Origin of the sequence: Tritonibacter sp. AK171, assembly GCF_030127025.1 — a bacterium.
Lineage (GTDB): Bacteria > Pseudomonadota > Alphaproteobacteria > Rhodobacterales > Rhodobacteraceae > Epibacterium > Epibacterium mobile.
The window spans coordinates 2,322,332-2,437,674 of sequence record NZ_CP126134.1 but is presented as its reverse complement, the minus strand read 5'-3'; the positions used below and the strand labels follow the sequence as shown (position 1 = coordinate 2,437,674).

General features: G+C 59.0%; 100 protein-coding genes, 1 tRNA gene, 1 pseudogene and 1 riboswitch (2 of these 103 running past the window's edge). Of the genes and pseudogenes, 55 read left to right on the top strand and 47 right to left on the bottom strand.

What is annotated here, in order from left to right:
* A protein-coding gene (map, locus tag QNI81_RS11375) for a type I methionyl aminopeptidase (RefSeq protein ID WP_065324227.1) crosses the window boundary here: on the bottom strand, positions 1 to 559 show its 5' portion. The gene continues 257 nt to the left of window position 1, outside the view; the window shows 559 of its 816 coding nt (coding positions 1–559); the start codon lies at positions 557 to 559; its stop codon lies beyond the left edge, outside the window.
* Positions 560 to 708: 149 nt separating this feature from the next.
* On the opposite strand from map, the gene QNI81_RS11370 reads away from it, so the two are divergent.
* On the top strand, positions 709 to 1,590 hold the full coding sequence (locus tag QNI81_RS11370) for a mechanosensitive ion channel family protein (RefSeq protein WP_165808454.1): 882 nt from the start codon (positions 709 to 711) through the stop codon (positions 1,588 to 1,590).
* 10 nt (positions 1,591 to 1,600) lie between these two features.
* Here the strand turns inward: QNI81_RS11370 and sfsA are convergent, their stop codons facing one another.
* Positions 1,601 to 2,299: a DNA/RNA nuclease SfsA gene (gene sfsA / locus QNI81_RS11365; protein WP_283966566.1), complete on the bottom strand. Its 699-nt coding sequence runs from the start codon at positions 2,297 to 2,299 to the stop codon at positions 1,601 to 1,603.
* A 123-nt stretch (positions 2,300 to 2,422) separates the two neighbouring features.
* On the opposite strand from sfsA, the gene QNI81_RS11360 reads away from it, so the two are divergent.
* The 4 genes from QNI81_RS11360 to QNI81_RS11345 are packed head-to-tail and all read left to right on the top strand — an operon-like array spanning position 2,423 to position 5,506.
* Positions 2,423 to 3,145: a competence/damage-inducible protein A gene (locus QNI81_RS11360; protein WP_283966565.1), complete on the top strand. Its 723-nt coding sequence runs from the start codon at positions 2,423 to 2,425 to the stop codon at positions 3,143 to 3,145.
* Positions 3,142 to 3,867 carry a GNAT family N-acetyltransferase gene (locus QNI81_RS11355; RefSeq protein WP_283966564.1) on the top strand — a complete coding sequence of 242 codons (726 nt, stop codon included), beginning with the start codon at positions 3,142 to 3,144 and terminating at the stop codon, positions 3,865 to 3,867. Before QNI81_RS11360 ends, QNI81_RS11355 begins: the two co-directional genes overlap by 4 nt.
* 29 nt (positions 3,868 to 3,896) lie before the next feature.
* On the top strand, positions 3,897 to 4,469 hold the full coding sequence (locus tag QNI81_RS11350; RefSeq protein ID WP_283966563.1) for a peroxidase-related enzyme: 573 nt from the start codon (positions 3,897 to 3,899) through the stop codon (positions 4,467 to 4,469).
* A 59-nt stretch (positions 4,470 to 4,528) separates the two neighbouring features.
* Positions 4,529 to 5,506: an OmpA family protein gene (locus QNI81_RS11345; RefSeq protein WP_283966562.1), complete on the top strand. Its 978-nt coding sequence runs from the start codon at positions 4,529 to 4,531 to the stop codon at positions 5,504 to 5,506.
* A gap of 10 nt (positions 5,507 to 5,516) precedes the next feature.
* On the opposite strand, the gene QNI81_RS11340 is transcribed toward QNI81_RS11345, so the two are convergent.
* The 3 genes from QNI81_RS11340 to QNI81_RS11330 form a co-directional block, all read right to left on the bottom strand.
* Positions 5,517 to 6,104, bottom strand: a complete 588-nt coding sequence (locus QNI81_RS11340; protein WP_283966561.1) for a LysE family translocator — start codon at positions 6,102 to 6,104, stop codon at positions 5,517 to 5,519.
* A 380-nt stretch (positions 6,105 to 6,484) separates the two neighbouring features.
* The gene (locus QNI81_RS11335) at positions 6,485 to 6,832 is read right to left on the bottom strand and encodes an antibiotic biosynthesis monooxygenase family protein (protein ID WP_283966560.1); all 348 of its coding nucleotides are present in this window, start codon (positions 6,830 to 6,832) and stop codon (positions 6,485 to 6,487) included.
* A complete protein-coding gene (locus QNI81_RS11330) occupies positions 6,829 to 7,161 on the bottom strand; it encodes an NIPSNAP family protein (RefSeq protein WP_005622953.1) in 333 nt (110 codons plus the stop codon). The genes QNI81_RS11335 and QNI81_RS11330 overlap by 4 nt, the downstream gene beginning before the upstream one ends.
* Before the next feature lie 209 nt (positions 7,162 to 7,370).
* Between QNI81_RS11330 and QNI81_RS11325 the strand changes: the two genes are divergently transcribed.
* Both QNI81_RS11325 and QNI81_RS11320 read left to right on the top strand, forming a co-directional pair.
* A complete protein-coding gene (locus QNI81_RS11325) occupies positions 7,371 to 8,276 on the top strand; it encodes a LysR family transcriptional regulator (protein WP_009178000.1) in 906 nt (301 codons plus the stop codon).
* 209 nt (positions 8,277 to 8,485) lie between these two features.
* Positions 8,486 to 9,547, top strand: coding sequence for an NAD(P)H-dependent flavin oxidoreductase (locus tag QNI81_RS11320; RefSeq protein ID WP_283966559.1), 1,062 nt, complete (start codon positions 8,486 to 8,488; stop codon positions 9,545 to 9,547).
* Positions 9,548 to 9,629: 82 nt separating this feature from the next.
* Here QNI81_RS11320 and QNI81_RS11315 read toward each other — a convergent pair whose 3' ends face one another.
* Positions 9,630 to 11,657 (bottom strand): FAD-dependent oxidoreductase, encoded by a 2,028-nt coding sequence (locus QNI81_RS11315; RefSeq protein ID WP_283966558.1) that lies wholly within the window; start codon positions 11,655 to 11,657, stop codon positions 9,630 to 9,632.
* Positions 11,658 to 11,853: 196 nt separating this feature from the next.
* Between QNI81_RS11315 and QNI81_RS11310 the strand changes: the two genes are divergently transcribed.
* Together QNI81_RS11310 and QNI81_RS11305 are read left to right on the top strand one after the other, a co-directional pair.
* Positions 11,854 to 12,336, top strand: coding sequence for an RNA pyrophosphohydrolase (locus QNI81_RS11310; RefSeq protein WP_065324490.1), 483 nt, complete (start codon positions 11,854 to 11,856; stop codon positions 12,334 to 12,336).
* A complete protein-coding gene (locus tag QNI81_RS11305) occupies positions 12,305 to 12,859 on the top strand; it encodes a hypothetical protein (protein ID WP_283966557.1) in 555 nt (184 codons plus the stop codon). The genes QNI81_RS11310 and QNI81_RS11305 overlap by 32 nt, the downstream gene beginning before the upstream one ends.
* A 35-nt stretch (positions 12,860 to 12,894) precedes the next feature.
* Here the strand turns inward: QNI81_RS11305 and QNI81_RS11300 are convergent, their stop codons facing one another.
* Complete coding sequence (locus QNI81_RS11300) at positions 12,895 to 13,776, bottom strand: DMT family transporter (protein WP_283966556.1); 882 nt, start codon at positions 13,774 to 13,776, stop codon at positions 12,895 to 12,897.
* A gap of 106 nt (positions 13,777 to 13,882) precedes the next feature.
* On the opposite strand from QNI81_RS11300, the gene QNI81_RS11295 reads away from it, so the two are divergent.
* A complete protein-coding gene (locus QNI81_RS11295; RefSeq protein ID WP_283966555.1) occupies positions 13,883 to 14,371 on the top strand; it encodes a MarR family winged helix-turn-helix transcriptional regulator in 489 nt (162 codons plus the stop codon).
* Between the two features lie 94 nt (positions 14,372 to 14,465).
* Here QNI81_RS11295 and QNI81_RS11290 read toward each other — a convergent pair whose 3' ends face one another.
* The 3 genes from QNI81_RS11290 to nth form a co-directional block, all read right to left on the bottom strand.
* Positions 14,466 to 16,811: a methyl-accepting chemotaxis protein gene (locus QNI81_RS11290; RefSeq protein ID WP_283966554.1), complete on the bottom strand. Its 2,346-nt coding sequence runs from the start codon at positions 16,809 to 16,811 to the stop codon at positions 14,466 to 14,468.
* Positions 16,812 to 17,162: 351 nt separating this feature from the next.
* Positions 17,163 to 18,155 (bottom strand): adenosine kinase, encoded by a 993-nt coding sequence (locus QNI81_RS11285; RefSeq protein ID WP_065321010.1) that lies wholly within the window; start codon positions 18,153 to 18,155, stop codon positions 17,163 to 17,165.
* The gene (gene nth / locus QNI81_RS11280; RefSeq protein ID WP_005622967.1) at positions 18,152 to 18,796 is read right to left on the bottom strand and encodes an endonuclease III; all 645 of its coding nucleotides are present in this window, start codon (positions 18,794 to 18,796) and stop codon (positions 18,152 to 18,154) included. The genes QNI81_RS11285 and nth overlap by 4 nt, the downstream gene beginning before the upstream one ends.
* A 199-nt stretch (positions 18,797 to 18,995) precedes the next feature.
* On the opposite strand from nth, the gene QNI81_RS11275 reads away from it, so the two are divergent.
* From QNI81_RS11275 to QNI81_RS11260, 4 genes are all read left to right on the top strand, one after another.
* Positions 18,996 to 19,847 carry a methylated-DNA--[protein]-cysteine S-methyltransferase gene (locus QNI81_RS11275; RefSeq protein ID WP_283966553.1) on the top strand — a complete coding sequence of 284 codons (852 nt, stop codon included), beginning with the start codon at positions 18,996 to 18,998 and terminating at the stop codon, positions 19,845 to 19,847.
* A 330-nt stretch (positions 19,848 to 20,177) separates the two neighbouring features.
* Positions 20,178 to 20,867, top strand: a complete 690-nt coding sequence (locus QNI81_RS11270) for a helix-turn-helix transcriptional regulator (RefSeq protein WP_005619882.1) — start codon at positions 20,178 to 20,180, stop codon at positions 20,865 to 20,867.
* Positions 20,868 to 21,036: 169 nt separating this feature from the next.
* Positions 21,037 to 21,702 carry a YiaD family glycine zipper/OmpA-like lipoprotein gene (locus QNI81_RS11265; protein ID WP_005619881.1) on the top strand — a complete coding sequence of 222 codons (666 nt, stop codon included), beginning with the start codon at positions 21,037 to 21,039 and terminating at the stop codon, positions 21,700 to 21,702.
* 171 nt (positions 21,703 to 21,873) lie between these two features.
* Positions 21,874 to 22,419, top strand: a complete 546-nt coding sequence (locus tag QNI81_RS11260; protein WP_283966552.1) for an NADPH-dependent FMN reductase — start codon at positions 21,874 to 21,876, stop codon at positions 22,417 to 22,419.
* 43 nt (positions 22,420 to 22,462) lie between these two features.
* On the opposite strand, the gene QNI81_RS11255 is transcribed toward QNI81_RS11260, so the two are convergent.
* On the bottom strand, positions 22,463 to 23,377 hold the full coding sequence (locus tag QNI81_RS11255; RefSeq protein ID WP_126137592.1) for a cation diffusion facilitator family transporter: 915 nt from the start codon (positions 23,375 to 23,377) through the stop codon (positions 22,463 to 22,465).
* A 4-nt stretch (positions 23,378 to 23,381) separates the two neighbouring features.
* On the bottom strand, positions 23,382 to 24,149 hold the full coding sequence (locus tag QNI81_RS11250) for a sulfite exporter TauE/SafE family protein (RefSeq protein WP_005619877.1): 768 nt from the start codon (positions 24,147 to 24,149) through the stop codon (positions 23,382 to 23,384).
* Between the two features lie 148 nt (positions 24,150 to 24,297).
* Between QNI81_RS11250 and QNI81_RS11245 the strand changes: the two genes are divergently transcribed.
* Together QNI81_RS11245 and QNI81_RS11240 are read left to right on the top strand one after the other, a co-directional pair.
* The gene (locus QNI81_RS11245) at positions 24,298 to 25,995 is read left to right on the top strand and encodes an acyl-CoA dehydrogenase family protein (protein WP_283966551.1); all 1,698 of its coding nucleotides are present in this window, start codon (positions 24,298 to 24,300) and stop codon (positions 25,993 to 25,995) included.
* 96 nt (positions 25,996 to 26,091) lie between these two features.
* Positions 26,092 to 26,775, top strand: a complete 684-nt coding sequence (locus tag QNI81_RS11240; protein ID WP_283966550.1) for an SGNH/GDSL hydrolase family protein — start codon at positions 26,092 to 26,094, stop codon at positions 26,773 to 26,775.
* A 93-nt stretch (positions 26,776 to 26,868) separates the two neighbouring features.
* Here the strand turns inward: QNI81_RS11240 and QNI81_RS11235 are convergent, their stop codons facing one another.
* A complete protein-coding gene (locus tag QNI81_RS11235) occupies positions 26,869 to 28,467 on the bottom strand; it encodes a phosphoenolpyruvate carboxykinase (protein WP_283966549.1) in 1,599 nt (532 codons plus the stop codon).
* 398 nt (positions 28,468 to 28,865) lie between these two features.
* Between QNI81_RS11235 and QNI81_RS11230 the strand changes: the two genes are divergently transcribed.
* From QNI81_RS11230 to QNI81_RS11195, 8 genes and pseudogenes are all read left to right on the top strand, one after another.
* Positions 28,866 to 29,567, top strand: coding sequence for a response regulator transcription factor (locus QNI81_RS11230; RefSeq protein WP_009177577.1), 702 nt, complete (start codon positions 28,866 to 28,868; stop codon positions 29,565 to 29,567).
* Between the two features lie 39 nt (positions 29,568 to 29,606).
* Positions 29,607 to 31,340, top strand: a complete 1,734-nt coding sequence (locus QNI81_RS11225) for a sensor histidine kinase (RefSeq protein WP_283966548.1) — start codon at positions 29,607 to 29,609, stop codon at positions 31,338 to 31,340.
* A 4-nt stretch (positions 31,341 to 31,344) separates the two neighbouring features.
* Positions 31,345 to 31,803 carry an HPr kinase/phosphorylase gene (locus QNI81_RS11220; RefSeq protein ID WP_283966547.1) on the top strand — a complete coding sequence of 153 codons (459 nt, stop codon included), beginning with the start codon at positions 31,345 to 31,347 and terminating at the stop codon, positions 31,801 to 31,803.
* On the top strand, positions 31,772 to 32,674 hold the full coding sequence (gene rapZ / locus QNI81_RS11215; RefSeq protein WP_283966546.1) for an RNase adapter RapZ: 903 nt from the start codon (positions 31,772 to 31,774) through the stop codon (positions 32,672 to 32,674). Before QNI81_RS11220 ends, rapZ begins: the two co-directional genes overlap by 32 nt.
* 10 nt (positions 32,675 to 32,684) lie before the next feature.
* Complete coding sequence (locus tag QNI81_RS11210; RefSeq protein ID WP_009177872.1) at positions 32,685 to 33,089, top strand: PTS sugar transporter subunit IIA; 405 nt, start codon at positions 32,685 to 32,687, stop codon at positions 33,087 to 33,089.
* Positions 33,090 to 33,092: 3 nt separating this feature from the next.
* A complete protein-coding gene (locus QNI81_RS11205; RefSeq protein ID WP_005619863.1) occupies positions 33,093 to 33,362 on the top strand; it encodes an HPr family phosphocarrier protein in 270 nt (89 codons plus the stop codon).
* A gap of 37 nt (positions 33,363 to 33,399) precedes the next feature.
* A complete protein-coding gene (locus QNI81_RS11200; protein WP_172599691.1) occupies positions 33,400 to 34,299 on the top strand; it encodes a lysophospholipid acyltransferase family protein in 900 nt (299 codons plus the stop codon).
* A 616-nt stretch (positions 34,300 to 34,915) separates the two neighbouring features.
* A pseudogene (locus QNI81_RS11195) lies at positions 34,916 to 35,466 on the top strand (IS21 family transposase); the annotation flags it as partial.
* A gap of 238 nt (positions 35,467 to 35,704) precedes the next feature.
* On the opposite strand, the gene QNI81_RS11190 reads toward QNI81_RS11195, so the two are convergent.
* The 9 genes from QNI81_RS11190 to QNI81_RS11150 all read right to left on the bottom strand — a co-directional run bounded on the left by QNI81_RS11190 (position 35,705) and on the right by QNI81_RS11150 (position 43,869).
* Positions 35,705 to 35,794, bottom strand: a tRNA-Ser gene (locus QNI81_RS11190).
* 138 nt (positions 35,795 to 35,932) lie between these two features.
* Positions 35,933 to 37,075 (bottom strand): M56 family metallopeptidase, encoded by a 1,143-nt coding sequence (locus tag QNI81_RS11185; protein ID WP_283966545.1) that lies wholly within the window; start codon positions 37,073 to 37,075, stop codon positions 35,933 to 35,935.
* Positions 37,065 to 37,460 carry a BlaI/MecI/CopY family transcriptional regulator gene (locus QNI81_RS11180; protein ID WP_283966544.1) on the bottom strand — a complete coding sequence of 132 codons (396 nt, stop codon included), beginning with the start codon at positions 37,458 to 37,460 and terminating at the stop codon, positions 37,065 to 37,067. Before QNI81_RS11180 ends, QNI81_RS11185 begins: the two co-directional genes overlap by 11 nt.
* 358 nt (positions 37,461 to 37,818) lie before the next feature.
* On the bottom strand, positions 37,819 to 38,097 hold the full coding sequence (locus tag QNI81_RS11175) for a DUF2160 domain-containing protein (protein ID WP_165809800.1): 279 nt from the start codon (positions 38,095 to 38,097) through the stop codon (positions 37,819 to 37,821).
* 1 nt (position 38,098) lies between these two features.
* On the bottom strand, positions 38,099 to 38,896 hold the full coding sequence (locus QNI81_RS11170) for a carbohydrate ABC transporter permease (protein WP_009178005.1): 798 nt from the start codon (positions 38,894 to 38,896) through the stop codon (positions 38,099 to 38,101).
* A gap of 14 nt (positions 38,897 to 38,910) precedes the next feature.
* Positions 38,911 to 39,774, bottom strand: a complete 864-nt coding sequence (locus QNI81_RS11165) for a carbohydrate ABC transporter permease (RefSeq protein WP_005619837.1) — start codon at positions 39,772 to 39,774, stop codon at positions 38,911 to 38,913.
* Between the two features lie 6 nt (positions 39,775 to 39,780).
* Complete coding sequence (locus QNI81_RS11160; protein WP_283966543.1) at positions 39,781 to 40,854, bottom strand: ABC transporter ATP-binding protein; 1,074 nt, start codon at positions 40,852 to 40,854, stop codon at positions 39,781 to 39,783.
* Between the two features lie 9 nt (positions 40,855 to 40,863).
* Positions 40,864 to 41,940, bottom strand: coding sequence for an ABC transporter ATP-binding protein (locus QNI81_RS11155; protein ID WP_283966542.1), 1,077 nt, complete (start codon positions 41,938 to 41,940; stop codon positions 40,864 to 40,866).
* 195 nt (positions 41,941 to 42,135) lie between these two features.
* A complete protein-coding gene (locus QNI81_RS11150; protein ID WP_065320988.1) occupies positions 42,136 to 43,869 on the bottom strand; it encodes an ABC transporter substrate-binding protein in 1,734 nt (577 codons plus the stop codon).
* Between the two features lie 273 nt (positions 43,870 to 44,142).
* Between QNI81_RS11150 and QNI81_RS11145 the strand changes: the two genes are divergently transcribed.
* Positions 44,143 to 45,264, top strand: coding sequence for a THUMP domain-containing class I SAM-dependent RNA methyltransferase (locus QNI81_RS11145; protein WP_283966541.1), 1,122 nt, complete (start codon positions 44,143 to 44,145; stop codon positions 45,262 to 45,264).
* A 124-nt stretch (positions 45,265 to 45,388) separates the two neighbouring features.
* The gene (locus QNI81_RS11140) at positions 45,389 to 46,189 is read left to right on the top strand and encodes a TIGR03084 family metal-binding protein (protein ID WP_283966540.1); all 801 of its coding nucleotides are present in this window, start codon (positions 45,389 to 45,391) and stop codon (positions 46,187 to 46,189) included.
* Between the two features lie 28 nt (positions 46,190 to 46,217).
* On the opposite strand, the gene QNI81_RS11135 is transcribed toward QNI81_RS11140, so the two are convergent.
* Positions 46,218 to 47,024, bottom strand: a complete 807-nt coding sequence (locus tag QNI81_RS11135; RefSeq protein ID WP_283966539.1) for a 2-dehydro-3-deoxygalactonokinase — start codon at positions 47,022 to 47,024, stop codon at positions 46,218 to 46,220.
* Positions 47,025 to 47,484: 460 nt separating this feature from the next.
* Here QNI81_RS11135 and QNI81_RS11130 point away from each other — a divergent pair, with 460 nt between their 5' ends.
* The 4 genes from QNI81_RS11130 (at position 47,485) to QNI81_RS11115 (ending at position 52,184) form a co-directional block, all read left to right on the top strand.
* Positions 47,485 to 48,513, top strand: a complete 1,029-nt coding sequence (locus tag QNI81_RS11130; protein ID WP_283966538.1) for an AraC family transcriptional regulator — start codon at positions 47,485 to 47,487, stop codon at positions 48,511 to 48,513.
* Between the two features lie 372 nt (positions 48,514 to 48,885).
* Positions 48,886 to 49,599, top strand: coding sequence for a sugar transferase (locus QNI81_RS11125; protein WP_283966537.1), 714 nt, complete (start codon positions 48,886 to 48,888; stop codon positions 49,597 to 49,599).
* A gap of 463 nt (positions 49,600 to 50,062) precedes the next feature.
* Positions 50,063 to 50,875, top strand: coding sequence for a CpsD/CapB family tyrosine-protein kinase (locus QNI81_RS11120; protein WP_283966536.1), 813 nt, complete (start codon positions 50,063 to 50,065; stop codon positions 50,873 to 50,875).
* Positions 50,876 to 50,909: 34 nt separating this feature from the next.
* On the top strand, positions 50,910 to 52,184 hold the full coding sequence (locus QNI81_RS11115; protein ID WP_039983117.1) for a Wzz/FepE/Etk N-terminal domain-containing protein: 1,275 nt from the start codon (positions 50,910 to 50,912) through the stop codon (positions 52,182 to 52,184).
* 75 nt (positions 52,185 to 52,259) lie between these two features.
* Here the strand turns inward: QNI81_RS11115 and QNI81_RS11110 are convergent, their stop codons facing one another.
* Positions 52,260 to 53,612, bottom strand: coding sequence for an oligosaccharide flippase family protein (locus QNI81_RS11110; RefSeq protein WP_126137573.1), 1,353 nt, complete (start codon positions 53,610 to 53,612; stop codon positions 52,260 to 52,262).
* Between the two features lie 209 nt (positions 53,613 to 53,821).
* Here QNI81_RS11110 and QNI81_RS11105 point away from each other — a divergent pair, with 209 nt between their 5' ends.
* Positions 53,822 to 55,036: a glycosyltransferase family 4 protein gene (locus QNI81_RS11105; protein ID WP_283966535.1), complete on the top strand. Its 1,215-nt coding sequence runs from the start codon at positions 53,822 to 53,824 to the stop codon at positions 55,034 to 55,036.
* 10 nt (positions 55,037 to 55,046) lie between these two features.
* On the opposite strand, the gene QNI81_RS11100 is transcribed toward QNI81_RS11105, so the two are convergent.
* The 8 genes from QNI81_RS11100 to QNI81_RS11065 form a co-directional block, all read right to left on the bottom strand.
* Positions 55,047 to 55,889: a glycosyltransferase family 2 protein gene (locus QNI81_RS11100; RefSeq protein ID WP_283966534.1), complete on the bottom strand. Its 843-nt coding sequence runs from the start codon at positions 55,887 to 55,889 to the stop codon at positions 55,047 to 55,049.
* Complete coding sequence (locus QNI81_RS11095; RefSeq protein WP_283966533.1) at positions 55,886 to 58,423, bottom strand: hypothetical protein; 2,538 nt, start codon at positions 58,421 to 58,423, stop codon at positions 55,886 to 55,888. Before QNI81_RS11095 ends, QNI81_RS11100 begins: the two co-directional genes overlap by 4 nt.
* The gene (locus tag QNI81_RS11090; protein WP_283966532.1) at positions 58,420 to 59,385 is read right to left on the bottom strand and encodes a hypothetical protein; all 966 of its coding nucleotides are present in this window, start codon (positions 59,383 to 59,385) and stop codon (positions 58,420 to 58,422) included. The genes QNI81_RS11095 and QNI81_RS11090 overlap by 4 nt, the downstream gene beginning before the upstream one ends.
* Positions 59,382 to 60,092 carry a 4'-phosphopantetheinyl transferase family protein gene (locus QNI81_RS11085; RefSeq protein ID WP_283966531.1) on the bottom strand — a complete coding sequence of 237 codons (711 nt, stop codon included), beginning with the start codon at positions 60,090 to 60,092 and terminating at the stop codon, positions 59,382 to 59,384. The genes QNI81_RS11090 and QNI81_RS11085 overlap by 4 nt, the downstream gene beginning before the upstream one ends.
* Entirely contained in the window at positions 60,089 to 64,660 is a 4,572-nt protein-coding gene (locus QNI81_RS11080) for a MupA/Atu3671 family FMN-dependent luciferase-like monooxygenase (RefSeq protein ID WP_283966530.1), read from the bottom strand. Before QNI81_RS11080 ends, QNI81_RS11085 begins: the two co-directional genes overlap by 4 nt.
* Positions 64,657 to 65,679, bottom strand: a complete 1,023-nt coding sequence (locus tag QNI81_RS11075) for a glycosyltransferase family 2 protein (protein WP_283966529.1) — start codon at positions 65,677 to 65,679, stop codon at positions 64,657 to 64,659. The genes QNI81_RS11080 and QNI81_RS11075 overlap by 4 nt, the downstream gene beginning before the upstream one ends.
* 3 nt (positions 65,680 to 65,682) lie before the next feature.
* A complete protein-coding gene (locus QNI81_RS11070) occupies positions 65,683 to 72,129 on the bottom strand; it encodes a type I polyketide synthase (protein WP_283966528.1) in 6,447 nt (2,148 codons plus the stop codon).
* A gap of 191 nt (positions 72,130 to 72,320) precedes the next feature.
* Positions 72,321 to 73,787 carry a hypothetical protein gene (locus tag QNI81_RS11065; protein WP_283966527.1) on the bottom strand — a complete coding sequence of 489 codons (1,467 nt, stop codon included), beginning with the start codon at positions 73,785 to 73,787 and terminating at the stop codon, positions 72,321 to 72,323.
* 117 nt (positions 73,788 to 73,904) lie between these two features.
* Between QNI81_RS11065 and QNI81_RS11060 the strand changes: the two genes are divergently transcribed.
* Positions 73,905 to 74,666: a WecB/TagA/CpsF family glycosyltransferase gene (locus QNI81_RS11060; protein ID WP_283966526.1), complete on the top strand. Its 762-nt coding sequence runs from the start codon at positions 73,905 to 73,907 to the stop codon at positions 74,664 to 74,666.
* A 15-nt stretch (positions 74,667 to 74,681) separates the two neighbouring features.
* Here the strand turns inward: QNI81_RS11060 and QNI81_RS11055 are convergent, their stop codons facing one another.
* The 4 genes from QNI81_RS11055 to QNI81_RS11040 form a co-directional block, all read right to left on the bottom strand.
* A complete protein-coding gene (locus tag QNI81_RS11055; RefSeq protein ID WP_283966525.1) occupies positions 74,682 to 75,665 on the bottom strand; it encodes a glycosyltransferase in 984 nt (327 codons plus the stop codon).
* A 102-nt stretch (positions 75,666 to 75,767) separates the two neighbouring features.
* Positions 75,768 to 79,775: a translocation/assembly module TamB domain-containing protein gene (locus QNI81_RS11050; RefSeq protein WP_283966524.1), complete on the bottom strand. Its 4,008-nt coding sequence runs from the start codon at positions 79,773 to 79,775 to the stop codon at positions 75,768 to 75,770.
* A complete protein-coding gene (locus QNI81_RS11045) occupies positions 79,772 to 81,604 on the bottom strand; it encodes an autotransporter assembly complex protein TamA (protein WP_283966523.1) in 1,833 nt (610 codons plus the stop codon). Before QNI81_RS11045 ends, QNI81_RS11050 begins: the two co-directional genes overlap by 4 nt.
* A gap of 172 nt (positions 81,605 to 81,776) precedes the next feature.
* The gene (locus QNI81_RS11040; RefSeq protein WP_283966522.1) at positions 81,777 to 82,766 is read right to left on the bottom strand and encodes a type I glyceraldehyde-3-phosphate dehydrogenase; all 990 of its coding nucleotides are present in this window, start codon (positions 82,764 to 82,766) and stop codon (positions 81,777 to 81,779) included.
* 159 nt (positions 82,767 to 82,925) lie between these two features.
* Positions 82,926 to 83,032, top strand: a riboswitch (glycine riboswitch).
* A 186-nt stretch (positions 83,033 to 83,218) separates the two neighbouring features.
* On the opposite strand from QNI81_RS11040, the gene gcvT reads away from it, so the two are divergent.
* The 5 genes from gcvT (at position 83,219) to QNI81_RS11015 (ending at position 88,944) form a co-directional block, all read left to right on the top strand.
* A complete protein-coding gene (gcvT, locus tag QNI81_RS11035) occupies positions 83,219 to 84,343 on the top strand; it encodes a glycine cleavage system aminomethyltransferase GcvT (protein ID WP_283966521.1) in 1,125 nt (374 codons plus the stop codon).
* Between the two features lie 43 nt (positions 84,344 to 84,386).
* Positions 84,387 to 84,746, top strand: a complete 360-nt coding sequence (gcvH, locus tag QNI81_RS11030) for a glycine cleavage system protein GcvH (protein WP_110362483.1) — start codon at positions 84,387 to 84,389, stop codon at positions 84,744 to 84,746.
* Between the two features lie 127 nt (positions 84,747 to 84,873).
* Positions 84,874 to 87,723: an aminomethyl-transferring glycine dehydrogenase gene (gene gcvP / locus QNI81_RS11025; protein ID WP_283966520.1), complete on the top strand. Its 2,850-nt coding sequence runs from the start codon at positions 84,874 to 84,876 to the stop codon at positions 87,721 to 87,723.
* Positions 87,724 to 87,953: 230 nt separating this feature from the next.
* The gene (locus QNI81_RS11020) at positions 87,954 to 88,346 is read left to right on the top strand and encodes a hypothetical protein (RefSeq protein WP_283966519.1); all 393 of its coding nucleotides are present in this window, start codon (positions 87,954 to 87,956) and stop codon (positions 88,344 to 88,346) included.
* A 139-nt stretch (positions 88,347 to 88,485) separates the two neighbouring features.
* Complete coding sequence (locus tag QNI81_RS11015; protein ID WP_009177519.1) at positions 88,486 to 88,944, top strand: hypothetical protein; 459 nt, start codon at positions 88,486 to 88,488, stop codon at positions 88,942 to 88,944.
* Between the two features lie 80 nt (positions 88,945 to 89,024).
* On the opposite strand, the gene ileS is transcribed toward QNI81_RS11015, so the two are convergent.
* Positions 89,025 to 91,949, bottom strand: a complete 2,925-nt coding sequence (gene ileS / locus QNI81_RS11010) for an isoleucine--tRNA ligase (protein WP_283966518.1) — start codon at positions 91,947 to 91,949, stop codon at positions 89,025 to 89,027.
* A 291-nt stretch (positions 91,950 to 92,240) separates the two neighbouring features.
* Here ileS and QNI81_RS11005 point away from each other — a divergent pair, with 291 nt between their 5' ends.
* Positions 92,241 to 92,654 (top strand): group III truncated hemoglobin, encoded by a 414-nt coding sequence (locus QNI81_RS11005; RefSeq protein WP_065333866.1) that lies wholly within the window; start codon positions 92,241 to 92,243, stop codon positions 92,652 to 92,654.
* Between the two features lie 252 nt (positions 92,655 to 92,906).
* Here the strand turns inward: QNI81_RS11005 and QNI81_RS11000 are convergent, their stop codons facing one another.
* The 4 genes from QNI81_RS11000 to QNI81_RS10985 all read right to left on the bottom strand — a co-directional run bounded on the left by QNI81_RS11000 (position 92,907) and on the right by QNI81_RS10985 (position 96,131).
* Positions 92,907 to 93,098 carry a hypothetical protein gene (locus tag QNI81_RS11000; protein ID WP_005609522.1) on the bottom strand — a complete coding sequence of 64 codons (192 nt, stop codon included), beginning with the start codon at positions 93,096 to 93,098 and terminating at the stop codon, positions 92,907 to 92,909.
* 158 nt (positions 93,099 to 93,256) lie between these two features.
* A complete protein-coding gene (locus tag QNI81_RS10995) occupies positions 93,257 to 94,237 on the bottom strand; it encodes a YcjF family protein (protein WP_283966517.1) in 981 nt (326 codons plus the stop codon).
* Positions 94,234 to 94,698: a GNAT family N-acetyltransferase gene (locus QNI81_RS10990; protein ID WP_283966516.1), complete on the bottom strand. Its 465-nt coding sequence runs from the start codon at positions 94,696 to 94,698 to the stop codon at positions 94,234 to 94,236. Before QNI81_RS10990 ends, QNI81_RS10995 begins: the two co-directional genes overlap by 4 nt.
* Positions 94,695 to 96,131: a YcjX family GTP-binding protein gene (locus QNI81_RS10985; protein ID WP_283966515.1), complete on the bottom strand. Its 1,437-nt coding sequence runs from the start codon at positions 96,129 to 96,131 to the stop codon at positions 94,695 to 94,697. The genes QNI81_RS10990 and QNI81_RS10985 overlap by 4 nt, the downstream gene beginning before the upstream one ends.
* A 175-nt stretch (positions 96,132 to 96,306) precedes the next feature.
* Here QNI81_RS10985 and truA point away from each other — a divergent pair, with 175 nt between their 5' ends.
* Positions 96,307 to 97,086 (top strand): tRNA pseudouridine(38-40) synthase TruA, encoded by a 780-nt coding sequence (gene truA, locus QNI81_RS10980; protein WP_126137554.1) that lies wholly within the window; start codon positions 96,307 to 96,309, stop codon positions 97,084 to 97,086.
* Positions 97,087 to 97,128: 42 nt separating this feature from the next.
* Here truA and QNI81_RS10975 read toward each other — a convergent pair whose 3' ends face one another.
* The 5 genes from QNI81_RS10975 to fsa all read right to left on the bottom strand — a co-directional run bounded on the left by QNI81_RS10975 (position 97,129) and on the right by fsa (position 100,926).
* On the bottom strand, positions 97,129 to 97,434 hold the full coding sequence (locus QNI81_RS10975; protein WP_283966514.1) for a hypothetical protein: 306 nt from the start codon (positions 97,432 to 97,434) through the stop codon (positions 97,129 to 97,131).
* Positions 97,435 to 97,621: 187 nt separating this feature from the next.
* The gene (locus QNI81_RS10970) at positions 97,622 to 98,314 is read right to left on the bottom strand and encodes a CDP-alcohol phosphatidyltransferase family protein (protein WP_065324282.1); all 693 of its coding nucleotides are present in this window, start codon (positions 98,312 to 98,314) and stop codon (positions 97,622 to 97,624) included.
* Between the two features lie 122 nt (positions 98,315 to 98,436).
* On the bottom strand, positions 98,437 to 99,372 hold the full coding sequence (locus tag QNI81_RS10965) for a tyrosine recombinase XerC (protein ID WP_283966513.1): 936 nt from the start codon (positions 99,370 to 99,372) through the stop codon (positions 98,437 to 98,439).
* Complete coding sequence (locus tag QNI81_RS10960; protein ID WP_065328706.1) at positions 99,369 to 100,082, bottom strand: DUF484 family protein; 714 nt, start codon at positions 100,080 to 100,082, stop codon at positions 99,369 to 99,371. The genes QNI81_RS10965 and QNI81_RS10960 overlap by 4 nt, the downstream gene beginning before the upstream one ends.
* Before the next feature lie 190 nt (positions 100,083 to 100,272).
* The gene (gene fsa / locus QNI81_RS10955) at positions 100,273 to 100,926 is read right to left on the bottom strand and encodes a fructose-6-phosphate aldolase (RefSeq protein ID WP_065328707.1); all 654 of its coding nucleotides are present in this window, start codon (positions 100,924 to 100,926) and stop codon (positions 100,273 to 100,275) included.
* 178 nt (positions 100,927 to 101,104) lie between these two features.
* Between fsa and QNI81_RS10950 the strand changes: the two genes are divergently transcribed.
* The 4 genes from QNI81_RS10950 (at position 101,105) to QNI81_RS10935 (ending at position 106,101) form a co-directional block, all read left to right on the top strand.
* On the top strand, positions 101,105 to 103,312 hold the full coding sequence (locus QNI81_RS10950) for a primosomal protein N' (RefSeq protein WP_283966512.1): 2,208 nt from the start codon (positions 101,105 to 101,107) through the stop codon (positions 103,310 to 103,312).
* Positions 103,313 to 103,428: 116 nt separating this feature from the next.
* A complete protein-coding gene (locus QNI81_RS10945; protein ID WP_283966511.1) occupies positions 103,429 to 104,664 on the top strand; it encodes an MFS transporter in 1,236 nt (411 codons plus the stop codon).
* Between the two features lie 107 nt (positions 104,665 to 104,771).
* Positions 104,772 to 105,641: a 50S ribosomal protein L11 methyltransferase gene (locus tag QNI81_RS10940; protein WP_283966510.1), complete on the top strand. Its 870-nt coding sequence runs from the start codon at positions 104,772 to 104,774 to the stop codon at positions 105,639 to 105,641.
* Between the two features lie 112 nt (positions 105,642 to 105,753).
* The gene (locus QNI81_RS10935) at positions 105,754 to 106,101 is read left to right on the top strand and encodes a hypothetical protein (RefSeq protein WP_225261739.1); all 348 of its coding nucleotides are present in this window, start codon (positions 105,754 to 105,756) and stop codon (positions 106,099 to 106,101) included.
* Between the two features lie 116 nt (positions 106,102 to 106,217).
* Here QNI81_RS10935 and QNI81_RS10930 read toward each other — a convergent pair whose 3' ends face one another.
* Positions 106,218 to 106,436 (bottom strand): DUF1127 domain-containing protein, encoded by a 219-nt coding sequence (locus tag QNI81_RS10930; protein ID WP_005621115.1) that lies wholly within the window; start codon positions 106,434 to 106,436, stop codon positions 106,218 to 106,220.
* A 371-nt stretch (positions 106,437 to 106,807) separates the two neighbouring features.
* Here QNI81_RS10930 and ruvC point away from each other — a divergent pair, with 371 nt between their 5' ends.
* The 12 genes from ruvC to QNI81_RS10870 all read left to right on the top strand — a co-directional run.
* Complete coding sequence (ruvC, locus tag QNI81_RS10925; protein ID WP_065320956.1) at positions 106,808 to 107,305, top strand: crossover junction endodeoxyribonuclease RuvC; 498 nt, start codon at positions 106,808 to 106,810, stop codon at positions 107,303 to 107,305.
* Entirely contained in the window at positions 107,302 to 107,991 is a 690-nt protein-coding gene (ruvA, locus tag QNI81_RS10920) for a Holliday junction branch migration protein RuvA (RefSeq protein WP_065324288.1), read from the top strand. Before ruvC ends, ruvA begins: the two co-directional genes overlap by 4 nt.
* Before the next feature lie 12 nt (positions 107,992 to 108,003).
* Complete coding sequence (gene ruvB / locus QNI81_RS10915) at positions 108,004 to 109,023, top strand: Holliday junction branch migration DNA helicase RuvB (RefSeq protein ID WP_005627980.1); 1,020 nt, start codon at positions 108,004 to 108,006, stop codon at positions 109,021 to 109,023.
* Positions 109,024 to 109,039: 16 nt separating this feature from the next.
* On the top strand, positions 109,040 to 109,342 hold the full coding sequence (locus tag QNI81_RS10910) for a nucleoside triphosphate pyrophosphohydrolase family protein (RefSeq protein WP_283502432.1): 303 nt from the start codon (positions 109,040 to 109,042) through the stop codon (positions 109,340 to 109,342).
* An 87-nt stretch (positions 109,343 to 109,429) separates the two neighbouring features.
* Positions 109,430 to 110,095: a hypothetical protein gene (locus QNI81_RS10905; protein ID WP_283966509.1), complete on the top strand. Its 666-nt coding sequence runs from the start codon at positions 109,430 to 109,432 to the stop codon at positions 110,093 to 110,095.
* Positions 110,092 to 110,478, top strand: a complete 387-nt coding sequence (gene ybgC, locus QNI81_RS10900; protein WP_005627988.1) for a tol-pal system-associated acyl-CoA thioesterase — start codon at positions 110,092 to 110,094, stop codon at positions 110,476 to 110,478. The genes QNI81_RS10905 and ybgC overlap by 4 nt, the downstream gene beginning before the upstream one ends.
* A 114-nt stretch (positions 110,479 to 110,592) precedes the next feature.
* The gene (gene tolQ, locus QNI81_RS10895; protein WP_005627991.1) at positions 110,593 to 111,288 is read left to right on the top strand and encodes a protein TolQ; all 696 of its coding nucleotides are present in this window, start codon (positions 110,593 to 110,595) and stop codon (positions 111,286 to 111,288) included.
* Positions 111,289 to 111,291: 3 nt separating this feature from the next.
* Complete coding sequence (gene tolR / locus QNI81_RS10890) at positions 111,292 to 111,780, top strand: protein TolR (RefSeq protein ID WP_005627994.1); 489 nt, start codon at positions 111,292 to 111,294, stop codon at positions 111,778 to 111,780.
* 13 nt (positions 111,781 to 111,793) lie between these two features.
* On the top strand, positions 111,794 to 112,933 hold the full coding sequence (tolA, locus tag QNI81_RS10885; protein ID WP_065328715.1) for a cell envelope integrity protein TolA: 1,140 nt from the start codon (positions 111,794 to 111,796) through the stop codon (positions 112,931 to 112,933).
* Positions 112,930 to 114,255 carry a Tol-Pal system beta propeller repeat protein TolB gene (tolB, locus tag QNI81_RS10880; protein ID WP_005628000.1) on the top strand — a complete coding sequence of 442 codons (1,326 nt, stop codon included), beginning with the start codon at positions 112,930 to 112,932 and terminating at the stop codon, positions 114,253 to 114,255. The genes tolA and tolB overlap by 4 nt, the downstream gene beginning before the upstream one ends.
* Positions 114,256 to 114,358: 103 nt before the next feature.
* Positions 114,359 to 114,859 carry a peptidoglycan-associated lipoprotein Pal gene (pal, locus tag QNI81_RS10875; protein WP_005628003.1) on the top strand — a complete coding sequence of 167 codons (501 nt, stop codon included), beginning with the start codon at positions 114,359 to 114,361 and terminating at the stop codon, positions 114,857 to 114,859.
* A gap of 5 nt (positions 114,860 to 114,864) precedes the next feature.
* Positions 114,865 to 115,343, top strand: partial view of a tetratricopeptide repeat protein gene (locus tag QNI81_RS10870; protein WP_126137541.1) — the 5' portion only. The gene runs 376 nt beyond the window's last position; the window shows 479 of its 855 coding nt (coding positions 1–479); its start codon is at positions 114,865 to 114,867; its stop codon lies beyond the right edge, outside the window.

The following is a 115,343-nucleotide window of genomic DNA, read 5'->3' as shown; positions in this document are numbered from 1 at the left end:
CGTGGAACACCTGACCCAGACCGTGACCACAGAAATCGCGCACCACGCTCACCCGTTGGCTTTCGGCATATGACTGGATCGCGTGGCCGATGTCGCCAAATGTATTGCCGGGTTTGACCACCTCAATGCCCTTCATCAGGGCATCATGGGTGATTTGAATGAGGCGCTCTGCTTTACGTGGCAGCTTGCCTGCCACATACATGCGGCTGGTGTCGCCGAACCAGCCATCAACGATCACGGTGACGTCGATATTGAGAATATCGCCGTCCTTTAGTTTCTTGTCACCGGGAATACCGTGGCAGACCACATGGTTGATCGAGATACAGCTGGCGTGCTGATACCCTTTGTAGCCAATGGTCGCCGAGGTTGCGCCAGCCTCTTCCACCATTTGGGTGATGATCCGGTCAATCTCGCCAGTCGTTTGGCCGACAAAAACATGCGCAGCGATATCGTCCAGAATTTTAGCCGCCAGAGCACCGGCTGCGTGCATACCGACAAAATCGGCCTGCTCGTAGATTCGGATACCGTCTTTGGTGGTGCGGCCGTTTTTGGATCTCATCGGGGCGTGCTCCATCGCGTGTGTTTGGACTGCTATTTAAGGGGTTCAACTCAAAAGGGCCAGAGGGGCGCGCCTTTCTTTGCGGAACCTTCCTTGGGGTCGGGCGTTTTGTCGTAAGAAATAAGCCAAAAAACAGGGAACAGATCGAGATGGAGCGCCTAGACAGCATCATGCAAACCGAAATTTACGACGGCAAGGCTCTCGCCGACCTTGTAACACTGGAGTTCCTCGCACAGGTTCTCGGCAGTGTTGTGGCGGCGGCTCTCATTCTGATCGTCGGCTTTCTCGTGGCAGGCTGGGCCAAGCGACGCGTCGTTGCGATAAGCGACAACCACACGCGGCTCGATGCTACGTTGTTTCACTTCTTGGGTAATTTGGTGCGCTACGCAATCTTGGGTTTTGCGGTTCTGTTTGTTCTCAATACCTTCGGGGTGAAGACAACATCCATCGTTGCGGCCATCGGTGCGGCGGGTCTGGCCATCGGTCTGGCCATGCAGGGCGCGCTTTCGAATGTCGCTGCAGGTGTGATGATCATTCTCTTTCGTCCGTTTAAGCTCGGTGACTTCATCGACGTGGATGGAGAAATGGGCACGGTGAAGGAAATCACGCTCAATAACACGGTGGTTGCAAGCCTTTCGAATGTGAAAGTGATCATTCCTAATGCCGAGGTCTGGGGCAATACGATTTCCAACTACTCGGAATACCCGACGCGCCGTGCAGAATGGAGTTTCGGTGTGGGATATGGTGCCAACCTTGCCCTCGCTGAACGCACAATCCATGACACGATCATGGCTGATGAGCGGTCAATGACAACTCCGGAGCCCTTTATTCAGGTCAACAATCTGAACGACAGCTCTGTTGATTTTCTGGTGCGTGTCTGGGTCAGTTCAGCCGACTACTTTCAGTATCAAGCTGACATGAAGCGCAAGGTAAAAGAGGCGCTGGATGCGGCCGGAGTGGATATTCCGTTCCCAACCCGGACCTTGGTACAGCCTCGTACCTCTCAGGATGAAGATCTCGACGCAGCCTGACTGTCAAAGGTCAGTCCTCGAGGGGCTGACCTATCTCCACCCCTTCGGGCGTGATGGAAGTGCCGACAACCAGACGTTCGACGCCACGCGCGCGCGCCGCATCAAATTCAGCGGCGTATGTTGGATCAATGTCCGCGGCCAGCGCAAAACGCTGACAATCTGTTCGCTGCACCAAGTAAAGCATCACCGCCCGATGACCGGCCTCGGCCATATCGCCAAGCTCTCGCAGGTGCTTTGCGCCGCGTGCGGTGACGCTGTCGGGAAATTCCGCAAGGCCCTGCTGGCGTGAGAGCGTGACGCTTTTCACCTCGACGTAACAATCGGGTAATCCATTGCCTGTCAGCAGAAAATCAATGCGGCTGTTTTGGCCATACTTCACCTCTGCGCGAATGGTGGAATAGGCGGCGAGTTCTTTGATTTGACCTGACGCCAATGCGCTTTTCAGGGCACGGTTCGGGACTGATGTATCGACCCCGGTGAAATGGCCATTTGCATGTTCGACCAGCCGCCAGCCGTATTTCAGCTTCTTCTTGGGGTCGTCATTCGGTTCGAGCCAGATCCGCATGCCGGGTTCCGCCAATCCCATCATGGAGCCGGGGTTGGCACAATGGGCAGTCACCTCGCGCCCATCCTCCAGCCGACAATCGGCGAGAAAGCGTTTATAGCGTTTGATCAGAGTCGCGGGGATCAGGGGCGTGGGAAATCTCATGGAACCGGGTGATGGGCCATATTCTGCCACCTGTCAAAGCCTGATCCGCCCCTATCCGCTTGCACCGGCGGCGGGGCTGGCTATCCTCTTGCCAAGAACCGGAAATCCCACAGGAGACGTGCTATGCCCAATCCCACCGCTGCCATGCTTGTGATCGGGGATGAAATCCTGTCGGGGCGCACCCGTGATGCCAATATGTATTACCTCGCAGGTGAGCTGTCGAAACATGGCGTTGACCTTAAAGAGGTGCGGGTGGTCAGCGATGACGCGCCAGCAATTGTTGCCGCTGTGCGGGCACTTTCTGATGCCTACGACCATGTTTTCACATCTGGCGGAATAGGCCCCACCCATGACGACATCACTGCCGATTGCATCGCCGAAGCATTTGGTGCTGCCATTGATGTACGTGCTGACGCCCGCGCGATCCTTGCGGAGCATTATACCAAGACCGGGGCAGAACTGAATGAAGCCCGTCTGCGCATGGCTCGCATCCCGGATGGCGCAGAGCTGATCGACAATCCGGTGTCACGTGCGCCGGGGTTCACGATGGGAAATGTGCATGTGATGGCCGGGGTGCCCGCAGTGTTTCAGGCCATGGTTGAAACCGTATTGGCGACACTTGTCGGGGGCAAACCTTTGCTTAGTCAGACCCTGAGGGTGGATCGTGGCGAAGGTGAGATCGCGGCAACCTTATCGGCACTGGCCGAGAAACATGGCGATCTGTCGATCGGCTGCTACCCGTTCCAGATTAACGGCGCGTTTGGTGCGAATGTGGTGGTGCGCGGCACAGATGGCGCGCAGGTGGACGCGGCAATCACTGAACTTGCGCGGGATCTCGGCCTGTGACGCAGCCGCTGACTGATCCCAAATACTACGACGTGGTCGAGGCGACGTGGCCGTGCCTTCGTAAAGACACTTTGGGTGAGATCACGCTTCGTGTCGGTGCAGGAGGTGGCAGCCGGGTTTCAGCTGCCACCGCAGAAGCATCTGTAAGCGATGAACAGATCGCCGAGGCCGAAGCCGCCATGCAGGCGCTGGGACAGTCGCGCCTGTTTATGATCCGCGACGGTCAGGATGAGTTGGATCAACAACTCGACCGGCTAGGCTATGAGGTGATGGACCCGGTGGTGCTGTGGACCTGTGCGCCATCGCTGTTGACGGATGTCACAATTCCCCGCGTCACGACGTTTTGTCTGTGGGAGCCTTTGGCGATTCAACGTGAGATCTGGGCGACCGGAGGGATCGGACCTGAGCGCCTTTCGGTGATGCACCGTGCGTGCGGGCCTAAAACCTCACTTCTTGGGCGATGGAATGATAAACCCGCGGGGACGGCTTATGTGGGTATGTATGGCGACACCGCCATGCTGCATGCGCTTGAGATTTTACCTCACCAGCGGCGCAAGGGTGTGGGCGTTTGGATGATGCGGCAGGCAGCCTATTGGGCGGCAGAGCAGGGCGCAACTGAGCTGGCGGTGCTGTGCACCCGCGCCAACAAGGGCGCGAATGCGCTTTATGGTGGCCTCGGGATGACCCAGGCGGGCGGCTATCACTACCGTATCAAACGCTGACAACCACACGCCGGAGGAGGGCGTACGTTATGACCAATCCAAAGGAGCCGACCGCGCTCGACCTGCCAATGATGGACCCGCTTCCACCGGAGACACAGAAGTATTTCGACATCTGCCAAGACAAGCTCGGCATGGTGCCCAATGTTCTGAAGGCCTACGCTTTTGATGTTGAGAAACTCAATGCATTTACAGCGATGTATAATGATCTGATGCTTGGTGAGAGTAAACTCTCCAAACTGGAGCGTGAGATGATCGCAGTGGTGGTTTCTTCCATCAACAAGTGTTTTTACTGTCTGGTCGCACATGGTGCAGCGGTGCGGCAATTGTCAGCGGATCCCCAATTGGGCGAGATGCTGGTGATGAACTACCGCGTCGCCCCATTGGAGGAACGCCAGCGCGCGATGCTGGATTTTGCGGCCAAGATGACCCGCGCAAGCGCGGAAATCGAAGAGGCCGATCGAGAAGGGCTGCGCGCTCACGGATTTGATGATCGTGACATCTGGGACATCGCCAATGTCGCGGCCTTTTTCAATATGACCAACCGTGTTGCCAGTGCCTCTGCCATGGTGCCCAACGCTGAATATCACGGGCAGTTTCGGTGATGTTTCAGCAGAGGCTCACAGCGAGGCTTTGGCGTCTGGTATGCGCGGCATTGATCTGTGTGGGGATTACCGTACAGGCCAATGCAGCAACCATCTTTGTCCCGCTGCCTGCAGGAAGTGAGCTTCTGCGCGAACAGGAAACGCCGCTCGACACATTATTGTTGCCGACTGGTCCGGTCGCTGGGGATGATGTCCCGACACGCGCTGTGGAAGGGCGCATTCATCGACGCAGCTGGCGGATTGGTGATGATCTTAGTCCGCTGGAAGTCCTCGCCCCGATCCGTACAGCATTGGAAAAACGCGGGTTTCAAGAGGTTTACGCCTGTACGGCGCAGGCCTGCGGTGGCTTTGGGTTTCGCTTTGGCATTGAGGTAATCCCGGCCCCGGATATGGCGGTCAACCTCTCCAACTACGAATTCTTGGCGGCTGAACAGCCTGAAACCGGCACCGCCGTATCCTTGCTGGTATCGCGGTTCGGCGGATCGATCTATGTACAGATGTTAGAGCGCCATGACCCCAGTCAATCGTTGCGCCCTTCTGGTGGGCCATCCAATGGCGGGCGCGACACCTCTGACGGTGCAGAATTAGGCTCTGATATTACCGATGCGGCTGAACAGGCGTTGCTTGTGGATGCGATTAAGAAAGGTGGCAGCCTCACCACAGGGGCCATTCGGGATTTGCTGTTGTTGCAGGGCCGCGTTCCCCTGCTGGATCTGGAATTTGACACCGCCTCGACGCAGATGGGCGAGGGCCCATTTGATAGCCTGCGCCAACTTGCCGAGTTTCTCGATCAAAACAAAAGCGCCACTATTTTACTGGTGGGTCACACCGATACTGTGGGGGGGCTTGAGGGCAATATCGCCTTGTCTCGGCGCCGTGCCATTAGTGTTCGCGAACGGTTGACCACACGCTATGGCATTGATGGTGGGCGTATTCAGGTGGCGGGAGCGGGCTACATGGCTCCCTTGGCCCCGAATACGACCGAAACAGGGCGTGAAACCAACCGCCGCGTCGAGGCAGTCTTGGTCACGCCCTGAGCGGTGGCCGTCAGGTCACAAGCATCCAGACCGCCACGGCAAACAGCGCAAAGGCAAAGATCATGTTCAGAATGCGTGACTGTGCAGGGCTGTTGAACACCCGTGCCAATCGCGCACCCGCCAAGGTCCATATCGTAAAGGCCAAAAGGTTGTTCAGTGTAAAGATCGTGGTGATGAGCAACACCTGCTCCCATGCGTTTTGCCCCGAGGCGGACAGAAACTGCGTAAACATCAGCGCAATGATCACATAGGCCTTGGGGTTAAAAAGCAGGAGCACGACCCCATCCGTGAACCGCGCAGAGGTGGCACTAGCACGACTGTCATCGGGGGCCGCTTGCAGAAAACGCCACGCGATCCACATGACATAGAGCGCGCCCAGGACTTTCAGGATCTCGAACACAGCGGGCATGCGGGATAGTGCTGCGAACCCCCCGAACCCGATCGCCAGCGTGACGAGCCAAGTGGCGATATGGTACCCCGCAGATGCCGCGATTGTGGCGCGCGCACCGAAACGCGCACCAGCCGCTGCAAAGAACAGATTGCCGGGGCCGGGGCTATAGGCCAGCGGAAACAGGAAAACGAGCAGAGCAGGGATCATGGTGAATCTCTCCGAGAGCAGACTGATGTGTCGTGCTTGCCTGAAATGCACAGACCACCGCGACCCGAAGCTTGCGCATTTCGCCTGATCCTTCGTCATACTGCAGATAGGGATTTCTTTGCCGGAGAGCTCCCGCCCCCCCCAGGTGCTCCGGCTTGCGCCGCAACCCCTTGGCGGCGTTGGGCGTGGCACCGCTGTGCGGTGCGGGGGGGTGTCGTCGGGTAGTCGCCCCTTTCGCAATGGCGGGGTCTATGAATATGCGGCGCATCAGTTTCAGGCGAAACCGCAGCGTGCCGCTAAGGCACGCTGCCGGGCCCAACGGGAAGGTGGTGCATTAAATGCATCCCTGACGGGCGGGAGCGCGCCGTCAGAACAGGGTGCTACCGGTCATGTAGCGCACGGCTATCCGCTGGGGCTTCATCACGTTCTGACATGCCGTAATCTCGGATGACACCCGCGACCCGCAACCGGTAGTCCGCAAAATAGCCTCCCCGGCCTTTTGACTGCGCTGCCCGGTGTTTTTCCAGATTGCGCCAACGCGCCAGCGCCTCTTCATCCTCCCAGAATGAGAGGGATAGCAACTTGCCCGGAGTGGTCAGGCTCTGGAATCTTTCAACTGATATGAAGCCCTCCATATCCTCGAACAAAGGTCTAAGCGACGCGGCATGGTCGAGATAGGCTTCGGTCATGCCGTCAGCTGGGGTGACTTCAAAAATAACTGCGATCACGTTGCGTCTCCTGAGGTGCCATGCGGTGCCGAGGCCAGTTTGAGCCATGTGCGGTCTTCACGCAAAATGAACTTCTCTTGCTGCGCAAAGTCGTAGTTTTGCTGCCCCAGCGGATCGGCCGCGAGGCGTGTGCGATAGGCTTCGTACTCTGCCAGTGACGGGATGTTGTAAATACCATAGGCGCAAGTCGAAGACCCTTCATGCGGGGCAAAATAACCAATGAGATCTGCGCCGTTGCGCGGGATGGCCTGCCCCCAGGTTTGTGCATACTGGCGAAACTGTGCCTGTTTTGTTGGGTCAATTTGATAGCGAATAATGCAAGTCAGCATAGCGGCCCTCTCGTGTTTACAGTGTCTTATGCCCAATATCCCACGCCTTGCGCATAAGGGTTCGCTCTGGGTCGAACTGTTCTCAGAGCCTGTTTCCGGAATTCGAACGATCCGGCGAAAACCCCGCAATTATCCCAAGCGCGCCCCGATCTTGCCTGATTTGCCCCGCAAGAAGGACAGAAGACAGAACGTGCGACGAGGAAACCGAAATGGACCGACTGACCGAGATGGAAGCCTTCGCCAATGTGGTGGATCAGGGTGGCTTCACCGATGCTGCGAAGAAGATGGGCATCTCCAAATCCGCTGTGTCCAAACATGTTTCCAGTCTGGAGGCCCGCCTAGGTGCGCGCCTGTTGAACCGCACGACCCGCCGCGTCTCGCCAACAGAGATAGGCCTAGCCTACTATGATCGCGCCCGCCGGGTGCTGAATGACGCGGGCGAAGCGGACGCGCTGGTCACCTCCATGCAGACTGCACCTTCTGGCCTGTTGAGAATTTCGGTGGCGACAGATTTCGGCGTTAATCACCTGTCGCCCGTGTTGTCGGAATTTCTGCGCGATTTCCCGGACATCACTGTCAACATGGTCCTCAACAACCGCTTTGTAGAGCTGATCTCCGAAGGTTTTGACATGGCGCTGCGTATCGGTGAGCTGGAAGACAGCTCTCTGCGGGCGCGTAAGTTGACGGAAACCACAAAGCGCATGGTGGCCTCTCCGGAATATCTTGAGAAATATGGCCGCCCGCAGAAGATTGACGATCTGAACGAACACAAGCTCCTGCATTACTCCAACCAATCCAGCGGCAACGTGTGGAAACTGACCGCACCGTCCGGTGAAAAACGCCAAGTGCGCTCCACCGGTTGGCTTTCGGTCAATGACGGTCAGTCGCTGTTGAATGCCGCGATCTCAGGTCTCGGGATCGCCTATCTGCCGAGCTATCTTTACGCCGAAGCGAAGGCCGAAGGGCTGGTTGAGGATGTCATGCCGCAGTTGCCGGTCGAGACGCTCGGTATCTACGCGGTTTACCCGCCCGGTCGCTTCACTCAGCCGAAGGTACGCGCCTTCATTGATTTCCTCGTTCATGCCTTTGCAGAGAAGGGCATGGAAACCTGGTAGATTGAGTGGCGCTTTTTGTGTGCCTCTCAATCCACCTTCTCCCGGCCGCAAGGCCATTTTCAAGACTCCCTCGAAAGACTTGCCCCTCGCGTCATCCGCGGGGGCTTTTTTGTTGCGTATCCTTTCGCGTGTCGGAGTGGTCTTCTGCCACACATTGGGTCAAAGTGCAGGTATCTCGCACAAGAGCACTCGCCGAAGGACCATCTCTCATGACCGCTACACAGGCCTTTCTGGATCGTCTCGGGATCACGTTGCCACTCATACAGGCTCCGATGGCCGGCGTGTCGACGCCCCAACTGGCGGCTGCGGTGTCAAATTGCGGCGCGCTTGGCTCTATTGGGGTCGGAGCGTCGCAACCCGATGCGGTGCGCGCGCAAATCCAAGAGGTGCAGAGCCTGACCACCTCTGCGTTCAATGTGAATTTCTTTTGTCACCAAACGCCGCTCCGCGATGACATGAAGGAAAAACAATGGATAGATCGCAGCCAGCCTCTGTTTGAGCGGATGGATGCAAACCCTCCTGCCGAACTCTCTGAGATTTATACAAGTTTCCGGGACACCGATGCATTCCTTGAGGTGATTTTGGATCTGCGCCCTTCGGTTGTGAGCTTCCATTTCGGCCTCCCCAAGCCCCACCAGATGGAGGCGATGAAAGCCGCTGGGCTCACGCTTCTCGCAAGCGCGACCTCGCTGGATGAGGCGCGCCAGATCGAAGCATCGGGGTGTCACGGTATCATCGCACAAGGGTGGGAGGCAGGCGGACATCGCGGCATATTTGACCCGCAGGCAGCGGATGCGCGCACGCCCGCGATGGATTTGGTTGCCGACCTTGCGAGCCGCACGTCACTGCCGGTGATCGCCGCCGGAGGTCTGATGACCGGAGGCGATATTGCCAGTGCATTGGCTGTGGGTGCGGCGGCAGCACAGCTCGGTACCGCTTTTATTGGCTGCCCGGAGAGCGTGGCTGACACTGCTTATCGCGAGCGGTTGGCGCTGGGTGGAGAGACGGTTATGACAGCTGCGATTTCCGGTCGACCCGCGCGCTGCCTCAGCAATGCTTTCACCGAATGGGCAGGAGATATCCCAGCGGGCGAAATTCCCGCCTATCCCTGTGCTTATGACCTTGGCAAAGCACTGAACGCTGCGGCTAAGGCGCAGGGTGTCACCACGTTTGGGGCGCAATGGGCGGGCGCTGGTGCGGATCAGGCGCGCACCTTACCTGCCCAAGAATTGGTCCACGCCCTGATGACGGAATTGGAAGCCGCGATTTGAGGCCGCGTGCAAAGCGCCGAAGCGTCTGTTGCCCATGCCAAAGTTTCGGGCGGCATCGGTCAGCTCGACACGCGGCGTCAGGTCAAAGTGTTGCAGCCAGACGCGTGCCTTGATTGATCGCGCGTTTGGCGTCGAGTTCCGCTGCAACATCAGCACCCCCGATCACATGGGCGGTCACACCGATTTCGGACAACTGGTCCGCCAGTGAGCGTTCGCTGACCTGACCCGCACAAAGCACGATGGTGTCGGCCTCGATCACGGTCGGATTTTCACGGGCCTCGCCAAAACTCACATGCAGGCCTGCGTCGTCGATGCGCTCGTAGTTCACGCCTCCGACAAAATCGACGTCTTTCATCTTGAGCGTGGCGCGATGAATCCAACCGGTGGTTTTGCCCAACCGCTTACCGTGGCGTTCTGCTTTGCGTTGCAACAGTGTGACTTTACGGGCCGGTGCTTCTGGCTGCGGACCCTCCGGAGCAAGACCAGAGCGATGCTCGGCAGGATCGGTTACGCCCCATTCGCGCATCCACAGCGGCAGGCTTTCTGATGGGCTTTCGCCCTCATGTAGCAAGTATTCAGAAATATCAAAGCCGATGCCCCCCGCGCCAATCACCGCGACCTTGTCGCCGACTGGCACTTTGTGGCGCAGCACATCAATGTAGCTTACGACTGACGGATGATCCTGCCCCGGAATGTGGGGGTCCCGCGGGATGACGCCGGTGGCGATCACCACCTCATCAAACCCCTTTAGGTCTTTGGCACCCACGTAACGCCCCATCTCCAAGGTGACGCCCGCCTTGGCAACCATAGTGCGGTACCAATCGACCAGGCCCCAGAACTCTTCTTTGCCGGGGACTTGTTTGGCCATATTGAGTTGGCCGCCGATTTCATCAGCAGCATCAAAGAGCGTCACGCGATGTCCGCGCTCAGCGGCTGCGATTGCGGTGGAGAGGCCAGCGGGGCCAGCACCAACGATCGCAATGGATTTTGGAGACTCGGTGGGCGTCAGCGTCAGCTCGGTCTCATGGCAGGCACGGGGGTTCACCAAGCAAGACGTCAGCTTGCCGCCGAAGGTGTGGTCCAGACAGGCCTGATTACAGGCGATACAGGGCGCGATCTCGGCGCTGCGACCTGCCTCGGCCTTTGCGACAAAATCTGCATCAGCCAGCATCGGGCGTGCCATCGACACCATGTCAGCGCACCCTTGTGCCAGCACGTCCTCGGCGACCTCGGGCGTGTTGATACGATTTGAGGTGATGACGGGGATAGAGACATGACCCATTAGTTTTTGGGTGACCCATGCAAATGCGGCTCGGGGAACCGAGGTTGCGATGGTGGGAATGCGCGCTTCATGCCAGCCGATCCCGGTGTTGATAATGGTCGCGCCTGCAGCCTCTACGGCTTTGGCGAGCTGCACGACTTCGTCAAAAGTGGAGCCATTGGGCACGAGGTCGATCATCGAGAGGCGATAGATCAGGATGAACTCCAGCCCGACCGCTTCGCGCACGCGACGTACCACCTCGACCGGCAGTCGCATGCGGTTTTCATAACTGCCACCCCAGCGGTCTTCGCGTTTGTTGGTGTGGGTTACGAGGAACTGATTGAGGAAGTACCCCTCAGAGCCCATGATCTCGACGCCATCATACCCGGCTTCTTTCGCCAGTTGGGCGGCATTCACGATGTCAGAGATCTGCTTTTCGATCCCATCTTCATCCAATTCATTCGGTGGGAAGGGCGAAATCGGCGACTTCACGGCACTGGGGGCCACGCATTTGGGGCCATAGGAGTAGCGACCTGCATGCAGGATCTGCATCGCGATCTTGCCGCCAGCCTCATGCACGGCTTTTGTCACCACGGAATGGTTCGCGACATCCTGCTCGGTTGTCATCATCGCCGCACCGGGCAGCACGGAGCCTTCGAGGTTGGGACCGATCCCGCCGGTCACCATCAGCGCAACCCCGCCACGGGCACGTGCGGCGTAGAATTCCGCGACGCGGTTCCAATCGCGGGTCTCTTCCAAGCCTGTGTGCATGGAACCCATCAGGACGCGGTTCTTCAGCGTGGTAAAGCCCAGATCCAACGGGGCCAACAGATGTGGGTACGCAGCCATGACACTCTCCCTGCAAACTCATTTGGCGGCTCGTGAAAACGCACCGCATGTTGGGCGCAGGATCGCCCGACGGGCTGTCGATGTCACCTCCATACGCGGCGTCACCCCCTTGCGTGCCCCGGCGGCACACGGTCTAACAGGGAGCGAAACAACCGTTGCCGGAGGCTGAGGCATGAGCAGAACATCCCCAAAAGAGATGACCCCGGAGCAGATCGCCGCACTGCCGTATCGTCCAAATGTGGGCGTCATGATGATTAACGGCGAGGGGGCTGTGTGGGTCGGCCAGCGGATGGATCGCTATAAGGACGCTTGGCAAATGCCCCAAGGCGGTATCGATAAAGGCGAGGATGCGCGTCTCGCGGCGCTGCGAGAATTAGAAGAAGAAACCGGCGTCACCCCTGATCTGGTCGAGGTGATCGCTGAAAGCAACGGCTGGCTGCCCTACGATCTGCCGCATGAGGTGGTGCCGCACTTCTGGGGCGGTAAATACCGCGGGCAGGAACAGAAGTGGTTCTTGCTGCGATTTACCGGGCGCGATGAACAGATCAACATTGCAACCGATGACCCGGAGTTTTCCGCGTGGTGCTGGCTGCCGGTGGATCAACTTGTCGATAAAGTCGTCCCCTTTAAAAAGGAGGTCTACGCCCGTGTTGTCGAAGAATTCCAAGCTCATCTGTAAAGCTGCCCTTGTCGCAGGATTGACCATAGCGACAGCCACGCAGGCTTTGGCGTTGAGTTGCGTGCCGATGGGGCCGGGCGATGTCTATCGGATCGTCTCCGACAGCGAGGATCCATTTCTGGTGATCGAAGGCCGCGTCAGTTTTGACGAAACGCTTTTGCCGCAATACTCGGATGCCAATTCGCGTGCGACAGAGAAACCCACGGAAATCCCGGCGCAAGTCACGGGTCTTTTGTTGGGCGCGCGCATGTTTGATCAGCCAGTGGAGGGAGAAATCACCCTCGAAGCCCATTGTCTGGGACCCTGGTGCGGCAGTCTGGTTTCGGGCGCGCGCTACCTGTTTTTTGCGCGCCAGGCCGAGGATCGTGTGGTTGCGGTAGTGGAGCCTTGTGGTGGCTTTTTCTTCTCAGCAGAAGATGGCAGCGCCGGAGATACGGTGCTGCAGTGTCACTTGGGCGGAATATGCCCCTCGCAATTGCCCGATAGTTTGGAAGGCGCAGTGACACCGCTGGCCGAGGATTGATCGGCCAGCAATTAGGTTTGGCGTAGGCCGCATTCTTATGCAGCGGCTACGGGTGCTGTCTTTACAACCTCTGGTTTCGGGGCCTGCTGGCCGAGCCAGACTGAGAACAATGCAACGATTGCCCCAAGCGCCTGCAGCATGGAAAAGTGCTCGCCCGCAAACAGCGCACCGAGGATCACGGCCGTCAGCGGGCTGAAAACACCCAGAAGCGAAATCTGAGCCGGCGCGATGCGGCTTATGCCGCGAAACCATAGAATATAGGTGAACGCGCCGCCAATCAGGCTCATATAGCCGAGGCCAATCAGGTTTGCTGTAGAAAGGGTTGGCCATTCGGGCAGAGCAATTACTGCGACCGGTATCAACAAGATCCCGCCCGCTGTGAGTTGCCACGCCGTGAAGGTTAGCGCAGGTACACCCGGTTGCCATTTCCGGGTGAGCACCACGCCTGCAGCCATCGACAGCGCACCGCCAAGTCCGGCCAGCACACCTGTGGGGTCTAGGCTGGCCTCTGGCCCGAGCACCAGTAATCCAACCCCAATGATGCCCAGAAAGGCGGCCGCGATGCCTTTGCGGTGGATCTGTGTGCCAAGAAGCGCACCGGAGAGGGCCATCACGAACAAAGGCTGCACGGCTCCTAACGTGGCTGCGACCCCGCCCGGCAAGCGATAGGCCGACAGGAACAAAAGCGCCCAAAACACCGAGAAATTGAGCGCGCCAAGCACAAAGATCTTTGGCAACAACGCTAGGGGTGGAAGCTGCCGCACGAGTAAAAGGAGTAACAAACCAGCGGGCAAGGCGCGCAGCAGCGCAACCAGGTAGGGCGACTCTCCGGGTAGAAAGGTTGTGGTCACAATGTAGCTGCTGCCCCATATCGCGGGCGCAAGTGCAGTGAGGGCGAGGTCTCTTGTGTCTGTCATGGCGTTGCCTCCAAGGTATCTTGACGTCGAGATAGTATTCGAAAGTCTCGACGTCAAGATATGGACTTGCATTGACCTTCCCTGCACGGCGGCACATTACTGTCGCATGGATCATGTGGACTTCATTTTAGAACAATGGCGCAAAGAACGGCCTGACCTTGATGTCACCGCGATGGGCGTTGTGGGTCGCGTTGGTCGGCTTCATCTCGCGTATATGAAACCGATGGAGAAAACCTTCGCTCGCTTCGGTCTGAATGGGGCAAAGTTTGATGTATTGGCGACGTTGCGCCGCGCCGGAGCACCGCATTGCCTTTCTGCTGGTGACCTGATGAAGGCGACAATGGTTGCCTCAGGCACCATGACAAACCGGATTGACCGGCTTGAGGTGGATGGGCTGGTGAGCCGCACCACCAACCCAGAAGACAGCCGCAGTTTTTTGATTGGTCTGACGGACAAGGGCTTTGACTTGATAGATCGAGTCGTCGAAGTCCATGTCGAGACACAGGCATCGCTCCTTGAGGGATTGTCAGATGAAGAAACCGCGCAACTTGCGACGTTGCTGTCAAAGGCATTGAATGCCGCGGGCCGCATCTGACATCAGATGCGACCCGTTGGTTTGTCCGTCACCTGAGGCCGCAGGGCGAGCGGTCAAGATGCGGACAAAGTCTGATCAACTGGTTTGGCCTTAATCAGAAATCTTCGTAGTAGTTGAAAGCGGCACTGCCATCACTCGCGAATGTCCCATGGGCCGTCGGGGCGAGAGGGGTCTCCTCATCCGTTTGGGCGTCCAAATCCCAACTATCCACCGCCGGTTTGGGGTTGGTGGATACCATTTGCCCGGACAATTTGAACTTCGCCACGACGCTACCCAGTTCAGAGGCGTCATTGTCCAGCATCTGACAAGCGGCAGACGCTTCCTCAACCATCGCGGCGTTTTGTTGTGTGACTTGATCCAGTTGCACCACGCCGGTGTTGATCTCGCCGATGCCATTGGATTGCTCCGAGGCACCCTCAGCGATACCCGACACCAGTTGCGAGATATTGTTCACACGCTCCACGATCATCTGCAGCGCGTCACCAGCTTTGCCGACGAGATCGACGCCAGCTTCGACCTGTTTGGAACTCTCGCCGATCAGCGATTTGATCTCCATCGCCGCATCTGATGAGCGCTGGGCGAGCGCTCGGACTTCGCTTGCGACGACGGCAAAACCACGTCCGGCCTCGCCTGCACGCGCAGCTTCAACGCCAGCATTGAGCGCCAGCAGGTTGGTTTGGAACGCGATATCGTCAATCACAGAAATGATCTGTTCGATCTTCTTCGAGGATTGCTCAATTTCCGTCATCGCGGTCACAGCATTCTGTACAACCCCGCCGCTGACTTCCGCCTCCTGTTTCGCCTCGCCAGTGATCTGTTCGACGCTGCGAGCACTGTCTGCAGCGGACTTAACGCTCACCGTCATCTCTTCTAGCGCGGCGGCTGTTTCTTCCAGTGTCGCGGCCTGACTTTCAGTACGGTGGGAGAGATCATTTGATGATTGGTTGATTTCCGCCGCACCATTGCGGATGCGATTCACCGCGCTCACCACATGCCCGAGTGTTTCATTGAGCGTGGTCACGGTTTTGTTGAAGTCTTCGCGCAGTTTTTCGTGTTCACCCGCAAAAGGCGTCTCAATCTTTGTGGAGAAGTCTCCTTGCGACAGGCGCAACAACCCGGTGCTGAGGTTCTCGACGACAATGGCCTGTTCACGCTGTTGTTCAGCACGTTCTTCGTCTGCGCTGCGGGCGATTTTCAGGTCGTCCTGAAAAGAAAGCAGCGCTTTGCCGATGTCGCCGATTTCGTCGCCACGCTCGGCTTCTTCGACGCTGGTGTCCAGATTTCCGGAGGCAACATCGGCCATACCGTTCGCAATTTTATGCAGCGGACGGGTAATCGACGCAGCAACCCGCCAGCCGAGAAAAGACATCATCGCACAGATCGCAAGCCCGATGAGAGCAAGTGTCCACGCTTTTTGATACAGCGGTGCCATGACGTCTGCGACATCCTGTTCGACAACCAGCGCCCAATTGGCAAGATCAAGCCCGACTGGACGGGATGCCGCCATGACTGGGTGGCCGTCCAACCCGGTTTCACCCTTGGAGAAATGGGTCTCTCCTTTCAGGGCGGTTGCAAGATGATTTGCCTCTGGGAGCGTGTCGAGCACGCTGTATCCCCCGTCAAAACGGGAGGTTGTACGTGCTTTATAATCTGCGCCAACGATATAGACCTGTGCGGTCTCACCAAGGCCGTCATCATTGTTTGTAATGACACCGAACATATCGACCGGAACCTGCACTGCAACGACCCCCAATAGGCTGCCATCCGCTGCCATGACAGGGGTCGCGAGGAACGCCGCCGCAGCGCCATAGCTTGGGGCGTATGGTTCCATATCTGCAAAAACCACTTCGCCCTCAGCAGCAGCGCTCGCAGCGCGATAAGCCTTGCCCAACCCAGAGTCCGCATAGGCGCCATCACTGAGGTTGGTGGCGTAATCCATCTCCTTAAAGACGGAATAGATGATGTCGCCCTCTGGATTGATCAGGAAGGCGTCATAATAACCTTTGCTTTCGATCAAGGTGCGCAAACCGTTATGATAGACCGCGTGCGTCTCGTGATAGGCTGCGTCCCCTTCGGCGCGCTGTAACTTATGCTTCTCACCGGTAGGGAAGCTGTTTTCAGTGATATAAGCGGTTTGCAAACTGTCTGCCGCCTCAGATCCAAGAGCGTTCCATGTTTCTTCGAAACTGACCAGCGCAGATGAGGTGGCGGGAGACTGGGCCAGTGAGACCAGATCGTTACGAATATTGAACATGATCTGGCGCACAGAATAGCTCCGGTCCGCCAAAAGCGATGCCATCTGGTCTTTGACGGATCGTTCGGCGAACCGGTTGAAGGCAATCAGCGCCGCAGCGATCAGGAGGAAACTGGTTACCGCGCAAAATCCCGCAAAGAACAAGGGCAGTTTGCGAGAGATCTTTATGGTATTCGTACGAAACATGACGAGATCCTGTGGTGTTGCTTGACCTTCAGAGTATCTGTCGTCGCCGCTGTTTAAGAATTCGCAAATATAGCCATAATCGTATATCTTTCGAGCGAACCTATACTTTCGCGCTGTCGAAGTGTTCGGAATTCCGGTCAGCTATGGCTTCAATGCGAAACGCCTTGATCTCACAGGGAAAGTCCGATTCGAATCGGGTGGAATGATGGCAGGGGGGTATGTGCCCAATATTTGCGCATAAATTCGGATATGCTAATATTTTAGGCGTATCGATGAGGGCGCGATTGCACGTTCAGATGCGCGCATCTGCTGGCACCGAGCTCACGTGGCCCGGTGCCATGATCTGTGATGTTAGAGAAGACCCGCTTCTTGCAGCAATACGCGCATGTCTGCCTTGGGGCGGGGGCCGATGTGGCTGATGACTTCGGCGGCGCAGGTGTTGCCCATGCGTGCGCAGGTCTCCAGATCACGTCCTTGGGCGAGGCCAAACAGGAAGCCTGCCGCAAACTGATCGCCTGCTCCGGTCGCGTCCACAGGGACAACCTTTGTTACGGAGACATCGATACGACCGTCCGGGCTGACCACAGTCACGCCATCGCCCGAGCGAGTGCAGACCACCAAAGGACAGATTGCTGCCGTTTTCGCCAAGGCCTCTTCCAGATCATCGGTTTCAAATAGAGAGCGAATTTCGTCCTCATTGCCGATCACAAATTCCAGTTCGGTTTCGATCAGCTTTAGAAAATCGGCGCGGTGACGTTCGACACAGAACGGGTCAGAGATTGCGATGCCGGGTTTGCCGCCGCCAGCGCGGCAGTCTCGCGCCGCTTCCATAAAGGCGGTTTTGCCTTTGTCCTTGTCGAAGAGATACCCCTCAAGGAACATGATCTGCGCCTGACCTGCGACCTCGTTTGGTACATCGTCAGAACTGAGTTCAGATGAAATCCCCAGGTAGGTGTTCATCGAGCGCTCGCCATCGGGCGAGACAAAAATCATCGAACGAGAGGTGGGGAGTTCGCCGCCCGCGACGGGCGGGTTCACAAAATCAACGCCATCGTCCTGCATGGCTTGCGCGTAAAACCGCCCCAGAGCGTCATCATGCACGCGACCGATGAAAGCCGAAGAAAGCCCCAGCGCACCAGCACCCGCAATGGTGTTGGCGACAGAGCCACCGGGCGTCTGCACCCGCTCTTTCATCGCGGCATAGAGCACTTCCCCACGCTCACGCTCGATCAGCTGCATGATGCCCTTCTCGATCCCCATATGGTCGAGAAAACTGTCGTCGCATTGAGAAATCACATCGACAACGGCATTGCCGATACCGACGAGTTGATAGGTTTTGGTCATAGTGTTTTATCCTCGTAGAGGCAGAGATCTCGGATGATGCAGGTGGAGCACAAGGGTTTGCGCGCCTTGCAGTGATAGCGGCCGTGCAGGATCAGCCAGTGATGCGCGTGCAGTTGGAAATCGACCGGGATATTGTCCTCGATCGCCCGTTCGACGGCGTTCACATCCTTGCCGGGGCAGATGCCAGACCGGTTGCCGACGCGAAAGATATGCGTGTCCACCGCCTGTGCCGGGTAGCGCCACCACATGTTCAAAACCACATTGGCGGTCTTGCGCCCCACGCCGGGCAGGCTTTCGAGCGCTGCACGAGAACAGGGAACCTCGCCACCGTATTGATCGACAAGGATGCGGGAGAGCTTGATGACGTTTTTGGCCTTGTTGCGATAAAGGCCAATCGTCTTGATGTGTTCGATCACACCCTCTTCGCCAAGGGCGAGCATCTTCTGGGGTGTGTCGGCGATTTTGAACAAATCCTTGGTGGCTTTGTTAACGCCTGCGTCGGTTGCCTGAGCGGACAGGGCGACGGCCACGACCAACGTGTAGACGTTGACATGGTCGAGTTCGCCCTTGGGTTCGGCCTCGGCGTCCTGGAACCGCGTGAAGATCTCGCGGAGCGTATGATAATCGAGTTGCTTGGCCATCGGGCGTTCTTTTGCCCGCTGCGGACACAGGGCGCAAATTAAAAACGCGTGGTATTCGCAAGGGTTCGGGCGTTGCGGTGCAAAAGTCGCGCTTTTGCGTCGCGCAACAAAACAAACCGCAGGTTCCGGGTCGCGCCGCGTGCTCACTGTGGCTAATCTCAATGCCAAAGTAGAGAGAATACCAATGAGGACGAGTGCCATGCCGCGGGACGAACAGGCTTATCACTATGGGGTGATCCGCCGCGCGATCGAGGTCATTGATGCGGATGGGGCGGATCTGTCTCTCGAAGAGTTGGCGGCCCGCATGGACATGAGCTCAGCACATTTTCAGCGCATATTTTCAGCCTGGGTGGGTGTTTCGCCAAAACGCTATCAGCAATACCTGCGTTTGGGGCATGCAAAGTCGCTGTTGCGCGAGGATTTGCCCTTGTTGGAGACCGCCCATGCGGTCGGGCTTTCCGGGTCAGGCCGCTTGCATGATCTATTCGTGCGTTGGGAGGCCATGAGCCCCGGTGAATATGCCCGCCGGGGCGAGGGGTTGACCGTGCGTTGGGGCTGGTTTGACAGCCCTTTCGGGCTGGCGCTTGCCATGGGCACTGAAAAAGGCCTGTGTGGTCTGGCCTTCGCGGCCGAGGTCGGGGCAGAAACGGCCTTGAGCGATATGCGTGCCCGCTGGCCCAAGGCCGCGTTTGTCGAGGATGCAGATGCGTTGCGCCTACAGGTCGAAGTGGCCTTTGCGCGCAAAGGCGATACTGCGCTGCATCTGATGGGGGCACCTTTGCAGATCAAGGTCTGGGAGGCGCTCCTGCAGATCCCCGAGGGCGAGGCCACCACCTATGGCGAGATTGCCGAAGCTATCGACAACCCTCGTGCTGTGCGTGCCGTGGGAACGGCGGTGGGGAAGAACCCGCTGAGCTGGCTCATCCCCTGTCACCGGGTGTTGCGCAAAGGCGGCGAAATGGGCGGCTACCACTGGGGCGTGCCGGTCAAACGCGCGATGCTGGCTTTTGAGGCCGCCCGCGCGGAGGTCGCGCAGGAGAGCGCCGCGTGAACATGCGCGTGAGCACCCTTTTTATGCTCTGCAAAAGCGCTTTGCGGCGGGCGCGGCGTTTTGCAGCCAGATGGGCTTCGACTTTGTCCCAAGCTTCTTTGCGCTCAATTTCATAAGCGGTGCGCGGTGGGGCAGGCTCATTCCAGCGATCCAAGCCGAGGGTGACAAGCGCGATCCAATCATAAGACGACATGAGCAGACTCCATTGGGTGTGATGTGACCCTCTGAGAAAAGCAAATCGCTGCTGACACCCTGTTGTCAGTGGGGCATGCTAGGATGGCAGCAGGGTGTCACGGTATGTGCCCGCCCATCTGCATCACCGGAGGTGTCATGACCCGCAGCAATCGGATGTTTGAATTGATCCAGATCCTGCGCGCGGCCCCTGCGCCGGTTCGGGCCGAGGATCTTGCCGCTCAGCTTGAGGTCTCAAAGCGTACGATCTACCGCGATATTGCCGCGCTTCAGGCGATGCGCACGCCCGTCGAGGGAGAGGCGGGGATCGGCTATATGCTGCGCAAGGGGTATGATCTGCCGCCGCTCAACTTCGATGAAGAAGAAATCGAGGCGCTGCATGTCGGGCTTGCGATGTTGATGCGCACGGGGGATGGCGCGCTACAGCAGGCGGCGGCACGGGTTGGGCGCAAGATATGCGATGTCCACGCCAGCGCCGAGTGGCTGCAGGTTGCCCCTTATGGTGCGCCGCTTGATGACCCCGACAATGGCTGTGTGTCCAAGGCGATCTTGCGCCAGGCGGTCCGCAGCGCCCAGAAGCTGCAATTGGTCTATGTGAATGAGGCCGGAGAGCAGAGCGAGCGCATCCTGCGCCCCTTGGCGTTGATCTATCACATCGATTGCACGCTGCTTGCGGCGTGGTGCGAGCTGCGCAGCGGCTTTCGGCATTTCCGCACGGACCGGATGATGTCTGCTGACTTGCTGGAGGCCCATTTCACACACGAAGCCGCGCTGTTGCGCAAGCTGTGGCGGGAACAAGAACGCGACACGTTTGTTTACAAGGCGTAACCTAGCCCGCCGCTTTGCGAGTTGGGTTGCGCGGCAATCCGCCGAACGCGATGCCTGCACGCTTGCTGCGCGCGGCGATGCGCACAATATCTACACACAACGTCTCCGCCCGCGAACAGAAAACGCGGGCGATAAAAGACAGGTTTGAGGAAGAAAAGGTAAACTACGTATGTCTTTTGCAAAAATCCCCGCCCTTGGCGTGCTGGCCGCTGCCGTGGCGCTGAGCGCTTGTGACGATCCTGCCTCCTATGGTGCGCCCGGCGGTATCAACCGCTCTCAGAACGGGGCCATCATAGGTGGCCTGATTGGTGCAGGCATCGGTGCGGCGACCTCGGATGACGACAAAGCAGAGACCATCATCGGCACCGCTGCCGTCGGCGCACTGGCTGGCGGCTTGATCGGGCGAGAGTTGGACAAGCAAGAGGCTGAGCTGCGTCAAAGCCTCGATAACGACTCGATTTCCATTGTGAACACCGGCGATCGTCTGATTGTCTCGCTGCCCAATGATCTGACCTTTGCCACCGATAGTTCTGCGATTTCCTCGGTGGTGCGGAGCGATCTGCGCAAGGTTGCAGGCAGCTTGCAGCGCTATCCGGGCAGTGTGGTTCAAGTGATCGGTCACACCGACAGCGATGGTGCTGCGTCCTATAACTATTCCCTGTCTGAACGTCGGGCCAATGCGGTCGCCGATGAAATTGCTGCCGGGGGTGTTTCTTACAACCGTATGCGCATCATCGGTCGTGGCGAGGATCAGCCTGTCGCCAGCAACCTGACGGCAGAGGGAAAAGCGCGCAACCGCCGGGTGGAGATTGTCATCATCCCGCAGGCGAGCTAAGCCCAGTCGCACGAACAAAATCCCAAGGCCGCGCCCAGAGCGCGGCCTTTTTTCGTTATTTCGCATCGCTTGTGTAAAGGTGCACAGCCCGTCTGCGGTGGTCGGCCTTTGTTCGCGGACAGGCACGCCCTAGCTTTGTGAGCGAGATTGATAAATTGAAAGGACCGAATGATGGCTGATCCTGTGTTGCTTATTATTTCAGGCTCTCTCCGCAAGGAGGCGACCAACCGCAAACTGGCCAGAGAGGCCGCTCGGCTCTTTGGACCTGCAGAGGTCATCGAGGGCGAACTGAACCTGCCGCTTTATGATGGCGACGCTGAAGAGGCCGATGGTATACCCGCCGCTGTTCAAGCGCTGGCAGACCAAATTGCGCGCGCTGATGCGGTGGTCATCTCGACGCCGGAGTATAACAAGGGACCGTCAGGTGTGTTGAAGAATGCGCTGGATTGGGTGAGCCGCACCGAGGGCAACCCCTGGGCCGACAAGCCCGTGGCCGTGATGTCTGCGGCAGCGGGGCGTGCAGGTGGGGAGCGTGCTCAGATGATCCTGCGCGGTTTCATGGTGCCCTTTCGCGCAAATGTTCTGCCAGGGCCGGAGGTGCATCTGGCGGGGTCCAGCAAGGAATTCGATGAGACGGGCACGCTCACCAGCGATCTCTATGCCAAAACGCTTGCGGATTTGATGACACAATTGCGCGCATTGGCCACGCGGTCATGACATAGCGAATGTTTGGCGGGGCTGATGGCCCCGCTTTTCGCTTTTACAAAGCCGTGGGTTCAATCCCATCTTCTTCCAGCTTGTTGTCCGGCTCGACATGTATTGTCACATGAACACCGGGCAGGGCGGCTTCGATCTCTTCTTCCAATCGGTCGCAGATGTCGTGGCTTTCCGCTACAGACATGTCGCCGTCCACTACCATGTGAAACTCCACAAAAATCGCCTTGCCTGCGCGCCGGGTTTTGATGTCGTGGATTTGCAGTGCACCGCCGCCAGAGCCAAGGATGACGGCGGCAATTTTCTCCTGTTCTTCGGGGGAGGCGGCCTTGTCCATGAGCCCATCCACCGAGTCAGAGACCACATGAAGCCCCTCGCGGAGGATGTTTACCGCAACCAGCAAGGCAAGGATTGGATCCAGGATGTGCCAGCCGGTTGCCAGCACCAACACCAGTCCGACCATCACACCGGTGGAGGTCCAGACGTCGCTCATCAGGTGTCGGCCACCTGCGACAAACGCCGGAGATTTCAGGCGCCCGCCTGCTCGCAGCAACACCTGAGCCCAGCCGAGGTTTACCATTAGCGCCAATGCGTTCACAGCCAATCCGACAGGTGTGAGGTTCGCAGAGGCCCCCGAGACCAGAGCGACAACCGCCTGATGCAGGATCAAAACGGCGGCGAGGATAATCATGATCCCCTCGATCACTGCAGAGAAATACTCGGCCTTGTGGTGCCCAAACGGGTGCCCATCATCGGCCGGGCGCTCTGCATAGCGGATTGCAAACCATGCCAGCACCGCTGCCGACACGTTCACGAGGCTTTCCATCGCGTCGGAAAAAAGCGCGACCGATCCGGTCAGCGCCCAAGCGCCAAGTTTTAGCGCAAGCACCAAAACAGAGACCGCAATCGTGCCGGTTGCGATCTGACTGGCACTGAGGCGCGAACTGAGACCCAAGGGCATCCGCTCAACCCACCAAGGCGCGGCGCAGCAGGTTGAGGCCGGCAATCAGCAGAACGAACAGTGTGGCTCGGCGGAAGGTTTTTTGATCAATGCGGTCCTGTAGCCTGCCACCAATCCACATGCCCATCAGCGCAGGCACAATCATCAAAACGGAAAATGGCAGTGTCTCGCTGCGCATCACGCCAGAGCCGATATGGGCAAAAAACAGCACCACTGCGCCAAGGCCGTAGATGACGCCTTGAATACGCATCTGCTCTTTCTTTTCAGTGCCAAGAGCAGTCAGATACGCAACCGTTGGCGGCCCCCAGATGCCAGAAAAGCCACCGATGAACCCTGCAAACGCTCCGATGCCAATCTCCACTCGGCGCGAGGCCTCATGCAAAACCAGATGCTTACCCAATAGTTGCGTCACCGCAAAGAGCGTGATTGGTGCGCCAATAATCAACAGCATCACCTGCGCAGGCAATACCCGTACCATCTGCGCGCTCATCATGAGAAACAGCCCGCCCACCAGCAAAAAGGCCCGAAAGCGCTTGATCGACTCCCAAGCCGCACCCGGTCCTTGTTTGAGCGCCTGAAACCCATTGGTGACCAAAGTGGGCAGAATCAGCCCTGCCAATGCGAGGTCAGGCGCCATGATAGAGCTGAGGCCCGAGACCATGATCATCGGCATGGCAAAGCCAACGAGGCCTTTGATCGTGCCAGCAACCAATGCCACGGCGAAGGCCAGCACGAATCCAGCGGGCGCGAGAAAGGGAATGAGATCAGTCATATCCTTGCGTTTAGCACAACCAACGGGTGCTGCACTGCAAAAACGAGCGAGTAATTATTGAACGATACGAGTGCTGTTTGAGATTTAATATTGCGCTGCAAGTGCAAAGTGGCCTATCACAGGGCAAGCTCTGAGGAGGATGGCACTCATGCCCCACGACGGACAATTGGACGGACAGGATATGAAACCTACCACGCCGCTGCTGCCGGATTTGCTGGCTTTGACACAAAGCGCACTCGCGCCTCTGGATCAGCTGCTCGAGATCGCAACCTCGCGGGTTCGCGAAACTGTCAGCGATGGCGGCCGTGTTTCTGGTGCGCTGGTGGAACAGCACCAATACGCCGCCCACGGCCTCGCGTGGTTGGCGACGTATGTCTATTCTCTGCGTCAGATGCACCGCTGGGCCGAGGCGCTCTCGGGCGAGGGTAAGTTTGGTGAGATGGAACAGCTGATCCACCAGATCGCCTTTGGTGAATACCTCTGGCAGATCTACGGTGGCATTCAGATGAACCAGGGCGAAGTCCTGCGCCTGCAGGATCTGGGCCTCAGCCAGGACGACCAGCGCGCGATGATGGCACCTGCGGTGATGACGCTGACGCAGTCCGGCAATACGCAGGCAGCGCGTGTGCGTCTGGTCGAATTGATGGAGCAGCAAGCTGGTAGCACCATGTTCGGAGCATCAGGGCTGGACGACGAGCTGGAGATGATCCGAGATCAATTCCGCCGCTATGCTCAGGAAAAGGTCGAACCTTTTGCACATGACTGGCACCTCAAGGACGAATTGATCCCGATTGAGGTGATCGAAGAACTGGCGGAGATGGGCGTCTTTGGCCTGACTATACCCGAGGAATTCGGCGGTTTTGGTCTATCCAAGGCCTCGATGTGCGTGGTCTCCGAGGAGCTTTCACGCGGTTATATCGGAGTCGGCAGCCTTGGTACCCGTTCTGAGATTGCCGCCGAGTTGATCCTCGCCGGTGGCACCGATGCCCAAAAAGCGAACTGGCTGCCCAAAATTGCCAGCGCGGAGATCCTGCCGACCGCTGTTTTCACCGAGCCAAACACGGGGTCTGACCTCGGCTCTCTGCGCACCCGCGCGGTCAAGGATGACAATGGTGACTACAAAATTACCGGCAATAAGACATGGATCACCCATGCGGCGCGGACCCATGTGATGACACTCTTGGCGCGGACCGATCCGGAGACAACCGACCATCGCGGTCTTAGCATGTTCCTCGCTGAGAAAACGCCGGGAACAGAGGATAATCTGTTCCCGACCGACGGGATGACGGGTGGTGAGATCGAGGTGCTCGGCTATCGCGGCATGAAAGAATACGAGCTGGGCTTTGACGGATTCCATGTGAAGGGTGAAAACCTGTTGGGTGGCGAGGAAGGCAAGGGCTTCAAGCAATTGATGGAGACCTTTGAGAGCGCGCGCATTCAGACTGCGGCACGGGCCATTGGCGTGGCGCAATCGGCGCTCGATATTGCCATGCAATACGCTCAGGATCGCAAACAATTCGGCAAGGCGCTGATCAACTTCCCCCGGGTGTCGTCGAAGCTGGCGATGATGGCGGTCGAGGTCATGGTGGCACGGCAGCTCACGTATTTCTCAGCCTGGGAGAAAGACAACGGCCACCGCTGCGACCTTGAGGCCGGTATGGCAAAGCTCCTTGGTGCGCGTGTGGCATGGGCTGCTGCAGACAACGGTTTGCAGATCCACGGCGGCAATGGCTTTGCGCTTGAGTATAAGATCTCGCGAGTGCTGTGTGATGCGCGCATTCTGAATATCTTTGAAGGTGCAGCAGAGATCCAAGCGCAGGTGATCGCGCGACGGCTGTTGGCCTAGGGAACAGCCTACAGGACTGCGCCCTCCCGTGGGGAGGGCGAGAATTTTCGTCAAATTGCCCGGCGCATCTGGCGAGATCTGTGATATCGCTCCGGTATGATGCGCTTCCTTCTCCTCAGCCTGTTCTTTCTCACCGCCTGCGGCGACAGCCCCGTTGGGCGCGAGGCCCGCATTCTTGCCATGGGCGATTCCATGATGGCGTGGAACAGCCTTGGCGGGCAGTCGATCCCGGATGTTGTCTCTGATGTGCTCGGGGAGCCGGTTGTAGATCGCTCTGTATCGGGCGCGCGGATGATCTATCGCCTGCCGATCAGCGGTGCAGCGGGTCTGTCGATCCCGAAACAATATCGCGCTGGCAATTGGGACTGGGTGATCCTGAATGGCGGCGGCAACGATCTGTGGTTGGGGTGCGGCTGCGGTCAGTGCGACCGAAAGATGGATAAGCTGATTTCCGCAGATGCCCAGACAGGGGTTTTCCCCGAACTTGTCACACGCATCCGGCAGGACGGCGCGCGTGTGATCCTGCTGGGGTACTTGCGCACGCCGGGCCGGTCATCGCCGATCGAGAACTGCCGTGACGAAGGCGATGCGCTGGACGCACGCCTAATGAGGCTGGCAGAGGGCGATACCAGTGTGACCTTCCTTCCTGCTGCTGACTTGGTCCCCTATGGCGATCTGAGCTTTCACGCCGTGGATCGTATCCATCCCTCGCCAAAAGCCAGCCGGATCATCGCGGGCAGGGTGGCGGAGGTCATTCAATCGGTACCTGCCAGCCGCTAAGAGGCAGAAATCGCCGCCTGACCTTTTTTATGCGCGGGAACGAAAAAGCCCCCGCAAAGGCGAGGGCTTTTTATTCTCAAGGTCGAAGTTGGATCAGGAGATCGCAGCCGCTTTTACATCTTCGTCGATGTAGGGCAGGTACTGTTCAAAATTGTCAGAGAACATCTGAACCAGTTTTTCAGCCTGCGTGTCATAGGCGGCCTTGTCATCCCAAGTGCGGCGCGGATCGAGAAGCACTTCGGCCACGCCCGGCGCAGCCACCGGCACATCAAAGCCGAAATTCGGATCCTTGCGGAACTCTGCATTGGCGAGCGAGCCGTCCAGCGCTGCGGTCAGCAGGGCGCGGGTGGCTTTGATCGGCATCCGCGAGCCGGTGCCGTAGGCGCCGCCGGTCCAACCAGTATTCACCAGCCAGCAGGTCGCGCCGTGGGCGGCGATCTTCTCGCGCAGCAGGTTGCCATAAACCTCTGGGCGGCGCGGCATGAAGGGCGCACCAAAGCAGGTGGAGAAGGTCGGCTCCGGTTCGGTCACACCACGCTCGGTCCCGGCCACCTTGGAGGTGAAACCGGACAGGAAGTGATACATCGCCTGCGCAGGCGTCAGTCGCGCAATCGGAGGCAACACGCCAAAGGCATCACAGGTCAGCATGATGATATTCTTCGGATGGCCGCCACGCGCCGACTCGGAGGCATTGGAGATGTAATGCAGCGGGTAGGCACAGCGCATGTTGGCGGTCAGGCTGTCATCATCAAAGTTGAGATCGAAGGTTTCCGGATCGAAAGTCATATTCTCGATCACGGTGCCGAATTTCTCGGTGGTGGCGTAGATCTCGGGCTCCGCCTCGGGGTTGAGGTTGATGGTCTTGGCGTAGCAACCACCCTCGAAGTTGAAGGTGCCGTTGGACGCCCAGCCGTGCTCGTCATCGCCGATCAGCACGCGGTCGGGGTCTGCTGACAGGGTGGTCTTGCCGGTGCCGGAGAGGCCGAAGAACACGGCGGTGTCGACCGGATTGCCCTTGGCGTGGTTGGCAGAACAGTGCATCGGCATGATGCCTTTTTCCGGCAGCAGGTAGTTCAGCAGAGTGAAAACGGATTTCTTGTTCTTGCCCGCATATTCGGTGCCGCCGATCAGGATCAGCTTACGGTCGAAGTTCAGCGCGATGACGGTCTCGGACCGACAGTTGTGCTTTTTCGGGTCTGCCTGAAAGGACGGGCAGTTGATGATGGTGAAATCAGAAGTGAAATCATCCAGATCTTCGCGGTCGGGGCGACGCAGCAGATGGCGGATGAACAGGCTGTGCCATGCCAGTTCAGTTACCATGCGCACGTTGATCGCGTGGACCGGGTCCGCACCACCGACGAGATCCTGCACAAAGTAGTCACGACCCTTCATATGCTCGACCATATCGGCATAGAGCGCATCAAAGCCCTCTGCGCTCATCTCGGCGTTATTTTCCCACCAGATGGTGTCGGCAACAGAGTCGGTCTTTACAACATGTTTGTCCTTCGGGGAGCGACCGGTGAATTTCCCGGTGGTCACGAGGAAGGCGCCGCCCTTGCCGAGGCTGCCTTCGCCGCGGCTCAGTGCTTCCTGCACAAGGGCCGGTTCCATGAGGTTGTAATAGACATTGCCCAGACCCTCTATTCCCTGATCCTCGAGGCGGAAGTTCGGGTTTACCCGTCCAGATGTCATCTTGTGTCTCTCCTGGTGTCGGCCCTGCTGATTGCGCTGTAGCTGTGACAGGGACCGCATAGATCAAAGGCTGCGCCATAGGGCACCGGAGCGCAACATTAGCACTCATGCAGGCGGTCTTAACATGAGGTTTTGCAGAATGAACAGGATGGTTTCAGGTAGTTAGCGCAACCATGCAAACCTTTAGCGCCACCAAAAGTTTCCCATAGTGAACAGAGGTGTTTCACAGCGCCGCCATCGGTGTTTCACATGGCTGTCTTTAACAGTTGATAAGGTATTTTTGCGTCAATGAACGCCAAAGTTTTGCCTGATTCGTTAATCAGGGATTGATTCGTGCCGTCTTCCAAGCGACAAAGGGCATAAAACAAACGAATAATGAGCAGATAAGGGCAAGTTCGATGTCAAAGATTGCTTTGGTCGATGACGACAGGAACATCCTGACCTCGGTGTCTATGACACTGGAGGCCGAAGGGTTCGAAGTCGAAACTTATAATGACGGACAGGCGGCGCTAGACGCCTTTAATAAACGACTGCCGGATATGGCGGTGCTGGATATTAAGATGCCGCGTATGGATGGCATGGATCTGTTGCAGCGCCTGCGCCAGAAAACCCAGATGCCGGTGATCTTCCTCACCTCAAAAGATGATGAGATCGACGAGGTTCTGGGTCTGCGCATGGGGGCGGACGACTACGTCAAAAAACCGTTTTCCCAACGTCTTCTGGTGGAACGCATCCGCGCGCTCTTGCGTCGGCAGGAGGCGGTCGCCACCGATGAGGTCGGCACTGCGCCAGAAACCAAGGTGATGGAGCGCGGACACCTGCGAATGGATCCGCTGCGCCATGCGGTCAGCTGGAAAGGTCAGGATGTATCCTTGACCGTGACCGAATTCTTGCTGCTGCAGGCGCTGGCCCAACGCCCCGGATTTGTCAAAAGCCGTGACCAGCTGATGGATGTGGCCTACGATGATCAGGTCTATGTGGATGACCGGACCATCGACAGTCATATCAAGCGTCTGCGCAAGAAGATGCGCAGTGCTGATGCAGATTTCGCGGCGATCGAGACCCTTTATGGGATCGGCTACCGCTATAATGAAGAATAAGTTCCCGGTTTTCGGGGGCTTTGGCGGAGGCATGCGCGCATGCGCGACAATAGCATGACCGACACTCACCGGCAGACGGGCCGGAATGCAGGCCGGGACGGAGAGCTGGTTCTGGGCGACGACTGGGTTGCGCCAGAACAAACCGTTGGGCGTGAAATGCGGGCCAAACGGGCGCGGCGTGGCTGGTTTTCGCTACGCGGCTCCCCGTTGACACGTAAGATCATCACCTTCAATTTGATCGCTCTAATCATTCTGGTTTCCGGAATTCTCTATCTGAACTCCGCGCGACAGAGTCTTGTGTATCAGCGACTGGGTACACTTGTGTCTGAGGCGATGCTGGCGACTGATGTGCTGGAGGCGCAACTGCCTGAGGGCGGCTCAGTTGGCGTCACCGCAAGCCAAGAAGGCATCTCGCGCATGCTCGACAACATCTCGTTGCGCGGTGGTGTGGAGATTTTTGTTTTTGATACCTCTCTTACTTTGCTTGATCAGCAAAAAGGTATCATGCGGGCAGATGCGCTGAACCGCCTGAACGACAATGAAGGTGGGCGCACTCTCATCACCGATACGCTCAAGGCCATTTGGTCAGCAGTTGGCGGCCAGAGCGCGCCGGAGCACACCGCAGCTGAGATCGAACTGTCGGAACCTCAGCTAAAGGATCTCATCCAGCGTTCGCTAACAGATGGCACGCAAGTGGGGGCCGTACCGGATAGCGCAGGCGGTACAGTTTATGCAGCAGCCACGCCGATCCTGCAGCAAGGTAAGGCGGCTGGCGTGTTGTTGATGACCTCTGCCACCGGCGAGATCGACCGTTTGGTGCGTATCGAGCGCGAGCGCGTGTTGCAGATGTTTATTGTGGCTTTGATGGTGTCTATCGGCCTCAGCCTCGTTTTGGCATCGACAATCGCTAATCCTCTTGCCGATTTGGCTGAGGCGGCAGAGCTTGGTAAGGACCGCGACGATGACAAGGTAAAGCCCGGTCGCATTCGCATTCCGGACCTTTCGGCGCGCCCTGATGAGATCGGACGATTGAGCCGCGCGCTGCGTGGTATGGTAAAAGCGCTATATAATCGTATCGATAGTAACGAACAATTTGCAGCTGATGTGGCACATGAGATCAAGAATCCTCTAGCCAGTTTGCAGTCTGCGGTCGGCACGCTGCGCATGGTTCATCGAGAGGACCAGCGGGAGAAGCTGATGGAAGTGATTGAACATGATGTGCGTCGTCTTGACCGGTTGGTGAGTGATATCTCCAACGCGTCGCGACTGGATGCGGAACTGGTGAAAGAAGACGAAGAGGACTTTGACCTCCTCAACATGCTCGGCAACTTGAACCAGTATCTGGGCGAAGATGCGCGTAGCAAGGGCATCGACTATATTGCCGAACTGCCCAATGAGCCAATCCTGATCCGCGGCCTCGAGGCCCGGTTGGCGCAGGTCTTTGTCAACCTGATCACCAATGCGATTTCCTTCTGCGAAGAAGGTGACGCCATTCGCGTCTGGGCGCGGCGTCGCGACAATCGCGTTTTGGTGGTGGTCGAGGACACAGGCCCCGGCATTCCAGAACAGGCGCTGTCCAAGGTGTTCAAACGATTCTATTCCCAGCGCCCGGATGAGCATTTCGGCAACAACTCGGGTCTCGGTCTGGCGATTTCCAAGCAAATCGTAGAAGCGCACGGTGGCGTGATTTGGGCCGAAAACATTCGTCCAACAGAGGCCGACCTGACGTCAGAACCCCTTGGTGCGCGTTTCGTGGTCGGGCTGCCGGTCTGATCCGGTGGCTCCTCCCACACCCGACAATACAACTCTACACGCCAGTTGCGTCGCGCTCGATGGGCGCGGCGTTCTCATTTGCGGCCCCTCAGGCAGTGGGAAATCGGCATTGGCACTGGAGTTGATGGCGCGCGGGGCGAGCTTGGTCGCAGACGATCGAACAGAGGTACGCCGCGTGGGAAAACGCCTGCTGGCACGCGCACCTGCCGCGATTTGCGGCCTTATTGAGGCGCGCGGTGTTGGTATTCTGCGCGCGGATGTTGTGACGGAGGTACAACTCCACGTCATCGTCGATATGGGGCAGCTTGAAACCGCACGGCTTCCACGCCACCTAGAGGGGCAGATACTCGGCGTTACGCTGCCAAGATTAAACCGCGTGGATGGCGATTATTTTCCGGCAGCCCTGATTCAATACCTGAAAGGTGGAGCAATTGACCCCGAAGGAGAGCCAAAACTCCGTTAGCGCCATTGCGCCCCAGCCGCCACTGGTGCTGGTGACCGGTCCATCGGGCGCCGGGCGCACCACGGCTATTAACGTGCTGGAGGATCTCGATTTCGAGGCCATCGACAATTTGCCTCTGCGCCTTGTGCCTGCCTTGGTGAATGCCGGTGGTGCCGATCGACCGCTTGTTCTGGGGCTTGATCCACGCAATCGGGATTTTTCTACCGAGGCGATGGTCGATTTGATCGACATGCTCAAGGCGCGGCAGGGGATTAAAACCACGGTTCTCTATCTCGATGCACAGGCAGATGTTCTGTTGCGTCGCTTCTCCGAGACACGTCGCCGTCACCCGTTGTCCCCCGCAGAAAGCCCAGAGCTGGGCGTAACCCGTGAACTGGATTTGATGCGGATGATCCGGGAGCGTTCTGATGTTGTGATCGATACTTCAGACCTGAATGTGCACCAGCTGCGTGCAGAGGTAGAGCGCCTCTTTGCGCCGAAAGGGCGCACTCTTGCTGTGGCCCTGCACAGTTTTTCCTACAAACGCGGCATTCCGCGCAGTGTCGATATGGTGTTTGATTGCCGCTTTCTCGCAAACCCCTACTGGGAGCCGGAACTGCGTGCGCATAACGGGCAAGATAAAGAAGTGCAGGATTACGTCATGAAGGACGCGCGGTATCAGGGCTTTTTCGACCGCGTGCTCGATTTGACCCTGATGTTGCTGCCAGCCTATCGCGAAGAAGGTAAATCGCATTTTTCGATTGCCTTTGGCTGCACAGGCGGGCAACACCGTTCCGTCACTTTGGCGGAAACCTTGGCAAAGGCCCTTGCACGCGAGGGGCAGCAGGTGTCAATTAGGCACCGCGAGCTGCTTGGCCAGCAATTGAAGTGAGAGAATGCCCTTGATCGGGATCGTGATCGTCGCACACGGCGGATTGGCCAAGGAATACCTGGCCGCCGTAGAACATGTAGTTGGGCGTCAGCCTGCGCTGATGGCAATCGCCATCGGCCCGGAAGACGACCGCGATGCCAAGCAAGATGAAATCTGTGCCGCCGCCAACTCTGTCGACATTGGCGATGGCGTTGTGGTGGTGACCGATCTTTTCGGCGGCAGTCCCTCGAACCTTAGCCTGCGTGCCTGCGCCCCTGCGAACCGGCGCATCCTCTACGGGGCCAATCTTCCCATGCTGATTAAGCTGGCGAAGTCACGTCATTTGCCGGTGGCGGATGCGGTGCGTCATGCGATGGAAGCCGGACGTAAGTATATCAATTCTCAAAATGTGAACCCTGAAGGGGGCGTGGCATAATCAATGGCTCGAAAAACGCTCAAGATTGTGAATGAAAAGGGTCTGCATGCGCGCGCGTCGGCCAAGTTGGTTGAGGTCGTCGAAGGCTTTGATGCCTCCGCTGAGGTGATCAAAGACGGAATGTCGGCCTCCGGAGACAGTATCATGGGGCTTTTGATGTTGGCAGCGTCGAAGGGAACGACTATTGACGTCGAAACCTCGGGACCGGATGCTGACGCGCTGGCTTCTGCCGTAGAGGCCTTGGTGGCTGACAAGTTCGGCGAAGGCTACTAATCTGGCGGAACGGTCCAAAAAGACGGGACAGGTGAAAGTGGCTGACACCGCGCACGATAATGATTCCGGCATCACGCCGCAGGAGCCTAAAGGGGCGTCTACGGTTGAAGTCTATGACCGGCGCACGCTGACCTATGCGAATTCCTTCGATGATCGCTGGACGTCTCTGGCGATCCGCACGCTGGAATGGCTGACAGGGAAATTCACCATTCTACGGATGGTGTCAAAGTTTGAAGCCCGCAATGCTGACTATCGCGGGAACAAATTCTGGCGCGGTGCACTCAATGTGATGGGCATTGAACTGAAAACCCCGCAAGAGCAGATCAACAATATTCCGGAGACAGGGCCTGTTGTGGTTGTGGCCAACCACCCGCATGGGATGGTCGATGGCATGATCTTTGCTGACCTGATTGGCCGGCGGCGTCAGGATTACCGCATTTTAACACGCTCTGTTCTAACCGGATTGGATGAGGCGGCGACCTCCTTCATGATCCCGGTTCCGTTCCCTCATGACCCTGACGCCCAACGCAAAATGGTCGAGATGCGCGCCAAGGCAATGGCCCACCTGAAGGAAGGTGGTGTCGTGGCGTTGTTCCCGTCAGGCGTCGTGATGTCATCCGACAGCTGGTGGGGCCCCGCTGTAGAGCGCGAATGGAATGTCTTCACAGCACAGCTCATCCGACGCTCAGGTGCAAAGGTCGTTCCGATGTTCTTTCCGGGGCGAAATTCCCGAGCCTATCAGATTGCGTGTCAAGTCTCGCCAATCCTGCGCCAAGGCCTTCTCCTGCATGAGATCGTGCGCTCCTGTAATAAACCGCAAGCGCCTGTTGTGGGGGAGCCATTGACGGATCAGGAGATGGAGCGACTACACAGTGATCCACGTGGCTTTATGGCGTGGCTGCGCGAGCATACACTGAACCTTGGTCGTAAAGACTGAGATCTGAGGCAGCGGGGGAGCGGAGTGCTCCTGTAGCGTAGACGTTCAGAACTTCGCGGACACAATCGAGAGCGCTTAAGCGATGCCTCGGTTTTTCTCGAGGGAAATTCGTTTCGAAGGCTTGTTGCTTATGGGCCGCCGCCATCGGCGTGCCGACCGCGACCAGCCTTGCGAACAAGCGCCGCGTTCAGCTCTACTCAACGTGCGGCCCGGCCTTCACGCGCAGCTCTGTTTCAGGAAAAGATGAACTGTCCATATCTTAACCCTCATTCTATCCCACACGTTCACTGAGAGCGTCGGGCCAAATGTTATGACAATCTGTCAAACTCAGAATATGTAGGCGAATTGGATGCCCGACCCGGAAAATGTCGGGGAATCTGGCGGAAGGGATGGGTCTGACGTCGAACCTTCTCTACCTGCCAAGGAATTGATCTTAACACATCAAATGGACTGAGCGCCCTCAAGCGCGCCGCTCAACACTTCGATTCCGCACGGCGTAACGCCGTTAGGCTGAACTGCTTGGAAGCCATCTATGAATGTTGATTGTCACTAAGAATTGACCCATGTGAACACATTGCCCCGACGGTTTTGGTTGGTGAGATTTGGAGTGATCGACATGGGATTTTTGAGTGTTACCAGACGCTGGGCATTGCGTGACAAAATGCCGATACGCGAGATCTCCCGGCGGACGGGCTTGTCTCGCAACACCATCAAGAATTATCTGCGGGAAGGCGCGGCGGAGCCGAAGTTCAAGACGCCGAAACGTCCAAGCAAGCTGCGGATCGGTTGTCTGCTTGGCTTCTAGTCCAAACCCGGAAGCTACGCAATGAGTGGCGCACAATCAAGCAAATGCATGCTGATCTGGTGAAGCTGGGATATGACGGCCCCTATGAACGCGTCGAGGCTTTCGCTCGGGCTCGGCGTGACGATCGGCACCGCGCTGAGTAGACAACTGGACGCGGCACCTACGTGCCTTTGGTGTACGAGCCCGGCGTAGCTTTCCAGTTCGATTGGAGTGAAGACTGGGCCAATATTTGCGGTGAGCGGGTCAAGCTTCAGGTCGCGCATATCAAACTGTCACACAGTCGGGCGTTCTTGGTGCGGGCTTATCCGCTGCAAACGCATGAGATGCTGTTCGACGCTCATTGGCATGCCCCACGGGCAATCGCTCTGTTTGACATGTGTTGCGAAGAACGGGGTTACGGAAGAAAACTCTACAGCCGTGAACCGACAGTGGCAGGGGATAAGAACTGTTCCGAATTTGCAAGCTCAGCCGCTGCTCAGAAGTTTTTTCTGATTTCAGGAGGGCCGACGAAGGGCAGGCACGGCTTGGATAAGCTCCGGTGCGGCTTTCATTGGTCAATGCCAACACCTAATTAATTGATAATAATAGAAATAGGTGTGATGGCGGAGACGAAGGGATTCGAACCCTCGAGACGGTTTCCCGCCTACTCCCTTAGCAGGGGAGCGCCTTCGACCACTCGGCCACGTCTCCGCTGATCCGTATATGTGGCAGTGCGCAGAGAGACAAGGCGTTTTTTGAAATTTCTGCGACGGTTGTTAAATCAACGGCTTGGTATGGGGCGGTGTACGTTGGCTTGCTTTGGAATGGGCGCGAGGCGAGATGCGAAACTCAGCGATCCAGAGGCACCAAGACGGAACTGCTCCAGGCCGATACACCCGTCTGACCAGTGTTGCGATGTGCCATGCGTTCCAGATTAACAACGGTCGACAGCATGAGGCGATCGTGACTCCAATCTCCGGGGCGCTGGATCAAAAACGCGGTCGCAATTACGGCGCAGGCAATGGCCGCAGACACGCCGCCCCAGACCAGGCTTTGGTGTTCGTGGCGGCGCTGTTCGGTTACGGCAATAATCCTGCGCGCGAGAATGGGCGTGTGATGGATTTCCCGACGCTCCAGCAGGGCAACAGAGGGGCTGCGGGAACTGAGAAACACCGGAGACTTGCGGGCGCGTTCGGTCGCGCGGATCAGGCATTCGCAATAGCTCCGCAAGTCAAAGCGCCCTCTGCTGCTGAGCGCCTGATCGCAGGCGTATTCCCGCACCGCCCGCATATCGCGGCGCCACAGGTAATAGGCGGGGTTCCAGAACAGAAGCGGTCGCAGGCATTCCATCAAAAAGGCAGTCTCAACATCACGCTGGCGAAAATGTTGCAGCTCATGCGCAAGTGTAAGGCGCAAATCGCGTGAATCATTCAAAAGCGAGGTCGGCAGAACGACATAGCGACGAAACAGGCCGCGGGTGGAGTATGCAACCGCTGTATCGTCACTGAGAAGAAGGTCCACGCGACCGATGCGCTTCCACCGATACGCTGATGCAAGTGCGTGGCGCAGGCGCAGGATTGCGGTGCAAAGCAGAAGCACTGAGATCGTGGTGCCGACGAGGATGAATGCGCTTACGAGCTGGCTCCACAGTGCTGTGCCAGTGCTGAGATCACGGACCAAATCCTCACGCATCCCGATCATGGACTCAAACTGTACTGCGGACATGCTGACATTGCCTTGCAGGTACTGCGCGACAAGTACATCGGAGAGAGTGGGGGGATTACCAATGCCGCTGGCGTTGAGCGCCAGAACCAAAATCGGTGTCGCGGCCAGCAGCACAGTCATCCCATTCAGCAAATGCAGTTGCGGTCCATAGGACGTCGCAAGGGACGTTCGTCGCATCAGGTAACGTGCGGCGAGCCAGAGCAGCGCGCCTGCGCAAACCAGAAGGTTCAGATCGATATAAGCGTTCAGAAGCGCATCAGCTTTCATTGTCCCCCAGCCTTTCGTTCAGCAAGGCCCGCATTTCTTCGAGCATGGCATCGGTGATGTCCTCGTCATCGACCAACCGCGCCACGAGGGCGGCGGGTGCACCGTTGAAGAGCTTGCTCGACAAGTTCTTGAGCGACGTTTTCTGATACTCGGTCTTGGGAATTGCAGGACGGTAGACGAGGGAACGATCAACCCGTTCGCTGGTCAAAAAGCCCTTTTGCTCCATGATCTTGAGCACCGTAGCGACAGAAGTATAGGCGCGCTCTTGTACTGTGTTCAGTTCGGCAAGGATGTCACGCACGGAGCCTTGTTCCAGCTCCCAGACCACGGTCATGAATTCGAGTTCGACCTCGGTCAGAAGGGAGTGGTGCTGTTTCTTGCGCATATGTCCAAGCTTTGCTGTTCGGGCCGCGACCGGGGAGAAGCCACGGTGATCTGTTTGCGATCAAGGGCGAGGGTAGGGGATTTCCGGGAATTCGAAAACTATTTTTTTAGAAGATGCGTGAGGCGTGCCCTCAGGGTTGTTAAATTGTGCGCTTCCGCGCGCCGATTTCTCGCTGGGAGAGAGGCGATGGCCTTGTTGCAGCGGACGCAACTGGCGCAGACCTTTGATTTGGCTTGCTGAGATAGCCCTGAGGGGCAGGTTTGCCCTCAGGACCGTTTTTGAGTTTGTTCTTTTGTGGCGCGTCAAGGGCAAGCCGTCCGGTGGGCGGGGCCTGCGGCCCCCTTGACCCACTGGTGGTCTACACCTTCCAGAAGCAGAAGATCCCCCATGCGATTGCGAGGCCCAGAGGGGTCCAGAGCGGCATGCCGACCAGCCCCAGCCACGCGAGAAAGATGTAGGACGTGCCCAGGAGGCTGATGAACAACCGGTCGCCACGTGTGGTTGTGAGGCCGAGGATACCCTTGCGGGCGTCTCCACCGGGGGCGCGGATTTCCAGCAGGATCAGCACGCCGATGGCGGAGAAGATCCCAATGAATACAAGGGCGGTGGGCCAGGTCCAGGCCATCCAGCTCAGCATATCAAACCCTCCCCATCGCGAAGCCCTTCGCGATGTAGTTGCGGACGAAATAGATCACGATTGCGCCCGGAATAATGGTCAGTGTACCCGCTGCCGCCAGCAGGCCCAGCTCGTAGCCTGCGGAGGATGCGGTCTTGGTCATGGTGGCGGCGATGGGTTTTGCCGCAACTGCCGTCAGGGTCTTGGCCAAGAGCAGCTCGACCCAAGAGAACATGAAGCAGAAGAAGGCCGCGACGCCGACGCCGGCCTTGATGGCAGGCAGGAAGATCGACACGAAGAAGCGCGGGAAGGAGTAGCCGTCCACATAGGCCGTCTCGTCCAGTTCTTTTGGCACGCCGCCCATGAAGCCCTCAAGGATCCAAACCGCCAGCGGAATATTGAACAAGCAATGCGCCAGCGCCACCGCGAGATGGGTGTCAAAGAGACCCACGGCTGAATAGAGCTGGAAGAAGGGCAGGGCGAAGACCGCTGCAGGCGCCATCCGGTTGGTGAGCAGCCAGAAAAACAGCTGCTTGTCGCCCAGAAAGCGGTAGCGCGAGAAGGCATAGGCCGCAGGCAGCGCCACTGCCACAGAGATTACCGTGTTCACCGACACATAGAGGATCGAGTTGATATAGCCCCAGTACCAAGTCGGATCGGTGAAGATGACTTGGTAGTTTTCCAGCGTGAAGGTTTGCGGAAACAGCGAAAAGCCGGAGAGGATTTCATTGGTTGTCTTGAAGCTCATCGCCACCAGCCAGTAGATCGGCAGCATGAGGAACAAGATATAGACGATGGGGACGATAGATCGTTTCTGCATATCAGGTCCCTCCCTTAGTTCTGATCGTCTTTGGTCATCAGCGTGTAGAACAGCCAGCTGACCAGAAGCGTGATTGCAAAGTAGATGAGCGACATCGCGGCGGCGGGGCCGAGGTCGAACTGCCCGAGCGCGATCTTCACGAGATCGATCGACAAGAGCGTGGTGGAGTTGCCGGGGCCACCGCCGGTAAGCACAAACGGCTCGGTGTAGATGTTGAAACTGTCCATGAACCGCAACAGGATGGCGATGGTGAGGACGGTCTTCATCTTCGGCAGCTGGATGTACCGGAACACCGACCAGTTGGACGCGCCGTCGATCTTGGCCGCCTGATAATAGGCATCAGGGATCGATACGAGACCGGCGTAGGACAGGAGCACCACCAGCGAGGTCCAGTGCCAGACGTCCATGGTGATAATAGTCACCCAAGCCGCAATCGGGTCCTGCGTCATATCATAGTTGATGCCCAGCGTGTGGTTCAGGAAATAGCCCAGAAGGCCGATGTCGGGCAGGGTGAAGATGTTCCACATCGCGCCGACCACGTTCCATGGGATCAGCATCGGCAGCGCCATCAGGACGAGGCACACGGGCACCCAGAACCCTTTGCGCGGCATCGAAAGGGCGATGGCGATACCGAGCGGCACTTCGATGATGAGGATCAGGAAGGTGAACAGGAACTGCCGACCAAGGGCGGCGTGGAAGCGGTCCGAGCGCAGGATCTGTTCGAACCAATCAAGGCCTTGCCAGAAGAAGACGTTGTCGCCAAAGGTCTCCTGCACGGAGTAGTTGACGACGGTCATCATCGGGATCAGGGCATTGAAGGCCACCAGCAGCAGGACCGGCAGCACAAAGAACCATGCTTTTTGGTTTTCGGTTTTCATTTGCTGTTACTCCGGGTCAGTGGCGAGCCAGCCGTCGACATAAAGCCGGGTCTGGTCTTGGCGGAAGGCGAGGTGGGTGCTGTCGCCCTTTTGCGGCGCGGCGCCTTCCTCGATCACGGCGTTCACCTTGTGGCCGAGGCAGTCGCATTCGACGACCGTATGGCGGCCCACATCGGAAACCTTGGTGACCGTGGCGGGCAGGCCGGTATCAGAGAGCGAGACAAACTCCGGGCGGATGCCGATTTCGGACTGGCCGGCGGGCGTGCCGCGCACGGGACCTTCCAAGGCGACGGGCTGGCCTTCGATTCTGGCGCTGCCGTCGTAGGAGCAGGGGATGATGTTCATGCCCGGCGAGCCGATGAAGTGGCCGACGAAAGTATGCGCCGGGCGTTCGAACAGCTCGACCGGCGTGCCGATCTGCACCACTTCGCCCAGCTGCATCACCACCACCTGATCGGCAAAGGTCAGCGCCTCGGTCTGGTCATGGGTGACGTAGATCATCGTCGCCTTGACGCGCTGGTGCAGTTCCTTGAGCTTGGAGCGCAGCTTCCACTTCAGATGCGGGTCGATCACGGTGAGCGGTTCGTCGAACATCACCACATTGACGTCCTCGCGCACGAGGCCACGCCCCATCGAGATCTTCTGCTTGTTGTCGGGGCTGAGGCCGGCGGCCTTTTGGCCCAGCATCTCGGTGACCTCGAGCATCTCGGCGATCGCCATGACGCGCTGTTCGACGGTGGCCTCGTCGCGGCCGCGATTGCGCAGCGGGAAGGCGAGGTTGTCGTAGACGGTCATGGTGTCGTAGATCACCGGGAACTGGAACACCTGCGCGATATTGCGCTGGTCCGGGGGCAGTTTGGTCACGTCCTTGCCATCAAACAGGATCTGGCCCTCGGAGGGCACCAGCAGGCCGGAAATGATGTTCAAGAGGGTGGATTTGCCACAACCGGAGGGGCCGAGTAGCGCATAGGCACCGCCGTCGTTCCAGTCGAGGTCGATCTCCTTCAGCGCGTAGTCGCTGTCGGATTTGGGATTGGACAGGTAGCTGTGCCGCAGTTTGGACAGGGTAATCTTAGCCATCTTTTCGCCTCACGCCACGCGGGAGCCGTCGGGGGCAAAGACATAGGCCGCCCGAGGATCCATATAGAAATCATGCAGTTCACCGACCTCGTAGGGGTGCACGCCATGGCTGAGCGACACCCAGGAGGTTTCCTGCCCGGAGGCGGCAAGGTCGAAATGCGCGGAGCTCTCAGAACCCGAAAGCTCGGTCACTTGGACGCGGCCGTTGAGCTTGACCAGACCGGCGGCCTCGGCCACCGGCACCACGTGGTGCGGGCGAATGGCGATGGTGTAGGTGCCATCCTGCAGGCTTGCGGCAGCACCGTCGAGGGTCCAACGAACGTCATCGCCGAGGCGTGCTTCAAAGCCTTGCTTGGTGATCGTGGCGGTGTTGATCGGCGGGTCTGAGAAGACCCGCGCGGCCTCTACGTTTTCGGGATTGCGGTAGATCTCGGCGGTGGGGCCGAATTGGCTGACGCGCCCATCCCGCATCAGGGCGGTCTTGCCACCCAAGAGCAGCGCCTCTTCGGGTTCGGAGGTTGCATAGACCACCACGGCACCACGACCTGCAAAGAGTTCGGGCAGCTGGTCGCGCAGCTCCTCGCGAAGTTTATAGTCGAGGTTCGCCAGCGGTTCATCCAGGAACACCGCGCGGCTTTCCTTGGCGATGGCGCGGGCCAGCGCGGTGCGCTGCTGCTGGCCACCAGAAAGCTCATGCGGGCGGCGGTGCAGCATCGGGGTCAGTTGCAGGATTTTCGCGGCTTCCTGCACGCGGTCGTCCAGTTCCGACTTGGCCATGCCCGCGACCTTCAGCGGTGAAGCGATGTTGTCGTAGACCGTCATATGCGGATAGTTGATGAAAAACTGATGCACGAGGCTGATATTGCGCTTTTGCGTGCTGAGGCGGGTCACATCCTGCCCGTCCATCAGGACCGTGCCGGAGGCAATCGGGTCAAGCCCGGCCATCATCTTGATAAGAGAGGTCTTTCCTGACCCGGTGGCGCCCAGAAGGACGTTAAAGTGACCGGGTTCTAACGTCAGCGACGTCTCCTTTATATGGAGATCACCGCCCACGCGCTTGGTCACGGATCTGAGTTCGAGTGCCATGGTGGTTTGGAACTTTCCGGTCCTGCGCCCGCGTTGATGCGTGCCCGGGACAATCGTGGTGTCGAGGGAAAAACTCCGGCTAACAAGCCGCACAGAGGCAGATCAATCAGCCGGGGCAGGTGGGGCCGGGCCCAGACCCGCAAGAGGTCAGGCCCGGCACGTCAGGGGAAGCCCCCCGGGGAGATCAGGTTGAGATCAGTTCTCGGCCCAGCGAGCGACCAACTCGTCATAGTTGACGGTCTGGCCTTGGGGCTTTTCGTTCTCCAGCTTCGGCTTGGCGCCGCCATTGGCGTACCACCATTCCGCATCCTTCTCCTCGTTGAGGCGTGGGCCACAGCCGCCGTAGACATTCGCCTGCTCGTCGGCACGCTGCATCCGACCCATGGTGATGTCCATTTCCTGCGCCAGACGATCCATCGCTTCTTGCGGGGTAAAGGCACCGGAGTTCACGTCCCCAATTTGCTGCCACCAGATCTGGGCCAGCTTGGGGTAGTCGGGCACGTTTACGCCGGTCGGTGACCAAGCAGTCCGGTCGGGCGAGCGGTAGAATTCCACCAGACCACCCAGTTTCGGCGCGCGTTCGGTGAAGCTCTCGTGGCGCACAGAGCTGTCGCGGATGAAGGTCAGACCGACGTGAGATTTCTTCACGTCCACGGTCTTGGAGACGACAAACTGCGCATAGAGCCATGCAGCCTGCGCACGATCAAGCGGCGTGGAGTTGAGGAAGGTCCAGGAGCCCACGTCCTGATAGCCGACTTTTTGGCCTTCTTCCCAGTAGGGGCCATGCGGGCTGGGGGCCATGCGCCACAGCGGGGTGCCGCTGTCGTCTACAGTGTTGTTGCCTTCGGATTTCGGCTTCACCATGTCGGCAGTAAAGGCGCTGTACCAGAAGATTTGCTGTGCCACATTGCCTTGTGCCAGTGCGGGCAGGGACTGGTAGAAGTCATATGACGCCGCACCTGGAGGCGCGTATTTGCGCAGCCATTCGTCCCATTTGCGGATCGCGTAGACCGCCGCCGGGCCGTTTGCCGCACCACCGCGGGTGACGCTTGCGCCCACCGGGTTACAGGTGCCTTCTTCCATCCGGATGCCCCATTCGTCGATTGGAACGCCGTTTGGTTTACCTTTGGAGCCCGCACCCGCCATGGAGAGCCACGCATCCGTCATCCGCCAGCCAAGGTCCGGCGCGCGTTTGCCGTAATCCATATGGCCGTAAATGGCGGTGCCGTCGATTTCTTTGACATCCTCAGAGAAAAACTCGGCAATGTCCTCATAGGCGGACCAGTTGACCGGGACGCCCAGCTCGTAGCCGTATTTCTCCTTGAAGGCTGCTTTCAAATCTTCGCGGTCAAACCAGTCTTTGCGGAACCAGTAGAGATTCACGAACTGCTGGCTTGGCAGCTGGTAGAGATCGCCATCCGGGCCGGTGGTGAACTGCGTGCCCATAAAGTCATCAAGGTCGAGACCGGGGTTGGTCACATCCTTGAAGTCACCTTCCATCATGTCGCTTAGGTTGTAGGCGAGTTGTAGGCGCGAGTGGGTGCCGATCAGGTCGGAGTCATTGACGTAGGCGTCATAGAGGTTCCGCTTGGTCTGCATCTGGGTCTGAACGGCCTGTACAACCTCTCCCTCGCCCAGAATTTGGTGGTTCACCTTGATGCCGGTGATTTCCTCAAACGCCTTGGTCAGCACCTCGGATTCGTAGCTGTGCGTTGGGATACCCTCGGACAGAACATTGATCTCCATGCCCTTGTAAGGTTCGGCGGCGTTGATGAACCACTGCATCTCTGCAAGTTGTTCGTCTTTGGTCAGAGCCGAGGGTTGAAACTCCTCGTCGATCCATTTTTGGGCTGCTGCCTCATCGGCATACGAACCCGTTGCCGCAATCACAGCCCCGGCTGCAACTGCGGTCAAAAGATACTTCCGCATCTTTTCCTCCCTAAAGTCTGCAAGGTCGGATGTTTGCCCATCCAACTGGCCTAAAGGATTTCACCGAGCCAGCGATGATGTCAAACTAATTATTTAGTAATCGTGCATCTATCAGAAAATAAAAGATTATGTATCTGCTCCGATGCTGCTTACCTTGGGTCCAGAAACCCACATTGCGCCTAAATCTGGTGTTGACCCACCACGGCAGCGAGCGGTTTTACGCCGAACGTTTGGGGATACCGGAGGGCAGTGATTCCGGCTAAGAGATGCCTCATGACAGCAGATAGCACCTTTGAGATCTTTCTCGTGGCCCCACCGGGGCTGGAACATATCCTTTGCGATGAGGCCCGTCGTGTGGGCTTTGCCGCTGCGCGACAGGTCGCGGGCGGTGTCAGCTTTGATGGCACATGGGAGGATGTGCGGCGTGCGAACCTCTATCTTCGTGGCGCCACCCGTGTGCTGGCGCGGATTGGCTCGTTTAGAGCGTTTCACCTCGCGCAACTTGATAAGCGCGCGCGCAAATTCCCATGGGGTGAGGTGTTGCGCAAAGACGTGCCGGTGAAAGTCGAGGTTGTCACCAACAAAAAATCTAAGATCTATCATGCCGGTGCGGCGACGCAGCGGATCGAGACTGCAATTTCCGAGGAACTCGGCGCGCCGGTTGCAGCGGATGCACCTGTGACGCTCAAGGTGCGGATCGATGACAATACTTGTATCTTCAGCGTCGATACCTCAGGCGAAGGGCTGCATAAACGCGGTCACAAAGTTGCAGTCGGCAAAGCGCCGATGCGCGAAACGCTGGCGGCGCTGCTGCTGCGTGCCTGTGACTATGACGGGCTAGAGCCTGTGGTAGACCCAATGTGTGGCTCTGGTACCTTTGTGATCGAGGCGGCAGAGATCGCTGCGGGGCTTGCCGCAGGGCGCAGTCGAGAGTTCGCGTTTGAACAGCTCGCCAATCATGACGCCCTAGCCTGGAACGACGAACGGCAGGCGCTGCCAACTGCGAAAACCCCGAATCTGCGGTTCTTCGGCTCTGATCGCAACACCGGGGCAGTAGAAATGGCCGGGCAGAATGCCGCGCGGGCTGGGGTTGGGGACTTGTGCCGCTTTACCCATGCGGCTGTCAGCGACCTGCAGCGCCCAGACGGACCTCCGGGCCTTGTGATGGTCAACCCACCGTATGGGGCGCGGATCGGCAATAAGAAGCAGCTATTTGCGGTCTACGGTGCCTTGGGCGAGGTGCTGAAATCCCGCTTTTCAGGCTGGCGCGTCGGTATCGTCACCAGCGATACGGCACTGGCGCGGGCAACGGGGCTGCCGTTCCTGCCGCTTGGCGCGCCAATCGCGCATGGTGGTCTAAAGGTTCGGTTGTTCCGAACTGATCCCTTGGCCTGAGGTCCAATGTGCAAACCTCTGGCGCATAGTCCGTTGCGTCAGTCTTTTGAACACCGGTTGCCAAAGCCTGCGCAACCGCCTCAAACTCGCATCAATACATCGTCGTAATTCGAGGTGAGATGCTATGCAGCAGGCCAATGACTTTCAGGAGGAGAGCCGGATTCTGGCGCGCTGTCTTGAAGCGGCTCCTGACACGATCTTTGCTGCGACCACACAGTTCAAGGATTGGACCGTCGAGGATATTCTGGGGCATTTGCATTTCTTTAATGCCGCGGCTGAGGCAGCGCTGGCTGGTCCAAAAGCCTTTGATCGTATGATGGCACCAGCGATGGCCGAACTTGCCGCTGGTGGCAGTATCTTGGCGTTGCAGTTTCCCTGGCTTGCCGGGCTTTCTGGGAGAGAACTGTTTGTTGCGTGGCGTGACGGCGCAACACGTCTTGCAGGCGCCTACAGCACCGCAGATCCAAAAAAGCGTGTGAAGTGGGTCGGACCTGAGATGAGTGCGCTAAGCGCAATCACCGCCCGGCAAATGGAAACATGGGCGCATGGGCAGGCGATTTTCGACCTCTTGGGCCAGGAACGCCCCGAAAGCGACCGTATCCGCAACATCGTGCATCTCGGTGTCGTGACGTATGGCTGGAGCTTTCGCGTGTGGGGGCAGACGGTGCCAGAGCCTGCTCCCTATGTGGAACTGATCGCCCCATCTGGCGAAGTCTGGACATGGAACACGCCGCAGGACAGCAATCACGTCACTGGAACTGCGGTAGAGTTTGCACAGATCGTCACTCAGACACGCAATTGGAAAGACACAAGTGTTGCCGCATCTTCTGAGGTGGCGCAGCGCTGGATGCAGCAGGCGCAGTGTTTTGCGGGGCCTCCCAACAAGCCGCCGGAGCCGGGAACGCGTTTTCGCCGTCTACTTTGAGTGGCGCTATTTGGGGGACTGCGCCGCGTCAGGTTTCAGTCTTGTAGTAGGCGTAGGCGCTGGCCAGTCCTTTGATCGTCATCTGCGCCTCGTCGACCTCGGTAAATGGGACATACTGGCTGGAGAGCGCTGCCTTATAGGGTGCGGCCAGCGCCGAAGGGGCGATCAGGGCAAGGTTCTGCCCCAGCCAATAGGCGCGGGCTGCCGCCAGTTCAGCCCCAAGCGCTGCTCCCCATGTTTGCGACAGTACCGCCGCATCGTTCAGTTCACCCGCGGCCCACAGCGATCGGCTTTCCGCAAGGCGCAATCCCAGGGTTTCGGGTTTGGAAATTACATCCTGCAGTGGAGAGATCAGAGCGTCCGAGTCGATTGATGCCGAAGCAGCAACCGGTGATAGCGCTTCGACCAAGGGGGCTGTGGTAAAGGAGAGCACGCTTACCACTTCATTTGCGCTTATCAGGGCCCAAACCGTTGTTGCAAACCCCGGCAAACATAGCACACCATCCCAGTCCTTGTTGACCTGCAAGAACCCCCGGATTTTTGACACGGCGGCACACAGCCGGGTGTGTGGCTGAGCCTGCGTTAAGGCCCCAAGGCGCAAGGTGTCGCCATCCGCGTGAAGGTTCAGGTCCGCGGGTGCGGCAGGTAGCGGCAAGGCCGGGGTGACTGCGTGCGCATGTGTCACCAACGGGTGTCCCAATGCGACCTTGCGGGCTTCATCAAGTCCGGCAACGACTTCTGCAGGGCCGTCGGGCGCGGTTCTCACCATTCGCCAGATGCGGGCGGGGCGGTGGCTGTCATCGAAGGCGAACCAAGTATCGGAAGGCTGTGACATGTTGTGGCCCCATTCAGTGTTTGGATCGTTTGCGCCACTGATGCCTTGAATTTAAGCAAAACTCAATCACCCGGCTGCGCCCCCACTCTGGATAGGGGCGCTATACTTTTGGTTTGGCGAATTAAGCGGATGCTATGATGAGAATTTTATACATCTCTACAATACTGGACAAGGTCAGGGTGCGCAGAGAAGCCGCGTTCTAGGCAAGGTTGTGTTGCAGAGTTTGCTGGTTGAAACGTTGCCTTCCGGGCAACAGTCAGGATCTTTTGTGTCGCATCCTGTCGGCTGACTATGTAAAATTTTGAAATCTGTTAACGCATGCAGACATTTGAAGTATGCGTATCTGCGAGGTCTTCGGAATGCTCAGCGACGGGATGGTGGCGACAGGATATCATGTGTGTCCGAACCCTTCTACCCACGCGTGTTCCAATAGATCTGCGCAGCGTGCGGGAGGCGTGTTGTGAAGGATGTTTTTGCCCCGAACGGTGGGGTATTTGTCAATCGGTTGGTAGAGTATGTGTCCGGTAAGGGCCATGACTTTTCAAGTCTGATCAACAATAAAATTACCATCCCCGGCCAACTCAGTGACAGCAATCAGGTGCTTCCTGTATACGAGCACTCTTTGGTGTTTGGTCTGGCGGAACGGGTCTGTAATGATGCGTCGATCGGCTACTCGCTGGCGCATCAATGTACATTGCGTGACGCAGGTCTTGTTGGATACGCGATAAGCGCCTCCGAGACGTTGGGAGAAGCGCTGCAAACGTTAACCCGACTTAGCAGCATCTTTGATGTCGTACCGACATCGGTCGAAAACGGGCAGGTGGATCTGCGTTGGGATTATGGGTCACAAGGTAAGCTGGATCTGCGACACTGGAGCGAGTTTATTGCGGCACTGCTGGTGCGCAGTCTTAAAACGCTCAGCACAGGAACCGCCACTCCGGTCGCCGTCGAATTCACCCATGCGCCGCAGGCGGCCTCTGAACCCGCAGTTTTGGCGTTTGGGCTAAGGCCGGGATACCGTGGTCGGGTGAACCGTCTGACATTTCGAGAGCAAGATCTGGCGCAACCTCTACGCAGCGCTGATGCGGGGCTGTTACGTCTCTTGCTTGAACATGCCGAATTGCTGCGTCGCCGCCCGGATCGAAACAGCAATGATCTGTCGATTACGGTCGAACGTCTCATTATGGATGGCATGTCGGATGGAGAGGCGAGCCTCGCGCAGGTGGCTGACTTGCTCGACATGAGTCAGCGGACTCTCTCGCGTAAATTGGCGGGCGAAGGCACCAGTTTCTTTGCAATACTGGAAGGGGTAAGAAAATCGCTTGCGCTGCGTTACCTGCACCAGAATGAGAAATCTCTGTCAGAGATTTCCTTCGCACTGGGCTACTCCAGCCTGAGCAGCTTTAACGATGCCTTTCGCCGTTGGTATGACCAGAGCCCCGGCAGCTATCGTAGTGAAGCACTGCGTGAGAGCGTCGTGAGATCTTAGGATCAACGAGGTTCGATCAAGATCCGATATTCCCATCTAAGAATGTGATTCCCGTCCAGTCCCGGCATGCGCTGGGCTGGACCGTATACAATAGGAGTGTTAACAGCGGAATGTTTCGCAAATGAGCGGTTCAAAACCCGGATGGGTAGCGATAGTAACCATTTGGTCAGATTTACATCGATTTTTCTATAAATACGGTATTTTGAGAAGGAAGTTAGGACACGGGAGAATGTGTCCGACGTACTGCACTGGATCGAACCGACCGTCATTAGGGGACTTTGGCCGTTTCGATTGCACGGATCTCCGGGGGATTGGAGAAGCTGTGTTGCCTCGCAAGAGGCCTGAGTGGTGCGTGGTTTTTTGGGGGTAACAATGAAAATACTCAATCACGGGGCGATGACTGGTTCTGCAGTTCGCGACTTCCCAGAGTTGACGCTGGCCGCTGCGTTTCGCGAGGCCGGAACCGACTACGGGCATGGCAGTTATGCGGCCTATGGAAAGCGGGTGCTGGATATTGTCCTAGTGCTGTTTGCGCTGCCTATTGCACTGCCGTTGGTGCTGTTTTGTGTTCTGGCTCTGTGGTTTGAGAGCGGATCACCTTTTTATCGCCAGAAGCGATTGGGCAAGGATGGGCGCGTGTTTCAGATGTTGAAACTGCGCACGATGGTCCCCAACGCCGATGAGCTATTGGAGTGGCATCTCGCTCAAGACCCGAAGCTGCGTCAGGAGTGGGAGCGGGATCAGAAGCTCAAGGATGACCCAAGAATCACGCGCTTTGGCCGGATGATGCGGACCACATCGCTTGATGAGTTGCCTCAGCTTTGGAATGTGCTGATTGGTGATATGAGCATTGTTGGCGCACGTCCGATGATGGTGGATCAACTGTCGATTTACGGTAAGGCGGATGCATACTTCATGCTGCGCCCGGGGATCACCGGGCCGTGGCAAGTGGGGGATCGCAATGAAACCAGCTTTGCCGAGCGCGCCAAAATTGACGAGGCCTACTGCCGAAATCTCTCTTTCCGCGAGGATTTGAACATCTTGTTCAGAACTGTTGGGGTCATATTGCGCAGCACCGGATACTAAGCGCGGATTTAAAGTCGCACGCCATTGCGTGCGGGTATGTGCCGATGGATCGCAGAGTTTTGATAGGTGTGACGTGAAAGACTACGTAGATCATAATGGCGAAAACATAGCGTCCATTCTATGCTTGGAAGAAGGTGGTGAGACACTGATGACGGACCATGGGTTCAGGAAATTTCGGCGACGCCGCAAGCGTGATGAAGCGCCTGCGAAAGATGCCGTGCATCCTAACCCATCTGATGAAGCGCCAAGCTCTGATGTCGTAGACCAGCCCGAGCCTGCCAAACCTGTGCGCCCGTCACGCCCCGTACGTCCTGCACAGTCTGTGCGCCCACAGCAATCTGAGCGCCCGTCGCGGCCTGAGCGTGCGCCCCAAGCGGTGCAGCCCCGTCACGCGGGCACAAAGCCATTGAACGGTGCACCGGTTGCAACGGAGACCGAGCAGTCGCAACCAGCGCGTGGTGAAATGCGACACGCGCCCAGCGTTGAGACACCTGCGATTGAGGACATAGCAGCGCCGCAGTCACAGAACTCTGTGGCCCTGCCCGCCGCGCTCCCTGATCCGTGGCATGTGATGAGACAGGTTGAAGTCACCGGCCTGAATGAACGCCGCAGCCGTCTGCCATTGGTCGATTTTTTCCGCAGCTCACCCACTGCGCGGGCTTTTGATTTGCTGCGCACCCGGATGTTGCATAGCCTGCGTGCCCATGGCTGGAAGCGTGTGGCGATCTGTGGTCCGACACCGGGGTGTGGGGCGAGCTTTACCGCCGCCAATCTCGCACTGAGCCTTGCTCGGGTACCGAACAGCCGTACGGTTCTGATGGATATGAACCTGCGCAACCCCGGCATCGCCCGCGCATTGGGGCTGGAACGCTCTGCGCTTTATAACGGCGATATGCTTGGATTCTTACGGGGCGAAACCCGTCTGGAAGAGCATCTGGTGGCGGCTTCCGACCGGCTGGCATTGGGCCTGAGTTCCTCGACGTTTCACAACGCGGCCGAAGTTCTGCACGAAACCCGCTGTGCTGCGATCATTGATGATGTGGTTGCGCGCACCCGCGCAGATGTTGCGCTTTTTGACCTGCCGCCGGTGTTGCACAATGATGATGTGGCAGCTTTTTTACCACAAGTTGACGGGGTGCTGTTGGTGTCTGACGGCAGTCAAACAACCGCACGTCACTTGAAAGCCTGCGAGAAAATGCTTGCAGGACACACACAGCTTCTCGGGGTGGTGCTGAACCGCGCCCGCAGCGAGGATGAATTCTCCGGCGGTGCCTGAACCGGCAGCGCAGGAGAGGAAAACGGAATTCACCATGGCTTCGATTTATTCAGTTGCAGATTTTATCGATATGCTGCGCCGCCGCATGTGGTTGATCCTTGTGGTGACGTTTCTGGGCTGCGTGGCCTCCGTGTGGATGGCGCTGCAGCAGCAACCGGTCTATTCGAGCACGGAAGTGATTCAGATCACCCGTCCCAAGATCGCGGGCGAATTGGCGCGGTCCACCGCCGACGGATCATCAGCGCGGCGCATCCAGTTGATTGAGCAGCGTTTGATGGCGCGCGGCACTATTCTTGAGATCGTGGATCAACTCAACCTATTTGCAGATCGTCCGGGTTTGCTCGATTCTGAAATTGTCCCAATGATGCGGACTTCGGTGTCGTTGATGGGGACCGCAGCCGTGCGAGAAGGGTCTTCGGATGATGGGGCGATTTCGGTGCTGACGATCACCGCCAATATGCCCACGCGGGAGCAGGCTCAGGCAGTCGCGCGGGAATTCTCCAAGCGTACGATTGCCTTGAGCCAGAGCACGCGGCTGGATCAAGCGCGCGAGACGTTGCTGTTCTTTGACCAAAAAGAAAAGGCTTTGGTGCGCGACATCTCGGCTCTTGAGGAAGAAATTGCCAATTTCCGCTACCAGAATGAGGTGACTCTGCCCGGCGCCATCGAGATGCGCGGGACTGAGATCGCCGCCATCAATGAGAGCTTGCTCGAACTTGCGCGGCAAGAAATCGAATTGCGCAAGGGTGCAGAAGAGGCCGAGGCGACCCAGCGCGAAGCCTATGCACGCCGCGTTCGTGAGGAGTTTGAAAGCCAGTTAGAGACGCTTACGGCGCAACGTCAATTGTTGCTGGACCGACGCGCGGAGTTGGAAGCCTCGCTTGAGTTGACGCCCGAGGTCGATCGCCAATTGGCAAGCTATGAGCGGCGGCATCAACAGATGCAGTCTGAACTTGAGGTGATCACGGCGCGTCGTGCAGAAGCGGAAGTCGGCTTTCGCCTTGAGACTGCAAGTCAGGGTGAACGCCTTACGGTGATTGAGCCTGCCCCTCTGCCAGATTACGCCATGGGGGGCGGTCGCAAGGCTCTGGCAATCAAGGGCGGGCTTGCGAGCTTTGTACTAGGGGTACTTGCGGCCTTTGCGCTGGATTTACGTCATCCTGTTTTGCGGACCAGCGGACAAATGAAACGTGAAACGGGCTTGTCGCCTGTGGTCACAATTCCGGTTCTGACCCCGCGCAAAAAGGGGCTGTTTGGGCGCCTGTTTGGGGGCGGAGCGCGTCCGACAACTGGCGAAATGCACGGTTAAAGTCCCGGCCCTGATTACCTGAGGCAGAAAACAGGGTGGGCGCGGTCCATCATTTAGCGTCTTACATCTTGCCGATCACATAAGCCCTAAACTACTGCTGATTTTGGGCCAGTGATACCACAGTGCACCGCCGCATAAGAGCGCACTTGCCGCCAGGAAAATCAGATCATGTCTTGGGTCTTCGGCGCGGTAAGGTCGCGTCTGCCGCATGAGTGTCGGATAAGATAGAAAAACTGCAAGCCCCATGGCGGCGATGCCTCCAACCAGTCCAAAGTTCGCCACCCCGGCCAGAAACAGCGCCGTTTGCACAAATGCGCGAGTCGCAGTGTAGAAAAAGAACCCTTTGGTGTTGCCCGCCGCCAATGAGGCGCGATCATAGGTTAACACAATGATTGAGGGGGCCAGACTGCTTGCCAGCAGGACAATGACCGGCCCGGCAGAGGCGTAGCGGTGATCATAGAGCAGGTCCACGAGCCATGGGCCGATCCATGCCATGAGCCATAGGATCGACAAGATCCCTCCGGTGAGCGCGTAGCGCAATTGACGTTGCTTGCGCCTGTTTTCGTCGCTGTGTAGGGCAGGTTTGTCGCGATAAACTGGTATCATCAGGCGCTGGTTGACGTCTTGCCCCAGTTGCACTGGGAAATTCGCCAGAAAAAACGCGATGTTGTAGATCCCCATCGCTTCGAGCGAGAGATATTTGCCAAGGATCGCCCGATCGCCCTGCGTGGTCAAAAAGAAACATGCGGTGGAGAGAAAAATCCATTTGCCCATGCCGATCAATTCATGGGTGGCTGCTGGCTCCCAACGCAGGGCGTTGCGCCGCCCCGGCAAGGCCCAATGGGCAAGCGCCAGTTTGGCAGCTTCTTGCAGCACGCTGCCAATGGCAAGCGCGATGACGGATTGAGTCCAGATAGCGAGAGTGACCATGCTGACGATCCCGCAAACCTGCGCCATCAGGTTGATTGCGGTGACGCGCCCAACCAGTAGATGACGATAGGCGGTCTCCACCCGCGTCGGCTGAAGCCCCTGAATGACCAGACTGAACCCGGCAAGAGGCAGGCAGTAAGCCAATTCGGGGGCATCATAAAATGTGGCGGCGGGCAGAGCGAGCGCACAGGTCAAAAGCCACAACAAGCCGCCTCGGATGATTTGAACAGTCCAGGCAGAGTCGAGAAAGTCCGGTTCATCTCCTCGCGGATTTTGCGCAATGGCATTGGAGATGCCCATATCCGAGAACAGCGACAGGCCGATGATAATGACTGTGACCAATGCCATCAGCCCGAAGGCTTCGGGAAAAAGGATGCGGGTCAGCAGCAGGTTTGACCCTAGCCGCAAGATTTGCCCGGTGCCAAACCCGAGGATAATCCAAGAGGTAGAGCGGACGACGCGCGCCATGAGGCTCTGATCGTTGATCGCAAGTTTCATTGAAGTCCAGATCGCGCCGTTTCAGATCAGCCGCAGGCTATGGCCGCACTGCAGCAAGGTCAATCACAGCACGGGCTCAAGCGTGCCGATGGTGACCTTTTGGACCAAATTCCTCTCCATTAGAGAGTAGATGCGCTGTGGTTGATACTGGGCAAAACTCTGTGATCCCGCTAGGTTGCAAGCCGGACCGCAGGAAGGGATGAACCGGCGTGAAGATTGCATATGTGCTGAATACTTATCCGCAACCCTCGCAGAGTTTCATCCGCCGCGAAATCCAAGCATTGGAACGGCGCGGTGTTGATGTGCTGCGGCTGCCGATGCGCCCCTCAGAGCAGCGGCTTGTTGATCCCGGTGATCAGACCGAGTCAGAGCGCTGTCACTATGTTTTGGCGGAAGGAGCGGCGCGTCTCGTGTTGGCGTTTTTGGTTTGCGTTGTCCGCGCGCCGCATCGCGGTTGGCGTGCTTTCCGGCTGGCGATGCGGTTGGGTGGCGCAAATGCAGCGCGTCTGCGACATCTGATCTACCTGATGGAAGCCGCCTATGTGGCGCGCGTCACCCGGCGCGAAAACTGTGAGCATATCCACGCGCATTTTGGCACCAATGCGGCTACGGTTTCCTTATTGGCAGAGGCTTTGGGCGCTCCGGGATATAGTTTTACGACCCACGGACCAGAAGAATTTGATGCCCCACATACATTGTCGTTGGGGCAGAAGGTGGATCGCTCCCGATTTGTCGTTGCGATATCGAGTTTTGGCCGCAGTCAGCTGAGCCGCTGGGCGTCTTTTGGGTCCTGGGCACGGATCAAGGTTGTGCATTGCGGCATTGAGCCTGCGCGCTTTGCAGAGCCACGACCGGTGCCGGAAGGGCCTCTGCGTCTGGTGGCTATAGGGCGCTTTGTTGAGCAAAAGGGACTGATGGTTCTGATCCACGCGCTTGCAGATGCGGTCAGGGATGTACCGGATATTCATGTCTCTTTGGTTGGGGATGGCGAGATGCGTGCGGGTCTTGAGGCGGCAATCGCAGCGCATGGGTTGAGTGAGAATGTCACGCTGACCGGCTGGCTGTCAGAGGCGGGCGTTCGTGATGAACTGGCGAATGCGCATGCTCTGGTGATCCCTTCGTTTGCGGAAGGGTTACCGATGGTGGTCATGGAGGCCATGGCCTCGGGCCGTCCGGTATTGGCGACATATATCGCGGGCACGCCGGAGCTGGTGGTTCCAGAAGAGACAGGCTGGATGGTGCCTGCAGGTGATGTGCAGGCGCTGGCAGATCTCATGGTGCGGGTCGCCGCGGTGCCGCAGGCACGGCTGACCCAGATGGGTCAACAGGCACGTGAGAGGGTGCTGGAACGCCACGACATAGATCAGGAGGCCGAAAAGCTCGCAGGCCATTTTGCCGAAGCAATCGCTGCAGGCGAGCGCTGAAGGGGTGCGATCAGCGTCCCCGTGTCCAGACGACGTTGGAAGAGAACAGTCGCGTCTTTACCGCCAGTGAAACAGCGACGTAGACTGCCGCGCCAATGGGGTTATTGAGTGCGATCCGGGCCATAGCACGCATGCCCGATGGGCGCGGGTCATCGTTTTGCAACAACTGTGGGAAAAGCGTTTTGATCTCAGCGACGCCGCGATCTTGCCGTCTGCGCACCCGGACCAAGTTGCGAAACCCCTCTACCATGGGCCAGTGATAGCGACCGGGCAGGCGGATACGTTCCTCGGGTGAGAAATGCAGCCGCGCATAGGTATCGTCAGAGATGATTGCAGGCCACTGATCCCAGCGCTCTCGGCCTGTGCGTGTCATTGCAAAGATCCCAAATCCCGGCGCACCTGTACGGACAAACGGCAGACGGACCCATGCGCTGGCATAGGCGCGGGTGAACGCGCTTTGGGCGGGAGTGACACAGGGGCTGCCGCTTGCATAAAGCGCGCGTTCGGGGCAGAGCGCGTGGGCGATTTGCGACAGCAATTCCGGCTCTACCTGAACATCCGCATCCAGATAGACCAGTATGTCCCCGTTCGCAGCCTTATCGCCCTCGGTGAGCGCGGCGAGCTTGCCGCCTTCTGCGCGCTCCAGGACTCTCAGCTCCCAGCCATCTGGAACGGACACACTGCGGGCGCGCGCCACCGTGTCATCTGTGCAGCCATTGGCCAGCACCAATACCTCGATCCCGTGCCTGCTGATGGCTGAGGCATAGAGCGCGGTCAGGCAGCCCGTGATATAGTCGGCTTCGTTATGGGCCGGGATGAGAACGGAGATCCTGCGCGGAGGGGAGCCTGTCACCGAGCGGCCTCCAGCACATCCCAGCGCGGGTTGTCATCCGACAAGGTCCGAAGTGCTCCCCAGCTGCCCCAACGCCCGGGCACGGATACATCGGAATAGGCACCAAACAGCGTGCCACCGATGTCGGGCCAGGCGTTCAGGAGCTTGCGGTAAAGTTCTGCCATCTCCGGCGTGTAATTCAGGTAGGTAAAAAACGCGGTGAGGTCGTCATCATCGACCAATGCGCCATGGCCGACCACATGGGTTCCGCCCTCGTACATAATCAGTTCAAGCCCGTGTTTTTGCGCAACCTCCGCGTGGTATGGCAGCACGCGGGTCAGCAGGTCGTTCAGTGACCCTTCTTGAGATCCGGTGTTTAGCCCATCCTGCAACTCCACTGCAGCCTGCGCTGCGGCCACGTCAAAGCGGTGATCGCGGATGTAATCGCTTGCGGCGTCGCCAGTCAGCCCCTGCGCGGAGGCCGCAGCGCGCGCGCGATCCTGACTGTCGGCAATCCAGGCCCGGACCATTGGGGCCTGCTCCTGCATACCAAGGGACGCGCCGAAATAGCCGGTCACGGCATAAGCATCAAAGCTGCGATAAGGCGGTTCACGACCTGCTTGTGCTGCGGTCCAAAGCGGTGCGTTCAGGATTTGCTCCTCGAGACCGAGCCACCCGGTCTGGGTCGAAATCACCCGTACCAGTCGATCCGACAGGTCTGTTTGGTCCGCGCCCTCCGAAAACACCTCTGTCCAGATGCCTGCAACCTCGGCAGCGCGTCCGCCGTAATACTGAAGCCAGAGACCGTCCTTGCCCCAAGTCTCTCGTGCCTGTTTGTCGGCCCATTGTGCCTGCTGGAACTGCCAGTTCCATACTTCATTGGAGTATTCGACGTATGTTTTCAGGTCTTCGTCCAGACCATCACGCACCAATGTTGCAAGGTTGCGCACATAGGTGTCGTCGGCCATATGCGGCAGGGTGAACCACGGATCTGCGCCAACGCGATTGGCAAGTGTCACCAGCACTTCGGCGGGGATGCCATTGGTGGTCCATGTGTAATCGCTGTAACGCTGGCGGTCTTCCCAACCGATCTGTTTGGAGTTGTTGGTGTCCATCCAATCCATAAAACGCAGGGCGGCAAAGCCCTCAATCCGATCAAGCCAATCAGGGTTGAACAAAGCGCCCTGATCATAGGCTTGCAGGTCGCGTTCGCGCACCACGGTGATATTGCGCACGTAATCTCCGGTGCCTTCGCGGTCGGTGCGCTGAATACGGATGTCCACAGCACCGGGTCCGGGTTCAAAGTCAAAGGACACTTGATTGCGGCCGTATCGGACATTTTTTGCCCGGCCCCCGGCCTCGACGATGCCCTGTCCTTCAAACCGCAGCACATAGCGCCCGGAGAGGCTGGTCGCGGTTTCAGGCAAATCGTTCAGGATCACAGTTCCAATCGAGCCAAGCTCGGGGGGCAGGGCCAAGGGCCAGCCATCCGGATCAAGGTATCCTGCATCACGCAATTCGTCTTCGGTAACACCACCCCAACGGCCGGGCAAATGACCGATCCAAGCGCGTGCGGTTTTGAAATGATCAAGAAACGGCGCCTGCGGGCTCCAATCGCGCACAGAAGCCAGATTCATGGCAATTGGTTGCCTGCGCACATCTGGCTTGCCGGTGGGCAGCGACGGGACAGTAACATTGGCGTTCAGGATGGCAGGTGCCGGGTCCGCGGGCAGGTCTACCGGGTCTGGTGGCAAGGTCATACGTGCCTGTGATCCGCTGGCAGCGCCCGCAGCGATTTCCTGCAAGCGCTGGGCGAGTTCGGCGGAAGGGGCCTTATAGGCGGTGCCCCACTCAGTTTTCAGAACACGCGGCAATCCTTCGGGGGAGTTGCCGGTGAGCACCGCATATTGAACCAAAGCGAGATAATAAAATCCGATGTCATTGGGGTGAATATCGTCTGAGAACACGTCTCTGATATCCTGCAAACCCGGCACGGTGCCGGTCTGGATGGCATCGGCTAGACGGCCCAAAGCCTGTCCTGTTGGCAGTAAACGAATGTCTCCGCCGGTATTGGCGCGCACTTTGTCCACAACACCCTGCCAGCGGGGCAGGTCGTTGTCGAGCCGCTCGCGCCATGCCACATCGCCACCATTATCAAACGGCACTTCAACGCCGGTGCCGCTCAGCAGGCTATGCCAGCCTTCTTGCAGGTAAAGCGTCACATTGGGATTTGATTGAGCGGCGAGCGTATAGAAATTCTCGACAGAGCCTTCGGTGTCACTCCAGCGCAGATGATTGGCGAGCGGAATGGCCTCGGTGACGATCACCGCATCAACGGGGCCTTTGGCGAGACGTTCGCGGGCGTTGATGCCTTGGGCCTTGTCGGCGTGTTCCCAGTTGTACCGCAGGGGCGCGCCGTTGATGACCTGATACTCGACCACCGGGCGATTGTCCTGCCCGGCTGCAAGCAACTGCTGTAACATGCGCGGATTTTCGGGACCGATCAGCGAATGACCGATCATGACAAGCGCCGTGAGGAGCGTTTCCGGTGTCATGTGACCTCCACTGCAGTGCTGGCAAGACCAGTGCGGGGCAGGGCAGTTACCACCTGCCAGACAAGGGATTGCAGGATGCCTGCGCCCTCTGCGTCAAGCGCGGTATAGGCGGTGCCATCTGAGAGTGTAACCTGATGTGGCAGACCCTCGGGACTGCGGTGATAGAGCACCGCGTAATGGGTCAACGCAACGATATAAGCACCAAGCGGGCTCAGGTGGATCTGATCCCTTGTCCCATCTGGCAGAAGATCAAACAACGCGTTCCGGTCTGTAAGGCCCGGAATGCCTCTGGCCTCTGCCGCGCGGGTGATCGCCGCGAGCACCTGCCCGCCAGGGATCAGGTACAGCGGTTGATCGTTTGAGGTGCGGTCATCCTTGGCCGTAAGTTCCCCGAGCCAAAGTGCATCCAGATCCTTGTCTATCCGAGCAAGCCAACCATCCGGATCATCGAGACGGTGCCATGTCTCATATAGATAGAGCCGCGCATTCGGGTTGCCTTTACGGGCTAGATCAGCCCAAAGGTTCAGATAATGCGCCGCGTCAAAATATTTAATCGCATCGCGTAGCTCCACCATTTCGGTAAAGATAACAGCGTCATAGTCCTGCGTCGCCAAGGCGGCTTTGGGTGCGCGCCAGATTGGTGCGGCGTTGACCTTCTCGAAGTCGAGGATCGGTTCATCCTCTTCCCAATGCGCGCGCAGAGACGTGCCTGAGCCGCGTTGCACGTTGTAGCGATGACCCTCGCCCGCAAATTGCGCCAGCAGATACGGAATATCTGCACCGACCAGTGAATGGCCGAGATGATAGACGTTCAAAGGACCGCTTGGCGGAGGGAGAGCTGCGACCTCTATTGGCGTGCTGTTACGCTGCCCAAGGGCCCAAACCCCCAGAGCACCGACCGGCAATGCGGCGCAAGCCATGAGGAGCGCGCGACGGGGCAGGCGGCGGAGACGGTTCATCATGGGTGCATCTCGCTTCTGGGGATCTCGACCGCTGTGATGATTACCTCAGAGCCGATGGCAAATCGACCCTTGAGGCTGTCGCCGCCTGAGAATGGGGGCTGATCAGAGGTGAAACATGCAGTGAAGCGGCCTGCGCTCATATCGAAGGTGAGTTCCATACCGCTGAAACCAAAAAAACGGCCAGAAATGGCGTATTGCGCCTTATAGGCGGCCTCTTTGGCCGAAAACAGCAGCTTGCCTGCTCGGCCGGGGTCCGGCTGCGCGGCCATCCAACCCTGTTCAGGGGCGCTTGCGATGCTGTCCCATAGGTTGCCAGAAAGAGGGGTATCTTCCTCAATGTCGATACCAATACCAGAAAATGTCTCAGCCAGCCCGACTGCCGCCAACGCACAGCTGTCGCAATGAGAGATGCTGCCCGTCAATCCTGCTGGCCAAAGAGGCGCGCGTTTCGGGCCAACAAGGATAGGCGCAGGCCGTAGATTCAACGCGCGCATCGCCTGATGGGCTGCGGCGCGACCGGCGGCAAATTCGCGGATGCGTTTCTCGACCGCATTGGGCGACAGGCAGGCGCTTTCCTCTGGCAAAGGTGCCGGGGGCGTTCCCAGCGGATCGCAGGATGCAATGGTGATTGCATCCGACAGCAATGGGCGCAGCAACCGTTGCCGGGCTTCAGCAAGTTCTCTTGAAACGCTTGGGGCCTCGATCATCCTGAGCGGGCCTTGCGGTTGGCGCGCATTGCACGGCGTTTGGACATGGTATCTGCACGGCCAGCAGTATTTGCGGTGGAAGAGGCGGTTTCAGTTGGTGCTTCACCTCCGCCATGGAGCTGTTCCACATGTGTCGCCAGCCCGTCGAGCGTCGGGAAACGGAAGATATCCGTAATCGACAACCGCTCTATGCCCAACAGGCTGCGAATATCGCGATGGGCCTGAACCGCCAGCAGCGAATGCCCGCCAAGGGCGAAGAAGTTGTCGCTCTGGCCCACAACACTCACACCGAGCAGCTTTTGCCAAACCTCGGCGATCTTTTGCTGTGTGAGCGATTGCGGCACTGCCGCCACTGCAGATGCTTCGCGACGCGTCGGTTGTGGATCGGGCAGGGCTTTGCGGTCAATCTTCTTGTTGGGTGTCAGGGGAAAGGCTTCAAGCGTCACGATATGTGCAGGCACCATGACCTCTGACAGATGCCGCGCCAGATGGGCCTTGGCTTGCGCTTCGGAAAACGGCGCAGAGGCGGTCACATAGCCGACCAAACGCTCGTCCGTGCCGATCTTGCGCGGGATGACCACGGCGGCTGTCACGCCATCAATCGCGGACAGGGCGGCCTCGATTTCACCGAGTTCAATTCGTTGGCCCCGGATCTTGACCTGATGGTCGGTACGGCCGAGGAACTCCAGCGTGCCATCCGCGCGCCAACGCACGAGATCACCGGTGCGATACATCTGCTGACCGGCCCTGAAGGTGAAGGGATCAGCCGGGAAGCGCTCTGCCGTGAGGTCCGCGCGCTGCCAGTAGCCAGCGGTCACACCCGCGCCGCCGATGCACAGCTCACCCGTCGCCCCGATCGGCACCGGCTGGTCCGTGCCATCGAGGATATAGACGGTCGTATTGGCAACAGGCGTGCCGATGGGCGCGATCCCCTGCGGCGTCCCGTCAAGGGTTTCGACCGTGGACCAGATCGTCGTCTCGGTCGGGCCGTACATATTGTGAAGCGTCGCGCGGGTCTGATTGCGCAGGGCGTTCACCAGATCGCCGGGCAGGGCCTCACCGCCCACCAGCAGATGCTGCAAGCGCGCCAGCACCGGGCCTGCGTCCGCATCGGTGGCGATCATCCGCGCCATCGAGGGGGTGCATTGCATATGTGTGACGCCGTGGCGCACGATCTGGGCCGCGAGCGAGAAGTCATCCGCTGCCAGTTCCTGTACGCGATTGGCGCGGCGCAGCACTTCGGCGAGGGGTTTCAGACCCTCCAGCACCACATGCGGCGCGATGCCGTAGTCGATCAGGCAGGCCACCTCATCCACGCCAATGCGTTTGAGGTCTTCGACCCGCGCCACGGCGTCCTCAACCGTGCCGAACAGGCCTGAGTCCTCGAAATAGCGTTCAAATGCAAAATCGAGGATCGCTTCAAGTTCCTCGGTGCTGAGGCTGCCCAGATCCATCTCGAACGGGTTGTCGACGCCCTTGGGTTTCTTGAACGCCGGGAAGGCCCAGGCGTATTGCTTGATGAGCCCCGCAGCAGAGCGCAGGTAGTCTTTCATCGGCTCGCGCGCCACCTCGCGGGCGGTCTCACGGGTGTCAGCCAGATAGGTGTGCAGCATGAGCGTGACGGTGAAATCTGCCGGGTCATGCCCCGCCTCGCGCAATGCGGCGTGATAGAGCGCGATTTTGTCGCCGACCTCATCAATGCTCTGGCCCAACAGATGCGTGAGCACATTGGCCCCCACGCGTCCCGCTTCGCGCCATGTGTCTGGGTTGCCTGCCGTTGTGACCCAGACGGCAAGCTCGTCCGAAACCGGGCGCGGCTGCGTCACCACCGAATGGAGGCCGCCATCCTTGCGCGGAAAACCCACCTCTTCGCCGCGCCAGAGTTTGCGCACGGTCTCAAGCGCTTCGAACAACGCGGGTTTGTTGGCCGGCGGCGTGTTCTCTGGCCGCAGGATAAAGTCGTCCGGCTGCCAGCCCGAGGCAAACCCGATGCCCGCGCGCCCGCCGGTGAGGTTGTCGATCACCGCCCATTCCTCGGCGATGCGGGCCGGGTGGTGGAGCGGGGCCACACAAGAGCCTGCGCGCACACCGATGTTGCGGGTCACGGCGGCGACAGCTGCGCCCGTGACCGACGGGTTCGGATAGGGGCCACCAAAGGCGTGGAAATGCCGCTCCGGCGTCCAGACCGCGTTAAAGCCATGGGCGTCGGCAAATTTCGCGCCCTCAAGGAGCAGTTCGTATTTCTTCTCGCCCGCGCCATCGTCGTTGCCCCAATAATAAAGGTTGAAGTCCATCTTGCGATCACTGAGCGCGATGGGGCCATTTGAGAGTTGCAGACGGCTTTCATCGCTGGAGAGCACCAGTTTGAAGCCGCGCGCCAGCGTCCAGAACAGCTCCAGCACGGAAATGTCGAACGACAGGCTGGTGACGGCGAGCCAAGTGTCGCCGACCTGGTGCGGGATACGCGCATCCATGGCTGTGAAAAAATTGGCGACATTGCGGTGCCGCACCATCACGCCCTTGGGCAGGCCGGTCGAACCGGACGTATAAATCAGATAGGCCAGATCCTCGCCGGAGCCTTCGCTGACGGGTTCGGCTGGCGTGCTGAGATCAAGCGTGTCGAGATGCAGGGACTGCGCGCTGCTGTCGGGCAGATCCGGCGCCAATGCTGCATGGGTGACAATGACCGAGGCCTGACTGTCGGTGATATAATGCGCGATACGATCACTAGGATAAGCCGGATCAAGCGGGACATAGGCCGCGCCTGCCTTCAGAATACCAAGCGTTGCCACTACCAGATCCATCGAGCGGCGCAAATAGACGCCGACGTGGCTGCCGGGTTTCACGCCCTGCTGTTGCAGGTGCCGAGCCAGCGCATTGGCGCGCTGGTTCAGCGCGGTATAACTCAGATGTTGATCTTCAAAAACGAGGGCGGTTGCATCCTGTGTTCGCGCCACCTGTGCCTCGAACGCGGCATGAATGGTCTGATTTGCCGGATAGTCCGCGTCGGTTGCATTCCATTGCTCCAGCATCTGCTGGCGTTCAGTGTCGGGCAGCAAGGGCAGGGCTGAGAGTGCAGTGTCTGCCTGTGAGGGTAGTGCCGCCAGCAGGCATTCGAGGCGTGCCGCCAGTAGGGACAGCGCCTGTTGGGACAGATACCGGGACTGTAGCTGCATGTGGTCCCCGGACTGGATCAGAGCCAGTTGGGCGTGGTCCGGCACGCTGTCGGTACCTAGACACAGGACAACCGTCGGAGGTGCCTGCACAGAAATCTCTGGCGCGCGCAGGATCAGGTCCGTTGCAAAACCACCCTGATCTTCCGCTCGGGTCAGGACCGCCTCAGCACGGGTCGCAAGGGTCGAGAATGCTTCATGCGCTTGCGCATTGAGGGGCACCCAATCCGCCGTCAGCCCGGACTTTGCCGCAGACTGTAGCGCGGGCAGGCTGAGCGCGATTGACCCCTCGGTCTCGCCCAGACTGCGCAACACCCATGCAAGTGCAGCCGCAGCCAATGTTGCGGGCGGGCACTGCGCAGGCAGTGTGATGTCGGCGGTTTGCGCGTCGCCTTGTTCAGCAGTCTGCAACGGGACCGGCAGGGGCAGCATGCCGGACAGCGCGCGCCGCCAGTAGGCCTCGGGCGTCTGGCTGGTTTGCGCAGCATTTTCCAGCGCGTTGATGTCACTCTCGGTAAGAGCAGGCAGCACATCGCCAGCGCGCAGAAGGTCACGCAGGCTCAGGGGCGTGCCAGACAAGGTTGTCAGCGTCCCGAGCCGAATGGCCCCATCGGCGCAAGCAATGGTGACGTCGTCACCCGTGACGGCGAGGATCTCGCCCGCTGCGCCTGCGCCCTCAGCGGCATGCGCCTGACCCACCGCAACGAACTGATCGGCCAAGCGGATCTTTGCAGTGGTGAGCGGGTTCCAGTAGCCGCCCATATCCAGACCACGGACAACCCGCAGCAGCTCCGCAACCGGGCGGTCAAAGCGCAAAGTCCCGGCGGCCTCCGGGCGATCCGCGCGGGCGTGATAGTGGCGCTGGCTCAGATCCTGTGGCTGGCGGTTGAGGGTGCCGCTCTCCAATTGGTCGAGCACCTCGGCAAAACTATCAAGCGCTGCGCCGTAACATTTCGAGTTGAGGCTAAAGGCGGTTTCATCCTCAGCGATCGCGAAACGGCGCTGGGCGAGGATGTCGCCTTCGTCCACCCCGCCCTCGATCATGTGCCATGCGATGCCGTGTTCCGCGGCCCCTTCGAGAATGGCCCAGTTGGGGGTGTTCAGGCCTGCGCGTTCGGGCAGCGGGCCATCGTGGAAATTCACCGCCCCCCGGCGGGCCTTGGCAATCACTGCTTTGGACAATACCCGCAGGTTGGCAATTGACAAGAGCCAATCAAAGTCGCCCTTGATGCCACTCGGGGCAGCAAGAACCTGCAGCCCTTTGGATGCAGCCCAGGAGGTGATCTCTGCATTTTCGCTGACCACAGCCCGGATCTCGTGACCACGTGTCAGCAAAGCCTCGCTACACCCGATCAGCAGGGATTCATTGCCAATGACGACGGTTGAAAATGTCATGACTTGTGTTCCTCCAGAACGGCGTCGGACGCAAATGGCCGAGCCGGGTTTGGCGCGGGCAGGGGGCGCAGCAGCCGTTTGAAATGATGACGCAGCAGGTCGCGATGAAAATGGGGCGCATCGGCGCGGGGCTTGCCCGAGGTCAGCCGGCGCAGACCGTAAACCGCACCGCCCAGCAGCCGTGCAAGGGTCGCGCCAATCGCATAGATCGGGCCGTGGGTTTGCGTGAAATAATGCAACCGCGAGTCCAGCCAGAACTCCGGTGTGCGCGCCCATGTCTTCATGCCTGTTGAGGCCGACCCCACATGGGCAACGGTGCTGTGTGGGATGTAATGTGTCCGCCAGCCCGCACGTGCAGCGCGGTGGCAGAGTTCGGTTTCCTCGAAGTATAGAAAAAACGTCTCGTCAAAGCCGCCGATGGCCTCGATGACCTCGCGGCGGATCATCATGCTGGCCCCGGCGGTCCAGTCCACTTGTTGTGCGTCATCCGGGATCTCCAGTGGCACGATGGCGTGTTTCAACAGGCGGGAGATCACACCGGTGCGCGCGGCACCTTCAAACTCGCTCGCGATGGTCGGAAAGCGAAACAGCGTGCAGTGGGGCGTGCCGTCTTCGCCATGCACATACGACCCCGCCAGTCCCGCACCCGGTGCATTCAGTAGAAAGTCCCGCAATCTGCGAATGCAGTCCTGCTCGGGAAAGGCATCGGAGTTCAGGAGGTAATAGAAATCGGGGCGCGACCCATCCGAAAGCCGCGCGCGAAAGCCGATGTTCATGCCCGCGCCAAAGCCGCCGTTGACGGGTGAGGCCTCGATCCGCAGGCGACCACTGTCCAGCCAGCCGCGCGCTGTTGCGCCGGCCCGCAGGGCCTCGAAAGAGCCATCGCCCGATCCATTGTCGATAATCAGCACTTCGCCGGGTAGATCTTCCATCTCCTCCAGCGCCGCCTCGGCAGAGCGCAGCGTCATGGCGGGCGTGCGAAAGTTCAGGATGATCGTGAGGATGGTCTGCGCGGTCATGGGTTACTCTGCCGCCTTGGAGATGTCCTGCGGCCCGCCGCTTTGCCGTGCGCTTTGGCCGAGAAGATCGCGGATTTCTTTTCCGAGCACGCTGACGTTGGGCACCAGAACCATACCGTCGTGATCACCGGGAACCTCGCGCACGACCAGTGACGGCGCAAAACGGGTCCAGTCATTGTCCGGGTAGACATATTCACGGTCTCGGCTGACCCACTGTCCCCCAGAGACTTTCCAATGCCGGTCCAGCACAGGCCGATAGAGTGTCACCGGACCCGTCCAGGGCTGAACCTCATACGCGGCCACCACGCGCAGGAAGGCCAGTTCGATCTTGCGGTTGTTGAAACCGGTGCTCTCGCCGGTTTCCGCCGGGCGGTCCTGACGCTTGCGAATTTCCCAGGCAATGCGGTTGCGCAGCCATTCACCGAGGTAGCCCGGCCCTTTGCTGCGGATCTCAGCGAGCTTGATCAGCGCCTTGTCAATGGGTTTGAGGTCAGGGCGTACCGGCAGCGGCGTATCCAGCAGCACCAGAGCATCCACCGCTTCGCCCGAGGCCTTGAGCTGCTGAGCGATCTCATACGCGGTGATGCCGCCGCCAGAAAATCCACCGATCAGATAGGGTCCTTCGGGCTGCACCTGTCGCATCTCGGCGATATAGTCGCGGGCGGCGTCCTCGATCCGCTCGTGCGGCTCATCCGTGCCGATCAGGCCACGCGCCTGTAGCCCATAGACCGGACGATCCTCGCCAAGGATCTGTGCCAGATGCCGCAGGTTCAACACGTTGCCAAACATGCCCGCCACGATGAACATCGGTGCGGCTTGGCTGTCCTTGCTGGGGGCAAGGCGTACGAGGTGGCTGAAGCTCTGCGATGTCGCCTCTTGGTTGTCCGTGGCGTCACCCTGGGCCTCCAGCGGCCCGGTCTCAGCCTCGATCCGGGCCGCCAGTGCGGCGACGGTGGGGGCATCAAACAGCACGGACATTGGCAATTCGACCCCGAAGCTGCGTTTGATCTGCGCGAACAGTCGCACGGCGATGAGGGAATGACCGCCCAGATCAAAGAAACTGTCCTCGACACCGATTTGCGACAATCCCAGCAGTGTGGCGAAATGACCGGCGAGGGCCTCTTCGGTTGCCGTGCGGGGTGCGACATAGTCAGTATCCAGATCGGGGCGGTCAAAGCTCTGCCCTTCACCTTCGGGGGCGGTTTGCCCGCTGGTGTCTGCCTGCTGGCGCAGGGCGTCGAGGTCCAGCGAGGAGACAACAACCTGCGGCAGACCCGCAGCGAGCGCGCGCTCCAGTGCGATGCCGCCCTCGCTGGTGTGGATGCCATTCTCCAGATTGGCGAGCAGGCGCCGTTCGTCCGGCGACAGGGGCTGCGTTTCCGCATCCGAGGTCAGGCCAAGCGCGGCGGCTGTGGTGTCGGTGCGGGTGGGCAGAAGGCTGAAGCCGCCGCTCAGCTGCTGCATGCGGAAATGCGAGATTTCCACAAGTACCTTGCCCGCCGGGTCGCACAGGGTGATGTCAAACAGCACCGCGCCCTGCTCGGTCTGCCCGTCCGAAAGCCGTACATGGCTGTAGATGTCCTTGGTCAATGGGGCGAGCACCCTGATCGCACCGTACGAGACCGGCACCCAGAGCGTGCTGGGCTCGTAGCCCGGCGCAAGTTCGATGGCCCAGCCGGTGGCAAGATCCAACAGCCCCGGATGCAACAGCGCGCCGTCATTTTCTGCAACATCAGGCAAGGACAGTTTGGCGAGCCCTTCGGCCCGACCAAGCGCCATTGACTGCAGAACATGCCAGCGCGGACCAAACCGCAGGTTGGCCTCTTGCGGAGATCTGATGCGAGCGCCCGCGACATCTGCCTCTTGCGGCGTGCAGCGCGCAGAGATCGCATTCAGATCCAGGGGGGCGGCGGCAATGTGGTCCAGCGTCACCACCTCAGCCTGCGCCGTGCGTGCATATCCCTCCGTCGTTTCCGCGTGGATTTGCACCTCATAGCCTGCGGCGCCGGGCCTCAGATGCATCACCGCCTCGCGCGGCATATGATCCTCGACCACAAAGGGTTGCAGGAAATAGAGGTCCCGGATTTCGTAAGGCGCGGTGCTGCCGAGCGCATCCAGCCCTTCGGCAATCAGCTCGATATTGCCGGTGCCGGGGATCAGGGCGGTGCCATCATGGGTGCGGTGATCGTCCAGCAGCCAGTCGCGGCGCGCGTCAAAACGGCTGCGGAACACCGGCGCACCGGAGCGGTCAAAGCCTTGTGTCTGCCAAAGCGCGGCCTCTGACGGCAGTGGTTCCGAGGGGGCAGCGCCGCCGCGCCGGGCGGCCATAGCGTCCGCTGCCATGCCGGCATCCGCCCAGATCCCCCAGTCGATGGCCATCACGCGGGTTTGCCCGCCCTGACGGGATTTCGCCCATGCGTTGAGGTATTCGTTGGCGGCCACGTAATCCACCTGCCCGGCAGGGCGCGTCACGGTGGAGGAGGAGGAGAACAGCACCATCAGGTCGAGCGCGCCATCCGGAAAGACCTGATCCAGCACACGCAGGCCGTTCACTTTGGGCGCGAGCACCTCGGCGATCTGGCGATCTGTCTTGGCCAGAAGAGGAGCGTCGGCAATATGGCCTGCACCGTGGAACAGCCCTGTGATGGGACCAAATGCGGCGCGTGCGGCCTCTGCCGCGTTGCGCATGTCCTGGAGGTTGCAGACATCGGCGCTGAGCGTGAGCACTTCGCCGCGTCCGGTCGCCTCAAGTTTTTGAACGGCGCGAATGCGGGTTGCGATCCGGTCAGCCGGGCTGTGGCGGCGCAGGTAGCGTTCCCATTCGGCGCGCGGTGGCAGGGCGTCGCGGGACAGGAGCGTGATGCGCGCTTCATACGACTGCATCAGGTGCTCTGCGATCGTCAGCCCTATGCCGCCATAGCCGCCGGTGATGAGGTAGTGCCCCCCTGGTTGCAGCGGCAGGTCGCCTGCCGTCGGTGCCGCGAGGGGCACCGGGCGATAGTCAAGCTCCAGACGTTTTTCGCCACGCCAGGCGGCGGCGTGGTTGCCGGGTGCGGCCAGCAGCTCTTCGAGCAAGCGCGACGTGATTGGGGCGGGTCTGGCGCCGGATATGAGGGCGGAAAGGCCCGCAGGGACTTGCGGCAGCTCAATGTCACAGGTCGCGACGGTGACACCGGGGATCTCGCGCGGGATCACCCCAGCGGGGCCGGAGACCATTGCTTTTTCCGGATAGGGCAGGGGCTCCTCCCGCACCTGCGCAGCACCGGTGGTCAGCACGCTGAGATGTACCGGATGCGGCAGCTCTGCCTGCGCCAAGGCTTGCCCCAGGGCGGTGAGCGACATCAGCCCCATTTCGATATTGCGATCAAAGAAGGAGGAGCCGGGGCGGAAATCCTCGGTCTCGGTGACCAGCCAGAAATGCGCGATCCGCTCTGGCAGAAGATCCGCTTGGGCCAGATCCGCTAGCAGGGCCTCGGTGCCAAACCGGCCTTCTTCCGGGGCCAGTTGATAGAGGTCGGGCGCAAGCTGCGCATAGGTATCCCCAGCCCGCACGCGGGCCATGCGGTGACCGGCGGCGAGGAGTGTCTCGGCGCAGGCGGCAGCCTGTCCGGCGGTGTCCTCAAAGATCAGCCAGGTTTGCGGCTCCAGCGTGAGTTCGGTCTCCACATCCAGAGTGCAATCGGCCAGACGGGGTCGCCAGACCGGGCGGTAGCCCCAATCGGCAACGTCCGCGTGCCGTGCAGGCAAAACAATCTCGGGCGCTTGCACCGATTTTCCGGGTTCGATGAAATAGCGGCTGCGCTGGAACGCATAGGTGGGCAGGCTCAGGCGGTTGCGGCGGGCATCGCCCCAGATCTGAGGCCAGTCGGCCTCGACCCCGCAGGCCCAGAGACGTCCGATGATGCCAAAGAAATAGGCATCATCCGCGATATCCTGCTCCGGGTGGCGCAGAGAGCTGAGCACCTGACCGGAGGCAACCTGTGGCGACATTTGTGCCAGGGCGCTGAGGGCCTTGCCGGGGCCGACCTCCAGGTAGACGCGGCCCTTGGTGGTTGCGAGCGTTTCGATGCAATCGGCAAAACGCACGGTATTGCGCAGTTGCTCAACCCAGTAGTCGGCGCTGGTGGCCTGTTCCGGCGTCAGCGGCTGGCCGGTGCGGTTGGACATCACCGGCAGGTTTGGCGGTTGCAGATCGAGACGGCGCAGGAAATCGCCATAGGCCGCGAGGATCGGCTCCAGCATGCGGCTATGGGCGGCGATGTCGATGGGGATACGCTGGAACTCCACATCGCGAGCGCGCAGCGCCTCGGCCAGCGCATCCAAGCGATCATTCGGGCCGGATACAGCGGTTAGTTCCGGCGCGTTGACGCTGGCGATGTCGAGATCCGCACCCACAAGTGTCTCGACCTCAGAGAGCGGCAGCGAGATCGACAACATGCCGCCCGGCTCAACCGTGTCAAACAGCCGACCCCGCAATTGCACCAAGTCGATGCAGTCCTCAAAACTCATGACACCGGCCAGACAGGCGGCAGTGTTTTCCCCCATGGAATGGCCCACCATGGCGGCAGGCCGGACGCCCCAGCTGATCCAGAGCTGCGCCAGCGCATATTCCACAATCATGATGAGCGGCAATTGCACCGAGGGTTTCAGCAGGGCCGCATCAGCATTTGTCTCCTCGCCGGGGTCCGGCAACCACAGGGCACGGATGTCGAAATCGAGGCTCTTTTCCAGATGGTCCAGCCCCTGATCCATCCAGTCGGCGAAAACCGGCTCCGTCTCATAGAGGTCGCGCGCCATGCCTGCAAATTGTGCACCCCCGCCGGGGAACATAAATACGACCTCTGGATGCGCACCGAGATGGTCGTGGGTGAAGACCTCACGCGGGTTCGCGGCTTCCAGCATTTCGGCGGCGTCCGTCGCGGTTTCGGCCACTACCACGCGACGTTTGGCAAAGCCGCGGCGGCCTTCCTTGAGGGTGTAGGCCACATCCGCCAGGTCCACATCGGGGTTGGCGCGCAGGTAGGTCGCGAGGTTCTGCGTGTTTGCCTCCAACGCCGCCTTGGTCTGGCCGGAAATACAAAGCACCTGAAACGGGAAATCGCTTTCCTCGGAGGGGGCGCGCACCGGGGCCTCTTCGAGGATCGCATGGGCGTTGGTGCCGCCGACGCCAAGGGCGTTCACAGCAGCGCGCCGGGGTCCTTTGTGCGAAATCCACGGGCACAGTGTATCGTTCACGCGAAAGGGCGAGGTTTCAAAATCAATGGTCGGATTGGGTTTTTCATACCCCAGCGAAGGCGGCAGCGAATTGTTCTCCAGCGCGAGTGCAGTTTTCACAAACCCCGCCACGCCGGCTGCCGTGTCCAGATGGCCGATGTTGGTTTTGACCGATCCGATCCGGCAATAGCCCTTTGCATCTGTGCCATCGCGGTAGGCATCGGTGAGGGCGGCAACCTCGATCGGGTCGCCGATATAGGTGCCGGTGCCGTGGCATTCGACGTAATCGATAGTCTCGGGGTTCACCCGCGCAGCCGTCAGCGCCTTGCGCACCGCTGCGGATTGCCCATCCACCGAAGGGGCCAGATATCCCGCCTTGGCCGCGCCGTCGTTGTTGATCGCAGAGCCTTTGATGACCGCCCAGATATGGTCGCCATCGGCCACCGCATCGCCGAGACGCCGGAGCGCCACGGCCCCCGCGCCAGAGCCGAACACCGTGCCCTGCGCTCGGTGGTCAAAGGCGTGGCAATGGCCGTCGGGCGACAGGATTTCGTTTTCCTTGTAGAGATAGCCGCGCCCCTGCGGCAGCTCGATCGTCACGCCACCAGCCAGCGCCATATCGCATTCGCCCTTGCGCAATGCTTCGGCGGCGTAGTGGATCGCTACCAGCGAGGTGGAGCAGGCGGTCTGCACGTTAACCGATGGCCCCTTGAGATCAAAGACATGGCTGACGCGCGTGGTCAGGAAATCCTTGTCGTTACCGGTATGGCGCAAGAGGAACATGCCCACGTCATCGACCAGATCCGGGTTCGAGCAGATGTTGAAGTAAAAATAGCTGCCCATGCCGCAGCCCGCATAGACACCGACCTGGCCTTTCAGGCTTTCGGGTGTGTGACCGGCATCCTCCATCGCGCCCCATGCGACCTCGAGGAACTTGCGGTGTTGCGGATCGAGGATCGCGGCCTCTTTGGGCGAAAACCCAAAGAACTCCGCGTCGAATTCATCAAATCCTTGCAGCCGGGCCGAGGCGGGCACGTAGTTGGGATCGCGCAAGGTTTCGGCGTGTTCGCCAGCAGCAAGCAAGCTGTCTTCGTCGACGACCTCGATCGACTCGATGCCATCACGCAGATTGGCCCAAAACTCGTGAATTGAAGCCGCACCGGGCAAAGTGACAGACATGCCGACCACTGCGATATCGTCGGGGCTGTGGTGATCGAGTTTTGTCATCTTATCCATCTATATCGCCCTGTCTCACGTTGCGTCGGCGGTCGTACCCATAAGTGTGCGGCGCTCAATGATATTCGCTTAGGTAATGTGGCGGGTCTGCGTTGGCTTTTGTATGTATGAATTACGAAACATCTTGGGCAGCGCTGAGGTGTGATTGTGGTCAAACTGAGGATCTGCGCTGTGGATTATATGGCGCAGCGCTAGTCCATCACCGGATGAGAACGCTCTTTGCTCAGCGGCATATCGAGTGCTTGCCGACCTTCGAACAAAGCTTTGCGTGGCTCAAAATCCCGAGGGTAGAGCTGACGCTCCGCGTACCCCAGAATTGCCCCCGCACACATCCAAGTAATTGGGACCAGCGTGTCGTTTAGCAACATGTCGATCATTGTTGCGCCCAATATGAGCGATATACAAGAAACATAAGGAGAAATTTCCTCCTCTGGCATCCTGCGCAGTGCCAAGTATAGCAACGCAAGCGTGCCTGCCAACAGTCCCATCTCAGCAAGGTAGCCAACCCATCCAAAACTGCCGAAGGTGATAATCCACCGCCCATCAGGGATGGACAGGATACGACCATCTTGTGGATCCCGGATCAGGTTTCTACCCCAAGCCCCCCAGCCGAAAACTGGTTTTTCGGCGGCGCGTTCTAACAATACCTCCTCGTTATCAAATCGGTAGCCCAGCGATTGTGCCCGCTCCGGGCTGAAATCCTCCACTTGTGTCAGAATCGCGTCGAGCGGAATGACATGCGCGTTTCGTAGCATCGGGTAGACGCAGCCGATCAACGCAATAACCAAGGCCAATTTAACCTGCAAACGGTAGGAGGCCAGCGCGACGATTGGTGTAAAAGCCAACCCATAAGAGAGCGACGCCATGCTTTTGCATAGGACCAGCATGCCGAAGAGATAAAATGCCGCAAGGCACAAGCGGATGCGGTTGTTCTCTTTTGCGACGCGGGCCAGAGATACTGCGGCGATCATGGCGCTGAACATAAAGAGCGCAAGCCATAGCGCATGCGGCAGGAACACAATGGGCCGATAGCCCCCTTGGCGGATCATCTGGGCGAAGTCGTGTTGGAAAAAGCCGTAGATCCAGACGTTCATCTGCGGGCTGAGACGGATTTCGATGAGCGAAGGGATGGAGTAAAACAGACCCGCAATACAAAACGCCAGCAGCAAATCCCGATGAGCGTCAGGCGTAGAAAGATGTCGGCGTGCGATGATGAATGGTATTAAAACAATAACTTGCCCGATCACCACTGAGCCCATATCGCGCCAACGCAAACCGGGAAGTTCGGAGTGATAGAAGATGATCGGTGCGGCGTTTGGGACGGTCTCGAACAAGACCCGGTCTGTATTTGTAAGGACCGTCGGGATCGCGCTGAGGACGAAGATGATCATCAAAATGCGCAGGATCAACGGACGTGGCAGGATCGGAACAGGAACCTTTGCCACAAAGAGACATCCGACCAAGGCCATGATGGAACTGATCGAGAATTTGTCGAGATCGGGCACCAGTGGCAAATCGAATGCGGCCACCGGAGGCAGGATCAGATACCCTCCGATGAGGCAGAGCAAGATCGCACGCTGCAAGGGCAGCCGCTGAAAGAACACCAGCGCCGCCACCGGCCACACCAGCAACATCAAGTTCGCAATCGCGTTAGGCACCAGAGCTCGCCTCACTTCGACCCAAATTCACTACTACGGTATACGCAAGAACTGGCACAAGCCCTTAGGGCAGGGGTAATAAAATCAGGCACTTTAGTGATCTGGATCGAGAGCAAGATGAAATTCGCATTTGAAAATCAAGAAATTGAAGTGAACGTGCCGGACGCCGACCAACTGAAGAAGCTGATCAAGGATCGGTTTGATCGCAAGGAAGGTTTTGGCTTGGCGACAGTCAATCTGGACCATCTTGTCAAACTTGCGGGTGATCAGCAGTTCTTGAGAGCCTACCAGCGTCAGGATTTTATCGTCGCCGATGGGCGCCCCATCGTGTGGCTGTCTCATTTGGCGGATCGCCCGGTCGAACTTGTACCGGGATCTGACTTGGTGATCCCATTGTGCAAACTTGCGGCAAACGCAGGGGTCAAAGTCGCTCTTGTGGGATCAACCGACCCAATTTTGCAGCAGGTGCAATCCGCGCTGATGCACAAGGTGCCCGGTCTCAATGTGGCTTATGTGCGGGCGCCGAGTTATGGGTTTGATCCGCATGGCGAAGAGGCTCGCGACATCCTGAAGGAACTTGCCACGCAAGAGATCAGCCTGTGTTTTCTGGCGCTGGGCGCGCCAAAACAAGAGCGGTTTTCTGAACTTGGCCGCAGCCTTGCACCTCAGACCGGGTTTGCATCCATCGGCGCGGGTCTGGATTTTATTGTCGGGGCACAGCGGCGTGCGCCACGATGGATGCGCAAATTGGCGCTGGAGTGGTTGTGGCGCATGCTGTCCAATCCGATGCGACTCTTTCCCAGATATATGCAGTGCTTTGCCATCCTGCCGGGGCAGATTGCGCAGGCTTTACGTTTACGCGCGGCTTCAAAGCTCTGAGAGGATTGGCACAGATTATTTATACTCAATCAAAGTGCGCTGATTGCCGCGCAGCCGATTGATGTGGAACTCCAACACTCCCAAGGCTTCCGCGAATTTTCCAACAATGGAATAAAACGCTGCCGTGCCCCCCATACGCCGGGACAGGCGCAAGAACTGGAGCGGGTACAGAAGAGCGATTAGCCCGGCAAACATTGGCGCTGCCAATAGGGCTGCGGCGATCATCAGGGGCAACACAGCCCCCCAAAGGAGCGCGCGTCTTGTTTCCTTGACCCAATGGCGTTCTGGTGGAGCGCCATGCAAGAAAGCGCCTTCCGCAAATGCGTGACCCGCGCGTCTGGTGCGTTTCCACCACTGTGAAAAATGCAACATCTGCGCGTCATGCAGGGTCATTTCCAGATCAAGACGCCAGATCTTCCATCCGGCTTGGCGCAAGCGCACGCAGAGTTCTGGCTCTTCACCAGCAATAAGCGTTTCGCGATAGCCGCCTGCATCCTGTAGTGGCCCGCGCCGCATCAAGGCATCACCTCCACAGGCGCGTGCCTCGCCGATTGGGGTGTCCCACTCCTGATCGCAGAGCCTGTTGTAAACACTTACCTCCGGTGCGCGCTCGCGTCTGCGCCCGCAAACGATCGCAACATCGGGGTGTTGCGCGAGGAAAGCTGCCGCTTGCGGCAACCAGTCGCCAGCCAGCACACAATCCCCATCGACGAATTGCACCAGCCTGCCTTCGGTGGTCGTTCCCAGATGTGCAAGCCCTGCGTTGCGTGCCCGCGCTGCTGTGAAGGGACGCGACATGTCCAACTCCACAACCTCAGCACCGCGTGCCTGCGCAGCGGCGACCGAACCGTCAGTCGATCCGCTATCAACATAAATGATCCTTTGAACCTGCGCCTTGAGACTGTCGAGACAAGCCAGAAGGCGCGCGCCCTCATTGCGCCCGATGACAATGGCATCAATGGGTAAGGGGGCAGGCATCTTTGCGGGGGTTGCGGTCATGAGCCAGACAATGCGTTGAAAATACCGCCCAATCCTATGCAAGCACCAGCAAAGCGCAAGATGCGCAATGGGTTGGCGGTGCAGGATTGGGGTCAGCCCCCTTTAATAATCCCGTTTAAAGAACACCCCAAGCCCGGTTTCACCCTCACTGTCGGCCTTGCCTGTCACGGTGAGTGACTTGGTGAGGTCAAGGTTGATCGACAACTCGCTGTTGCCCTCTGCGGTCACATTCACATCGGTATAGATGTTATCTGCAAGATACCCACCCAGACCAAGCTGGCCAACGCCGAGGTTGTCGACGCCGATATCGACGTTGTCGGCGCCGGTGCTGTCGCGCAGCGCCTTATTCGCGCCGCCACCTCGACCACTCAATGTGAGCGCTGAGCTGGCCAGACGGGCCAGCGCCAGAGGCGAGATATCCTGGATGTTGTCACCAAACAGCAGCAGAGCCAGCGCTTCTTCGCTGGGGCGCGGTGGCTCTGATGTGACCTTGATCTGCGGGCTGTCAACCTGACCTGAGATCGACAGCGTTGCGGTGCCTTGTTCCGTATTGGCGCTGGATACAAACTCTAGATAGGGCTTCAGATCACCCAGCAAGGTGATGCGACCCTCATCAAGGTTCAATCGGCGTCCAAGAATATCAAAAGTACCCCGGATCAGGCCGATTTGCCCCGAAGGTGCCAGATTAGAGGTGGTCCCGCGCAGGGTGATCGCACCGCCCAATTCCGCGTTGAGGCCACGACCTCGGGCAAAAATCTTGTTTGGAGCATTGATCAACACGTCGAGGGCAATATTGCTGTTGCCTCCTGAACCACCTGACCCTGTTTCAATCAGGCCAGCGCGGGATCTGGTGGCGATTTGCGCGCGGGACTGGCCCTTATGGCGAATGGGCGGGATGGGAGCGGCCGAAACGGCACCACCAGCGGTGTTGAGGTTAAAGCTCGTCTCGCCCACATCAACACGGCCCGTGAGGCTGCTGTTTCCCGCAAGTGGTCCCGACAGGCGCAACTGTCCCCCAAGCGAGGTGTCATAGGAGAGGTTATCGGTCAGAACCACATCGGATAGTGAAATGCGCAAGTCGCCCGAATAGGGCGCGCTAAGAGATACGGGACCATTGACCTCCACGCGACCGCCATCGCGGGGGCGGGCAGAGAGCGTGAGAGAGGCGGAGCCGTTGTTCAGCGCGATGCGGGTAGAAATGCCATCAATGGCCTGTGCGGCCTGTGGCAGAACCAGTTGTGCATCGGATGTCGTCACTGTGCCGCTGAGTGAATTGAGCTGTGCCGGGCCGCGCAGGGCCAGATCAAACCGGGCAAGTCCTTTGATAAGATTGGGTTTCAAAAAGGCGTTGGCGCCTTCCAGACGCAGAGAACCTTTGGCGGTGATATCCGCAATCGACTGGGTCTCATCCCATGTGCCGGCAACGCGAGAGTCGATCCCAAGCGGACCGTCAGCGGTGCTCTCGATCGTCCACACCCCATCGGTGCGGCTGGCGTCCCCCTTGGCAGTGAGGACCCCGTCGAGCCCAGGTACAATTTGTTGCAGTTGCCGTACCACAGCGTCGTAATTCACGCGGGCAGAGCCGTCAGCCTCATCGAACTGGCCGTCCACCTTGGCAGAGGCACCCGCTGGGCCGGTGATTTCACCACCGCCCTTCCATTCTCCTGCGCGCCGGGTCGCAGAGATATCGGCTGAGGCTTGACCGGGTAGGGTGGGGGCATAGGCGCGTACATCCGCCACCTCAGCCTTTAGGTCGAGATCAACATCGCCAGAGCTTTCCACAAAAGCACCATCAAATCGCGCGATGGTTTCTCCGGGGGCGGTCACATCGCCTTCTGCCTGCCATTGCCCATCGCGTCGGGTTGCGGTCAGTTTTGCTGTCGCTTCGCCTCTGATTGAGGGGGCAAATTGTTCGACCCGTGCGATCAAAGTTGAAAGATCAAGATCGACGGCACCGTCTGCTTCGCTAAAGCCGCCTTTTATGCGTGCGCGTGCGCCGCCGGTTGCGCTCACATAGGCTTGGCCCGTCCATTGTGCCTCACGTCGGCTTGCGGTGCCTTCGGCAATCAGTGGCGCGCCGGCCAGTTGTGGCGCAAAGGCCTCTGGCGCGCCGACAAAAGCCTCAAAGCCAAAGTCAGCCGCCCCGGCGAGGGTAAAGCTGCCGTCTAGATCCATCGAAGTTTTGCGCGGCCCGCGCAATTCCACGGTGCCATCAAGACGGTCTCCGGTGCGGTCGAAATTCGCGGCCAGTGTCAGTGGACCGGGAAGTTCCGCCACAAAGCGCTCGAGTTTGGCGAGCTTGGCATCCAGACGCAGCGCGCCTTCGCCACTGTCCAGCGTCCCTTGCCCGTTGGCAGTTACTTCGGCGGTTTTTAAATCGAGCTGGTCAATGCGCAGCCCTGCTGTATCACGCGCGGCGACCAGCTTTAGCGTGCTATCGCCCACCAAAAGCGGGTCCACATCCGCGATGCCAGTGCCAAGATCCTGCCCGAGCAGTGACAGATCCACACCAAACGCCCCACTGAGCGGCTGGTAATGCCCGGTGACATCTGCGGTGGCAGCCCCCGACAGATCAAGCCCGGCAATGTCGGAAAAGCGGGTCAGGTTTTCCGCCTCAATCGCCAGTTCGGTTGCGATACGTACGTCGCCCTCGACGCCGTTAAATCTCAGTTCTCCACGTGCGGCATATGTATCGCCTTGCAGGTCGAGGTCACGGATCAGGAAATCCGCACCATCTTCGGTGGTTAGACGCGCACTTAGAGTCAGATCTCTGCCTGTTGCTGCCGCAAGGGCTGGATCTGCAAGAACAAATCCATTGAGACGGGCATCAAGCGCACCATCCAGCGCGAATCCTGCGCTTTGATCCAATTCGCCCGCAGCGCTGATGACAGCGCGTTTGATGCTCATGTCCGGGGTGCGCAGGCTGTCGAGTTCTGCGTTGATCGTCCAGTTTTCGCCTTCGGGCTTTTTCAAATCCATGGTGACGGCAGCAACGGTGGTGTCTGCGCCCGAAACCGGCAGGATCACAGCGGCTTGCCCCTGCGGTGGCGTGATGGCGGCCTTGAGGTTGGCGGTCTGCAAATTGCCACCCTCAAGCAACAGCGCCCCGGTCATTTGCAACGCACGAGTGCGCAGAACGAGATTGTCCAGCTCAACGCCACCGGAGGCCAAGGTGCGCCCTTTCACATTGGCGCGCAGGCCGGGGCCAAAGAAGGTGCGATAATCCGGTGGCAGGAGCGGGTCGATATTGCCGCCCAGATCAGCGGCGAATGCCAGTCCTGCCTCTGCGCCACCCGCCACATCCGCAAGCCCCGCGAGACTGACGGTGCCGGTGATCCGGTCGTTACCATTGGTGGCAAAGCCGATGTCTGCGGTGAAGTCGGCCAGTGGCCCTTCGCCCTTCACCGCCAGGCTCAGATCCGGACGGCCGGGAAGGTCCATGACGGTCGACAACAGCCCGCCAGATGCCTCGTTCAAGGCGAGATCCAGTGCCAGCTGCTCTGTCGAGTTTGCGAATGAGGCCTTCAGCGTCAATGCATCGCCGCGCCGGTCCAGCCGCGCGACGCGCAGGCTGGTATCCAATGCACCATCAGCGAGTGTCAGCGCGCCATTGACGGATAGGGCCGCTTCTTGCCCGGCAAGTTCCTCGCCCAGCAGGATTTCATTGGCTGCGATTTCACCAATTTCCAGCGCTACGGGTAATTCAGGCAGTGAAAAGGGCGTGGCTTCTGGTGTGGGCAAGTCTGGGTCAGCAGGCAGCGATTTGGGGCTGCGCTCGACGATGATACGATCCGCCTTGAGGTGGTTCACAGAGAAACGACCGCGCACCAATGCCAGACGATTCCAATCCAGTTCAGCCCCTTCCACTGTCAGCCAGACGCCATCCTCGTCGGACACTGTCAGTTTGGCGATCTTGGCTTGTGAGGAAAATGCGCCCTCCAGCCCCTGCACGCTAATGGCGCGGCTATCGCCGGAAAGCGTGTCCTCTAAGAACGAGACCAGAAGGCCACCGGACTCGGAGGCGTCCTGCGCCATCAGGGACACCGGTGTCAGCGCGGTACTGGCGGTCAGGCCGCCGATGACAATGAGGCTGCGGAACTTATGTTTCAAAACGCTTGTCCTATGCCAATGTAAAACTGCAAGCCGTCGTCGGTGTCGCCGGAGACGGGCATAGCAAGATCCAGCCGGATGGGGCCAATTCCGGTCACATCGTAGCGCAGGCCGATCCCGGCACCCGCATGATATTCGCTGTCGCCACTGATAAAGCTGTTCTGGTCTACAAAACCAACATCATAAAAACCCACCAGCGAAATGCTGTCAGTGATGCGCCCGCGTACCTCGCCGGAAAGGGCGAGGTAGGACCGCCCACCAGCAGTGCCACCGGGCGTGTCGATGCCAAGCGACTGATATTCTTGCCCCCGTACGGACCCGGCCCCGCCCGAAAAATAGAGGAAGGTTGGTGATACATCACTGGGGTCGGGACCAATAACGGATCCCAGTTGCACCCGCCCCGCGAGCACCACGCGATCAGAACTGCCAAGCGCCTTATAACCACGCGCGTCGATATTGATCTGCACACCCGGATCGCCACCGGAAATCCCGACAAAGGGGACGATTTCCCCGTCCAGATAATACCCGGAAGTCGGGTTGGTCTTGATGTCGCGCTTGTCTTTTTCGCCCCGCAGACGCGCAGCGAGGTATTTAAACTCGCGGTTATTGCCATAGGCGTCATCTGCTTTCACGTAGCGCACCCCCAGAGCGCCCTCGACGAAGGTTGTGTCTGAGACCGTGCGCCGCACCCCGATGGCTGCGGTTGCGCTGCGGGCGGAATAATGCTCCTCACGCAGTTGTTCGAGTGCGCCGACATAAAACAGGGTTCGGTCTGTCCCAAGAGCGGCGGGGCGATCAAGGCGGGCGGTGATACTGCTGTCGATGTCGCTGGTGCCAATACCGCTGACCGACAGATCGATTTTCAAACGTTCCGCAGCCCCAAACAGGTTTCGGTGCATCCAACTGGTGCTCAGTTCCATTGCCTCCGACGAGGAAATCTCCACCCCAAAGGTGAAACGACGTTTGGGCAGATCTTCTACTTCGGCGATGAAATCGAGCGACCCATCTGGGTTCGGGGTTTCGGCCTGTCGGAGTGCAACGGTTGAAAACGCTCCGGTGCGACGCAGGCGATTGGCCGCTTTGGCAACGAGGTCAGGGTGATACGTGTGCCCGGTTGCAAAACCTGCAATGCGCTGCATGGCCTCACGTCGCACGTCAGACTCGCCTTTTATCCTGAGCTTGCCCAAGCGCAGTTGCGGTCCCGGTGCGATCCGGAGTTCTGCGTCCAGCCGACGTTTGACGGCATCTGCAGTGATCGACTGGCTGGCGAGTTCAGCCTTGGCGTGGCCCGCACGATCCCATGCGCTCAGGCCTGCGGTGGCGGCTTCCTGAATAGCGCCGGTACTGGCCGGTTGTCCGGGTGCAAAATTTTCAGGCAAGGTGGCCGTACGGCCCGTCGGCAAAGGAGCAACCTCCGCACGGCCAAACACAAATTCAGGCCCCGGATCGACGGTGATGGCGATATTTTTGATGACCTTGGGCGGGTTGAGCAAGTTGATCGCTGCGGCCTCGCGACCATCAATTCGGATGTTCACCACCGGTGCAAAATACCCGGCATCATAGAGCACCTGCACCAACGTGCGATAATCAGACAGAGAAGCGGCGATGACTTCTTGAATTTCCGAGTTGCTACCAAGTCCCAGTGCTGCGCTGGACGCACGCAACCGGTCGGTGAGGTCCTCAGTCGCTTTGGGTGCGGTGAGATTTGCCTCAAGCGCGACCAACGGGGTCGTATGCAATGCTGCGCTAAAGCCGATTGCCAGTGAAAGAGGACGCAGGGCGCGACACAGGGTCAATGCGGTCCGGCGCGAATGGCGAAAGCTGATCATGAAGTCTCCGGCAGCGGGCAATCGTATGAACTGTTGGGCCGCGGTTGGCTAAAACCGGCGCACGGCATATGCGTTTGACGCTACACGCTTGACCTGCGCCGTAAAACCTCCGCCCGCAGAATGGTTCTACGTGAGGTTGAGATGTGGGCCTGTGGTGGCGGAAATTTGCCGATTACGCGCCTGAGTGCATGGCGCGCGCCACATCTAGCATACGGGCCGAAAAACCCCACTCGTTGTCGTACCAGCCAAAAATCCGCAATTGTTGCCCACCGACCATGCGGGCCTCTGGTGCGGCGATGATCAGCGACTCTGGACGCGCGCGCAGATCAGATGAGACCAGAGGTTGTTCGGTCCAGCCGAGAATGGGGGAATGCGCGGCGGCGTCTTTGAGCGCAGCCAGCAAGCGCGCCTCTTCCCACTCACTCCGAAGGGAGGCCACCAGATCCACCGCAGAGACACTGGCGGTGGGAACCCGCACAGCCGCGCCCGAAATGCGCCCGGCAAGATGGGGCAGGACAACATCGATCAGATGCATGGCAGAGGTTGTGGTGGGCACCATGGACTGCGCGCCACCACGCGATCTGGCGAAATCACCGCGCGGGGTGTCCACCATGGGTTGGGAGTTGGTATAGCAATGGATCGTCGTCATGTGACCGGTTTCGATCCCCGCGACCTCATCGACCAGTTGCACAAGACCGGCCACCGCATTGGTGGTGCAGGACGCATTCGATACGATCTGAGCACCGGCGAGCGCATCATCATTCACACCATAGACCACAGTGACCTCTGCCGCAGGGGAAGGCCCTGAAATCAGGACTTTGCTCGCTCCGGCCGTCAGGCCACGTTCTGCCAGATCCGTGGTGCGCGCGATGCCAGTACATTCCATCAGGAGATCAACGCCAGAGAGATCCAGATTGGTCACATTGGCTTGCTGATGGAGCGGGATACGCTTGCCGTCAACACAGAGCACACCGTCTTCCAGCGAGACTTCGCCGGGGTAGGGGCCAAATGTACTGTCGTATTGAAACAGATAGGCGCACATCTCAGGATCGGTGATGTCGTTGATGCAAGCCACCTCAATCCCGGAGCCACGTGGGCTGGTCAGGATCTGACGTAAGATCGTGCGGCCAATACGGCCGAATCCGTTGATCGCTATCTTCATGCGCAAAGCTATGGCAGCGCTTTTTGCGTCCGGCAATCCACCCGCACAATAATGCTTGTCGCTTGATACAATTGCCTTGGTGGCAAAATAGGTAACCATTTGCGACAGGATGGGGACCGATTCCGTCTTGCGTCAGATGCGGCCCACTGGTAGCGTCCGCCGCAGTACATGGGAGAACCGATCCAAGGCGTCACAGGCCGAGGAATTCGGTGCCGAAGGAGCAACCGCCCCGGAAACTCTCAGGCCAAAAGGACCGTGTGCGCGTAACTACTCTGGAGAGGGCCCGGCCAGACCGGGACGCCGAAGGGATAACGATCTCAGGCGAAGGGACAGAGGGGGCATCAAAGCGTGCAGGCGGAGCCTGCGCAAAACCTTGGATGCCGGATGCCAAACGACGCGTTGACATGTTGTGATTTGACCGCACCGGCCGCAGACGCGGAAGGCAGGCAGAAATGTCGGATCTGAAGACCACCCCCCTTACTGAATTGCACGAAAGCCTCGGGGCCAAGATGGTGCCCTTTGCAGGCTATTCCATGCCCGTGCAATATCCGCTGGGGATCATGAAGGAACACACTCACACGCGCGAGAAGGCCGGGCTTTTTGATGTCAGCCACATGGGGCAGGTGATCCTGCGCGGTGAGAGCTATGAGGCCGTCGCAAACGCTTTTGAAAAACTGGTGCCGATGGATGTGCTGGGGCTTTCTGAGGGCCGTCAGCGCTATGGCCTGTTCACCAACGACGCGGGGGGTATCGAGGATGACCTGATGTTTGCCAACCGTGGCGACCATCTGTTTGTCGTTGTGAACGCCGCCTGCAAAGACGCCGACATCGCCCGTATGAAAGCCGCACTCGAACCTGAAATCAGCGTCGAGCCGGTCACCGACCGCGCACTTGTGGCCCTGCAAGGCCCGGCTGCCGAGGCGGCGCTGGAGGCGCTGGTGCCGGGTGTGGCGGCGATGAAATTCATGGATGTAGCGACATTTGACTATGCGGGTGCCGAGCTGTGGATTTCGCGGTCCGGCTACACCGGTGAAGACGGATATGAAATCTCCGTACCCGAGGCAGTGGCGGCGCAGTTTGCCAGCGCGCTGCTGGAACAGCCCGACGTTGAGGCCATCGGCCTTGGTGCGCGGGACTCGCTGCGGCTTGAGGGCGGTCTTTGCCTCTATGGTCACGACATCGACACCGAAACGCGCCCGTTTGAGGCCGCGCTGGGCTGGGCCATCCAGAAGGTGCGTCGCCCGGATGGCGACCGCGCGGGCGGCTTTCCCGGTGCGGATGCGGTCTTTGCCGATCTCGGCGGGAATGCTCCGCGCAAGCGTGTGGGCCTGAAGCCCGAAGGTCGCGCGCCGATGCGCGAAGGCGTTGTGCTTTATGCCGCTGCCGAAGGTGGCGCGCCGATCGGCACCATTACCTCCGGTGGCTTTGGTCCAACCGTGGGCGGCCCTGTCGCTATGGGCTATGTCACGGCAGAGCACGCAGCCCTAGAGACCCAGATATTCGGTGAGCTGCGCGGCAAGCGCGTGCCGGTCACCGTCGCAAAACTGCCCTTTGTGGCAGCCAACTTTAAACGCTGAATACCCGTCCCCGAAAAGAACGGCCAACACAGGAAGAGAACCCATGAAATATACCGAAGAACACGAATGGCTGCAGGTCGAAGGCGAGATCGTGACCGTTGGCATCACCGCGCACGCGGCAGAGCAACTGGGCGATGTGGTCTTTGTTGAACTGCCCGAAGTCGGCAGCGAAGTCTCCAAGGACGATGAGATCGTGGTGATCGAATCCGTCAAAGCGGCTTCCGACATTCTTGCGCCTCTGGACGGTGAAGTTGTCGAAGTGAACGAGGCCATCGTGGACGAACCCTCCAAGGTCAATGACGACCCGGAAGGCGAGGCGTGGTTCTTCAAGCTCAAGGTTTCCGACATGTCGCCGATGGACGACTACATGGATGAGGCCGGCTACAAAGACTTCATCGGCTGATGTTTCTGGGCCCGTCGCCATCCGGTGCGGGCCCGTCTTTTACCTGCGAGGGCATCACCGGGCACGCCCGACCTGTTGTTGCATGCCTTTGATCCCGAGATCTGACAGACCCTGAAGGAGGCAAAAGATGCCTTTCGAACCGACAGATTACCTTCCTTATGATTTTGCCAACCGGCGCCATATCGGCCCCTCGCCCGAGGAAATGGCCGAGATGCTCAAGGTGGTTGGTGCCGACAGCCTTGATGCGCTGATCGACGAGACCGTGCCGAAATCCATCCGCCAGAAAGCGGCGCTGGACTTTGGTCGCCCGATGTCCGAGCGCGAGTTGCTGTTTCACATGCGTGAGGTCGCAGGCAAGAACAAGATGATGACCTCGCTGATCGGTCAGGGCTACCACGGCACCGTGACCCCGCCCGCGATCCAGCGCAACATTTTGGAAAATCCCGCGTGGTACACGGCCTATACGCCCTACCAGCCCGAGATCTCGCAGGGTCGCCTGGAGGCGCTGTTGAACTTCCAGACGATGATTTCGGATCTCACCGGTCTGGAGATTGCCAACGCATCGCTGCTGGACGAGGCCACCGCCTGCGCCGAAGCGATGACCATGGCGGAGCGCGTGTCGAAGTCGAAGGCAAAGGCCTTCTTTGTGGACCGCGATTGCCACCCGCAGAACATCGCAGTGGTGAAAACCCGCGCCGAACCGCTGGGGATCGAGGTCATTGTCGGCAACCCCGACAAGATGGACCCCGAGGCGGTCTTTGGTGCGCTGTTCCAGTATCCGGGCACCTATGGCCATGTGCGTGACTTCACCGATCACATCGCCAAGCTGCATGAGCACAAGGGTATCGCCGTTGTTTCGGCTGACCCGATGTCGCTGACCCTGTTGAAAGAGCCGGGCGCGATGGGGGCGGATATTGCAGTTGGCTCCACCCAGCGTTTTGGCGTGCCGGTGGGCGCAGGTGGTCCGCATGCGGCCTATATGGCGACCAAGGACGCCTACAAGCGCAACATGCCGGGCCGCATCGTCGGCGTGTCTGTCGACGCACATGGCAACAAAGCCTATCGCCTGTCGCTTCAGACCCGCGAACAGCACATCCGCCGCGAAAAGGCGACCTCCAACGTCTGCACCGCGCAGGCGCTGCTGGCGGTGATGGCGTCGATGTATGCAGTTTTCCACGGCCCCAAAGGGTTGCAGGCGATCGCGCAGCGCATTCACCGCAAGGCCGTGCGTCTGGCCAAAGGTCTTGAAGAGGCCGGCTTCAAGGTCGACCCGCAGGCGTTCTTTGACACCATCACCGTGGATGTCGGCCCGTTGCAGGCAGCGGTGATGAAATCCGCCGTTGATGAGGGCATCAACCTGCGTCGCGTGGGTGAAACCCGTGTGGGGATCTCTGTCGATGAGACCACGCGCCCCGAGACCATCGAGGCGGTCTGGCGCGCCTTCGGTATCGTGCGTGCGGATGATGATTTCAGCCCCCAGTACCGGGTGCCTGAGAACATGCACCGCAAGTCAGAATACCTGACGCACCCGATCTTCCACATGAACCGGGCCGAGACCGAAATGATGCGCTATATGCGTCGCCTCGCGGACCGCGATCTGGCGCTGGACCGTGCAATGATCCCGCTTGGCTCCTGCACCATGAAGCTGAACGCGGCGGCGGAAATGATGCCGCTCAGCTGGCCGGAGTTTTCGACCATCCATCCCTTTGCGCCTGCGGATCAGCAGGAAGGTTATGGGGAGTTGGTCACGGATCTGTCCTCCAAACTCTGCGATATCACCGGCTATGATGCGATCTCCATGCAGCCGAACTCCGGCGCGCAGGGGGAATATGCGGGTCTGCTGACCATCGCCGCCTACCACAAGGCGCGCGGTGAGGGGCATCGCAACATCTGTCTGATCCCGATGAGCGCCCATGGCACCAACCCGGCGTCGGCGCAGATGGTGGGCTGGAAAGTGGTTCCGGTAAAGTCCGACGAGAAGGGCGATATCGACCTTGAGGACTTCCGCGCCAAGGCGGAAAAACACGCCGAGCACCTTGCAGGCTGCATGATCACCTATCCCTCGACCCATGGTGTGTTTGAGGAAACGGTGCATGAGGTTTGCAAGATCACCCATGACTCCGGCGGTCAGGTCTATATCGACGGTGCCAATATGAACGCCATGGTGGGCCTCAGCCGTCCGGGCGATCTGGGCGGTGACGTGAGCCACCTGAACCTGCACAAGACCTTTGCCATCCCGCACGGCGGCGGCGGCCCCGGCATGGGACCGATCGGGGTGAAATCGCATCTGATTGAGCATCTGCCGGGTCATCCGGAAACCGGCGGCGTTGAGGGGCCGGTTTCGGCGGCACCTCTGGGGTCGGCCTCAATCCTGACCATCTCCTGGGCCTACTGCCTGATGATGGGCGGCGCGGGTCTGACGCAGGCGACCAAGGTTGCGATCCTGTCGGCGAACTACCTCGCGAAGCGGCTCGAAGGGGCCTATGACGTCCTCTATAAGGGACCGACCGGCCGGGTTGCGCATGAGTGCATTCTGGACACCCGTCCCTTTGCCGACAGTGCGGATGTGACCGTTGACGATGTGGCCAAGCGCCTGATGGACAGCGGTTTCCATGCGCCGACCATGAGCTGGCCGGTTGCGGGCACGTTGATGGTGGAGCCGACGGAATCGGAAACCAAAGCCGAGCTGGACCGTTTCATTGAGGCGATGCTGTCGATCCGGGATGAGATCAAGGCCGTCGAAGCGGGCGAGATGCCGCGTGAGAACAACGCGCTGAAGAACGCCCCGCACACGATGGAAGATCTGGTGAAAGACTGGGATCGCCCCTATTCGCGCGAACAGGGCTGCTTCCCTCCGGGGGCCTTCCGCGTCGACAAATACTGGCCGCCGGTTAACCGCGTCGACAATGTCTACGGCGACCGCCATCTGGTGTGCACCTGCCCACCGATGGAGGACTACGCCGAAGCGGCAGAGTAACACCCTCACCACATAGCGGTCTGTGATCGCTCCCGCAAAGCCCTCCCCTCCCGGAGGGCTTTGTTCGTCTGCAGCCGCGCCATGCGTCCATCCTATGGGAGAGGTAAGCACGACCTTCGCAGCGATGAGCTATCCTCCTGCGCGTGCCGGAGACGACGCTATTTCAGTGACTGAGTTGAAAATTTTCTTAAAATGGAAAGAACATAATTTGTGCGACCGAAAGAAGATCCATGAACCCTGTCATCGCCGACCTTGGGGTCTACCGCATGTTGCGGGGCCATACGCAAGGTGTCGTTCCGTCGCATAAATCCCTGCGGGAGCAGAATGCCCCGCAGGAAGTCGGGGACGCTTTGACGACTGGTAAGTCAAAGGGACTGGCATTCGCCATCCAGCGTGAACAAGCGTTGAATCAGCAGGAAGTCGTCATACACCACCCTGACTTAAAACAGAAATCTGTTACAGTCATCGAACATGAAGATATAACATCGAGCTGCGCAGGCAGCATTGCGCAATCCCGGTATTTACAAAGTCTCATATCAGGTAGCGTTGAGGGGCCGATCCCGATGAGTGCCTTGATCGCGCGCCAGAACTATGAACGCGCTAAAAAGATACTGGCTCCGTAGTGATAGGCTATCTCCTGTATCTGGATGAAATACCTAAAAGCCTATTGATCGCGCCCGAAGCCACGTTTTCTCAGGTATAATTCCTTTGACCCCCAAATTGGGAAGTCTCGACCCGACACGCAGGTGGAAAGGAACTGAGATGATTACAGCAATGCGCCCCTATTCTGGCGTGCCCTCGAGCAATATCACGCCGGTTGTCTTTACCGTGACAGATACGGTGGCTCTGTCGTCGAATGGTAGCGGTGCCACGGGTGCTGAGTTTGCCAACAGTCGCTTGGGCAATTTCCTGAGCGATGACCCAGCGCCAAAAGATCGTGATCTGGACTCACTGTTCAGCAGCGATAGTCTTGCAGCCTACGACAGCGCATCTGCCGTGCCTTCGTCTGAGAATGCGATCCGAGCAGAAGGGCCCCTGCCACCGCTGCCAGACGCACTCGACCCGATCAGCCTGCCGCCGCTGGAAAATTTGCTGAACAGTCAGATGCGGCAGCAAGCTGCGGATGCGCAGGATAATGTCTTTCGTGGCATTTCCTCAGGCAGTTTTGCACAGGAAATGTACACCAACACTCAAGACGTCTTATCCCGGATTGCCGCCTGAACAGACTCTTGGTGACGCACCAAATGAAAACGCCCGGAGAAACATCTCCGGGCGTTTGTTCTTTTAGCTTGTGTTGCCTATCAGCTCGCTAGCGCGCTGTTGCAGCGGCCACAGGTGCCCGGATGGGCGTGCGTGCCCACATCTGGCAGGATCTTCCAGCATCGCTGGCACTTCTCGCCTTCGGCTTTTTCAAAGACAACTGAGACCCCTTCGATTTCCGGCAGGCGATAGGCTTCTGCCGGGCTTGGGTCATTGGTCAACTGCACGCCGGAGGTGATGCAGACATCGGCAAAGTTCACCGACTCCAGCGCCGCCAAGACATCCGCCTCGCGCACATGCACCACGGGCGCAGCCTCTAGCGACGCACCGATCACCTTATCTGTACGCTGAACCTCAAGGGCAGCGGTCACAACGCGACGCGCCTGACGCACCTTGGCCCATTTGGCAGCCAGAGGTTCGTTAATCCAGTCGCGCGGCGTGTCCGGCATATCCACCAGATGAACCGAGCTGTCCGCGCCGGGGAAGCGCTCCAGCCAGACCTCTTCCATCGTGAACACGAGGATCGGCGCGAGCCACGTGGTGAGGCGGTGGAACAGGATATCCAGCACCGTGCGTGCGGCGCGAGCGTTCAACGTGTCGCCATCGCAATAGAGCGCATCCTTGCGGATATCGAAGTAGAAGGCCGACAGATCGACGGTGGCAAAGTTAAAGATCGCTTGCCACACACCGTTGAAATCAAACGCTTTATAGCCAGCTTTCACGGTGTGATCGAGTTCGGCCAGGCGGTGCAGTACCCATTGCTCCAGCTCGGGCATGTCTGCAGGCTCTACCCGCTGATCTTCGCTGAAATCGCTGAGGCTACCCAGCATGTAGCGCATGGTGTTGCGCAGGCGGCGGTAGCTGTCGGCAGTGCCTTTCAGGATCTCCGCACCGATCCGCTGGTCGGCGGTGTAGTCGGTTTGGGCCACCCAGAGACGCAGGATGTCAGCGCCGTATTGCTTGACGATTTCCTCGGGCACGATGGTGTTGCCGAGGCTCTTGGACATTTTCATGCCCTTCTCATCCAGCGTGAAGCCATGCGTCACCACGTTGCGATAGGGCGCGCGACCTTTGGTGGCAGAGGCCTGCAACAACGAGGAATGGAACCAGCCGCGGTGCTGGTCGGTGCCTTCCATGTAGACGTCGGCAATCCCGTCCTCGGTGCCATCTTCGCGGTCGCGCAGGACAAAGGCATGGGTGGAGCCGGAATCGAACCACACGTCGAGCACGTCGAACACCTGCTCATAGTCATCCGGGTTCACGATCCCGTCGAGCACCTTGGCTTTGAAACCGTCCTCATACCAGACATCCGCGCCGTTTTCCTCAAACGCGGCGGTGATGCGGGCGTTTACCTCGGCATTGCGCAGAAGATAGTCCGCATCCGTAGGCAGTGCGCCCTTTTTGGTGAAGCATGTGAGTGGAACGCCCCATGCGCGCTGGCGTGACAGCACCCAGTCCGGGCGGTTCTCAATCATCGAATAGAGACGGTTGCGGCCGGTCTGCGGCGTCCATTTCACCAGCTCATCGATCGAGCGCAGCGCGCGTTCGCGGATGGTGTCGCCATAGTCGCCCATGCCGTCATCCAGCTTGCGGTCCACACCGGCAAACCACTGCGGGGTGTTGCGATAGATGATCGGCGCCTTGGAGCGCCAAGAGTGCGGATAGCTGTGCTTGATCTTGCCACGCGCCAGAAGCCCGCCAACTTCGACCAGCTTGTCGATGATCGCCTTGTTCGCGTCGCCTTCGCCACCCTTGCGGTTAAGGATATATTTGCCGCCAAAGAACGGCAGGTCGGCTCGGAAGCCGCCATCGTCCATCACGTTATAGGTGATGACCTGCTCCAGCATCCCGAGATCACGGTAGAGTTCGAATTCCTCCATGCCGTGGCTCGGCGCGCAATGAACAAAGCCGGTGCCTTCGGTGTCGGTCACAAAGTCGGCGGCGCGGAAGTCGCGGATGTCGTCCCATTCACCGTTGGAGCCTTCGGCCCCGGCGAGTGGGTGGGCGAGGCCAATGCCCGCAAGGTCATCGGCAGAGACGTCCGCCACACGCGTATACTGATCTTCTGAAAGGCGGGCGCGTTTGAACACATCTGCGGCCAGATTGTCGGCAAGCAGATATTTGTCGCCTACGTTGACCCAGCATTCCTCCGGCGTACCGGTCACCTCATAGAGACCGTACGCAATATCTGCGCCGTAAACGACGGCTTTGTTCGACGGCATCGTCCAAGGAGTCGTGGTCCAGATCACCACATGCGCGCCTGCCAGTTTGTGATCCGCAGGTTCAGCCACCTTAAACTTCACCCAGATGGTAAAGCTTTCCTTGTCGTGGTATTCGACCTCGGCTTCGGCCAGTGCTGTTTTTTCAACCGGCGACCACATCACGGGCTTGGAGCCCTGATAGAGCGTGCCGTTCATCAGGAACTTCATGAATTCCTCGGCGATCACCGCCTCGGCATGATAATCCATGGTGATGTAGGGATTTGGCCAGTTGCCGGTGATGCCCAGACGCTTGAACTCCTCGCGCTGGATGTCGATCCAGCCCTCGGCGAACTTGCGGCACTCCTGACGGAATTCGATGACCGGCACCGCATCCTTGTTCTTGCCCTTCTTGCGGTACTGCTCTTCGATTTTCCATTCGATCGGCAGACCGTGGCAATCCCAGCCCGGCACATAGCGGCTGTCAAAACCCATCATCTGATGCGAGCGGACGATCATGTCCTTGATGGTCTTGTTCAACGCATGGCCAATGTGCAGATGGCCGTTTGCATAGGGGGGGCCGTCGTGCAGGACGAAAGGCTGGCGGCCTTCCTTTTCGCGCAGACGATCATAAACGCCGATCTCCTCCCAGCGTTCCAGCCATGCGGGCTCGCGCTTGGGCAGGCCTGCGCGCATGGGGAAATCGGTTTTGGGAAGGTTCAGCGTGTCTTTGTATTCGGGCGTGGCTTCGGTTTTTTCGGCGCACATATCGGTGGCGTCCTTTTGCATCAACGGGTCGGTTTGGGGATATTCGGTTCGGTGCGATCACTCAAGCACCTTTGCCCGGCGTCTCGTCTACTCAGAGCGCCGGGTTTATAATTCGAATAATGATGGCCACACGTCGTGTTGCAGTCGGTGTCATGAGGGCGCTTATAGGGGCTTGCGGCGCAAGGGTAAAGTGCGTCTGCGGATCCAGTAGGGTGCGACGCTATGCGCCCCTTTTTGCAGGGCGATTTTATTATTACCTTGAGGGCGCTATCAGAGCGGAGCGGAGAGATTATGCAGGACGCGCATCCATTGGCTCGTTTCGACATTACGGCAGATGATATCCGGCGTGTCGTGCGTGTCTTTTACAGCGAGGTACGGCGTCATCCTGTCATCGGGCCAGTGTTCGCGGCGCATGTCTCCGATTGGCCGGAACATGAGGCAAAAATCGCCAATTTCTGGCGCAATGCTATTCTGCGCGAGCGGGTCTACGATGGGTTCCCGATGCGAGAGCATCTGGCCCGTCCAGATGTGAAGCCAGAGCATTTCCCCATTTGGCTCGGTTTGTTTCACAATGTGCTCAATCGTGAACTCAGCGCTGAGCAGGCCATGCAGTGGGGGCATCTGGCGGATCGTATAGGCGAAGGGTTTCGCACCGGCATTGAATCGATGCGCCAGCCAAAGGGAGAGCCACCCCGGCTGATCTGAATGTCTTGGATCGCGCGGAGGCGCATTCCATAAAGAAACCGCCGGAGGGGACCCTCAGGCGGTTTGATATAGCGAGCGGGCTGACGATGAAACGCGGGCTGGCTTGCTGTACTGATTTGAGCATGACTGGCGTGCTTGCGAGTGGGCTGGATATCTACCGGGCTGGCTGGCGAATGCTGGCGGGCGAGGGAGATGTCTGGCGAACTGGCTGGCTTGGCTGGCGTTTGCTCAAATCACTGGGCTGCCCTGCGATCAGGCAGCTTCGTTTTCAAAATGACCGCACCAGTCGTCTTTTTTGACAACGGGCCAGTACCCACGCTCTGCTGCTTCTGGTTGAAAGACCGGCGGGTTGAAGCGGCACAGACCGGCGTTTTCCAGCGTCTGTTCATTGTTGGCTTTGTGGTCTTCATAGAAGGCACAGCTGCTGCATGCGGAAGTAGTCATATCACTCTCCTTGGCTGAACGGCCCTAAGGGTAGGGCCGTGTTTGGCTCTGTAACTTAGATAGATTCTAAATTGAGGGAGTGCAATATATTTTTTGTTTATTTTCAAATAGTTGATAGATTTAGTCGGGTGTTGAAATGCGAGAGTTTTGCTCGGAAATCACTTAGCAAAGCCGCTGAGCGCTCGCTGAAGCACCTTTGCCAGCCGTGGTTTTTGCTGATTTTCAAAGGCCATGGGACGGCAAACTTCAATCGCTGCAATGCCAACCCGTGCGGTCAATGCACCGTTCACCAAACCTTCACCAAAGCGACGAGAGAGTTTGGAAAGCACGGACGCACCAAGGATGGGCTCTAGCAGGTCGTCGCCAATCGCAACCGCACCGGTTGCAACCAGATGAGAGAGCACTGCACGCGTGAGTCGCCATGAACTGAATAGGCCAGAACGCCCGCCGTAAATCTCAGCAATGCGCCGGATCATGCGCAGGCTCGAGACCAATGCGGTCAGCACATCGGCCAATGCTAACGGAACCAGTGCCGTGACGCCTGCTACTTGGCGGGCGGCGGCTTCGACTTCTGCAACCGCGCGTGCGTCCAGCGGACGCATCAGCTCTGCTTCGGCAAGGTCAACCAATGCATCCGCATCGAGGATCTCGTCTTCTCGCTCATTGAGGTTGCGCAGACCCCATTCCAGATCCGCGCGCCCGTTGTAAAACCGCTGTAATGCCGCGATCTGCGTTTGCGCCTCTTTCAAGGTGCCGCCACGCGCCGTGCGACACCCTTGTCGCAACCCCTCGACGCGGCGAACCCGACCAACCGCGGCCAGTTCTTTGGCACAAAAGGCCAGTGCCGCAAGGGCAAGCCCTGCAAATGCTGCCGTAAAGATAAGGCCGAGCACGGGCATCCGGTCGAGCAAGCTGTTGGCATAGTCCCACGCGGCCACCGTTGCGATGGTGGTGATCAGACCGGCGACCAGCCCCCAGATCCAACCGCCCCAGCCGGAGCGTTTGTTTTTGCCCAGTGCGGTGACCGAGGCTTGCACCGCTGTGGGTGCATCAAGATCCGGCACCGGTGGAGCCTCGCTGACATTCGGAGCCGTTTGATCGTCAGGTTCTACGTCAAATACAATGGGGTCGCGGCTCATGTAGCGGTCTCCATCTCTTGGGCGTGCCAATGGTACTCGATGTCCGGCAGGCCTTCGCTGTTGCGCTGACCATCTGTGCGTTTTTTCTCGACAAACCCTTCGCGCAGATAAAACCGCTGGGCTGCGAGATTGGCCTGAAAGGTCCAAAGTCTCAGTTTTGAGGTCTGTCGTTTCGCGTGGTCCAGCAATCGTTTGCCGATGCCGCAACCGGTGTGCTCTGGCGACAGATAAAGAGAACAAACCTCTGCCCCATCCTGAGCGCAAAACCCGAGGATCATGTCTGTTGAGCAATCTTCGGCCACAGTGACCCACCCGCGCGAGATCATACGGTCACAAAAGGCGATCGCCTCAACCCGCGAATGCTCCTTGGGCATCCATGGCGTTTCATGTTCAAAACGATAGAGGATTTCGCCGATCTTGCTGGCATCGAGCGGCGTTGCGGGGCGCAAAACGTAAGTCACAGGCGATCACCGATCAGAAATTCTGCGGCCCGATCCAGCCGAATGTGGGGCGGCCCGTCACCTGGCTTGAGCGTCAGCGGCTGCGGCGCAAAACGCATAGAGGCATAGCTGCCGTCGAGCCAGTTTTCCGCACCCTGCCGTGCAGGGGTCAGCAGGTGCCGGGGATCCTCTGGCAAGCGACCGGGATAGAGCGCAGCAGCTTTGCCGTTTTCAGCCAAGATCCCGCGCACGCAGGGTAGCTCTGTCCCGTCATGGGGGCGCATTTCCTCTGTTGTAGCACGCAATGCCGCGAGGGAGAGCGCCGCCGTCTCTGCGCCCGCAAATTGCGCGCGGTCGCGGGCTTCTGCAGTCAACGCTTCTATAATGGCGGTAAGTTGAGGGTGCTGAAGGTGGTGCAGGTGATCGGCCTTGGTGGCGGCGAAAAGGATCTTCTCCACCCGTTTGCCGCGCAGAAGTTGGCTGAGGAACCGGTTGGAACCGGGGCGAAAGGTGCTCAGGATATCCGTCATCGCCCGGCGCAGGTCTTCCATGGCGGGGGGGCCGGAATGCAACGCACCGAGGGCATCGACCAACACCACCTGCCGGTCGATGCGGGAAAAATGGTCGCGAAAGAAGGGGCGTACCACCTGGGCTTTATAGGCCTCGAACCGGCGGGCCATTTCGCGTGTGAGACTGCCCCGCGGGGCCTCGCTCGAAGGCAGCGGCGCGAATGTGAGCACGGGCGAGCCTGCTAGATCGCCGGGCAACAAAAACCGCCCCGGCGTGCAATCGTAATATCCGGCTTTGCGTGCGGACTGCAGATAGTCCGCAAAAGCGGCGGCCAACCCCTGCGCGACGGGTTCATCGTGGGCCTCAGCGGGGGAGGCCGCTTTAACAGCGGCTTTAAAGGCTTTGGCTTCTTCGCGGGTTTCAATCCGGCGCAGGACGTCGGCTGACCAACTCGCGTAATCCTTGTCCATCAACGACAAATCCAACAGCCACTCGCCGGGATAGTCGATAATGTCCAGATGCAGGATGCGTGGCCCTGTGACTCCGCCAAACAATCCGCTGGGCCGAATGCGTAGGCTCAGACGCAACTCGGACACTGCGCGCGTGCTGTCGGGCCAATGCGGCTCCGGCCCCGTGAGAGCGGCGAGGTGATTTTCAAAATCAAAGCGCGGAACAGTGTCATCCGGCTGCGGCTGTAAATAGGCGGCCTCGATGCGCCCATCCTGATGTGCCGAAAGCTGGGACATGCGCCCCCGGTTGATCAGGTTGGCGACCAGTGAGGTGATAAAGACGGTTTTACCTGCCCGCGCAAGGCCAGTGACACCCAGTCGCAATGACGGTGCGGCAAAGGGGCTGGCCAATGCCCCGCCCAATGTCTCTGCGCCCCGCAAAACTCCATCGGCCACATCTGCAGCCAATCCTGTAACGCCTGTTCCTCGCGACACTTTCTGCCCCCTGCCTGCCAATCGCTGTCTTGCCCGAGAAAGCGTTCGTCCCGAAATTTCTCGTCACAGCCTCAGGGACTGAACATAAGCATGCTGGGATGGGGTTGCCAGCCTCGCAGTGCAAGGTGGCGGCGCGGGGCTTGCCAGTTTTGCTTTGGCGGGGTACCTCGCGCCCATGCCGCGTATTGCTCTCAAAGTCGAATATCATGGAAAGCCTTTTGCCGGATGGCAGAGGCAAAAGGACCAGCCCTCCGTGCAGGGCGCGATTGAAGCTGCCTTGGCCAAGCTGGAGCCGGGCGAGCATACAATCGCTGCGGCGGGGCGTACGGATACAGGCGTTCACGGGTTAGGGCAGGTTGCCCATTGTGATCTGCAAAAGGACTGGGACCCGTTTCGTCTGAGTGAGGCGCTGAATTATCACCTGAAGCCCGATCCCATTGCGATTGTAGACGCTGCGCGGGTAGATGATGACTGGCACGCCCGGTTCAGCGCGATAGAGCGGCAGTATCTGTTTCGGATACTGATGCGCCGCGCGCCCGCGACCCATGATGCCGGACAGGTCTGGCAGATCAACCACAAACTGGACGTAGAAGCGATGCAGGCTGGCGCTGACATGCTGCTGGGCAATCATGATTTTACTACGTTCCGCTCCTCCATCTGTCAGGCGGCAAGCCCAGTGAAGACGCTGGATGAGTTGCGGGTAGAACAGGTGCAGGGCCTTTCTGGCCCAGAGGTGCATTTCCATGTGCGTGCGCGGAGTTTCCTGCACAATCAGGTGCGGAGTTTTGTCGGGACACTGGAGCGTGTTGGCGCGGGAGCATGGACGCCCGAAGATGTCCGCGATGCGCTTGTTGCCAAAGATCGGGCCGCTTGCGGTCCGGTCTGTCCGGGGCACGGCTTGTATTTGGCGCGGGTGGGGTATCCTGATCCGGTTTTTGCAGGCGATTTCACCTAAGGCTCAGGTGTTCTGCCCTGATGATCCATGGGGCTGAGGATATCAAATAACCGCCTTGGCCCCCGCATAGAGTCGGCTTGCCTCACGCTCAGACATTCGGTGCAGATTGCGGTGCGCCAAAAAGGCCTGCTGTGCAGTGTCATGCTCGCTCGCGATGGGTTTGGGGCCTGCTGGCCGGTCACTTGGTGCAGCCTCGCGCGGGAAGTGGGCACCGGCGGCGGATTCGCGAAGCTCCGCCATCGCACGCGCAAGTTGCTGCGTGGCCATGCTATTACCAAAGGCCCTGTAGCCATCGACAGCGGCTTGCTGGCGGGCGTTGACCGAAGAACTGTCTTCTTGCATCGACATGTTCGCACTCCTGCGCCAAAACTCGGAAACAAAACATACCCCATGACTTTCACGAGTTATGCTTAACAGCCGGTTTACCGAACCTGCATCCGGCGCTTTCGAGCGGAAAATATCAGTAAAAAGTCACGCCAATCGACACGTCGGCGTGCGATTTCGCGCTTCAGATCGGGGTTTGGTGGGGCTGGTCTCAGTCCCGCGAAGGGATGATTTGCTGGGCGATGCCAACAAACAGCAGATAGACCGATGTCACCAATAGCGCCCAATGGACCAGCTGACCGGGCGCAAATTGCACCCAAGCTGTCCAACCAGCCAGAGCTGTCCAAACCAACGCGATGGGCAGAGAGAGCGCGCGCCAGCGCTCCGTGCGAACGGGGTGGATGAACTTTAGGGGCAAGAACTGGGTGGCCGACAAAAGCGTGACCAGACCGAGGCTAACCCAGTGATTGGGCTCCAGCGCAAAAATCACCAAAACCAGCATGTTCCAGCAGCCGGGGAAGCCGGAAAAGGAGTTATCCTTCGTCTTCATGCGGGTGTCGGCAAAATACATTGCGCTGGTGAAGGTAATGACGATGATCGCCGCCCAGCCTGTCCAACCTGACATGAGATCGGATTTAAACAGCGCGAATGCGGGGATGAACACATATGTGAGATAGTCGATGATGAGGTCCAAAAGCACGCCGTCAAACTGCGGCGCATTACGCTTCACGTCGTAGTGTCGCGCAAGGGGGCCATCTACGCCATCGACGGCAAAGGCCACTACCAGCCAGAGATACATCAGATCCCATTTTGCATCGACCGCTGCAAGCATCGCCAGCATGGCAAATACAGCACCGGTTGCAGTCAGGAGGTGGACGGACAGGGCACGGAGTTCAATCGTCATTCGCCCGTGATGACGAATTTCGCCGTAACCCGCAACCCAGAAGCGCAGAGCAAGCCTTGCGTTTTGCTTCAATCGGCTCCCTCATACACGATCACGCAGAAACCTGTGCACTGTTGATCGGGTTACGCTTTGGGATGCGACCGCGCATAGACTTCCATCAAATGAGCCGTATCCACCGCGGTGTAAGCCTGCGTCGTGGAGAGCGATGCGTGGCCGAGTAATTCCTGAATCGCACGAAGATCGCCCCCGGCCTCAAGAAGATGAGTCGCGAAACTGTGCCGCATGGCATGAGGGGTCGCGGTTGCGGGTAAGCCCAGTTGCCTGCGGGCATCGGCGACCACGCCTTGGATCATACGTGCATGCAGCCCGCCACCGCGCACGCCACGAAACAAGGGCAAGCTGGCCTCTTGCGGGTGCGGACAGATTTTCAGATAGCGATTCACGGCTTGTTGTGCAGCGGGCAGCACCGGTACGATCCGCTCTTTGCCGCCTTTGCCCTTTATCCTGAGGGTTGCGGGGAGGGGGGCGTCTTTGCCAAGCAGGCCAAGCGCCTCGGATATACGCAGACCACAACCATACAACAGAGTAACAACCGCCACATCACGCGCGGCGACCCAATCCTGTTGGGATTGTAGCTCAACCGTATCAATCATCGCCCGTGCGGCGTCTTTATCAAGCGGGCGTGGCAGTTTCTTCTGAAACTTTGGCGAACGCGTGGACAGAACTGCCGTGGGTTCAAACCCCTCGCGCTTGGCCAGCCAACCGTAGAACTTTTTCACTGCAGAGAGTTTGCGAGCAAGAGAACGCGCGCCTGTGCCCGCATTGCGGGACGAAGCCATCCATGCGCGCATATCTGCTGTGGTAATCTGGCTCAGGGCACCAAGTCCCTGCGGGCCACCAAAATGGAGGCTCATGAACGCGAGGAAATCTACCACGTCGCCGCGATAGGCGGTGCGGGTGTTGTCGGCTGCTCCCTCCAGCGCGCCGAGACCGTCGAGCCAGATCTGCAGCGCATCGCGCGCCGCAGGAGAAATCAATGTGGGATCACCCGTGCTCAAGACAGCCAGCGGCGCATGCAGCGCTCAAATACCCCGCCAAAAAAGGTCAGCAGGTCGGTGCCATGTTGCGGGGTGAACTGATGTGGATCTTCTGCGCCGAACACCAAAAGGCCGGGCAGGCGACCAGCACCAAGATCAAGGCGCAGACAAGCCTCAGAACGCAGATCGGGGGCGCGGTCGCCGTAGATGCGCGTAGGTCCTGCCTGAATCTGGCGCAGAGTCACGCAGCGATCGCCGCCATAGGTGCGGCCTTGTGACAGGTAGGACTCTACGAATCCGGCTTCGGTGAACTTTAAGATGTCACCAACGCGTTCGACTGCCGCTCCCGCCTCTTCTTGCGTGGTTTCCAGAATCAGCGCCAGCGCATCGACGCGCAGGATATCACGCAGATCACCGCGCAAAATCTCCATAAAACTCGCAAAGCTCTCAGGGTCCAGCAGCCGGAGCACAGCGCGATGGATCTGGTTGGTTCCAGCGAGGTTCTCATAGGCCGCAGCAATCACCGACCGGTGCGTGTCTTCAAGCCGATCAAGCCGGGTTTCCAGCCGCTCCATCGCAATGCCGCGCAGATCAACGATGTTGGAACCCATCGCGCGCTCATTCGCGGCCACCAGCGCGCGCATCACGTTGGGGTCGTCCAGCACCATATCGGGCTTTTCAATGATTTTTTGGCGCAGGCTGTCATCCAGCCCAACGGTCATACTGCTCATCGTCTCGTCTCAACCTCTGATCGGGTTTTGTTTACTATAACATGTGGGTTGCGCCCGCGCGCGCGAAAAATTGCAAAAATAGTTCTCGGTACAGGGGAGAATGTTGAGCTCGGCGATAACATGCTGATTGTAAATGAAAATGGCGCCCCCAAAGGAGCGCCACCAAACTAATTTGCACTGAATTCAGAGATCAGAGGATCTTGATGCCAGCGGCTTCGATGTCGGCGAGGAAGGCCGAGAGACCCTTGTCGGTCAGCGGATGGTTCACCATCGACTTAATCACAGCGGGTGGGGCGGTGATCACATCCGCACCGATACGGGCACTGTCGAGGATGTGGTTCACAGTCCGGATCGAGGCCGCGAGGATCTCTGTCTGGAAGCCGTAATTGTCGTAGACGGTGCGGATATCTTCGATCAGCTCCATGCCGTCGATGTTGATATCGTCCAGACGACCGATGAAGGGCGAAATGAAAGTCGCGCCCGCTTTGGCGGCCAGGAGCGCCTGATTGGCAGAGAAGCACAGGGTCACATTGACCTTGTGGCCATCGTCGGTCAGGGTCTTACAGGCCTTGAGGCCGTCCCAAGTCAGCGGCACTTTGACGGTGATGTTTTCCGCGATCTCAAGGAGCTTGCGCCCCTCAGCGATCATTGTCTCTGCGTCGGTCGCGGTGACCTCGGCGGACACCGGGCCGTCTACCAGATCACAGATTTCCTTCGTGACTTCGATAATGTCACGGCCGGATTTCTTGATCAGGGAGGGGTTGGTGGTGACGCCGTCGACCATGCCAAGATCGTTCAGCTCGGCAATGGCATCGATTTCGGCGGTGTCTACGAAGAATTTCATGGGCTTTGGTCCTCTGGATGGCTTGGCCTCGGTGCGCCTTGGCTTTACCTGATAGGAGGTCCGGCGGAAAGTGCGAAAGACCAAGAGGCAGGGCAGGGCGCGTCCGCGCGCATGTTAGCGTAAACAGTTCCGCGCGCCTACCGTCTGGAACAGGAAAAAGAGCAGGGTCACGCGAAGAATGACGCAGCAAGGCGACAGTCCGGAGTTTTTTGCCCAAGGTGAGCGGGTTGGGGTACTGACGGCGCAGCGCTTGGACCGCCTGCTGGATTATCGCGCGCCCGAAGGGGGCTGTTTCCTTGGGGCCTTTGTCGAAGTGCCTTTGGGGCCGCGCAAAGTTGTTGGCGTGGTTTGGGGGCCGGGGGCGGGTGATTTCGACGCAGCAAAACTGCGTTCGGTGATCCGGGTGCTGGATTTGGCCCCAATGCGGACGGAAATGCGGAGTTTTCTGGAACGTGCCGCCCAATACACGCTGACACCGATGTCGATGATGCTGCGGCTGGCAACGCGTGCGCCGGGGCTGGCTGACCCGCCGTCGATGCGAAAGGTCCTGCGTCGCGGGGATGGCGAACCCGACCGCATGACCGATGCGCGCGCCAAGGTGCTCGACGTGATGGACGAATATGAAGGCGCGGCCTTTACGGCATCGGAACTCTCTGGCCTCGCGGGTGTGACGGCTTCCGTGGTCAAAGGTTTGGTCAAGCAGGGCGCAATCCGCGAGGAAGAAGCCCCCCGTGACCTGCCATTTCCACCGTTAGATCCTGAGCTGCCGGGCAAGACACTTTCAGAAGATCAGGCCACCGCCGCTGCCGCACTTGAGGCAGGGGTGAATGGGGGACGCTACGGTACAACGCTCCTGAAGGGTGTCACCGGCTCTGGTAAGACAGAGGTATACCTTGAGGCTGTAGCCGCCTGTCTACGCAAGGGCCGGCAAGCCTTAGTGCTGCTACCTGAAATTGCGCTGACAGCGGAGTTCCTGAAACGGGTGGAGGCACGTTTCGGCGCGGTGCCAGCCGAGTGGCATTCCGGCGTGACCATGACCGAACGCCGCCGGGTCTGGCGCATGGTCGGGCAGGGGGCAGCGCAGCTGGTAATCGGCGCGCGCTCATCGCTCTATCTGCCGTTTCGCGACCTTGGCCTGATCATCGTCGATGAAGAGCACGACACCTCCTACAAACAAGAAGAGGGGGTACTTTACAACGCGCGGGATTTGGCGGTCTGGCGGGCGTCCTTGTGTCAGGCGCAGGTGGTGCTGGCATCAGCGACACCGAGCCTTGAGACATGGGCGAACGCGGAGGCGGGCAAGTACCAGCGTCTCGATCTGACGTCGCGCTTTGGCGAGTCGGTGCTGCCGGAAATGCGCGCGATTGATATGCGCAACGAGGAGCTTTTGCCCTCCACTTGGATATCGCCGACGCTCAAGCAGGCGATGAAGCTCAGGATCGAACGCGGCGAGCAGTCCCTCTTGTTCCTGAATCGGCGTGGCTTTGCCCCGGTGACGATCTGCCGGGCCTGTGGCACGCAGGTGGCCTGCGATAACTGTGATGCGCGTATGGTCGAGCACCGGTTCATGAAACGTCTGATGTGCCACCAATGCGGTGAAACCAAACCAGTGCCGACCGAATGCCCATCCTGCAAGGTCGAAGGCAAGATGGCCCCCGTAGGCCCCGGTATCGAACGGCTGGGCGAAGAGGCGGCGGCACTTTTCCCAGAGGCGCGCATCGCGGTGCTCAGTTCTGATCTCTTTGGCTCTGCCCGCGCGCTGAAACAGCGGATCGAAGAAATCGCCGCTGGGGAGGCGGACATCATTCTTGGTACGCAGCTTGTGGCGAAGGGGCACAACTTTCCGCTGCTCACGCTTGTGGGGGTCATCGACGCAGATCTTGGCCTGCAGGGTTCAGATCTGCGCGCGGCAGAGCGCACGTTCCAGCTGATGCGGCAGGTGGCAGGGCGCGCAGGGCGGGCGGAACGGCGAGGCGAGGCCTTGATGCAGAGCTTTCAGCCAGAGCATCCGGTGATCCGCGCGATCCTCTCAGGTGACGAAGAAGGTTTCTGGCGTGCGGAGGCCGAACAGCGACAGGCGGCAGGTGTGCCCCCTTATGGACGTATGGCGGGGATTATCCTGTCGGGCACAGATCTGGCGCAGGTCTTTGATCTGGGCGGCGCGCTGGCGCGAAACGACGGGCCGTTGCGGCAGGTCGGTGCGCAGCTCTTCGGACCGGCACCAGCCCCGATCGCGCGAGTGCGCGGGCGTCATCGGGTGCGGCTGCTGGTTAAGGCCGACAAGGGCGTGCCTTTGCAAGATGCAATTACCCGATGGACTGCGCCCTTCAAGCTCAGGGGCGATTTGCGCCTGAATGTGGATATCGACCCGCAGAACTTCTTGTAGAACGCCCGGCACAGAGCGTTTGGATGCAGAAATGCAGGGAGACCTGTGCGCGATGAAGCGGGTTTTGATACAATTCTTTTCTCGCCCGGCTGCCAAAAGCGCTCTAAAGCCAAGCTATGTTTACGCCTATCACCCTCGAACAGTCCCGCGCACTGCCGTTCTGGCGCCGCCCTGTCACACTGCTATTCCTCATGGCGATTGCTATGCCGGTGGCCTTCAATACGTGGTCAGCGCTGCTGAATAACTTCGTCATTGAAGTTGCAAGCTTTGACGGTGCTGACATTGGCGTACTGCACACTTTGCGCGAAATTCCGGGGTTTCTGGCGTTTTTGGTGATCTTCCTGATCATCTTTATGCGCGAGCAGGTTTTGGGGCTTTTATCCCTCGCCTTGCTTGGTGCTGCGACGGCGGTGACGGCGTGGTTCCCGACGCTTCAGGGTATTTTGGTTATCACCGTCCTCAGCTCTATCGGGTTTCATTACTTTGAAACGGTGGCGCAGTCCTTGCAGCTTCAATGGTTGTCCAAGGAACGCGCGCCGCAGATGCTGGGGTGGTTGGTGGCAACCGGTTCCGCCGCAACATTGGTGGTTTATGGCGTAATTGTCGTATTGTGGGAGCCACTCAATCTGTCCTACAACGCTGTCTACATGGCGGCAGGGGGCTTTACAGTGCTGGTGGCCCTGTTCTGCCTTTTTGCGATCCCGCAATTTGATGGCCCAACCCCTCAGAACAAAAAGATGGTGCTGCGACGCCGGTACTGGCTCTATTACGCGCTGCAGTTCATGGCGGGAGCACGGCGGCAGATTTTTGTGGTCTTTGCAGGCTTCATGATGGTCGAGCGCTTCGGGTTCGAGGTTCATCATCTGACCGGCCTTTATCTAATCAACCTGCTGGTCAATATGGTGGCGGCACCGATGCTTGGGCGATTTGTATCCCGCTTCGGGGAACGCCGAACCTTGATCTTTGAGTATGCCGGTCTGGCCACGGTCTTTGCTCTATACGGCGGGATCTATTGGTTTGGCTGGGGGGTGATGCTCGCGGCGGCGCTTTATGTGGTGGACCATATCCTGTTCGCACTGGCGTTGGCGCTCAAGACCTATTTTCAAAAGATCGCAGACCCAGCAGACATTGCCCCTACCGCTGCCGTGGCCTTCACGATCAACCATATTGCTGCGGTTTTCTTGCCGGTGTTGCTTGGTTTATTGTGGGTGGCGTCTCCGGCGATGGTCTTTGCATTGGCCGCACTTATGGCGCTTGTGTCTTTGATGTTGTCCATGATGATCCCGCGTCATCCTGAACCCGGGAATGAAACGATCTTTGCCCGCTTAAAGGCCCCGACACTGGCACAATAGCGAGGCCGGCGTGGTCAAGTTTTCCGCTCGCCCCTTGACCATATGTGCAAGGCTCGCGTAGGCGCAGAGCAACCTATGCGCCATCATGTTCTTTCGGAGATCCCGACATGCCTACATTCACCGCCCTCACCACGCTGACCGGAAAAGCTCAGGCCGAGGCACTGGGCGATGCGATGGAGCGTCTGAATCCGGAACCCACGGGTGTGGGCGTGTTCGAGGTCGAGGATGGTTCAGGCTTGTGGGAGGTGGGAGGCTATTTCACCGAAGTTCCGGACCAAGCAGGCCTCGCGTTGCTCGCCACGCTGCATAAGGCAAAACCGTTTGCCGTATCAGAACTGCCAGAAACCGACTGGGTTGCGCATGTGCGCCGTGAGTTGGCACCGGTGGAGGCTGGGCGCTTTTTTGTCTACGGCAGCCATGATGCAGACAAAGTGCCCGGCGACAAAATCCCGCTTTTGATTGAGGCGGCGATGGCCTTTGGTACAGGGCACCACGGCACGACTCTGGGCTGCTTAAAAGCACTGGATCATCTGCTCGGCGAAGGGCTCGAAGGCGAGAAAGTCGCCGACATTGGATGCGGTACGGCCGTTCTGGCGATGGCGGCCGCGCGCGTCTGGCCGGAGGCGCAGATCCTTGCAAGCGACATTGATCAAGTCGCGGTCGACGTGGCTGAGGCTAATATGGAGGCCAACGGCATGAAGGGCGCGGTGGAATGCCTGGAAGCTGCAGGCTTTGACGCTCCTGCGTTAAAGGCCGCCGCGCCTTATGATCTGATCTTTGCAAATATCCTCAAAGGACCCTTGGTTGCCCTGTCGCCCGATATTGCGGCCCATTTGCGTGATGGCGGCTATGCGATTCTCTCTGGCATCCTGAACGAGCAGGCGGATGATGTGATTTCGGTTTATGCACAAAATGGCGTCAATCTTGTCAAACGTGATGAGATTGGTGAATGGACCACGCTGATTTTGCGCAAGTAGTCGAAGATCGGCGGCCATTTAGGCAAATTTTACACAATCGCCATGACTTCGCCGTTGTCCTAGCGTAACTTCTTTTCATCCGCTGGTGGGGGCCAGTTCGGAGTTACGTTTTATGAACCATCAACACGCGGAGTTTCGAAACCGACTTCGTCAGTTGGATCGAAAACATGCCAAAGCTGCGCATGGTTTCAGAGCGCGTATGCGTTCGGATGGGCTGATTGTTGTCGAGCCACAGAAAGTCGTCCGTTCCGGAATTTCCGGAAAGGTCTTCATTCTGTTTGTCGTGGTTGGCCTGATGTTTAAGGCTTTCCTGATGGCGGCGCTTGGGTACGCGAGCTACGATTATCGTGTGGCGCAGCTGGGTGAAGGGTCGATGATTGAGCGCGGCGGTGCGTTCCTGATGCAGCGAGACCCGGTTTCCTATCGGATTGCAGAAGAATTGCGACCATTGCTGCGCTGACAGTATCACAGGGTCATTTTACCCTGATAGAGGTAGAAACGCCGCGTCCGGGCTATCCGGAACGCGGCGTTTTCATTTGGACCTGCCAAATATGACAGATGACCTGATGCTTTCTGTCAGACCAGCGGCGAGTCTGAATTGATCTGGTCGATGTCGCCACGGCAGAGGCCGATATCCGCCAGTTCCCGATCTGAAAGCGCGCTCAGCGCTTTGCGGGTCAGGCGGGCGTCGTTCCATGCCATGAGCTTGGCAGATGTGGTGTGAACAAGAGCGCCGATACGGCCGATCAGGCCGGAGGTGCCTTGCGCGGTGCGAGTGGTGTCGATTGCAGCCATATCTAGTGTCTTTCTGAGTGCTATCCGGTTGCCCGCTTTGGTGCGGGTGAGCGGCAAATAGAGGTCGAAATCTGCTCTCGCAAGGGGTGAAATTGCATGCGACCCATGCGATTTTTGCATGTCTCAAAGCCCTGCGAATAAGGGGTTTGACGCCTTCTGTGCCTTTTGCAGGAATTGGTGTCGTTGCTGCGTTTCGGCGCGTCGTATTTGTTTCATAAATCGCAAAATTTCGGCCAGCTTCTGGACCAAAACATCGAAGTGCGGCGTGTTGGGCGGATTGGACCGGGGGCGAATTAGATTGGATGTGTTCGCGTTTTGTGCTAATCGGATCACCAAATTGTAAGAACCAGACACAAAAATCGGGCAGTGAGATGCGAATACTTGGGATCGATCCGGGGCTCAGAACCCTTGGATGGGGCGTCATCGAATCAAATGGCGCGCGTCTCAGCCATGTTGCCAATGGGCTATGCCACTCTGACGGAGATGATCTGGGAGAACGGCTGTTGTCATTGCACAATCAGGTCACCGAGATCATTGACGCCTATCAGCCGGATCAGGCTGCGATTGAACAGACGTTCGTGAACAAGGACGGGGCTGGCACGCTCAAGCTCGGTCAGGCGCGAGGGGTGGCCTTGCTGACATTGGCCAAGGCCGGACTGCCCACCGGGGAATATGCGCCCAACCGCGTCAAAAAGACGGTGGTCGGCGTCGGTCATGCCGAAAAGGAACAGGTGCTGCACATGGTCAAACTGCAACTTCCGGGTTGTGCCCCCAAAGGGGCGGATGCGGCGGATGCACTGGCGATTGCAATCTGTCATGCCTATTACGGGGGCAGCAACCAGCGGCGACTCAAAGAGGTAGGCGCATGATCGGAAAACTGACCGGGCGGCTTGAGTATAGGGCACCCGACCATGTGATGATCGACGTGCGTGGCGTCGGTTACATCGTCTATTGTTCTGACCGCACGCTCGCGAGCCTGCCATCCGTGGGTGAGGCAGTCCAACTCTATACCGAGTTATTGGTGCGCGAAGACTTGATGCAGCTCTTTGGGTTCACCTCCTTGGTGGAGAAGGAATGGCATCGTTTACTGACGTCGGTGCAGGGCGTTGGCGCTAAGGTGTCACTGGCAATCCTGAGTGCGCTTGGTCCCGAAGGCGTTAGCCGCGCGATTGCGCTGGGAGATTGGGCTGCGGTGAAAGCGGCCAAAGGGGTCGGCCCTAAAACCGCACAACGGATCGTTCTCGACCTCAAGGACAAAGCCCCGTCTGTGATGGCGATGGGTGGTACGATTACAGAGGCATTGGAGGGGCCCGATCTGGAGGCGGTGGTCGAGCCAACCTCAGATGCGCCGGTGAAACCCGCGCGCAAAGCCGCCCCCAAAGCCCCCACCGGCGCGGCGGCCGCATCGGCTGGCGCCCTGTCGGCATTGGGCAACCTTGGTTACAGCCCCTCTGATGCCGCAGGGGCGGTGGCTGAGGCGGCTGCCGATAATCCCGAAGCAGGCGAGGCAGAGCTGATCCGCGCAGCGTTGCGTTTGCTGGCACCCAAAGACTGAGGGGACGAGTGAATGATTGACGCGGACCCCACCCTGCGCCCCGATCCGCTGCCGGAAGACAACGACCGCGCCTTGCGCCCGCAGGGTCTTGGCGAATTCATCGGTCAGGCGGAGGCCCGCGCCAACCTGCGGGTGTTTATCGAATCTGCCCGCCGACGCGGTGAGGCGATGGATCACACCCTGTTTCATGGCCCGCCGGGGCTTGGGAAAACGACGCTTGCGCAGATTGTGGCGCGAGAGCTGGGGGTGAACTTTCGCATGACCTCCGGGCCGGTGCTTGCAAAGGCGGGCGATCTGGCCGCGATCCTCACCAATCTTGAGGCGCGCGATGTGTTGTTCATTGATGAAATTCACCGCCTGAATCCGGCCGTTGAAGAAGTTCTATATCCGGCAATGGAGGATTTCGAGCTGGATCTGGTGATCGGCGAGGGGCCTGCGGCACGTACGGTGCGCATTGAGCTGCAACCTTTCACACTGGTAGGGGCAACGACGCGCATGGGGCTTTTGACCACGCCGTTGCGGGACCGGTTTGGGATTCCGACGCGGCTGCAGTTTTATACCGTGGATGAGCTGTTTGAGATCGTCAGCCGCAATGCCCGCAAATTAGGTGCTCCTGCTGATGATGCAGGGGCGCGTGAGATCGCGCGGCGCGCCCGCGGCACCCCAAGGATCGCTGGGCGGCTCTTGCGCCGCGTGGTGGACTTTGCGGTTGTCGAGGGCGATGGAACGATCACCCGAGAGCTGGCGGATGGTGCGCTGACGCGTCTTGGTGTGGACAAACTGGGATTGGATGGCGCGGATCGGCGCTATTTGCGACTGGTTGCCGAGAATTATGGCGGCGGCCCTGTCGGCATTGAGACAATGTCCGCTGCATTGAGCGAAAGTCGCGACGCGCTTGAGGAGGTCATTGAGCCGTATCTGCTGCAGCAAGGGCTGATCCAGCGTACACCGCGTGGACGGATGTTGGCACAAAAGGCATGGCAACATCTCGGTATTGCACCACCGAAATCGCAAAACGATCTCTTTGAATGACAATCAGGAGCGCACTGTGCAGGATCTCACCCAGCTAACCAGTGCCGCAAAGCAGGTTTCTGACCTCTATGCCCGGCGTTTTGGCGTTACGCGGGATGCCGCGTGGTATCTGGGCAAAATGACCGAAGAGCTGGGCGAAGTGACATCTGCTTACCTGAGCCTTGCGGGGCAGACTCGCAAGGACGGCAGCAAAAGAGACCTGGAAAATGAGGTTGCAGACCTTCTAGGCTTCTTGCTGTTGTTTGCGGACTGGCAAGGCATTGATGCGGGTGCAGCTTTTGAGCGCAAATGGGGCGCATACCTGACTGAGGATAAGTGACGGGAGGGCAAAGAGACTTCCCCCTTGCTGCAGTCCTGACACGTCCGTACAAACGCCCGACGAGCGAATAATATGACGAGGCCGCACATGTCTGCACTCCTGCTGCCAGAGGAAATCGAGGCGCTGTTTACCCGGGAAGACGGGACTTATGCCTTCGCCCGTTGGGGACGCCCGATTGCTCCGATCGTCTTTGGTGTCACCGATGAGACCTTGGTGACGGTCAAAGGTGCGGTTGAGGCTGTGGTCACGCTCGCAGGGCATCAGATGGCAGAAACAGATCCTGAGCTTGGTGCGAACCTGATGTTTTTCTTCTTCCGGGAATGGGGGGAATTGCTGGAGGTTCCAGACCTCGATCGCATGATTCCCGGGCTTGCCCCGCTTGTGAACCGTCTCGCAAAGGAAGATGCCAGCCAGTACCGCGCGTTCCGCTTTGACGATCAGGGCGCCATTCAAGCGGCATTTGTATTTCTGCGTATGAAAGGTGCGATGGCAGAGGTCCCCGCGGAAACACTCGCGCTGACCCAAGCGGTGCAGGTGATGCTCTTGTGGGGCGAGCGTGCCTTTGCCGAGGTGTCGCCGCTGGCGGTTCTGCCGGAGAATGGCAATACGATCCTGCGACCGGAGATCGCGGGGGTGATTGCTGCCGGCTACGATCGGATGATGCCTGTGGCGGCGCAGGACGCGAGTCATGCGCTGAGGCTCTATGCGAGGCTGCAAGCGCCGCAGTCAGAGAACGCGGATGGTGAGGTATGACCCATCAGTTCCCGATCACGGTATATTACGAAGACACCGATATGGGCGGCGTTGTTTATCACGCCAATTTCCTGCGGTTCATCGAGCGCGCACGCAGCGACTATGTGCGCCGTTTGGGGGTTGATCAAAATGCGATGCGCGATGCTGGCATCGTCTGGGTGGTGACCCGAATTGAAGCCGATTACCTCTCGCCTGCACGGTTTGAGGATGAGCTTACCGTGGAAACCGTGCCTGAGAAAATGACCACAGCCCGGCTGACCATGTCGCAAATTGTCCGGCGAGAGGGGCGCGAGCTGTTTCGCGCCAAGGTGACAGCTGTCTGCATGGATATGCACAGCGGCAAACCGGTGCGTCTTCCGGCAGAAGTTCGCGCATCCTTGTAACAATAGGCGGCAATCCCCCTGTTTCCTTGGCAATGGCGCTTGTTTTGCGCTAGCGTCCGCCCCAATTAGGCCGCGCAACCAAAACGACGTGGCAACTGGCTATAGAGCAGGCAAATGGAAGCAGAAACTCTGGCACTGGCACAGGAGATTGATTTCTCCATGTGGGGGTTGTTCGCACGGGCGACTCTCACTGTAAAATTAGTGATGATCATGCTGATCGGGGCGTCGATCTGGTCGTGGTCAATTATCGCGCAAAAACTGATCACCTATCGCTCTGCACGGCGTGAAGCGCAGGTGTTTGAACGCGCGTTTTGGTCAGGCAATCCGCTGGATGAACTCTATGAGGACATCGGAGCAGATCCGTCAGGGCATTCCGAACGCATATTTGCTGCTGGCATGACCGAATGGCGTCGCAGTCACCGCACGGATGGCGCGCTGATCCCCGGAGCACAGGCGCGAATAGACCGGTCCATGGATGTGGCGATCTCTAAGGAAAGCGAAGGCCTGCAAGGTGGGCTGCAAATTCTTGCGACCATTGGCTCTACCGCGCCCTTCATTGGTCTCTTTGGGACCGTGTGGGGCATCATGAATGCCTTCATCGAGATCGCAGAGCAGCAAAACACCAACCTTGCCGTGGTGGCGCCGGGCATTGCCGAGGCCCTCTTGGCGACGGGCTTGGGGCTCTTGGCGGCCATTCCGGCGGTCATTTTTTACAATAAGCTCTCTGCAGATTCGGATCGGATTATTGGCGGCTACGAGGCCTTTGCCGACGAGTTTGCCACGATCTTCTCGCGCCAGTTGGACAGCTGAGCCATGGGTGCAGCGGTTCAGCAAAAAGACGCGGGCGGTGGACGTCGGCGTGGTCGGCGGCGCTCTCGTGCCCGGCCTATGGCGGAAATCAATATCACGCCGTTTGTGGACGTGATGCTGGTGCTGCTCATCATCTTTATGGTGGCAGCGCCCTTGATGACCGTGGGCGTTCCCGTGGAGCTGCCAAAGACGGCGGCGGGCGCGTTGTCGGGGGACGACGAAGAGCCGCTCACTGTGACGATGACGGCCTCTGGCGACATCCAGATCCAAACGACGCCGGTTGAGCGGGATCAACTCGTTGCACGCTTGCGTGCGATCGCGGCTGAGCGCGCGTCCGACCGGGTCTATCTGCGCGCGGATGGGGCGATTGCCTATAGCGATGTGATGCAGGTGATGGGTGCGCTCAATGCGGGCGGCTTTGCCAATGTGGGTCTGGTGACGGATACAGGCGGACCTGCGTTCGACGGGCGGCCTGCCGCTCCGGGCGAGTAATACGGGTGATAATGTGCAAACCGGCACGAAGATCTCTGTAGCAGGGCACGGTCTCCTGATCACATGGGCGCTTGTGGGTGGGTGGCTCAATCCCGAGCCGTTGCCATTCCAAAGCCAGGATGTGTCAATCATCTCGGCTGAAGAGTTTGCCCGGTTGAGCGAGCAGCAAGCTGCACCTGAAGTGGCCGACGAACCTGTTGCGCCGCAAGAACCCGCTGTCACGGAGAGCACACCTGCAATTCCGGAGCGTCCAACGCCGACGCCAGAGCCACCTGTGCAACCAGAGCCGATTGAAACACCGGCAGAAGACGCAGAGGCAGAACCGCCTGCGCCGGAACCTGTGCCCGAGGTGCCGAGCATCATACCCGATGCGCCGGATGTCCCCGAAATTGTGACTGATCTGCCGCAGACAGCGGAGCCTGAAACTGCGCAGCAAACGGATCGCGTCGCGCCGGAACCCGTGCGCCCACCAGAACCGGACACTCAAATTTCCGATGTGGTGCAGGAAGAGGTTGCACCTGACGCGGGGGCCGAAGCCAATCAACCGGTTCAAGAAGCAACCGCCCCAGAGGCGGCCAGCGATCGGATCGTGACTGAAGCCGAAGCAGATGATGCTGAACCCACAGCACCATTGGCCAGCGTCCGTCCAAGAACGCGTCCGAATCGCCCGCAGCCTGAGCCTGAGGCTGAAACGCAAACCGCTGCGCGCGAAGAAGAAACGACTCCGTCGCCGGAACCAAACCCGGAGGTTGAGAGTTCTGCAGTGGATGATGCGTTGGCTGAGGCGCTGGCGGGATCGGGCGAAGTGGAAGCACCAGAGCCTTCTGGTCCACCTATGACACGGGGAGAGAAAGATGCGCTGCGGGTCGCGGTGTCGCAATGTTGGAACGTTGGCTCATTGTCCAGCGAAGCATTGCGCACATCTGTTGTCGTTGGTGTTACGCTCTCTCGTGAAGGTATGCCGGATATCGGTTCAATTCGCATGCTGTCCAGCTCCGGCGGATCTGACAGTTCAGCAAAGCAGGCCTATGAGGCCGCGCGCCGCGCAATCATCCGCTGTGGATCAAGAGGATTTGATCTTCCGGCTGACAAATATGCGCAGTGGCGTGATATTGAGATGACATTTAATCCCGAAGGAATGCGGATCAGATGAGAAACGCGATAGCGACAGTACTCCTTGGCCTTGCGATGTTGCTGCCCGTTGGGGCGGTGCAGGCACAGGACGGGCCGCTCAGGATTGAGATCACCGACGGGGTGATTGAGCCGTTACCCTTTGCGGTGCCCGACTTCATCGCCGAATCTCCTGCGGCGGCGCAATACTCGGCAGATATTGCCCGGGTGATTGCAGAGGATCTGGTCGGCTCAGGCCTGTTCCGTGAGATCCCCAAAGTGGCGTATATCTCGCCCTACACAGACTTTGATGCGGCGGTGAATTTCACCGACTGGAAAGCGATCAACGCGCAGGCGCTGATTACCGGTTCGGTCAGCCTGTCCGGCAACCGGATCACCGTGCGGTTTCGCGCCTATGATGTGTTTGCCGGGCAAGAACTGGGGTCGGGCCTGCAGCTTTCCGGTACCACCGATGGCTGGCGTCGCATTGGTCACAAGGTGGCGGATACGATCTATTCGCGCCTGACCGGGGAGAGCGGATATTTCGACAGCCGTGTTGTCTTTGTCTCGGAAACCGGCCCGAAAGATGACCGCAAGAAACGTCTTGCCATCATGGATTACGACGGGGCCAACGTGCAGTATCTGACCAATTCCGAGTCGATTGTGCTTGCCCCAAGGTTCTCGCCTACGGGTGACCGGGTGCTTTATACCAGCTATGAGAGCGGCTTTCCGCAGATCCATGTTCTGGATGTGGGGCGGGTGCAGCGCCGGATTTTGTCGGCAGGAAACGGCTCCATGAGCTTTGCGCCCCGATTTGCGCCCAATGGCCACACTATTGTCTATTCTCAATCCGCAGGTGGCAATACGGACCTGTTCTCGATGGATATCAACTCGGGCAACCCTCAGCGGCTGACCAGTGCGCCCTCGATTGAGACCGCTCCATCTTTCTCGCCCGACGGCAGCCAACTGGTGTTCGAGAGCGACCGTTCAGGGACCTCGCAGCTTTATGTGATGCCGGTGTCTGGGGGCGAAGCAAAGCGGATCAGCTTTGGACAGGGGCGCTATGGCACTCCGGTCTGGTCTCCACGCGGCGATTACATCGCCTTTACGAAACAGAACGCGGGCCGTTTCCATATCGGCGTCATGCGTACAGATGGCAGCGAAGAGCGTCTTTTGACCGCATCGTTCCTTGATGAGGGGCCGACGTGGTCGCCCAATGGCCGGGTAATCATGTTCACCCGTGAAACCCAAGGTGCCAGCGGTCAGGCGCGGCTGTATTCGGTGGATATTTCCGGGCGTAACCTGAAACCAGTCAAAACCCCGGACGGCGCATCTGATCCGTCTTGGTCCCCGTTGCAAAACTAATGAACCGCCCGACCGTATACCACGCGTGCAAGCCCGTGGCGCGGTCGGGTACAATGTGCTAACACTTCGGTAAGAAATGTCCGATCACACGAGGCGATTTCAAATGAGCGGTATCAATAAAGCAATCCTTTTGGTCGCGGGCCTTGCCCTTGCGGCCTGTTCTGATGCGCGTTGGGATGACACCAACGCTGGCAATGGCGGCACTGGCATCGGTGGCGGTAGCACGGCAGACCCGTCCAGCCCGGCCTATTTCCGCGAAGCCATCGGCGATCGCGTGCTGTTCCTCGTAGACCAGTCCAGCATCTCGCCGGAGGCGCAGGGGATTCTTGACGGTCAGGCGCGCTGGCTGACGGCCAACCCGGCCTATGTGGTGACCATCGAAGGCCACGCGGATGAACGCGGCACCCGTGAATACAACCTCGCGCTTGGCGCGCGCCGTGCGAACTCTGCACGCGAATACCTGATTTCTCAGGGCGTCGCAGCCAGCCGCATTCAGACGGTCTCCTACGGCAAAGAGCGCCCGATCGAGATTTGCTCTGAACAAAGCTGCTACAACAAAAACCGTCGCGCGGTGACCGTGCTGGCGGGTGGCGCAGTAAGCTGAGACGGATGAGTAACTTGCGGCAGATCTTGCTGGCGTCGGCGCTGATTGCGGTCAGCGCCATCCCCGGCGTGGCGCAGGACCGGGAGCAAACCTTGGCGGATATCCGTCAGGAGCTGACGGTTCTGCATGTGGAAGTACAGCGTCTCAATCGGGAGCTGTCGACTACGGGCGCGCCGTCCGCGTCGCTGGCAGGGTCGTCCGTTCTGGATCGCGTAACGGCGATTGAGGCGGAGCTGCAAAGGCTTACCGCCAAGACGGAACAATTGCAGCACCGCGTCCAGAGCATTGTCAAAGACGGCACCAACCGGATTGGCGATCTGGAATTCCGTCTTGTCGAACTGGAAGGCGGAGACCTGTCAAAACTCGGAGAGACCACCACCTTGGGTGGTGATGTCGAGGGAGAGACGGATACCGGTCAGGCAACATTGCCCGCCACTGGCGGCGAGAGTAGTGCGCTTCCGGGGGGCGGTGAGCTAGCCGTTGG

What these genes read in the sequence shown, in the direction of transcription:
- QNI81_RS11370 (WP_165808454.1), top strand. Translation starts at nt 709, where the DNA reads ATGGAGCGCCTAGACAGCATCATGCAAACCGAAATTTACGACGGCAAG.
- sfsA (WP_283966566.1), bottom strand. Translation starts at nt 2,299, where the DNA reads ATGAGATTTCCCACGCCCCTGATCCCCGCGACTCTGATCAAACGCTAT.
- QNI81_RS11360 (WP_283966565.1), top strand. Translation starts at nt 2,423, where the DNA reads ATGCCCAATCCCACCGCTGCCATGCTTGTGATCGGGGATGAAATCCTG.
- QNI81_RS11350 (WP_283966563.1), top strand. Translation starts at nt 3,897, where the DNA reads ATGACCAATCCAAAGGAGCCGACCGCGCTCGACCTGCCAATGATGGAC.
- QNI81_RS11340 (WP_283966561.1), bottom strand. Translation starts at nt 6,104, where the DNA reads ATGATCCCTGCTCTGCTCGTTTTCCTGTTTCCGCTGGCCTATAGCCCC.
- QNI81_RS11330 (WP_005622953.1), bottom strand. Translation starts at nt 7,161, where the DNA reads ATGCTGACTTGCATTATTCGCTATCAAATTGACCCAACAAAACAGGCA.
- QNI81_RS11325 (WP_009178000.1), top strand. Translation starts at nt 7,371, where the DNA reads ATGGACCGACTGACCGAGATGGAAGCCTTCGCCAATGTGGTGGATCAG.
- QNI81_RS11320 (WP_283966559.1), top strand. Translation starts at nt 8,486, where the DNA reads ATGACCGCTACACAGGCCTTTCTGGATCGTCTCGGGATCACGTTGCCA.
- QNI81_RS11315 (WP_283966558.1), bottom strand. Translation starts at nt 11,657, where the DNA reads ATGGCTGCGTACCCACATCTGTTGGCCCCGTTGGATCTGGGCTTTACC.
- QNI81_RS11310 (WP_065324490.1), top strand. Translation starts at nt 11,854, where the DNA reads ATGACCCCGGAGCAGATCGCCGCACTGCCGTATCGTCCAAATGTGGGC.
- QNI81_RS11300 (WP_283966556.1), bottom strand. Translation starts at nt 13,776, where the DNA reads ATGACAGACACAAGAGACCTCGCCCTCACTGCACTTGCGCCCGCGATA.
- QNI81_RS11295 (WP_283966555.1), top strand. Translation starts at nt 13,883, where the DNA reads ATGGATCATGTGGACTTCATTTTAGAACAATGGCGCAAAGAACGGCCT.
- QNI81_RS11290 (WP_283966554.1), bottom strand. Translation starts at nt 16,811, where the DNA reads ATGTTTCGTACGAATACCATAAAGATCTCTCGCAAACTGCCCTTGTTC.
- QNI81_RS11285 (WP_065321010.1), bottom strand. Translation starts at nt 18,155, where the DNA reads ATGACCAAAACCTATCAACTCGTCGGTATCGGCAATGCCGTTGTCGAT.
- nth (WP_005622967.1), bottom strand. Translation starts at nt 18,796, where the DNA reads ATGGCCAAGCAACTCGATTATCATACGCTCCGCGAGATCTTCACGCGG.
- QNI81_RS11275 (WP_283966553.1), top strand. Translation starts at nt 18,996, where the DNA reads ATGCCGCGGGACGAACAGGCTTATCACTATGGGGTGATCCGCCGCGCG.
- QNI81_RS11270 (WP_005619882.1), top strand. Translation starts at nt 20,178, where the DNA reads ATGACCCGCAGCAATCGGATGTTTGAATTGATCCAGATCCTGCGCGCG.
- QNI81_RS11265 (WP_005619881.1), top strand. Translation starts at nt 21,037, where the DNA reads ATGTCTTTTGCAAAAATCCCCGCCCTTGGCGTGCTGGCCGCTGCCGTG.
- QNI81_RS11260 (WP_283966552.1), top strand. Translation starts at nt 21,874, where the DNA reads ATGGCTGATCCTGTGTTGCTTATTATTTCAGGCTCTCTCCGCAAGGAG.
- QNI81_RS11255 (WP_126137592.1), bottom strand. Translation starts at nt 23,377, where the DNA reads ATGCCCTTGGGTCTCAGTTCGCGCCTCAGTGCCAGTCAGATCGCAACC.
- QNI81_RS11250 (WP_005619877.1), bottom strand. Translation starts at nt 24,149, where the DNA reads ATGACTGATCTCATTCCCTTTCTCGCGCCCGCTGGATTCGTGCTGGCC.
- QNI81_RS11245 (WP_283966551.1), top strand. Translation starts at nt 24,298, where the DNA reads ATGCCCCACGACGGACAATTGGACGGACAGGATATGAAACCTACCACG.
- QNI81_RS11240 (WP_283966550.1), top strand. Translation starts at nt 26,092, where the DNA reads ATGATGCGCTTCCTTCTCCTCAGCCTGTTCTTTCTCACCGCCTGCGGC.
- QNI81_RS11235 (WP_283966549.1), bottom strand. Translation starts at nt 28,467, where the DNA reads ATGACATCTGGACGGGTAAACCCGAACTTCCGCCTCGAGGATCAGGGA.
- QNI81_RS11230 (WP_009177577.1), top strand. Translation starts at nt 28,866, where the DNA reads ATGTCAAAGATTGCTTTGGTCGATGACGACAGGAACATCCTGACCTCG.
- QNI81_RS11225 (WP_283966548.1), top strand. Translation starts at nt 29,607, where the DNA reads ATGCGCGACAATAGCATGACCGACACTCACCGGCAGACGGGCCGGAAT.
- QNI81_RS11205 (WP_005619863.1), top strand. Translation starts at nt 33,093, where the DNA reads ATGGCTCGAAAAACGCTCAAGATTGTGAATGAAAAGGGTCTGCATGCG.
- QNI81_RS11185 (WP_283966545.1), bottom strand. Translation starts at nt 37,075, where the DNA reads ATGAAAGCTGATGCGCTTCTGAACGCTTATATCGATCTGAACCTTCTG.
- QNI81_RS11180 (WP_283966544.1), bottom strand. Translation starts at nt 37,460, where the DNA reads ATGCGCAAGAAACAGCACCACTCCCTTCTGACCGAGGTCGAACTCGAA.
- QNI81_RS11175 (WP_165809800.1), bottom strand. Translation starts at nt 38,097, where the DNA reads ATGCTGAGCTGGATGGCCTGGACCTGGCCCACCGCCCTTGTATTCATT.
- QNI81_RS11170 (WP_009178005.1), bottom strand. Translation starts at nt 38,896, where the DNA reads ATGCAGAAACGATCTATCGTCCCCATCGTCTATATCTTGTTCCTCATG.
- QNI81_RS11165 (WP_005619837.1), bottom strand. Translation starts at nt 39,774, where the DNA reads ATGAAAACCGAAAACCAAAAAGCATGGTTCTTTGTGCTGCCGGTCCTG.
- QNI81_RS11160 (WP_283966543.1), bottom strand. Translation starts at nt 40,854, where the DNA reads ATGGCTAAGATTACCCTGTCCAAACTGCGGCACAGCTACCTGTCCAAT.
- QNI81_RS11155 (WP_283966542.1), bottom strand. Translation starts at nt 41,940, where the DNA reads ATGGCACTCGAACTCAGATCCGTGACCAAGCGCGTGGGCGGTGATCTC.
- QNI81_RS11150 (WP_065320988.1), bottom strand. Translation starts at nt 43,869, where the DNA reads ATGCGGAAGTATCTTTTGACCGCAGTTGCAGCCGGGGCTGTGATTGCG.
- QNI81_RS11145 (WP_283966541.1), top strand. Translation starts at nt 44,143, where the DNA reads ATGACAGCAGATAGCACCTTTGAGATCTTTCTCGTGGCCCCACCGGGG.
- QNI81_RS11140 (WP_283966540.1), top strand. Translation starts at nt 45,389, where the DNA reads ATGCAGCAGGCCAATGACTTTCAGGAGGAGAGCCGGATTCTGGCGCGC.
- QNI81_RS11135 (WP_283966539.1), bottom strand. Translation starts at nt 47,024, where the DNA reads ATGTCACAGCCTTCCGATACTTGGTTCGCCTTCGATGACAGCCACCGC.
- QNI81_RS11125 (WP_283966537.1), top strand. Translation starts at nt 48,886, where the DNA reads ATGAAAATACTCAATCACGGGGCGATGACTGGTTCTGCAGTTCGCGAC.
- QNI81_RS11120 (WP_283966536.1), top strand. Translation starts at nt 50,063, where the DNA reads ATGCGACACGCGCCCAGCGTTGAGACACCTGCGATTGAGGACATAGCA.
- QNI81_RS11115 (WP_039983117.1), top strand. Translation starts at nt 50,910, where the DNA reads ATGGCTTCGATTTATTCAGTTGCAGATTTTATCGATATGCTGCGCCGC.
- QNI81_RS11110 (WP_126137573.1), bottom strand. Translation starts at nt 53,612, where the DNA reads ATGAAACTTGCGATCAACGATCAGAGCCTCATGGCGCGCGTCGTCCGC.
- QNI81_RS11095 (WP_283966533.1), bottom strand. Translation starts at nt 58,423, where the DNA reads ATGACACCGGAAACGCTCCTCACGGCGCTTGTCATGATCGGTCATTCG.
- QNI81_RS11090 (WP_283966532.1), bottom strand. Translation starts at nt 59,385, where the DNA reads ATGATGAACCGTCTCCGCCGCCTGCCCCGTCGCGCGCTCCTCATGGCT.
- QNI81_RS11085 (WP_283966531.1), bottom strand. Translation starts at nt 60,092, where the DNA reads ATGATCGAGGCCCCAAGCGTTTCAAGAGAACTTGCTGAAGCCCGGCAA.
- QNI81_RS11080 (WP_283966530.1), bottom strand. Translation starts at nt 64,660, where the DNA reads ATGACATTTTCAACCGTCGTCATTGGCAATGAATCCCTGCTGATCGGG.
- QNI81_RS11075 (WP_283966529.1), bottom strand. Translation starts at nt 65,679, where the DNA reads ATGACCGCGCAGACCATCCTCACGATCATCCTGAACTTTCGCACGCCC.
- QNI81_RS11070 (WP_283966528.1), bottom strand. Translation starts at nt 72,129, where the DNA reads ATGGATAAGATGACAAAACTCGATCACCACAGCCCCGACGATATCGCA.
- QNI81_RS11060 (WP_283966526.1), top strand. Translation starts at nt 73,905, where the DNA reads ATGAAATTCGCATTTGAAAATCAAGAAATTGAAGTGAACGTGCCGGAC.
- QNI81_RS11055 (WP_283966525.1), bottom strand. Translation starts at nt 75,665, where the DNA reads ATGACCGCAACCCCCGCAAAGATGCCTGCCCCCTTACCCATTGATGCC.
- QNI81_RS11045 (WP_283966523.1), bottom strand. Translation starts at nt 81,604, where the DNA reads ATGATCAGCTTTCGCCATTCGCGCCGGACCGCATTGACCCTGTGTCGC.
- QNI81_RS11040 (WP_283966522.1), bottom strand. Translation starts at nt 82,766, where the DNA reads ATGAAGATAGCGATCAACGGATTCGGCCGTATTGGCCGCACGATCTTA.
- gcvT (WP_283966521.1), top strand. Translation starts at nt 83,219, where the DNA reads ATGTCGGATCTGAAGACCACCCCCCTTACTGAATTGCACGAAAGCCTC.
- gcvH (WP_110362483.1), top strand. Translation starts at nt 84,387, where the DNA reads ATGAAATATACCGAAGAACACGAATGGCTGCAGGTCGAAGGCGAGATC.
- gcvP (WP_283966520.1), top strand. Translation starts at nt 84,874, where the DNA reads ATGCCTTTCGAACCGACAGATTACCTTCCTTATGATTTTGCCAACCGG.
- QNI81_RS11020 (WP_283966519.1), top strand. Translation starts at nt 87,954, where the DNA reads ATGAACCCTGTCATCGCCGACCTTGGGGTCTACCGCATGTTGCGGGGC.
- QNI81_RS11015 (WP_009177519.1), top strand. Translation starts at nt 88,486, where the DNA reads ATGATTACAGCAATGCGCCCCTATTCTGGCGTGCCCTCGAGCAATATC.
- ileS (WP_283966518.1), bottom strand. Translation starts at nt 91,949, where the DNA reads ATGTGCGCCGAAAAAACCGAAGCCACGCCCGAATACAAAGACACGCTG.
- QNI81_RS11005 (WP_065333866.1), top strand. Translation starts at nt 92,241, where the DNA reads ATGCAGGACGCGCATCCATTGGCTCGTTTCGACATTACGGCAGATGAT.
- QNI81_RS11000 (WP_005609522.1), bottom strand. Translation starts at nt 93,098, where the DNA reads ATGACTACTTCCGCATGCAGCAGCTGTGCCTTCTATGAAGACCACAAA.
- QNI81_RS10995 (WP_283966517.1), bottom strand. Translation starts at nt 94,237, where the DNA reads ATGAGCCGCGACCCCATTGTATTTGACGTAGAACCTGACGATCAAACG.
- truA (WP_126137554.1), top strand. Translation starts at nt 96,307, where the DNA reads ATGCCGCGTATTGCTCTCAAAGTCGAATATCATGGAAAGCCTTTTGCC.
- QNI81_RS10975 (WP_283966514.1), bottom strand. Translation starts at nt 97,434, where the DNA reads ATGTCGATGCAAGAAGACAGTTCTTCGGTCAACGCCCGCCAGCAAGCC.
- QNI81_RS10970 (WP_065324282.1), bottom strand. Translation starts at nt 98,314, where the DNA reads ATGACGATTGAACTCCGTGCCCTGTCCGTCCACCTCCTGACTGCAACC.
- QNI81_RS10960 (WP_065328706.1), bottom strand. Translation starts at nt 100,082, where the DNA reads ATGAGCAGTATGACCGTTGGGCTGGATGACAGCCTGCGCCAAAAAATC.
- fsa (WP_065328707.1), bottom strand. Translation starts at nt 100,926, where the DNA reads ATGAAATTCTTCGTAGACACCGCCGAAATCGATGCCATTGCCGAGCTG.
- QNI81_RS10950 (WP_283966512.1), top strand. Translation starts at nt 101,105, where the DNA reads ATGACGCAGCAAGGCGACAGTCCGGAGTTTTTTGCCCAAGGTGAGCGG.
- QNI81_RS10945 (WP_283966511.1), top strand. Translation starts at nt 103,429, where the DNA reads ATGTTTACGCCTATCACCCTCGAACAGTCCCGCGCACTGCCGTTCTGG.
- QNI81_RS10940 (WP_283966510.1), top strand. Translation starts at nt 104,772, where the DNA reads ATGCCTACATTCACCGCCCTCACCACGCTGACCGGAAAAGCTCAGGCC.
- QNI81_RS10935 (WP_225261739.1), top strand. Translation starts at nt 105,754, where the DNA reads ATGAACCATCAACACGCGGAGTTTCGAAACCGACTTCGTCAGTTGGAT.
- QNI81_RS10930 (WP_005621115.1), bottom strand. Translation starts at nt 106,436, where the DNA reads ATGGCTGCAATCGACACCACTCGCACCGCGCAAGGCACCTCCGGCCTG.
- ruvC (WP_065320956.1), top strand. Translation starts at nt 106,808, where the DNA reads ATGCGAATACTTGGGATCGATCCGGGGCTCAGAACCCTTGGATGGGGC.
- ruvA (WP_065324288.1), top strand. Translation starts at nt 107,302, where the DNA reads ATGATCGGAAAACTGACCGGGCGGCTTGAGTATAGGGCACCCGACCAT.
- ruvB (WP_005627980.1), top strand. Translation starts at nt 108,004, where the DNA reads ATGATTGACGCGGACCCCACCCTGCGCCCCGATCCGCTGCCGGAAGAC.
- QNI81_RS10905 (WP_283966509.1), top strand. Translation starts at nt 109,430, where the DNA reads ATGTCTGCACTCCTGCTGCCAGAGGAAATCGAGGCGCTGTTTACCCGG.
- ybgC (WP_005627988.1), top strand. Translation starts at nt 110,092, where the DNA reads ATGACCCATCAGTTCCCGATCACGGTATATTACGAAGACACCGATATG.
- tolQ (WP_005627991.1), top strand. Translation starts at nt 110,593, where the DNA reads ATGGAAGCAGAAACTCTGGCACTGGCACAGGAGATTGATTTCTCCATG.
- tolR (WP_005627994.1), top strand. Translation starts at nt 111,292, where the DNA reads ATGGGTGCAGCGGTTCAGCAAAAAGACGCGGGCGGTGGACGTCGGCGT.
- tolB (WP_005628000.1), top strand. Translation starts at nt 112,930, where the DNA reads ATGAGAAACGCGATAGCGACAGTACTCCTTGGCCTTGCGATGTTGCTG.
- pal (WP_005628003.1), top strand. Translation starts at nt 114,359, where the DNA reads ATGAGCGGTATCAATAAAGCAATCCTTTTGGTCGCGGGCCTTGCCCTT.